A 115,343-nucleotide genomic window follows, 5' to 3' on the forward strand; every position below is an offset into this window, starting at 1 on the left:
GGGCATGACAAGTTCGATTTCGAATGGATCTCGCTGTACAAGTTCCAGTGCCGGCGGATGAACAAGTTCATCCATGGCCGCGTCATCTTTGCCGGCGATGCCGCGCATCAGGTCTCGCCGTTCGGCGCCCGCGGCGCCAATTCCGGGCTCGAGGACGCCGAGAATCTGGCGTGGAAGCTCGATCGCGTGCTGCGGGGCACCTCGCCCGAGACGCTGCTGGAGAGCTATCATACCGAACGTAGTGCGGCAGCCGACGAGAACATCCGCGAGTCCACCCGCTCGACCGATTTCATGGCGCCCAACTCGCACCAGGAGGCGCGGTTGCGCAAGGCGGTGCTGTCGCTCGCCAAGGAAACCGAGTTCGGCAAGCGCATGGTGAATGCGGGGCGTCTCTCGACGCCCTCGACCTACGAAACCCCACTTTCGACCGCCGATCGCGACGCGTGGCGCGGTGGCCCGCGGCCCGGCGCGTCGATGGCGGATGCGCCCGTTGCAGGCCCAGGCGGAGAGTCGACGTTCCTGACAGATGCCTTCATCTCGGCCGGAACGCGGTTCACATTGCTGGAGTTTAGCAATGGTGCGATGCCGGAACGGCCCGAAGGATTGGGCGCGATCAGGATTGGCGGCAAGGATGGTCTGGCCGATTCTGCAGGTCTCGCCGCCGCGCGCTACGACGCCGAGCCGGGCACCGCCTATCTGCTTCGCCCCGACGGCTATGTCGCGGCACGGTTCCGGCATCCGACACGCGAGGGGCTCGATGCCGCGCTGGCGCGTGCCGCAGGCCACAACTGAGGTTTCGAGCTGAGGTTTTCTCATGGCGCTATCGACCGCTTCGAATTTCGCCAAGCCTGACGACGCGTTTCGCGCCATCGTCGAGGCGCATCGGGGCTTGAGCGACGAACAGAGCGCCGATCTCGATGCGGCGCTGGTGCTCGTGCTCGCCAACCACATCGGCGATATCGCCGTTTTGCACGAGGCCATCGCGCTCGCCAAGCGGCGAATGCTCGATGCGAGCCAGCAGCAGCAGCAACAGCAGCAATAATTTACGTCTCGAACGAAGTCAGGAATCGAATTGATGGCCAAAGGTTTCGCGTCCACGACCGATCTGGCGGAGAAGAAGATCACCTTCTCCGAAATCGGCACCGATCTCTACGCGTTCACCGCCGAGGGCGATCCGAACTCCGCTATCATCGTCGGTGACGACGGCTGCCTGGTGTTCGATGCGCAGTCGACACCGGCGATGGCCAACAAGGTGATCGAGCGCGTTCGCACGGTCACCGACAAGCCGATCAAATATGTCGTGCTGTCGCATTATCACGCCGTGCGCGTGCTCGGCGCTTCCGCCTACAAGGCGCAGGGCATCGTGGCGTCGACGGAAACCCGTCGGCTGATCGAGGAGCGCGGCCAGCAGGACTGGGATTCCGAATATGGTCGCTTCCCGCGTCTGTTTCAGGATGCGCAGAGCATTCCCGGCCTGACCTGGCCGACGCTGACCTTCGAGGGCGAGATGTCGATCTATCTCGGCAAGCGTGAAGTGCGCTTGATGCAGCTTGGCGCCGGGCATACGTCGGGCGACATCGTCGCCTGGGTGCCGGACGCCGAAGTGATGTTCTCTGGCGACCTGATCGAATATCACTCGGCCTGCTATTGCGGCGACGCGCATTTGCGCGAATGGCCCGCCACGCTGAATGAAATCCGCGCCTTCAATCCCAAGGCGATCGCGCCGGGCCGCGGCGATGCGCTCAAGGGTCTATCGACCGGGCGCGAGGCGATCGCGATGACGCGCGATTTCGTCACCTCGCTCTATGGCGCGGCGGAAAGCTCGGTTGCCAAGGGCCGCTCGCTGAAGGAGACCATGGCCGCGACGCGCGAGGTGATGGATCCCAAGTTTTCCAGCTTTGCGATCTACGAGCACTGCCTGCCGTTCAACGTCTCGCGCGCGTTCGACGAAGCATCCGGTATAGATGATCCCGTAATCTGGACCGACAAGCGCGACCAGGAAATGTGGGCCGCCCTGCAAGGAGGAGGATGACCATGAATATCAACACCTCGCCTGATCAGATCGTTCGCAGCTCCGCGCAATTGACGCCGGGCTATATGTCCGGCTTCGGCAACAGCTTTGAGACCGAGGCGTTGCCCGGCGCGCTGCCGATGGGACGCAACTCGCCGCAGCGCTGCGCCTACGGGCTCTATGCCGAGCAACTCTCCGGTTCGCCTTTCACCGCGCCGCGCGGCAGCAACGAGCGCTCATGGCTCTATCGCATCCGCCCGTCGGTGAAGCATTCAGGGCGCTTTGCCAAAGCCGATGCCGGGTTGTGGCGCACCGCGCCGTGCCATGAGCAGGAGATCATGGTCGAGCAGTTGCGTTGGGATCCGGCGCCGATCCCGAAGGAAGACATGACCTTCCTGCAGGGTGTGCAGACCATGACGACAGCGGGCGATGCCAACACCCAGGCCGGCATGGCCGCGCATGTCTATCTCATCACCAAGTCGATGGTCGATCAGCATTTCTACAATGCCGATGGCGAGATGATGTTCGTGGCCCAGCAGGGCAATCTGCGGCTCGTCACCGAGTTCGGCCGCATCGATATCGAGCCGGGCGAGATCGCCGTGATTCCGCGCGGCGTGAAATTCCGCGTCGAGATTCCGGCAGGGCCCGCGCGCGGCTATCTCTGCGAAAACTACGGCGGCGCCTTTACGTTGCCGGAGCGCGGGCCGATCGGCGCCAATTGCCTCGCCAATTCGCGCGACTTTCTTACCCCTGTAGCCAGCTATGAGGACAAGGACACGCCGACCGAACTCTACGTGAAATGGGGCGGTTCGCTGTTCAAGACCACGCTGCCACATTCGCCGATCGACGTGGTGGCGTGGCACGGCAATTACGCGCCCTATAAGTACGATCTGCGCACCTTCTCGCCGGTCGGCGCCATCGGCTTCGACCACCCCGATCCCTCGATCTTCACGGTGCTGACCTCGCCATCGGAAACCGCCGGCACCGCGAATATCGATTTTGTCATCTTCCCGGAGCGCTGGATGGTGGGCGAAAACACCTTCCGTCCACCCTGGTATCACATGAACATCATGTCGGAGTTCATGGGCCTGATCTACGGCGTCTACGACGCCAAGCCGCAAGGCTTTACCCCCGGCGGCATCAGCCTGCACAACATGATGCTGCCGCACGGCCCCGACCGCGAGGCCTTCGATCACGCCAGCAATGGCGAGTTGAAGCCGGTGAAGCTCGCCGGCACCATGGCCTTCATGTTCGAAACGCGCTTCCCGCAGCGTGTCACCGCGCACGCGGCGAAATCGGCGACGCTGCAGGATGACTACGCCGATTGCTGGAAGGGACTTGAGAAGCGGTTCGATCCGAACAAGCCGTAGAGTCACACTTGCCGTCATTCCGGGGCGCGCGAAGCGCGAGCCTGGAATCCATTTCTCCGTCGGCTTACGTGGCCCAATGGATTCCGGGCCTGCGCCTTCCGGCGCATCCGGAATGACGATGGGCAGAGCGCGTCCAAAACTCGGCAGGAAACCATGCCCCATCCTAACGACCCCAAACTCCGCTCCTTCATCGACGTCGCGCCCGATTCCCATTTCCCGATCCAGAATCTCCCCTACGGCGTGTTCTCCGCCAAGGACGGTCTCGCCCCGCGCGTTGGCGTTGCGATCGGCGACTACGTGCTCGATCTCTGGCAGCTTGCGCAGGATTGCCGCTTCGATGTCGTCGAACCCGCGGTGTTTGCCGCGCCGCAGCTCAACCCGTTCATGGCGCTGGGGCCAAAAGTGTGGTCGAGCACGCGCGCGAGGATCAGCGAGCTGCTGCGGCACGACCATCCCGAACTGCGCGACAATGAAAGCTCGCGCAAGCGCGCGCTGGTGCCGATGGCGGATGTCAAGCTGCATCTGCCATTCGCGGTCTCCGGCTACACCGATTTCTACTCGTCCAAGGAGCACGCCACCAATGTCGGCGTGATGTTCCGCGGCAAGGACAGCGCCTTGCAGCCGAACTGGCTGCACATGCCGATCGGCTACAACGGCCGTGCCTCGACCGTTGTCGTCAGCGGCACACCGGTGCGCCGGCCGCGCGGGCAGTTGAAGCCGCCGACGGCTGACGTGCCGAGCTTTGGTCCGTGCAAGCGGCTCGATTTCGAACTTGAAATGGGCGTGGTGGTCGGCCAGCCGTCGGTGATGGGCGAAATGCTGACCGAGAAGCAGGCCGAGGAAATGATCTTCGGGTTTGTCATTCTCAACGACTGGAGCGCGCGCGACATCCAGCAGTGGGAGTATGTGCCGCTCGGGCCTTTCCAGGCCAAGGTGTTCGCGACCTCGATCAGCCCGTGGGTGGTGACGCGCGAGGCACTGGAGCCGTTTCGGTTGCACGGCCCCGCGCAGGATCCAAAACCGCTGCCCTATCTGCAGCAGACGCAGCCGAACAATTACGACATGGCGCTTGAGGTCGGCTTGCGCGCGGCGCAGATGAACGCGCCCAGAAACATCAGCCGCACCAATTTCAAGTACATGTACTGGTCGTCGGTGCAGCAGCTCGTGCATCACGCTTCAAGTGGCTGCGCCATGAATGTCGGCGATCTCTTGGGGAGCGGCACCATCTCCGGTCCGGAGAAGGACCAGCGCGGCAGCCTGCTCGAGATCAGCTGGAACGGCACCGAGCCGGTCGAGCTGGCGGCCGGCGTCAAGCGCTCGTTCCTGGAGGACGGCGATTCGCTCGTCATGCGCGGCTGGTGCCAGGGCGACGGCTATCGCGTCGGTTTTGGCGAGGTCGAGGGGACGGTTTTGGCGGCGGAGTAACGCTCTCTCCCCGTCATTGCGAGGATCCGTAGGGTGTGCAAAGGAGCGAAGCGACGTGCCCACCATCCATCAGCCGCGGAGCCGGGGGACGGTGGGCACACTTCGCTTTGCCCACACGGCATCTATCGCTCCTCGCAATGACGCGGATGGCTCACCGCTCCTGCGGCGGAATATCCCGCAAGCGCGCCGAATGTGCCGCAACATCCTCGACACTGTATTTCAGATGCACCCGCTTATCCGACGGCAACTGCTTGGTGACGCACACGCCCGGCCGCCGCTCGGTCGCGGGGCGGATCGGCCGCGGCGCAAAGCCGCCGCCGCAGTTCGGGCAGACATTGTGCAGCTTGTTGTCCACGCAATCCGCGCAGAACGTGCATTCGTAGGAACAGATCCGCGCATCTGTCGCGTTCGGCGGAAGGTCCTTGTCGCAATATTCGCAGTTCGGCCGGAGTTGCAGCGCCATCGTCGTCTCGTGATGTGATTCCCAGGGATCATCGCAAATCGGGCCGAAAACGCGAATGACAAATTTCCCTCGAATCGGGCCATCTAGGCTTTCAGCGGCAACCTCGCGCTCTCCTTGAGCCGGTCCAGCACGATCGATGAGCGCACATGCGCGACGCTCTGGTGCGGCATCAGCACGTTGTTGACGAGGTCGGAGAGGTCCTTGAGGTCGCGCAGCACCACCTTCAGCACGTAATCGGCGTCGCCGGTGAGCGAATAGGCCTCCTGGATGTCGTCGACGCGATTGACCAGCGCGCGGAATTTCTTGGAATTGTCGGGCGAATGCGTCGCCAGCGTGATGTGGATGAAGGCGATCAGGTTGAAGCCAAGCGCCTCGCCGGCGAGATCGGCGTGATAGCCGGCGATCACCTTCTCTTCCTCCAGCCGCATCCGCCGCCGCGAGCATTGCGAGGCCGACAGGCCGACGAGGTCGGCGAGCTGCTGATTGGTCAGCCGGCCATCGTCCTGCAGCGCGGCCAGCATTTTGAGGTCAAAGGCGTCTACGGATATCATGCGTAAATTGCCACTTTCATGCATGGATCGTGCGCCATACTAGCCGAATGCGAGTCCGTTTGCATGCACTTTGCACCTGTTTCGATCGATATTGATCCAGATCAATTTCAGGAGATTTCGCCATGGGTCCGTTTCCGCACGACGCACCGGCCGCCACCATCAGCGCCGACAACCCGATGGGTACCGACGGTTTCGAGTTCGTCGAGTATGCCCATCCGAAGCCTGAGGAATTGCATGCACTGTTCAGGATGATGGGCTATGCAGCGGTCGCCCGCCACAAGACCAAAAGGATCACGGTCTATCGCCAGGGCGACATCAACTATCTCGTCAACGAGGAGCCGGGTACCCATGGCCATGGCTTCGTCGCCGCGCACGGGCCTTGCGCGCCGTCGATGGCGTTTCGCGTGGTCGATGCGAAGCTTGCCTATGAGCGCGCACTGTCGCTCGGGGCGGAGCCCGCCGATATCTCTACCGCGCAGAAGACGCTCGACGTTCCCGCCATCAAGGGCATCGGCGGCAGCCTGCTCTATTTCGTCGACCGCTACGGCGCCAAGGGATCGGCCTATGACCTCGAATTCGAATGGCTGGGCGCGAAGGACCCGCGCCCCGCGGGTGCCGGGCTCTATTACATCGACCACCTCACCCACAACGTCCATCGCGGCCGCATGGATGTCTGGACCGGCTTCTACGAAAAGCTGTTCAACTTCCGCCAGATCCGCTTCTTCGACATCGAGGGCCGCGCCTCCGGCCTGTTCTCCCGCGCCCTGACCAGCCCGGACGGCAAGATCCGGATTCCGATCAACGAGGATGCCGGCGATTCCGGACAGATCGAGGAATATCTCCACATCTATCGCGGCGAGGGCATTCAGCACATCGCCTGCGGTGCGCGCGACATTTACGCTGCCGTCGAGACGCTGCGCGAGGCGGGATTGCCGTTTATGCCGTCACCGCCCGCTACCTATTTCGAGAAGATCGACGCGCGGCTGCCGCAGCATGGCGAGGATGTCGCCCGCCTCCAGCGCGACGGCATTCTGATTGACGGCGAGGGCGTCGTCGATGGCGGCCACACCAAGGTGCTGCTGCAGATTTTTTCGGCGAACGCGATCGGGCCGATCTTCTTCGAATTCATCCAGCGCAAGGGCGACGATGGGTTCGGCGAGGGCAATTTCAAGGCGTTGTTCGAATCGATCGAGGAAGATCAGATTCGCCGGGGCGTGCTGAAGGTGGGGAATGCAGCGTAGGTTCTTGTCATTCCGGGGCGATGCGAAGCATCGAACCCGGAATCTCGACGTAACGATCTCTGGATTCCGGGTTCGCGCTACGCGCGCCCCGGAATGACGGTCATCGCTTCCACGCGCTCGTCAGTTCCCCGATATCCGCCTTCTCCGCATCCCGGATCGCGGACGGCGTTCGCGAGAATCGCGGCGCTGGCGCTGGCTGCGTCACGCCGTGGCGCTCGACAAAAATATTTCGCGCGGCCATGTGCGGATGCTTCGGCGCTTCGGCCATGGTCAGGATCGGCGCGAAGCAGATGTCGGTGCCTTCCATGATCTTGCACCAGTCCTCGCGGCTCTTGCTTTTGAACACTTTCGTCAGCTTTTCCTTCAGCGCCGGCCAGGCCTTGCGGTCCATCTGTGCGTCGAAGTCGGCGTCGGTGAGGCCGGCATGCTGGCGGAGCAGCGCGTAGAATTGCGGTTCGATCGAGCCGATCGAAATGAAATTGCCGCACGAGCATTCGTAGATGCCGTAGAAATGCGCGCCGCCGTCGAGGAAATTCTGCTCGCGCCCTTCGACCCAGCGGCCGATCGCGGTCATATCGAAGAACATCGACATCAGCGAGGCCGCGCCGTCGCACATCGCGGCGTCCACCACCTGTCCCTTGCCGGATTTCGAGGCCTCCAGCAGGGCGGCGAGCACGCCGACCACCAGATAGAGCGCGCCGCCGCCGAAATCGCCGACGAGGTTGAGCGGCGGCACCGGCTTCTCCTTGGTGCCGATCGCGGCAAGCGCGCCGGTGACCGAGATGTAGTTGATGTCATGGCCGGCGGCCTGCGCCAGCGGGCCTTCCTGGCCCCAGCCGGTCATGCGGCCGAACACCAGCCGCGGGTTGCGCGCCATCACGACATCGGGCCCGAGGCCAAGCCGCTCCATCACGCCGGGGCGAAAGCCTTCGATCAGCGCATCGGCGTTAGCGAGCAGGTCGAGCACCTGCGCGATCGCGGCCTTGTCCTTCAGATCAAGCTCGACGACTTTCCGGCCGCGCCCCGCCACCGATTTCAGGTTCTTCTTGGCGCCAACGCGATCGAGCGTGACAACTTCGGCGCCCATATCGGCCAGCATCATGCAGGCGAACGGGCCCGGGCCGATGCCGGCGAATTCGACGATCCGAAAGCCGGCGAGCGGACCGGAGGCGCGGGTGGCGGATTGGGTGGCTGGTTTGTCGAGCACTTGTTTTCTCTCCCAAGGGAACGTCTTAATTAGTTGATTAGCTAAATTGTCCTGCCGAAGCGAGAGTGTGGCAAGCTTCTTTTGCCGAGAATCGGACCAAAATGCGAAAGCGGCGCGCATCGCTGCGCGCCGCTTGTCCGCAAGGTTGTGTTGAGGCGCTGTCAGCCCGCGGCGGTCACCGCGCGCTGCGCCATCACCTTGATCAGGTTGGCGCGATAGTCCGACGTGCCGTGAATATCGCTCATCAGGCCGTCGGCGGATATCTTGACGCCGTCGATCGCGCCAGCCGACCAGCTCGCTTTCAGCGCCGCCTCGATCGACGGCACCCGCATCACGCCGTTTTGCGATGCGCCGGTCGCGGCGACCCTGACATCACCTGCCGGGGTCTTGGCGACGAACACGCCGGTCAGGGCGAAGCGCGACGCCGGATGGTTGAACTTGGAATATCCCGCTTTGGCCTGAACCGGGAACGACACGGCGGTGATGATTTCGCCGTCGTCGAGCGCCGTGGTGAACAGGCCCTTGAAGAAATCATCCGCCGCTATCGAACGCTTGTTGGTCTTCACAGTGGCACCGAGCGCCAGCACCGCCGCCGGATAGTCGGCCGCGGGATCGTTGTTGGCGAGCGAGCCGCCGATGGTGCCGCGATGCCGCACGGCCGGATCGCCGATCAGCGAGGCGAGGTAAGCCAGCGCCGGGATCGCCTTTTTCACGGTTTCGCTCGCGGCGACGTCGTAATGGGTCGTCGCCGCCTTGATCATGATTCCGTCACCGGTCGCCTCGATGCCGACCAGTTCCTTGATCTTGCCGAGATCGATGACATCGGATGGCGAGGCCAGCCGCTGTTTCATTACCGGAATCAGCGTGTGGCCGCCGGCCAGATATTTCGCGTCCGAACCCTTGGCGAACAGGCTTGCTGCTTCGTCGACCGAGGAGGGACGATGGTAAGTGGTCTGGTACATGATGCTTCTCCAAATCTTTTGTGTGCGCGACGCCCGGTCGCAAAACCGGTGCCCACTTTTGCGGGCTACGCGCTAGCCGTGGATCGCATGCCAGACGCGATCAGGCGTCGCGGGCATTTCGAGTTTGTTGTTGCCGATCGCATCCGTGATGGCGTTGATCACGGCAGCGGAAGCGCCGATCGCGCCGGCTTCGCCGCAGCCCTTGACGCCGAGCGGATTGCCCGGACACAGCGTGGTGGTGTGTGACAGCTTGAACGACGGCAGGTCGTCGGCGCGCGGCATGGTGTAATCCATGAACGATGCCGTCACGAGCTGGCCGGAAGCGTCGTATACCGCGCCCTCCAGCAGCGCCTGGCCGATGCCCTGGGCAAGGCCGCCATGGACCTGGCCTTCGACGATCATCGGGTTGATCAGCCGCCCGAAATCGTCTGCCGCCACGAAGTTGACGAAGGTGCTCTTGCCGGTGGCGGCATCGACTTCCATTTCGCAGATATAGGCGCCGGCCGGGAAGGTGAAGTTGGTCGGGTCGTAGAACGCGCCCTCCTTCAGGCCCGGCTCCATGCCGTCAGGCAGGTTGTGCGCGGTGTAGGCGGCGAGCGCGACCATCGGCAGGGCGATCGACTTGTCGGTGCCGGTGACCTTGAACTCGCCGTTCTCGATGACGATGTCGTTTTCGGACGCCTCGAGCTGATGGGCCGCGATCTTCTTGGCCTTGGCTTCGACTTTCTCCATCGCCTTCAGGATCGCGGTGAGGCCGACGGCCGCCGAGCGCGAACCATAGGTGCCCATGCCGAATTGCACCTTGTCGGTGTCGCCATGGACGATCTGCACCTGGCTGATCGGAATGCCCAGGCGTTCGGCGATGAGCTGGCAGAAGGTCGTCTCATGACCCTGGCCGTGGCTGTGCGATCCCGTCAGGACTTCGATGGTGCCGACCGGATTGACGCGCACTTCCGCCGATTCCCACAGGCCCACGCCGGCGCCGAGACTGCCGACGGCTTTCGAGGGCGCGATGCCGCAGGCCTCGATGTAGCAGGAGACGCCGATGCCGCGCAGCTTGCCTTCGGATTTGGCTTTCGCCTTGCGCACCGGGAAGCCCGCGTAATCGATCGCCTTCATCGCGGAGTCAAGCGAGGCGCCGAAATCGCCGATGTCATAGGCCATGATCACGGGCGTCTGGTGCGGGAACTGCGTGATGAAGTTCTTGCGGCGCAACTCTGCCGGATCGACCTTCAACTGCCGCGCCGCCGTCTCCATCAGCCGCTCCACCACGAAGCTCGCCTCGGGGCGGCCCGCGCCGCGATAGGCATCGACCGGCACGGTGTTGGTGTAGACGCTGATCACTTCGGCGAAGATGTTCGGGATGTTGTACTGGCCCGACAGCAGCGTCGCATAGAGATAGGTCGGCACCGAGGAGGAGAACAGCGACATGTAGCCGCCGAGGTTGGCGTAGGTCTTGACGCGCAGGCCGGTGACCTTGTTGTCCTTGTCGAACGCCATTTCCGCCTTGGTGAGGTGATCGCGGCCATGGGCGTCGGTGAGGAAAGCCTCAGAACGATCGCCGGTCCACTTCACCGGGCGACCCACCTTCTTGGAAGCCCACAGCGCCACCATCTCCTCAGGGTAAATGAAGATTTTCGAGCCGAAACCGCCGCCGACGTCGGGAGCCACGACGCGCAGCTTGTGCTCCTGCGCGATGTTGTAGAAGGCCGACAGCACGAGGCGGGCGACATGCGGATTCTGCGAGGTCGTGTAGAGCGTGAAATGCTCTTCCGGCTCGTTGTATTCGGCGATTGCCGCGCGCGGCTCCATCGCGTTCGGAACGAGGCGGTTGTTGGTGATGTCGAGGGAGACGACATTGGCCGCCGCCTTGAAGGCGGCGTCCGTTGCGCCCTCATCGCCAATGACCCAGTCATAGATCACGTTGCCCGGGGCTTCCGGGTGCAACTGCGGCGCACCCGGCTTGATCGCGGCGCGAATGTCCGGAACGGCGGGCAATTCCTCGTAATTGACGACCACGGCCTCGGCCGCGTCCCTGGCCTGGTTCTTGGTTTCGGCGACCACCACCGCGACCGCCTGGCCGACGAAGCGCACGATTTCCGGCGCCATCGCCGGCCAAGCGCCCATCTTCATGCCGGTGCCGTCCTTGGAAGTGATGGCCCAGCCGCAGATCAGATTGCCGATCTTGTCATCGACGATCTGCTGGCCGGTCAGCACGCCGACCACGCCCGGCATCTTCATCGCCGCCGACGTGTCGATGCTCTTGATCTTGGCATGCGCATGCGGGCTGCGGATGAAGTGTGCGTGGGTCATGCCCACCAGCTTGATATCGTCGACGTAGCGGCCCTTGCCGGTAATGAAACGGCGGTCTTCCTTGCGCACAACGCTTGCGCCAATGCCTTCAACGCCCATGTCCTGTCCTCCCAACCGGAGTTATTGTTTCCGCCATTTCGTTTAGAAACGCGGTCGAAATCGGATTTGGTGGCCGGCGGCGTCTATTCCGCCGCCTGCGCGACCTTCATGCGCCCGGCCGCATCGAGCACCGCCTTGACGATGTTGTGGTAACCGGTGCAGCGGCAGATGTTGCCTTCCAGCTCGTGCCGGACCGTCGCCTCGTCGAGTTGGCCGCTGTGGCGGTGCACAATATCGATCGCCGACATGATCATGCCCGGGGTGCAGTAACCGCACTGCAGGCCGTGATTATCGCGGAACGCCGCCTGCATGGGGTGCAGTTCGTCGCCTTTGGCGATGCCTTCGATGGTGGTGACGTTCGAGCCCGCCGCCTGGCCGGCCAGCACGGTGCAGGACTTTACCGCCCGGCCGTCGATATGGACGACGCAGGAGCCGCATTGGCTGGTGTCGCAGCCGACATGGGTGCCGGTCAGGTTCAGATTTTCGCGCAGGAGATGGACCAGAAGCGTCCGGTCCTCGACTTCGGCCGACACGGCTTTGCCGTTCACCGTCAATTTGACTGTAGACACGCGTGGTACCTCCCCGATGTTTTATAATTATTCCAATTAGAAACACGGGAGAGGGAACTTGCAACTAGGATTTTGGGTGAGCCCGTCATTGTGATGACATTCGCGGGCGCAAATGCGCGGCAGAAAGTCTCAATGCGAATTTCCTACCCTCCCCTGGAGGGGTCGAGCCGAGCGAAGCTCGCTCTGGGGTCGTCACGCATCGCCAGATGCGTGAGACAGGGTGGGGTGATCTCTCAACTCGGGCACTGTTAGACGTGGAGAGACCGTCACCCCACCCCGCCGCTTCGCGTCGACCCTCCCCCTCCAGGGGAGGGTATAAGAGAGACGATCATCCCGGGCACCCTTGCCAATTTTGCCCGGATTTACGCCCCCTTATCCATTCTGCCTTAACTTTGCGCACCGGATTGGGGGGCTGGACCCCCGATGCCTGCTTTTCGGAACGAAAACGGGGTGTGACGTGCGACTTTTGAAACGTGGCGGCTCGTCCTTCAAGCTTCCAAGCCTGCGGTTCCGCGCCAAGATCATGCTCGGCTTTGCCGTCGTGTTGGCGATCTCGGCCGCCAGCATGGGGTTTGCCTATCTCGGATTCGAACGTGTTTCCGCCGGCGTGGACTCCTACCGGCGCAGCGTGCAGGAGGCCGACCTGTCGCGCAACATCGATCGCGAACTGATCTCCTACCGGTCGCTGGCGCGCTATTTCGTGGTCACCGGAAGGGAAGAGGACGGCAAGGCGGCGCTGGCGGCCGAAGCTAACCTGAAGGACGCGATCATCGCCTCGATGAAGAGCACCACCAGCCCGGGGCGGCTCGAACAGGTCGCAAAACTGGAGCGCGAATTCCGCGCCTTTACCAAGATTTTCGCCGATATCCTCAAGGTCAAGGACGAGAGCGCGCGGATCGCGCAAAATCAGCTGATGCGCAGCGGCCAGTCGCTCTATTACAAGCTCGACGATCTCCCCAGCAACGCCGATGAATCGGAGCTTCAGGCGGTTACCTTCAGCGCGAAAAAAGTGGCCGATGAGTTTCAGGCCGTGGTCGGACTGGCCAATACGTTCGTCATCAACTCGGACAAGACGGTCGCATCCAGCGCACTTGCGCGCCTGAAATTTCTCGGCAACTCGCTAAAGGCGATCCCGGCGAACAATGACAAGCTTCGTCAGGGGGTCGAGGAGATCTCGGTTCTCCTGGAAGAATACCAGAAGTCGCTCGCCAAGCTGGTCGATAATTCCAAGGAGATCGACGAACTCACCCTGGAAATGACGGAGTCGGCCGCCGCCATCAACAAGGGCTCGGCGGCGATGAAGTCCGACCTGCTGGCCGATCAGAAGCGGCTCGATGCCGAGTCGGACGCCGCCATCGGCGAAACCGAGCGGCTCATTCTGATGCTGGCGGCCGGCGGCTTCCTGCTCGGCTGTGTCTGGGCCTTCTTCCTTGGCAAGGGAATTTCCCGGCCGATGACGGCGATGTGCAACGCGATGCGCGAACTCGCCGCCGGCAATTTCGAAGTCGTGCTGCCCGGCCTCGGCCGCAAGGACGAGCTCGGCGAGATGGCGAGCGCGGTCGAGGAGTTCAAGGTGCAGGCCATCGCCCGCGCCGAGCGCGACGCCGCCACCCAGGAAGCGCAGAACAAGGCGGCGAGCGCCGCGCGCCGCGCCGAACTCATTCGCTTCGCCGACGAATTCGAGGCCGCGGTCGGCGCGATTGTCGCCAACGTGTCCTCGTCAGCCGTGCAGCTCGAAACGGCGGCGGGCACACTCACACGGACCGCGGAGACCACGCAAAGCCTGTCCAGCCAGGTCGCCGGCGCCTCGGAAGAAGCCTCCACCAACATGCAGTCGGTGGCGTCCGCGACCGAGGAATTGTCGGCCTCCGTCGACGAGATCGGGCGGCGCGTCAAGGAAAGTAGCCAGATCGCGGAAGCAGCCGTCCGCCAGGCCGAACAGACCGACGGGCGGATCGGCAAGCTGTCGCGCGCCGCGCAGGAGATCGGCGACGTCGTCAAGCTGATCACGGCGATTGCCGAGCAGACCAATTTGCTGGCGCTGAACGCCACCATCGAGGCGGCGCGCGCAGGCGATGCCGGCCGCGGCTTTGCCGTGGTGGCGTCTGAAGTCAAATCGCTCGCCAGCCAGACCGCGAAAGCGACCGACGAGATTTCCAATCACATCTCGGGCATGCAGGGCGCGACGCAGGAATCGGTCGCCGCGATCAAGGAGATCGGCGGCACCATCGGCAAGATCTCCGACATTGCCTCGACGATCGCGAGCGCCGTCGAGCAGCAAAGCTCCGCGACGCAGGAAATCGCGCGCAGCGTCCAGAACGTCGCGCAAGGCACGCAGGAGGCCGCCGCCAACGTCATGCAGGTCAACCGAGGCGCGACCGAAACCGGCTCGGCCTCCGAGGAAGTGCTGAATTCGGCGCGCACGCTGTCCACCGAAAGCACGCGGCTGCGCGAAGAGCTCGACCGCTTCATGGCGAATATCAGGGCGGCGTGAGGGTATCCATCGCTGTCGCCCCTGCGAACGTTCGCAGGGACGACCGTGGGGAAAGGCGAGAGCCTGTTAACCTGTCGCTCCTGCGTTCGCAGGGACGACATCGAAACTACTCTCTCCCGAACTGATGCTTCAGCTCGACCTTTGCGCGCTCCAGCCGCGCACGCTGGGTCTTCGGCAAGGTCTTGCCGGCGCGGTTGATATAGAAGGTCAGCATCGACAGCGCCGAGCGATAGGCGCCGGCCTTGCGGCGCGTACTGCGTTCAGCGGATCGTTTGAGCGAGGCGGCGATCTTCTTCGCGCTGGTCAGCTTGAAGACACCGCTCTTCAGATCGAGCGCATCGCTTTCCCGGGTGACGCATTGCGACCATCGCTTCGGCGACGATTTCTCCGCGGCGGTCTTGCGTCTACCTTTTCGAGCCGAGGTCTTGTGCGGGCGTGCAATCCTGCGGCGTTCCGCCATCGTGGGCTCCATTTTCTCCTCCGCAGAGAACGACCGCCGAATTGTTCGGTTCCGCAATTCCGTAATCCTCCGCCGCCTCTGCGGAAGCAGGGGACCACAGCCACCCGCTGAGTATTGTTTGCGGGGCAACTGCCAGCGTGCTCTTCCCCGCGGTGGCGGCAAGTGGTGTGGGGACCGAACGCATCCGGCAGAGATCGCGCCAGGGTGTTCCAGATCGCAGGACCCGGAAGATGCTGTTGAGGACACGACGGTCGTTCACCCGAGGAGCCCTACGCGGCATATTGGGCAGCATCGGCTTGATCGCGGCCCCATTCACGGTCGGCGAGTTCATAGCGCATGATTCGGGACTTCTCTGTTGGGAGTTTGACTCACGGGCGTCCGGTCAAGCATAGCTCTCGCCCGGCACCCGGCACCCGCTGCTTTCGGGGCAAAGCGGACATCGAATGGCAGGCAAAATCCGCAGACTCGGTTGAAAGCGCCCGAACCGGACATTCTGGCGTCGCAGTGATCGGCAGGCTCTACCCGTGTTGAGGGCATGCGCGGCGCCTGCCCACCGTCCCAGAACACGGTGCTCCCGCGGTCCATTTCACAATCTACGCACGATATTGCTATTCTGATGCGTCGTTAAATCTTTTCACGATGGGGGCAGTCTTGCGCGAAAAGGAACTCCGCATAGCGCTCGTTTGCTTCGGCGGCGCCTCGCTTGCCATCTATATGCATGGGATCACCAAGGAGATTCTGAAGCTCGCCAGGGCGTCCAGCGCCCTTCATACCATCACCGTCCGGGCAAAACGCTCGACCTCAGCATTCTTCGATGTCCGCGACCGCTCCGATCCCGAATTTGACACCGAAGCGATCTATTTCGATCTCCTGCGCGATATCGGTCGAACGGTCGATCTGCGCGTCATCGTTGACATCGTAGCGGGAGCCTCTGCAGGCGGAATCAACGGCATCATGCTGGCACGGGCGTTGAGTCATGATCTGCCCATGGGTCGGCTGCGCGATCTCTGGCTTGAGAATGCCGATGTCGCCGAACTATTGGCATCGGAAGCGAAGGCGCACATATCGAGCAAGTGGATTCTTCGGCCGCTGTTCTGGGCAGCGGGCCTGACAGGCACGGGACTGATCAGCGATCCGGAGGTGCGTACCAAACTGTCATTGTTCATGCGGTCGCGCTGGTTTGAACCACCATTCGATGGCCTGAAGATGACCGCTCTGATGTACGATGCGGTGGCTGCCATGGGAGCGCCACGGGAGGAGGTGTCTTCTCTGCTTCCTTCAGGCCAAGGTCTCGATTTGTTCGTGACCCTGACTGATTTCAATGGTTACCAGCGAACCATGCAGATTGACAATCCGCCGATCATTCATGAGCGCGAACACCGTCACCAGCTTCATTTCAAATACCGGAGACGTCCCGGCGGAGCCATTGAGAGCGATTTTGAAATGGCAGATGCGCCTGCGCTGGCTTTCGCCGCGCGTGCCACGTCATCAATTCCGGGAGCGTTTCCACCAGCGCGCATACTGGAGGTCGATCAGCTCCTCAGGGATCGCTCCATTGCTTGGCCGCGCCGCGCGGAGTTCATTGCGCGGAATTTCGACAACTACGCCCAAATGAACGTCGACGCAGCTTCGGTTCCGTTTATCGATGGCAGCGTTTTGAGCAGTCATCCCTTTCGCGAGGCCGTTGGCGCCATTCGAGGCCGCGCCGCGTATCGTGAAGTAGATCGACGGGTGGTCTATGTTGATCCCAACCCCACACCCGCGGGCTTAGCCACGCATCATGGTCTGCCGGGATTCTTTCCGACGCTGAAAGGTGCGCTGTCCGAGATTCCATTGTCCCAACCCGTGACCGACGAGCTCAGTTGGATAGCCCATTTCAACGAACAGGTGCGCCGGCTCAGAGCGATCGTCGACAGCGCGCGGCCGAATATCCGTCGGCTTGTCGCAGAGGTCATGACCACCGACTGCGAAGAGCCGAGCAGCGGGGATCAAATTCGCAGCTGGCGCGAGCAGGCAAATATCAAGGCCGCCCGCGACGCCGGTTTCGCATACGATGCCTATGTGCGTCTGAAACTTGCCTCTGTGCGCGACTTTGTCAGTCGACTGATCATGGAGATCCGCGGCGTTCGTCCCGAATCTCCGTTCGCGCGGTCAATTGCGGAGATCATAGACGCCTGGGCAGTCCAGGCCGGAGTGACCTACGAGCCCGCAGATGGCCGATCCTTGCAGGCGGAAACTGTTGCAGGCCCGGACACCCCCAAGTGGATAACATTTTTGCTTGCGTTTGACGTCGGTTATCGAAGGCGCAGGCTTCGTTTCCTGATCGAAGGTCAAAATCGCCTTTTGCAGATGCTTGGTTCAGGAGAGTTCGAGGGTCTGGATGCGGCCAGCGTCGAGCGGTTGAAACGCAGGTTCTACGAATGCGCAGACGCGCTGGAGCAAAGCGAGACTGCTACCTCCGTCAACCCAACGACCTGCAATCTGGTCGAGGACATCTTTCGGGCAGGGCCGTCTCCGACTGAAGTAAGACAGATAGGCAAGTATGCGCAGTCTTTTGCCGCGCGACACAAGGACAAGATCGATATGCTCATCGAACGCCTCGGGTCGGATATAGATCTCAAAGCCAGCACGTCGGACATTGACGTTCTTCTTGCCGAAACCGAGCGATGGCCTCCCCTTGCGAGGCAAGAGGTGCTTGTGAATCATCTCGGGTTTCCGTTCTGGGACGTTGTGACGTTTCCAGTGATGCCGTGGCGGGAGGCAGGGGAATTCAATGAGGTCCGAGTTGACCGGATCAGTGCGCAAGATGCCGTCGGTATCAACAGGCTGGGGACGTTTCAGCTAAAGGGCACTGCATTCGGTCAATCTGCCGCGTTTTTGTCGCGCGCTTACCGCGAGAACGACTACCTGCTGGGTCGCTTGCACGCCATTGATCGTCTGATCGATATCGTTTCTGAGGCGGCCGGCTCTGAATCCCAGTCTCCAGCCGCCGTAGCGGCAATAAAAAAACGAGGATTTCTCCGGATTTTGGATGTGGAGGAGCGCCATCTACCCGCGTGCGAGAAATTGATCGCGGAGCTACGGGCCGCGCTTGCCGCAGATGAGCAGCTTGAAATATTCAAAGCTGCGAGATGATTGATGCCCGGATATGGAGAACGTGCGCCGGTCGGAAACCTATCCGGCCAGCAACTGGGCCAAGATCAGTGAAGGTCCGCTGCTGAGGGGAGGGATCAATGGGCCTACCTCAGATACGACCCAAGGTCCGCTCAGGACCACTTTTCGGACCAGAGCGAACAGGCTCGTGATGTCCGCTCGCGGGGTGTGAAGCGGACCTCATAGGAAAGCGGGACGAGTCTGAAAATAACCCCGACGCGGACGTCATCTGCGAGTCTGTGCCTGCTTGATCCATGTCAAGATGTTCGAATGAAGTTCGACCGATCTTGGCATCAACGCGGAGGCAGACGTTATGGACAATCCCGCGCAGCCGCAGGAATCGCTCATCAATAGCAGTGAACGATCCCGGCAGATTGACTCTGCAGCTTGGGCCGTCTTCTTCATCTGGGTCGGCGTGACCATGCTGGCCCATGTACCATGGGGCTGGTTCCTCGTCGGCGTCGGCGCTCTTATCTTGGGCGCACAGATATGCCGGTGGCAAATGGCCCTGAAGGTCGACGGCTTCGGCGTCGCGTGCGGCGTGATCTTCCTTGCAGGCGCGGCTTGGGAACTGCTGGCGCTACAGTGGCCGCTTGCCCCGGTACTACTGATCTTGCTGGGCGGTTATCTGCTTTGGAAGGCAGTTTCGCGTTAGCGCCGGTGCTGATTTTCTCTGGCCGTGAGAATAACTCCGCCCGTCCCACGGCGGATGAGGGGCGCTCGCGATCGTCACGAACGCGCGGTGAGATGCGATGGACGCGAGAGCTGCGACTGACGTGTGTGGCTTGAGCGTACGGCGAAGTCGTGTGGTTCTGACGCCGCGGTGCTGGCGTCAAGTTGCGCAAGGTTCATTTTCCTGCGTAGCGACGGTGGCAAAAGAGCCGTTCACCGGGGAGAGCACGAAGTAAGCCGTAAAGCCATTGCGCAGGGAAGGCCGGAGTGTTTCCGCCGAACCTGTATGCTCGTGTGATGCCTTTTGCCATGTGCATTGGCACGCGAGACCGCGGGTGCGGCGCGCACCCGGTCTTCCCTGCGCCCTCTGACAAAGAGGGCGGGAAGTTATCCAGCAAACCTCGGGCGAATGAAGCCGCGAGATCGCGAAGGTATGTCGATCGTAGGATGGGTAGGGCGAAGCGAAACCCATCATCTTCTGCATCTTCTGCGCCGGCATTGATGGGCATCGCTTCGCTCCACCCGTCCTGCGAAATCTGTCCAGCATCGTACGCATGCATGCGGTATGACAGCAGCTATGCAATTTCGCCACCCTAAGGCCCGCGGAACCCCAGTCCCGGCAGGGTGTTATCTTGGTGGCGGGCATCATGTTTGCCGCAATTTGACGTGAAAACCCTGGGGCTGGGGCGTTCCGGGGTGTTTTTTTATTTGGTCCAATCCGATGGGTGCGACAGCAATACGGCACGGTGTGGCAGTGGGTGAGAGTGCATCCGTTTCCGCAGCGGCCAGGCAGGACAATGACGGGGTCATCGAGACCAGCATCCCTGCGCGGCTCGATTGCCTGCGCTGGGGCGGCTTTCATACCCGTGTCGTGGCTGCGCTTGGCATCACCTGGATTCTGGACGGACTTGAGGTCACGCTTGCGGGCGCTCTGTCGGGCGCGCTGAAGGAAAGCCCGACGTTGCAATTTTCGAATTTCGATGTTGGGCTGTCCAACAGCGCCTATCTCGCGGGCGCCGTGCTGGGTGCGCTTGGTTTCGGCTGGCTGACGGACCGGATCGGGCGCAAGAAACTGTTCTTCATCACGCTCGCGCTTTATCTCACCGCGACCGCAGCCACCGCGCTGTCATGGAGCGTGGCGAGCTACGCGCTGTTTCGCTTCCTGACCGGGGCGGGGATCGGCGGCGAATATACCGCGATCAATTCGACGATCCAGGAACTGGTGCCGGCGCGCTATCGCGGCTGGACTGATCTCGTGATCAACGGCAGCTTCTGGATCGGGGCTGCGATCGGCGCGGTCGCCGCCATCGTGCTGCTCGATCCCAAGGTACTGGCGCCGGATCTCGGCTGGCGGCTGGCCTATTTCATCGGCGCCGGTCTCGGCCTGATCGTGTTCGTGATGCGGATGTGGATTCCGGAAAGCCCGCGCTGGCTGATGATCCATGGCCGTCCCGAGGAGGCGCATGCGATCGTCGACGACATCGAGAGGTCGTCGACGCGACATCCGGATCATCTGGCCGATGAGGTATTCCCGAAGATCAGGCTGAGGATGCGCAGCCATACGCCGCTGGGAGAAGTGGCGCATACATTGTTCACGACCTATCGGCAGCGTTCGGTGGTCGGATTGGTGCTGATGGGCGCGCAGGCGTTCTTCTACAACGCCATCTTCTTCACCTTCGCGCTGATACTGACCGATTTCTTCGGCATCCCGGCCAACCACATCGGTTGGTATATCCTGCCCTTTGCGGCGGGCAATTTCCTGGGACCCCTGCTGCTCGGCCGCCTGTTCGACACGCTGGGGCGGCGCATGATGATCACGGTGACCTATGGCGTCTCGGGCATTTTGCTCGCGCTGTCGGGCTATCTGTTCTCAATCGGCGTTCTGACCGCGCAGACCCAGACCATCGCCTGGATGGTGATCTTCTTCTTTGCCTCGCCGGCGGCGAGCGCGGCCTATCTCACCGTCAGCGAGACGTTTCCGCTCGAGGTGCGCGCGCTCGCGATTGCGCTGTTCTATGCGATCGGCACGGGCATTGGCGGCGTGGCAGGACCGGCGCTGTTCGGCGCGCTGGTCGATACCGGATCGCGTAACAGTGTCTTCGCCGGCTACCTGTTCGGGTCGGCATTGATGATCGTGGCCGCCGCCGTCGCGTGGCGGTATGCCATCGCGGCCGAGCGCAAGTCGCTCGAATCTGTCGCACGGCCGCTCGCATTTGTGGAGTAGGATGAGATGAATGAGGATCTGCTGGAAATGCCATTGGAAGAAGATATCGTCCGTGAAGACGACGCTGCGCCGGAAACCGTTCCGGTGCCGCGCTCGCTGGTGCCGCATCTGAGCGAGACCGCCATCCTGCTCGACATCGACGGCACGCTGCTCGATCTGATGCCGACGCCGCGCGAAGTCTGGGTGCCGCCGGGCCTGGTGAAGACCTTGAATCGCCTGCTGGTGCGAACCAACGGCGCGCTGGCGCTGGTCAGCGGCCGCTCGCTCAACGACATCGACCTGATTTTCGCGCCGGATCAATTCCCGGCCGTTGGCGGCCATGGCGCCGAGATGCGGATCGAGCCGGATAGCGAGTCAGTGGACGCCCATGCGCCGCCACTGGACAAGGAATTGAAGCGCCGGCTGGCCGCGATCGCAAAGCTCAGCCCGGGAATATTGCTGGAAGACAAGGGCTATTCGCTGGCGCTGCATTATCGCCTCGCGCCGCACGCCGAGAAGGCGATCTATGCCGCGGTGTCGCTGATCAGGGCCGATCTTCCCAATGCGCCGATCGAGGTGCTGCCGGGCAAATGCGTCTGCGAGATCAAGCATTCCGGATTCACCAAGGCGAGCGGCGTGCACGAGTTGATGAAACGCGAGCCGTTCAGGGGCCGCCGTCCGTTGTTCATCGGCGACGACGTCACCGACGAGACCGTGTTTGCGATCATGCCTGATCTCGATGGCCTTGCCTTCTCCGTCGGACGCCGCACCAAGGGCGTCGCCGGACATTTCGATGCACCGAGCGATGTCAGGGAATTCCTTACGCACCTGCTTGATGACGAAAGGGACGCACCGCTGCCATAATGTTTTTCGTCTCGACGGCTTTCGAACACAGATTCTCGCGCTTGATGCCGAGGTTCACGACAAAATTTATTTTTCGTGAGTTCCGGTGAGTTCCTCCGCGCCGCAGCCCGAATTTGGTTTCAATTCGTTGAAAGGGTGATCAGGAACCATATTGATGAACGGTTGTTAACGCGAGCCTATCAACGGGAGGGGACCTGTGAACCTCGTCGTCGTTTCTAACCGCGTTTCCCGCGGAAAACCCAGTGAACCCATGACGGGGGGACTCGCCGCGGCGTTATTGCCGATCGTCGAGAAGTCGGGCGCGATCTGGGTCGGTTCCAGCGGAAAGGTCCGCGACGGGAACTTGAAGGAACCATTTGCCGAAATCGAAGCACTGGGTACCGGTGCGCTTGCGATGCTCGATCTGCCGGCCGCGCATTACGGCGGCTATTACGAGGGCTTTGCGAATTCCGCATTGTGGCCGGCGCTGCATTCGCGCGCCGATCTGATCCGCGCCACGCAGGAGGACTATCTCAGCTATCGCGAAGTCAACGCCTTCATGGCGCGCGCGCTGCTGCGATTCCGAAAAACGGATTCCGCGTTCTGGGTCCAGGATTACCATTTCCTCGCGCTCGGCGCCGAACTGCGCGATCTCGGCGTCACCGAGCCGATCGGCTTCTTCCTGCACACGCCGTGGCCGTCGCGCTCGGTGATATCAGGCGTGCCGCATCATCGCGAGCTGATCGAGGCGATGCTGGCCTATGATCTGATCGGCTTCCAGACCGATGAAGATTGCGAGAATTTCCTGTCTTACGCGCAGTCCGACCTCGGCCTCGTCGTGCATGACGGCGTCGTCATTTCGCGCCACGGCCGGACGCGCGCCGCGGTATTTCCGATCGGCATCGATCCTCAGCAATTCGCCCAGCTGGCGGCGAAGGCATCGACCCATCCGGATGTGTCGCGGCTGCGGCGCAGCCTGAACGGCGAGAAGCTCGCGATCGGCGTCGACCGGCTGGATTATTCCAAGGGACTGATCAACCGCATCAAGGCGTTCGACCGGATGTGGACGCTGCATCCACAGCTTAAGCGCACCGCGTCGCTGCTGCAGATCGCGACGCCCTCGCGCGGAGCGATCGAAGCCTACGGCAATCTGCAGAGCGAGGTCGCCAGGCTCGTCAGCGACGTCAACGGCCTTCACGGTGAGGTCGACTGGACGCCGATCCGCTATCTCAACAAGGGCTACGGCCAGGCCGTGCTCGCGGGTCTCTATCGCACCGCGCAGGTCGGCGTGGTGACGCCGTTGCAGGACGGGATGAATCTCGTCGCCAAGGAATATGTCGCCGCGCAAAACCCGGTCGACCCCGGCGTGCTGGTGCTGTCGAAATTCGCCGGCGCCGCCAACGAGCTGGACACCGCCCTGCTGGTCAATCCGCACGATATCGACGCCATGGCGCGCACCATCGCGGTCGCGCTGTCGATGCCGCTGACCGAACGGCGGATGCGCTGGGAGGCGATGATGGCCAAGCTGCGCAGCCACACGATCCAGCAATGGTTCGCCGACTTCACCGAAGCGCTGCACGAATGCCAGCTCGACAGGGAAGCGCTGGCGCCTGTGATCGCCGAGCCCGTACTATGGCCGCTTCGCTCCGTCCCCAATGGCGGCGCGCGGTATCACTAGCCTGGAAGCGGAACTTTCGACCTCATCCTGAGGAGCCGCGCATGCGGCGTCTTGAAGGATGAAGGCCCGGCTGTGGCCTCATGGTTCTCGCGGCCATGCGCAGCACCGTCCGGAGTCGCGCTGCGGCTCCTCCCCATGTGGTTTGAGATAATGGAGCCGCCGACCTTAAGCGATCGCGCCTAATAGCAATACGACACGCCATCCAGCACCGGGCAGCGCGCCTTGTTCGGCGCGCTCGGATTTTCCATCGGTACCATGCCCTTGCCTGAGCCCGAGCCGGCGAACACGCCGGGGCCGATCACGACGGACGACTTGTTGCCGATGATGACGCTCGGATGCGGCGAGACCAGGTTCGATCGCGAGCCGTCCGCCCAGATGATGGATTCACCGGCGAAAATCCCGCGCCGGCCGTCGTCGCAGCTCACGTCCACCCCTTGCCGGGTGCAGGACTGCGCCATCGCGGGGTTGGCTGCGCCTAACGCCAGCGCCGATGCCAGGATGGCGAATTGAAGCGCCCGCGTGATCATCATGCCGTCCTCCACCGATAGGGTTGCCACTTATCGTCGTCGATCGTGGCCGGATTCCGGTTCAAGGCCCGACAGAGCGCCAGTCATCCGGCGTCGAGGTGACAAAAATTACCAAATAAATTCAACGAATTGGGGAAATTTTGGCGGCCGCGCCCGGCGTCCCTTGCAAAATCAGTCCTGCCCCTTCAAGAGAGGGCCTCCGGAGAGATGGCCGAGTGGCTTAAGGCGCACGCTTGGAAAGCGTGTGTGCGGGAAACCGTACCGTGGGTTCGAATCCCACTCTCTCCGCCACCTTATTCCTCATCCGCGTCTGGCGTCTTCCTCAGCATGAAATGTCCGAACGCCGAAGCGATCGGTTTGGCCGGGTTGTCCTGCCATGCCTGCGCTTCGAAGGCGACGACGCGGCGGCCCTGCTTCACGATCGAAACCCTGGCGTAGCTGTCCAGCGCGCGGCCGGAGCGCAGGTAATTGATGGTCAGACCGATCGGCTTGGGCGGTGCCAGTGCGCCGAGCTCGCGCGTCACACCCACAATCGCGGTTGTTTCCAGAAAGGCGCCGGTCATGCCGCCGTGGATGGCGGGCAGCATCGGATTGCCGATGATCTTTGGCGAGAACGGCATGACAAGCGTGTCGTCCTCGCCGATGCGGATACCAAGACAACGCGCGAAGGGGCTGTTGGCAAATGGGCTTGTCGGATCCTCCGGGGCTTCGAGCGCCGGAGGCGGGCCATCGTGTACCCGCTCGTCGGTCAGCATGTTGGTCCGGTTCGCGCCAACCATGAAGCAGGCGGTCGCCGTGGCGACCGGATCATCCTCGGATTCCTGGTAGGCGGCGGAGCGTACGAAGGCGATCGAGCGGGTGACGCGATAGCAGAGCGAATGCGCCTTGATGTCGAGGCCCGGCGTGGCGGGTTTCTGATAGTCGATGCGCAGGTCGAGGGTGGCAATCGATCGCGTCCCATCGAGGGCGAGCTGGACGGCCATGCCGCAGCTTTCGTCGAGCATGGCGGTGACAACGCCGCCGTGAAGAACGCCTGTCTCGGTGTCACCGACGAAGACGGGACGGTAGGGCAGGCTCGACCAGGCCTCGCCAGGCGCGGCGCGGTCGAGCCGAAGTCCGCTGATGTATCCATAGACAGAACGGCGCGCTTCGATGGCCTTGGCAAGCTGGTCAAACGGCAGGGGCGCATTCAATGATTTGGTCATGCAGACGTTCTAGACCAACGTCGTGGGGTGGGCAAAGGCGGCCGCGCGGACGGGGACGGCCCATGGCGGGCTCGTTTCGCGGCTGTCGGCGAGTTGCCCTCTATCGCTGCTCTACCGCGCCTGTTGAACGGCCATGTCGTACGCGTCGATCGTCGCCTTGGCGCGAACAGCTACTTCCGCCGCCGTCATGCCGGGTTTGTAGAGGCTGCTGCCGAGGCCGAACGCAACAATGCCGGCCCGCGTGTAGTCCGCGAAGTTTTGGTCGGAGACGCCACCCACGGCGGCGATCATCAGGTCTGCGGGAAGCACGGCGCGAATGGCGGTGATCCCCGCGGCTCCAAGCACGCTCGCCGGAAAGAATTTGAGGCTGGAGGCTCCCGCCTTGGCTGCGAGCAGCGCCTCCGTCGAGGTAAAGACGCCGGGCATCGTGACCATGCCGCGCGCCCGGGCGCCGGCGATGATTTCGGGATCGACGTTGGGGGTTACCAGGAGCCGGCCGCCAACATCATGGAGCCGCTCGACGGCTTCCAGCGTCAGGACGGTGCCGGCACCGACCAGGATCCCGGCGGGGGCCTTCTTGACGGCGATCTCGATGGAGCGAAACGGATCCGGCGAGTTGAGCGGGATCTCGATCGCCGTCATGCCGTTGTCGATCAGCACGCCGACGATATCTTCCGTTTCCTCGGGCCTCACGCCGCGCAGGATCGCAACCAGCGGACGCTTCATCGGGGGAAATGGGACAACGCTCATCCGTCTATCCTTTATACGTTCCAGATCGATTCAGCGGCCATCGAAAGGCCGCGACGGACCGCATCCTCGGCGCCGATTGATCGGACGGGAACGGAAACCGTTTCAAACGCCAACTGGTAAAGCATCTGGAGCCGCCCTGACGCTATCAATGTGATGCCGGTGCTGGGTAGTTCTCCGGCGAGCCCCGCCGCCAGTTCGAGACCAATCAGGGTGCCGGATATTTTTTCGCGGGCCGAGGCTGGCTTGCCGCCATAGAGGAGCTGACCCGATCGCACCTGGAACAGCAGATTGGCGGCGAACGCAGGCGTCTCGAACGCAGCAATGACCGCCGATTTGAACGCGTCGATGTCGTCCGCCTCATCGGCGCCGGTCACCGCGTACGACAAGATCGTCTCGCGCGACACCACATCGAACAGCTCTCCCGTCATGAACGTGGCGAAGCGCTCGACGGTCCCGCCACTCGTCCTGACCCACTTCGAATGGGTCCCCGGCAGGCAGACGACCGCATCGTCCGCCGCGTCCACGCCCAGCGCACCGAGCAACTGAGTTTCCTCGCCCCGCATGACATCCGGCGCCTTGGGGTCGCGTTGCGCGATTCCCGGGAGGATCCGAATGTCACTGTCCTGCCCCGGCACCGGGACGGCCTGCTTCAGGATCGATGCGAGCCGCGCCGGCGTGTCGACATATCCGGCTTCAACCCACCCCTGTCGGGCGCCGGCCATGCCGCAGACGACAACGGGCAGCCCAGGCGCGGCGCCGACGGCTTCCAGATGCGATTGCAGCACAGGCGCAAAGCCGAGCTTGCCTGCCGCCATCATGCCCTCGTGGCTGCGCCGTTCCCCCAGGACGTTGCCGGCCCGATCGACGAGCCAAAGCCGAAAACTGCTCGTGCCCCAATCGACCGCGACATATGCAGCCTGGCTCATTTCAACTCCGTCCCCGATGCTATCCGCGCCCCAAGGACATGGTATCACGCCGGTCTGCCGGCGAGCTACGCTCGCTTTGTAATTGATTTGCGCGAGCGCAATCAGCATGATCCGAAGTCATACGTCCGCAACAATGCGGCATAACAACAAAAACAAAGACCTTGGAGGACGCCATCGTGATGAATCTCCCTTCCAGAAGCGCCCTCATGGGCCTCGGTCTCCTGATCGCCGCGCTTTCGCCGCAGGCCCATGCGCAATCGACCCCGAAGACCGTGACGCTGGTGGTGCCCTTTGCGGCCGGCGGTGGTACGGATACCGTCGCTCGCCTCATCGGCGAGCGTATGGCGCGCACGCTCGGCCAGACCGTCATCATCGAGAACGTGGTCGGAGGCGGCAGCACGCTGGCCAATGATCGTGTTGCCCGATCGGCGCCTGACGGTTCGACAATCCTGATCAATCACGTCGCGCTGCTCGCGGCGCCCAGCCTGTTCACCAACCTGCGGTATGATACCAAAACGGCGTTCGAGCCGGTCGGCCTCGTCAACAATGCGCCGATGGTCCTGATTGGCCGCAAGTCGATCCCCGGCGAGGGACCGAAGGACCATGTGGCCTGGATCAAGGCGCAGGGCGACAAGGCGAACTTCGCGCATGGTGGTCTCGGGACAAACAGTCATTTGTGCGCGGTGATGATGGGCAATGTGCTCGGCTTCAAACCGACGGTCGTGGCTTATCGCGGATCAGCCCCCGCAATCGGCGATCTGCTGGCGGGGCAGATCGATCTGCTGTGGGATCAGGTGACCAACGCACTGCCGCAGATTCAGGCCGGAACACTGCACGGCATCGCCATTACGTCGCCACAACGTCTCGAGCAGTTGAAGGACGTGCCGACCACCGCCGAGCTCGGCATGCCCGAAGTCAGCTACTCGATGTGGCATGGGCTCTACGTGGCGAAGGGCACGCCCAGGGAAACCATCAATGCGCTGAATTCGGCGCTCCGCGTGGCGCTGTCCGAGCCAGAGCTCCTGGAGAAGATGAAGCAGCTCGGAACCCTGCCATTCCCCGACAACGAGTTGACGCCTGAGGCGCATGTGCGCCTGTTCGCCGCCGACCTGCCACGCGTGGCAAAGCTGATTGAAAGCTCGGGGATCAAGGCGAGCGAAGCGAAGTAAGACGCTTCGCGACGCGGGAATGGCCGGGCTGAAATCGGCGCAGCTCCATCACACCATCAGATCGTGGTGCGCGCGAGTAGTGACATCATTGTCCGGCTGGTTCCAAACGGGAGTGTCGGACCATTGTGCAGACATCTCGATCGTCTGGGCTGCCACTGAAATTGCTGCCGGTCCACTGGTTCCTGCCGCGTGTTCGGGGGAACTGATCGACGCCGGGATGTCCTCTGCAAGGTCGATGACATCCGAAGTTTTTTCGTCGGACATCTTGTCCTTGAAGTGGAACGTGTCGTCGGCGCCGTTGATGGTGATTGTCACCACCTGTGCGGTGCCGTCGATGGTGGTCACCTTAAAGCAGTCGGTCAGCGTGTCGCAGTCGTTGAGGGCCTGCACCTCGCAATTGGCGTTATCGAGCTTGTAGGTCCAGACGCCATCCGCCGTCATCGTGAAGGTGCCATAGCCGGCATCGCTCGCCTTCGGCGCGCATACTGCCGTGAACGTATTGGGCGTGTTGTCGACGTCGGTATCGGTGAGCGTGCCGGTCGCGATCGGCGTACCGTATGTACAAGCGCCAGCTTCGGTAACCGAGCCGGTCGCGGGGCCGCAAATGACGGCGGCATCATTGGCGCCGTTGATGGTGATCGTCACGACCTGCGGAGTGCCGTCGATGGTGGTCACGGTAAAGCAGTCGGTCAGCTTGTCGCAGACATTGAGTGCCTGCACTGTGCAGTTGGTGTTATCGAGCGTGTAGGTCCAGACGCCATCCGTCGTCATGGTGAAGGTGCCATAGCCGCCCGTGCTAGCCTTTGGCGTATCGATCGCCGTAAAGGTGTTGGGAGTGTTGTCGACGTCAGTGTCGGTGAGCGTGCCGGTCGCGGTTGGTTTACAAGATATGGAATTGGCCGCGCCGCCGGCCTCGATGACCGAGCCCTCCTTGGTTCCGCAAATGATGGCGGCGTCGTTGGTGCCATTGATGGTAACTGTCACCAGCTGCGCGGTGCCGTCCAGGGACGTCACCTTGAAAGTGTCGGTCAGCGTGTCGCCGACATTGAGCGCCTGCACGGCGCAATTGCCGTCGTCGAGCGTGTAGGTCCACACGCCGTCCGCCGTCATCGTGAAGGTGCCATAGCCGGCATCGCCGGCCGTCGGGCAATTGACCGCCGTAAAGCCGGGCGCATTGTCGACGTCGGAAGCGGTGAGCGTGCCGGTCGCAGTCGGCAGGTCGCACTTGGTGCCACCGTCCTCGGTCACGGAGCCGGCCGTGGCGCCGGAAATGACTGCCGCATCGTTGGTGCCGTTGATGGTGACTGTCACCGTCTGTGGGGTGCCGTCGATGGTGGTCACCGTGAAGGAGTCGGTCAGCTTGTCGCCGACATTGAGTGCCTGCACCGCGCTGTTGGCATCGTTGACCGTGTAGGTCCATACGCCGGCCGCCGTCATCGTGAAGGTGCCAAAGCCGCGCGCGCTCGCGGTCGGCGTGCTGACCTCCGCAAAAGTATTGGGCGCGTCATCGACGTCGGTGCTGGTGAGCGTCCCGGTGGCGCTCAGCGCGCCCAGCGCGGCGTTGGCGACGCCGCCGGCCTCGATCGCCGTGCCACTGGTGGCCCCGGAGATGATGGCCGCGTCGTTGGTGCCGTTGATGGCGATCGTAAAGGGTTGACTGGCCGAGAGCGTCCCGTCGGATACGGTGATGGTGAAATCCGTGGTGGTCGGCTCAATAAGCGCATTGATCGCGTCATTATCCGGAGCGAACGTATAGGCGCCGGTCGTGCTATCGACGTAAAGCGTGCCGTAGGGACCAGCCCTTGACACATCGTAGGTTACGCCATCGATGACGGTGCTGCCGGCCGTTCCCCCGCTGATGCTGAAGGTCAGCGTCGCGCCGCTGTTGGGGCTGCTGGCAAGGAAAGTGCCGCTTGTCGCAGTGAAGAGGTCGAAGACCGTGGTGTCGATCTCAGTCGGCCCGACTACCGCATTCAACGTCGGCGGCGTTGGCGGTGGAGGCGGCAATTTTCCGAAAATGGTCTCCGGGACCGAGGCGAAGATCGACCCGGGTTGCGCAGGCAAGTCCTGCGCTGGGGAAGAATCATCAATCTGGATGAAATTGATCGGTTGCACAGGTAGCGGCTCGAGGGGAGGAGGCGTGCTCGACCCGGTTGACCCCAGTCCTTTTTCAAAGGTGGCGAGCGCCTCCTGCTGGGCCGCCTGCAACTCCGCCATTCGCGCAGCGGAGTTTGTGCTCAGACTCACGCTGACCGAGGACCCTTGCGAACGCAGGACGATGGTCTGTCCAGGATCATCAACGAGCAAGTGTCGAGGAATCGCCTCCTTGGTGACCAACTCGAATGCGCCATGTTCGAGGTCCTTGTATGTGATGTTGCCGTCGTCCAGGATCGTGACATCAGGATCGGCGGCCTGGGCCTGCTTCCCAAGCAAGAAGGTGAGTGCCGTAAGCCACAGCATGCCGAACCTGCCGGCATGAGCCCGGCTTCGAGAGCCGCCGGTCCCGTCTTGAGCGGCAGCGCAGGTCGCGCGTCCAAGTGAGCCGAACCCGGCCGCAGTCTGAACGTTGCCGATGCGGGGAGGCGGGGCCACAGCGGCCTTACGTTCGTCCCCGGTCCCGGCGTGGGACCCGACGAGCATGGCCCTACCCCGTCTTGCCACTTACCTCGTGCGATTTTTCGTGGTCTGGCTTTTTCCTGCCCATGAGGCAAATATTTAGCGTTGCTAGCCAAGGGGCCAGCCGCAGAAATGTCCTGATTCAACTTAGCCCAATCCATGGCCGATAGGCTTTAGGCCCAAAAGGAGTAATCCCTTTGAACGAAAGAACGCTTGTCAGCCAACGGGTCCGGACCTCAGATCGACGGCCGCCGCACCGCCGATTTGCCGCGCGTGGCCAAGCTCATTGAAAGTTCGGGAATCAAGGCGAGTGAAGCGAAGTAGGCTACTCGCGCGACGCCGAAGTGGCAGTGCTGGAAAATCAGCGCAGCTCCGTCACACAATCAGGTCGAGCGCCGCATGGGCATGGCCGTTCCCCATGTGGCCCCCGCCGTGATTGAAATCGTCAGACGGGTGATGCTTTGGTGGCGACAGTTCAATCAATTGGGCTATCTCCGAAATCGTTGGCGGACCGTTGGGGTCTACCGCGTTTCCGGGGTGGCCGGTCGACGCTGCGATGGGGTCCACCTCTATATCCTCGACGACATCCGACGCCGCAGGGGCGGAAATCTTGTCCTTGAAGTGGAATGTGTCTCCAAGTCCATGCGTATGGGCAGCCGCTGAGCCAGACGCCTCATGGGCCGTTGACGGCTCGGAACCAGGGGCTCCATGCTTGGACGCGGTGTCGTGTTTGTTCAATTCGCCTGAAATCGAATGGTGGTTACCGCTGTGCTCCTGCACTTCCAGGGCTTCGAAGTCCTGCCCGACGTTTGAGTTGACATGGCTCGCATGGCCATGCGCGTGCTCAGTGATCGCGACGTCCTTCACCGTTGGAGGCTCGTGATCGTGCCCTTGCCCGTGATCTTCATTGCTCTGCGTGTTGGAGTGGGTTGCGGAATGGATTTCGGTTTGCGATCGCGCAGTCCGGACATCGTCATCCAGGGTTTGGCTATGGTCGACCTGGGGCGGCGCCGCCATCTCGTTGTTTGGCGCGACAAAATTCGTGACATGCAGGGTAGCGTCGAGCCCCGGCTTCTGATCCAACGCGAGGTTATCTGTCGTTGGCGTCGTGAGGTTAACCTGCTGTACTTCGACTGGCGGTCCACTTGTTGGAGTAGCAATCGCCGCGTCATCATTGGTGGATTCGGTCGAGTATGTCCGGGCTTCGTCGTCGCTGGAAAAGACAAAGCTATCACGCTCGCCGATTGTTCGAACCGTCCAGCTCGCGTCGGTAAGGAGCGCGCCGTCACTGACGGTCCAGTCGGATGAGGCTTCGGCGGCGGTCGCCGTGACGATGGCCTCGTCATCGCTTGCCGCCGTTGCGACTAGCGCAAGATCGACGGGCTCGCCGGCTACCGCAGCTGACGCCGTCGCAGCCGCGTAGACGAAGTCAGATGCGTCAACGCTAACGATCCCCTGCAGATGGATTTCCAGCAGGCCGGAAGCGCCAATACTCAGGGTTTGATCTGTCGGATTGACATACACGATGGTTTCATTCGCCGCGCTGTCATAGATCCAGGCAATGGTGTGCGCCGGCACGGAAGTGCTTGTGGAAGTCAGTGCCAAGAAGGCAAGTGCGCCGAGGGCCGCCAGATCGATCCTGTCAGATCCGGATCTAAAATCGGAGATGACGTCAAACTGGGCCGCGTTTGAATCTGCTACGGACAAATAAACGAAGCGGTCATCTCCATTGCTGCCAGTGAGCTTGTTTGCTCCAAACCCGCCGATGATGGTATCGTTTCCATTATTGGCGTTGATGGTATCGCTTCCCGAGCCTCCGTAGATCGTGTCATCGCCGTCATTGCCTTTGATCGTGTCATTGCCGGAGCCGCCGTAGATGTTGTCCCCTTGGCCGGTACCGTTGAGGGTGTCATCACCGGCACCCCCATAGATTATTTGTCCGTCGTTGCCGCCTCCAGCGATGCTGTCGCCTCGGGGAGTGCCGTAGACGAACGGTGGATCAGATATGACAACCGTCCCCGTGGCCAAATAGTCGAAATCATTGGGGCCTGCGTCGCTGGCGCCGTGGATGGTGATCGTCACCTGCTGTGCGGTGCCGTCGACGGCGGTCACCGTGAAGGTGTCGGTCAGCGTGTCCCCGACGTCGAGCGCCTGTACCACGCTGTTGGTATCGTCGAGCCTGTAGGTCCACACGCCAGTGGCCGTCATCGTGAAGGTGCCGTAGCCGCCCGCGCTCGCGGCCGGTGAGCTCACCGCGGTGAAAGTGTTGGACGTATTGTCGACGTCGCTATCGGTAAGCGCGCCGGTCGCGGTCGGTGTACCGGGGGTGGCGCCAGCCTCGATCACGGAGCCGGTCGTGGTGCCGGAAATGACGGCTGCGTCGTTGGCGCCGGTGATGGTGATCGTCACGAGCTGTGCGGTGCCGTCGATGGTGGCCACCGTGAAGGTGTCGGTCAGCGTGTCGCCGACATTGAGCGCCTGCACCGTGTTGTTGGCGTTGTTGAGCGTATAGATCCACACCCCGGCCGCCGTGATCGTGAAGGTGCCGTAGCCACCTGCGCTCGCCGTCGGTGAATTCACGGCCGTGAAAGTGTTGGGCGAATTGTCGGCGTCGGCGTCGGTGAGCGTGCCGGTCGCGGTCGGCGCGCCGGGCGCGGCATTGGCGACGCCACCAGCCTCGATCACGGAGCCGGTCGTGGTGCCGGAAATGACGGCTGCGTCGTTGGCGCCGGTGATGGTGATCGTCACGACCTGTGCGGTGCCGTCGATGGTGTTCACCGTGAAGGTGTCGGTCAGCGTGTCGCTACCGGTGCCGCCAACCAGCACATCGTTACCTGGGGGACTGCTCAACGTGAGGCCACTCGCAACGTTCGTGCTGCCCACAAGGTCAACTTGCAGGCTGGTCGTTGCCGTATCGCCGTCACCGTCGACTGCCGTCACGTCGAACAGCAGATCGGTGCTGGGGATCGTCGTTCCCGCGCTGTATGTGATGTCGTTGACGGTAAACGTGGTGTTGCCGGTTACTGCGTCATCGTACGACACCCTTATTTGATTGAATTCCGATCCAACGTAGAGCGTATAGGTCGAAGTTGCGGGGTCAAAGGTGTACGTGTTTACAAGCGCGGGATTCGACGTCTTTTCTACCAGTATGTGGGCGTCGCCGGATGGCTTTGGAATGTTTATGTTGAAGTCATGGATGTCGGTGGCGCCATCATAGACCTTGAAGACGACGTCTGCAGTGCCGTTTCCTTGCCACTGCGTCAGATGGAAACTGACGTCCGTTTGCTCCGGTGTGAAGGTCAGAAGCAAGGTCTCCTGTTGATCCATTTGCAGTCCGGTGTCACCGACCGCGATGCCATTGTTCGACGCTTTGACGTCAGCAGGGATACCATTGAAATCGCCGGTGATGACGAGTAGACCGTCCGGCGCGGTGAGGGACGGCTGGCCACTGCTGGATGCTCCGAAATCGGAACCGCTCACCGTCGTCTGCTGCAAGAAGCCGACGGTTTGGATGTCAAAGGTGTAAGTTCCGTCTGGATTGATCAGCAGCGTAAAGAATGGATCGCTTAGCGTCCCGCTGGTATCGGTGAAGAACGCATTCAGCTTCACGCCGCCGCTCACCGCCTGGGTCGTGTAATAGAACGTGTAATCGTCACCATTCCCGGTCACGTGTACCGACGTGATGCCGCCGCCCAGATCCGTTGTCGCCAGATTGTAACCATTCACAGCGCCGTCGTGGATAGCCACGCGCATCGCGCTGTCACCATCCGCGCCGAAACTGACGTTGTACGTGCCGCTAACGACTTGATTGTCCTTGGCGACGATAGTTGCGTGGTCGAAACCTCCAATCGTCGGGCCGTCGTCGGTGATAGTCAGCCGGCTGCCGAGATCAAGGCTTGCCGTCTGGAAGTCGCCGTCCTTGTCGGTGATCGTCGCCGTCAGGTTCACAATCCCGGCGGTCAGCGACACGCCTTCTCCGCCGTCCGGGTTGGTGCCGAAAGGCTGCCTCACCGCGCGGTACTCGGTGAAGGTCATGAGCCCCGTCGTCGGATCAAGCGTGATGGTGAACGCCAGCGGACCGCCGGTGGTGCCGACATGGCCTTCAATGGTGTTGCCGTTCAGGACCAGCACGTCGGCCTGGCCGGTGTGCGAGTCGATCAGGCCCGACGCCATACCGTCGCCGCCGGTGATCGACAGCGCATAGCTGATCGTCGCACCGTCCACTCCCTGAACCGAGGTGAACGCCGTTGAGAAGTTGCCTGACGTTGTGGTCAGCGTCGCGTCCGGCGCCGAGCCGGCGATGTTGTCGTCCGGCGCCGTCGCCGTCAGATGCGTCTCGCTCAGCGTCAGCGACGGAGCCGTCCCCATCGCCGCAATCAACGGGCCGTGGATCGTGATCGTTACCACCTGCGGGGTGCCGTCGATGGTGGTCACCGTGAAGGTGTCGGTCAGCGTGTCGCCGACATTGAGCGTCTGCACATCGAAGTTGTTGTTGTCGAGCGTGTATGTCCACACGCCGGCCGCGGTCATCGTGAAGGTGCCGTAGCCGCTCTTGCTTTTCGTCGGCGAACTCACCGCCGTGAAGGTATTGGGTGGATCGTCGACGTCGGTGTCAATGAGTGTGCCCGTCGCGGTCTGCGTGCCAGGCGTGGCATCGACGACGCCACGGACCTCGATCACTGAGCCGGTCGTGGTGCCGGAAATGATGGCCGCGTCGTCGACGCCGTTGAGGATGACCGTGAAGGTCTGACTGGCTGACTGAGAGCCGTCCGACACCGTGATAATGAAGTTGTCGGTGGTCGGCGTCTTCAGTGCATTGATCGCGTCATTGTTCGGAACGAACGTATAGGCGCCGGTCGTGCTATTGACGTAAAGCGTACCGTAGGGACCAGCCTTCGATACACCGTACGTCACCCCATCAATTACGGTGCTGCCGGCGGTTCCTCCGCTGACGCCGAAGGTTAGTGTGGCGTTGCTGTTGGGACTGCTGGCAACGAAAGTTCCGCTCGTCGCGGTGAAGGCATCAAACACCACTGTGTCGATTTCGATTGGCCCGGTGACCGCATTCAGCGTCGGCGGCTCAGGCGGCAACTTTCCGAAAATGATCTCGGGAGCTACGACGTTGATCCACTCCGGCGGTGGGAGAAAATTTGGCGTTGTGGGGGCGTCGGTCTGAATAAAATTGATTCGTTGCGCCGGCAGTTGATTGACGAAGGGAGGTGCGCTCGACCCGGCCGGCCCCAGTCCTTTCGCGAGGTTGGCAAGCACGTCCTGTTGGGCCTCCCGCAGCTCCTCCATCCGGGCACGGGTATTCGCGCTCGGGCTTACGCTGACTGAGGATCCGATCCTGCTTAGGACGATTGTCTCCCCAGGGTCCTCGACGATGATGTGCCGCGGGACGGCCTCCTTGGTCACGAGTTCGAACGCACCGTGCTCGAGGTCTTTGTATGTGATGTTGTCGTCATCCAGGAACGTGACGTTCGGGTCGGCGGCCCGGACCTCCTTCATAAGCGAGAACGTCAGTGCTGTGAGCCACAGCATGCCGAAGCCACCGGCATGAGCCCGGCTTCGAGGATCCTCGCCTGGGACTTGAGGGGTAGTGCTGGTCGCACGTCTGAGGGTGCCGGGACTGGCCGCGGTCTGAACGTTGCCGATGACGTGGGGAAGCGGGGCCGCAGCGGCCTTAAATTCGTCCCCAGTCTCGGCGTGGGACCCGACGAGCATGGCTCGAACCCCCGCCCCTCGTGCGAAAATTTTCGTGGCTTGGCTTTTGCCCAGCCAATGCGATCAAAATATCCCAGAGATCAAAATATTACGGCGGTCCAGCCGCAGGCTTGCAAATTACCCCAATGCATGGGCGTTGGCTTTAGGCTCAAAAGGAGTAATCCTTTCGAGCGGATGATAGATGATGCCTTTGCCCCGATATAGGGTCTAATGTTCGGGTCCAATGTTGCCTTGGCCTTCGGTTCAAAGCGCCGGTGAGCGGTCGCTCGGACGAGATCTTCTCGGGAAAGGGGGGATCATGCGCACGCATGTGGTTGCCGTATGGGTGACAGGTTTCCTTCTGGCGGCAGTCGGGTCCTTCACCGGGCCGGCGCACGCGCAGCAAGATTCCGCCAGGCCCGCCGTTCGGGATCTCGCATCAAAACCAATTGGAAAAGTTGTTGTCGCCACGGGTTCGGTCACACTCGAACGTGCGAGTGCGGCGGTCATTCAGGTGAGCACCGCAGGTCAATCTGGTCAGGCGAAGGTTGGTGATTTCGTCTATCAGGGCGATGCCGTTGCAACCGGCGCCGATGGCCGGGTCGGTATCAACTTCACCGATGGCAGTTCCTTCAATCTGTCGCACAACGCGCGCATGGTTTTGGACGAGTTCGTGTACGATCCAAATAGTACGTCCAACGCGAGCTTGTTCAATCTGACCAAGGGCACCTTTACCTTCGTCGCGGGCAAAGTCGCGAAGACCGGCGATATGAAGGTCGACACTCCGGTCGCGACCATGGGCGTTCGAGGCACCACGCCACGCGTCGAAATTTCGGATGACGGGACGGTGAGATTTTCCACGCTCATTGAAGAGGGTAAGAGCAAGGTCGCGAGAAAGCCGGCAGCGCCAGCGGCGCAGCAGCCCGACCAAAAGCCTTTTCCCAAGTCAAATCTGAACATCTGTCGGGGGTGCTAGGCCCGTTCCCGGCGCAAGCCGTTCGCGGTGCGAGAAATTATCGGTCAACCAGATCCGGGCGTGCCGCGTTCAAGCCAACGGCCGCCCATTCGCTATTTCCAACATCGGAATGCCGGATATGGAATCGAGTGCAAGCGGGCGCATCATCCACGGCGTGGCGCCTGTTTGTGCCTTGCTGCTGCTCGGGTCACTGGCTGCCGCGCAGAGCCCGAAGAAGAGCGACTATCTCGGCAACATCGAACTGTGCAACGGCTCGGATCGTACGTCGCTTGCAGCCCGGATCGATGGGTGCACGGCGCTCATCGATTCCGGTCAAGGTACGACGACGGCGCTTGCCATTGCCCATAACAATCGTGGCAATGCGCATACGGCAAAGGGAGACTTTGACCGCGCCATCCTTGATTTCGATCGATCGATCAAGCTGGATCCAACTTCTGCCAAGCCCTTCAACAACCGCGGTGCGGCTTACTTGCGGAAAGGCGAATACGACCTCGCCCTCAAATCTCTCGATCAGGCGATCAAGCTGAACCCGAACTACGGCAGGGCCTTCGTCAACCGTGCCGGAGTCTACCTGAAAAAGAACGAGTACGATCGCGCGGTGCGGGACTACGACGAGGCAATTCGCCTTGAGCCCAATCTGGAAGCCGCGTGGAGCGGACGCTGCTGGACCCGGGCCATCCTCGGCTCGTTGCAAGCGGCGCTTGAGGACTGCAACAAGGTGCTTCAGTCCTGGCCGAACGATGCCGCAACGTATGACTCGCGTGGACTGATCCACCTGAAGATGGGCCAACTCGGCGTGGCCATCGACGACTATAGTTCTGCACTGCGATTTGATCCGAAGCTGGCGAGCGCGCTCTATGGGCGCGGGCTTGCCAGGCTGAAGAACGGCGACAAAGCTGGCAGCGAGGCCGATTTCTCCGCGGCAAAGACGATCCAGGCCGGAATCGATGACGACTTCACACGCTACGGCGTGCGCGGCAGCGACTAGTCAGCCGGCGCTTCGGATTACGGCAACATCCGGATTGGACTGAGGCCAGGGTGCTTTCTTTGGCCATCCGTTGGACGACTTCCGGCGGCATGTCCTTGGGTGCGAATAGGCCGGACCAGGTCGATACCTCATAGCCAGGCAAGCCTGCTTCCGCGGCAGAAGTTAGCTCGGGGAACGCCGCCACTCGTTTTGGCGCTGTGATCGCGAGCGACCGCAACACGATCCCAAAATTGTTCAGGCATCGCGGACACATCGTCGCAAGGTCATCGGCCGGCGCTGGCCATGGCCGGAATAATACGTTAGTTGCATTTGGCCATGGAAGCGCGGGGCTCTATAGCGCCGTGGCGCACCGGTGGCTAAGGTGAAAATTGGGCGCGGCGGGCGATCTTGGCTATTGTTCGATCGACCAAACGCGGCGGCGCACCCGCTGCCAAAAAGAGACCTGTGGAGGAGGAACAAGATGAGGAAAGTCTCGACAATATTGCTCGCTGCGACGGCGGCCTTCCTGCTATTGGGGCCGGCTCAGGCGCAAGTGACGCTGAAAGCCTCGCACCAATTTCCGGGCGGCAAAGGCGATCCGCGTGACGAGATGGTGCAGATCATCGCCAAGGAAGCCAAGGCGGCCAATGTCGGCCTCGATATCCAGGTCTATCCGGGTGCCTCGCTATTCAAGCCGAACGACCAGTGGAACGCCATGGTCAACGGCCAACTCGACATCTCGTCATTCCCGCTCGATTACGCCAGCGGCAAGGTGCGTGCCTTCGGCGCCACTCTGATGCCTGGTCTCGTGCGCAGCCATGACCGCGCAGCGCGCATGGCGAACTCACCATTCATGAAGGAAATCAAGGCCAAGATCGAGAAGGCCGGCGTCATCGTGCTCGCCGACGCCTGGCTCGCCGGCGCTGTGGCCTCCAAGAAGGGTTGCATCCGCAAGCCGGAAGACATCAAGGGCGTGAAGATCCGCTCGGCCGGCCCAACGTTCGCAGCCATGTGGCAGGCGGCAGGCGCTTCGATCGTCTCAATCCCGTCGAACGAAGTCTACAACGCGCTGCAGACAGGTGTCGCGGAAGCCACCGATACCTCGTCCGGCAGCTTTGTGTCGTTCCGCATCTACGAGCAGGTCAAGTGCATCACCGCTCCGGGTGAAAATGCGCTGTGGTTCATGTACGAGCCGGTGCTGATGTCGAAGAGGGCGTTCGACAAGCTCAACAAGCAGCAGCAGGACGTCCTGCTCAAGGCCGGCAAGAAGTCGGAGGAATATTTCGCGAAGGAGAGCAAGGGTCTCGACGACAAGATGGTCAAGACCTTCCAGGATAACAAGATCGAAGTCGTCACCCTGTCGGCGGCTGAGTACCAGGCCTGGCTCGATGTGGCGCAGAAAAGCTCCTACGCGGAGTTCGCCAAGGAAGTGCCCGACGGCAAGAAACTGATCGACGAGGCACTGGCAGTGAAGTAACGCTCCTTTGGAAAAGATCGGCCGGCCCGTTCGCCGGCCGATCCCTTTGCGCTCACAGGAGCGAGGGACGAATGAACACTCTCAATCGAATTATCAAGCGGGTCTCGCAGGCCTGCGGTATTTTCGCAGCGGCCTTGACGGCGGTCGCGGTGATCATTGTCTGCCAGATGGTGTTCATCCGCTATGTTCTCAACGAGAACACGATCTGGCAGACCGATTTCGTCACCTATAGCCTGATTGCGGCCACCTTCATCGGCGCCCCCTACGTGCTGTTGACCAAGGGCCACGTCAACGTGGACGTGTTGCCGATGTATGTGAACGAACGGGCGCGCTTCTGGCTTGCTATTTGCGCGATCACGGTGTCGCTGGGCTTTTGCCTGTTAATGACCGTGCTCACCTTTCAATTTTGGTATGAGGCCTATGAGGGCCGCTGGGTGTCCGACACCATGTGGCGGGCGCGGCTGTGGATTCCTTACGGCGCCATGCCGGTGGGATTGGGGATTCTCACGCTGCAGTATGTCGCCGATCTGCTCAATCTGCTCACCGGCCGCGAGCCGCCGTTCGGTATTGAGGTCAGGGAGCGCTCCGTCGACGTCAGCTTGCCGGAGAGCGGTGCCGAGGTGAACATCCCGGGGGCCGGCATATGAGTCCGTCTGTTCAAGGTGTCCTCGTGCTCGTCACGACGGTGCTGGTGCTACTGACCGGTGCGCCGGTCGCCTTCGGGCTCGGCGCCGTTGGCGTCTCGTTCCTGGTGCTGTTCCAGGGCGTCGATTCGCTGCGGGTTGCGGCGGAGACACTTTACTCGGGCTTGAATGATTTCACGCTCGTCTCGATTCCGATGTTCATCATGATGGGCGCGGCGATCGGCTCGTCGCCGGCCGGCAAGGATCTCTACATCGCGCTCGATCGCTGGCTTTACCGGGTGCCTGGCGGGCTGGTGATTTCCAATATCGGCGCTTGCGCGCTGTTCGCGGCGCTGACCGGCTCCTCGCCGGCAACCTGCGCCGCCATCGGCAAGATGGGCATCCCGGAGATGCGCAAGCGTGGCTATCCGGACGAAGTGGCAACCGGGTCAATCTGCGCAGGCGGCACGCTCGGCATCCTGATCCCGCCGTCGATTACCTTCATCCTCTATGGCATCGCGACCGAGACCTCCATCGGTCGTCTGTTCCTGGCCGGGGTGCTTCCGGGCTTGTTGCTGACGGGCCTCTTCATGCTGTGGACGCTGGCCTACATTTGGTACACAGGCTTTCGTGCCTACGAGGCGGGATTCCGTTTCACCTGGCGCGAGAAATTTGAATCGATTCCGAAAGTTGCGCCCTTCCTGGTGATCGTGATCGGGGTGATGTACGTGCTGTATGGCGGCATCGCGACGCCGTCGGAAGCGGCAGGCGTCGGCGCCGCGCTGTGCGTCGTCCTGGCGATCGTCATCTACCGGATGTGGAGCCCGACGGCCTGGTGGCAGATCCTGCGCTCGACCACGCGCGAGTCGGTGATGATCCTGATGATCATCGCAACCGCGGTGCTGTTCGGCTACATGCTGACCTCGCTCTACATCACGCAGACACTGGCGCAGGCCATTGCCGACGCGCAGCTCAATCGCTGGGTGCTGATGGGACTCATCAACGTCTTCCTGCTGGTATGCGGCTGCTTCATTCCGCCCGCCGGAATCATCCTGATGACCGCACCAATCTTGCTGCCGATTATCACGGCCGCCGGCTTCGACCCGGTTTGGTTCGGCGTCATCGTGACCATCAATATGGAAATCGGCCTTATAACCCCGCCGGTAGGGTTGAACCTGTTCGTGGTCAACGCCATAGCGCCGGACGTCCCCACCAAGACGGTGCTGTGGGGCTCCGTGCCCTATGTCATGATGATGATTGTCGCTATCATCATCCTGTCAATCTTTCCAAGTATCGCCACATGGTTGCCTGATCACCTGATGGGCGCTGCTGTTGGGTCGAAGTGAACGCTTCGTCCTTCGGTGGACTTGCCGCAGACCATCGCCGCGCGGCTAGATGCGCTCTGGCGGTGGACGGAGCAGCAGCACGATCAGCAGCACGGGAAACAGCGGGGCGATCCTGGCCACCGGAAACAGCAAAGGCGGGCTCAGCATCGGCATCAGCCAGATCAAGAACGCGAGCGTCCAGCACCACAGCGGCAGCGGCGCGCCGCGCGCCATCAACCAGAAAGCCGCCGCGATCACCAGCAGCGTCACATCATAGGGTCCGGAATGCGGTGCGGCGAGGACCGTGGCGGCCAGAAAGACGGCCGTCTTTTCCCTGGTCCCCAGCCGCGATCGGAACGCGATGACGACGGATGCCGCTGCGCCGAGCAGGGCGAGCAGTTGAATCCACGACGCCAGCCGTTGCGGCGCGCCGAGCAGAACCGCGCAGGTGTAGACACTGTGCCCCCACATGCGGCCGTACTCGATCCACTTCTCGCTCGGGCTGACGAGATTTTCAAGGATGAGGGGAAACCAGCGCAGCCACAGGTCCCATCCGAAAATCAATCCGCTCGCGATCATCATGGCCATCGCGGACAGGCCTGACGCCAAGAGCGCGCGCCACTGTCCGGCCGCGATCAAGGCGAACGGGACCAGGATGCAGAACTGGGGTTTGAACGTCAGCAGTCCCAGCACCAATCCGCCGAGATAAGGACGCCGTTCGAGAAGGTCAAACCCGCCGACGATCAGGGCTGTGACCAGAAAGACCGCCTGACCGTCGATCGCATTGATGGCTGATGCCGGGCAAGCCAGCGCGGCCACGACCAGGGCGCCCGATGGCAGGGCGGCTCCAGCACTCGATCGCAGCGTCAGCGCCAGCAGGGCGCCGGTCACAACCTGAAACGCCACGTAGGAGCCGAAGAAACCCAATGGCGCGAACGGCAGCAGGATCAGCAGAAAGCTCGGCGGGTAGGCCCATGGCCGGAATTCCAGCGGCTTGGAGAGCCAGCCTGCAAACGTCGTGTTGAGGAAGTCGGTGAAGCGATCGCCGTCGAAGATCAACGGCGCGTTGCCATCGAGGACCGAGCGGATCGCACCGTAGAAGACCATCCAGTCGGTGCCTAGGGTATTGTAGTCGAGCCCGATCTTGCCCGGATAGGGAATGGTCGTGAGCAGATTCAGCCAGACGTAAAATGCCATCACGAGGCCGGGGATCAGCACGACCACGGGTGGACGCAGCACGTCCCTCTGCTGGAAATTGCCTCCGCCGTGTGCCAAGTCCATGCGTTGTCCTGCCAAGCGAAGAGCTGTCTTGCTGCGGGCGGATGCGAATCGGTGTCGATCTTACGACGATCGAGAGGATGTGCCGAATGATCCGGCAAAGAACTTAACGAAAGCGCTTCGGCAGTTGGGCCGCCTGCGGGCATGAAACCGGTGCCGCGCCGTTTTTTGCACTCCCACGGCAGGAAATTTCGGCCTTCTCGCACCGCCCAAATGGACTCCGGTTGCAAAGACAAATATGCTCGCCCTGAGGTCTGTGGGGAAAACACCTATGAAATGCCGTGCTGCTGCGGTCGCAGTTTTGTTGTGTGCGATTTTTGCCAGTCCGAATGCGGAAGCGCGCGGGCCCTACGGTTCGATCAGCGTCGGCAACTGGAAGGGCGGGGCCTACACCAACGACCAGACCGGATCTTTCTCGCATTGTGCAGCAGGCGCCCGATACGCCAGTGGCGTGTATTTTGTCGTGATGATCGACAATGGCGGCGGGTGGAGCCTCGGCTTCATGCATGAACAATGGCGGCTGACGACCGGGGAGGCCTTTCCGCTGACCCTGACATTCGACGGCCAGCAGCCGTTCAACGTTCACGGCGTTCCGATCGCCGACAAGCTGGTTCGCGTTCCGATGCCGAGCAATTCCTCGCTCATAGCCCAGTTCCGGCGGGCAAAGGCCATGACGGTCTATACGCAAGGCCAGCTCTTTCAGTTCAACCTCGACCAGACCGGCCAGCTATTGCCGGTATTGGCGCATTGCGTCGCCAAGGTCAGGCAATCGGGCGTGGCCAGCGCCGGCGATTTCTCGGTGCTGCCCGCCGCCAAGCCGGTCGCCGCGGCGGCGGCGCCGGATTCTGCACCGGCGAAGCCCGACAGACTGTTCGACCAGACCGGCACCGGCTTTCTGGTGAGCACGAACGGACACCTCGTGACCAATGCGCATGTCGTGCAGGGCTGCGTCGGCGACATTCAGGGCAATTTGAGCGGCGAGGCGCCCGCCAAACTGCGCCTGGTGTCGAGCGACGAGACCAACGATCTTGCGCTGCTGCAGGTGACCGGCTCGTTCAAGGACGTTGCCAGGATCAGGGACAAGGCGATACAGTCCGGCGACAGCGTGGTGGCGATCGGCTATCCCTTTCATGGACTGCTGACATCCGATTTCACGGTCACGACCGGGATCGTGAGCTCGCTCAGCGGCGTGCTGAATGATACGCGCTTCCTGCAGATCAGCGCGGCCATCCAACCCGGCAACAGCGGCGGACCGCTGTTGGCCTCGAGCGGTGACGTGGTCGGCGTGGTCGCAGCGAAGCTGAATGCATTGAAATTCGTGAGGGCAACGGGCAACATCCCCGAGAACATCAATTTCGCCATCAAGACCGGGGCGCTGCGGGATTTTCTCGATAACAGCGTGGTGCCGTATCAGATCTCCGACGACAAGGCCGAACTGAAGACGGCGGACATTGCGCGCAATGCGAGGGCGTTTACGTTCTTGATCTCCTGCAAGGCCAAGGCGAAGGACAAAGAGACCGCGAAGAATTAGGGGCGGAGGCCGCGCCGTCATTGTTTCACTCTAGGTGTGGTCTTTCAGGAGGTTGTCCATCTGGTCTGAACCGAGGAAGCTGAGGTTGCGAAGCTTCAGTGTTCCCAGGAGAGACCAGATGAACGTCCACAAGAATGCGCCTTTGACGCCCCAAGGTCGAGAGGCGATGGCCCGAAGCGTGCTGGAGCGCGACGCAACGAAACTTGATTGGAAAGATATCCTCAAGACCAACGCCTGGGACGACGACGGGGAGTATCTCCTCTACTGCACGCGCCTCGGTGGCCCGCGCCCGCCGAGGGGCAAGCGCCATCCTTAGAGTCTGACCCAAAATGAGGCCAATAAAATAGGGCTCTCATGGGAACTCGTCATGCCCGGCCTTGTGCCGGGCATCCACGTCTTTCCTGCATAAGCAAGAAAGGCGTGCATGGCCGGGACAAGCCCGGCCATGACGAAAAAAGCGACTCATGATCGCTGCACCGCCGCGCTTCGGGCCGCTCTAACGCCTACCGCGAGTTGCCGCGGCCATGCGCGGTCTGGGCATTCCAGCTGCTCCAGCTCACGCTGGCGAGGCTTCGCTGGTCCGTCGCGAGCGGCCGCCGGGTCTGACGCTCATAGGCGGCGATGATGTGCTGCGACTGCCGGATTTTCTGCTCGAGTTCGGCAATCGCCTTCTGCGTCTTGCCGGTCCTGCTCGATTGGGCAAGCTCGCCCACCGTGAACCTCGCGGTTTCGATGCTCTTCAACGTCTCGCGAAGCTTCTTGAGCTGGGCGCGGTGCCAAGCAATGGCGCTGTCACTGTCTACCGGCATGCAAACCCTCCTGATTCGTGGCCGAATCTAGCACGCATCGGGCAAGTTGGGCCAAGGGAGGGCGCCGGCGGGGCCATCGGGGCCACCGGTTTTGCAGGGCGCGGTTCGGACGTTCCCGATTTCGACCCCTTTTTTGCCATCGAAGCGACCGCGACCGAGCCTTCTAACAACAAACTTGCATGGCGATCTGTGCTCAGCGCGGTCCCTCTTATCGTCCTGGCGGCAGAATGCCGGCCCGGCGCAACGGAGCGTGCGATGAGCGAAGTTGATTTCGAACGAATTGTCGATGCCGTGCGGAAGGAAATCGCGCTTGCACCGGCGATGCATTCGTTGACGGGGTTGCAGGCTTCAGCCTGGCGAGTGAAGGCCGCCGGCGACAAGCTCATGTCCCGACGCCACGCGCCCATGACCAGGATTCGCCGCGTGGGCGAGGGACGGAAGCGTTACAGGTGAAACGAGACAGGTGAGTTAATGGAACGATCAGTGTTCGAAATCGTGAAGGCGCCGCTGGGCTGGTCGGTATTTGCCGACAACGTCAAGATCGGCGGCGTCTACGATTCGCGAGGCGCCGCCCTCGAAGCCGCCGCACTGGCCGCATCCTATACGATCAGCGACGGGGGCGGCGTTCAGATCAACGTGCCCGGCGCGGAGGACGAAAAGCCGCGATGGGCCGTCGCGTTTGAAATCGCGACCGCCATCCTGCCAACGAAGAGCGGGCGCGAGCGAAGCGGCCCACGGTAAAGCTCGTGTGAAGGCAATCGCTCGACTTTGACGGATAGCCTCCACTCCGTGGGAGGAATTTCAAACTAGCATGAGCTTGTCCGCGCAGTCGCGAGCCATGCGTGGATCGACACTGGCCGCCGTCGGTTTTCCGCCGGCGGCCTTTCATTTCACATCCGGTTTTTCATTTCATATCGTCGAACGGCGACACCGCGGGGCTGCCGACGCGCATCCGCTTGATGCGGCGCACCGCCATCGGCGCACCGTCGGACTGGTACTGCAGTTCGTATTTCTTGCCGTTCCTGTCGACCGCGCTGCAGGTGATGCTGGAAAGTTCGAGCGTCACGAAGTTGCCGACCTGTTTGCAGAGGCCGGCGGTCGATTCGACGGACGGCACCGGCAGCCCGTCGGCCTTCGGCCTGTCCTTGGATTTCAGCAGCATCCGGTCGATCGGCAATTCGTACAGATTGGCGTCCGGCCTTCGCCCGTTGTCGCCGGAGAACGTGATGATGTGGCTGCCATCGTCGGGATCGTCGAGCGCCACGGTAAAATTCGCCCGGCCTTCCTCGGTCTGGAAGAAAGCAACGGCCCGGCAGGCAAAATCCCGTCCCGCGACCTTGAGCGTGCTGCACCTGCCGGACATCATCGCAAAGATGACGGTGTCGGGCTCTTGCCGCTGAAGCTCGTCCGAGGCGCGGGCCGGCGTTGCAATGAAAATGATGGCAAGGGCGAAAGCCTGCCGGCAAAATTTCATGGTCATGCCCGGTTGATAGGACATGGCGCGCTGTGTGACCAGAGTCTCGCAGGGTTCCGGAAGAGCACCAAGGTAAGATAGCCCTGTTTGCAGCGCCAAACGGCAATCAGAAATCGAGCGGCGCGTTGTCGACCACCTCCTTCATGACGAAGAAAGTGCGGGTCTGGCGGACGCCCGGCAGCGCGATCAATTGTTCGCCATGGATGCGGTTGAAATCCTCCATGTCGCCGACGCGGATCTTGAGGAAATAGTCAAAATCGCCGGCCACCAGGTGGCAATCCAGCACGAATTTCAGCTGCGCGATGGCCCGCTCAAAGGCGGCAAAGCTTTCCGGCGTGGAGCGGTCGAGCACGACGCCGACCATGACCAGCGCCCCCTTGCCGACCTTGCGCGGCGCCACCATCGCCCTGATCTGGGAGATGAATCCCTCGTCGAACAGCCGCTGGGTGCGCCGGTGACAGGTTGCGGCGCTGACGCCGGCCGTTTCAGCCAGCTCGGCATTGGTCAGCCGGCCGCTATTCTGCAGCAAACGCAATATCTTAAGGTCGGTACGGTCGAGCCTGCCGGCCATGAAAGAATCTCTCGAAATTCTATCTAATAGTGGACGAAATACTAGTTTAAGTCCGTAAACATGCAATGTTTATGAAGGGGTTCTGGTAATTTAGAGAGCACTTTTCAAGCCATCAATGATACGGCCGTTCTCGGAGATCAGGATCATCAACGAGGACGACGATGCTGGAGAAATTCGAACGCTATCCGCTCACCTTCGGGCCCACCCATATCGAGAAGCTGGAGCGGCTGTCGCAGCATCTCGGCGGCCAGGTCGAGCTCTACGCCAAGCGGGAGGACTGCAATTCGGGGCTTGCCTTCGGTGGCAACAAGCTGCGCAAGCTCGAATACATCATCCCCGATGCGATCGCTTCCAATGCAGACACACTGGTCTCAATCGGCGGCGTGCAATCCAACCACACCCGTATGGTCGCAGCCGTTGCGGCCAAGATCGGCATGAAGTGCCGCCTGGTGCAGGAAAGCTGGGTACCGCATGAAGACGCGGTCTACGACCGCGTCGGCAATATCCTGCTCAGCCGCGTCATGGGCGCCGACGTCCAGTTGGTCGATGAAGGTTTCGATATCGGCATTCGCCAAAGCTGGGAAGATGCGATTGCCGATGTGAAAGCCAAGGGCGGCAAGCCCTATGCGATCCCGGCCGGCGCCTCCGTGCACAAATATGGTGGGCTCGGCTATGTCGGCTTTGCCGAAGAGGTCAGGGCGCAGGAGAAGGAGCTCGGCTTCGCCTTCGATTACGTCGTGGTTTGCACGGTCACCGGCTCGACCCATGCCGGCATGTTGGTTGGATTTGCCAAGGACGGCCGCGCGCGCAAGGTGATCGGCATCGACGCTTCCTTCACCCCGGCCCAAACCAAGGCCCAGGTGCTCGACATCGCCCGCAACACCGCTGATCTCGTTGAATTGGGCGGGGAGATCGTCGAGGACGATGTCGTTCTGATCGAAGACTATGCCTACCCGGCTTACGGCGTTCCCTCAGAGGAGACCAAGGAGGCGATCCGGCTCTGCGCGCGCCTCGAAGGCATGATCACCGATCCCGTCTACGAGGGAAAATCGATGCAGGGCATGATCGATCTCGTGAACAAGGGCTATTTCCCGAAGGGATCGAAGGTGCTCTACGCCCACCTCGGCGGTGCGCCCGCCATCAACGGATACGCCTACACGTTCCGCAACGGATGACGGCTACCATAGCGTTTTCGAGCGAAGTGGATACCGGTTCGCGTGAAGAAAACGCGACAAAACAAGAATCTAGAGCTTCGATTCTGATTCAATCAGAACCGAAGCTCTAGACGTCCGCCGCCCGCACCAGCGCGAGCAGTTCGTCGCCGTAATGCTCGAGCTTCTTGTCGCCGATCCCCGGGATGTTGCGGAGCTCGTTGAGCGTCGAGGGACGTGCGGCGGCGATGCCGTCGATCGTGGAATCATGCAACACGACATAGGCCGGAACGCTTCGCTGGCGCGCGATATCGGCGCGCCAGGCCCGCAGCGCCGCCTGCAGGGGCGCATCGGCAGGCTTGGTCTCAGCGCGCGGCGCCAGATCGCCGCGCCTTGATTTGGCGCGGCTGGCGCGAATGCGCGTGCCGGGCGCCGCCTCGCGCAGCATCACCTCGGTCTCGCCTTTCAGGACGCCGCGTGCGCTCTCGGTCAATTTCAGCGCGCCAAAGGCTTCGCTGTCGGCCCGCAGATGACCCATGGCGACCAATTGGCGGATCACGGCGCGCCATTGCTTCTCGTTCAGGTCATTGCCAATGCGGAATACGGACAGCTTGTCGTGGCCGAATTGCGTGACGCGCTCGGTCATGCGGCCGACCAGCACATCGATCAGGTGCATGGCACCAAAACGCTGCCCGGTGCGGTAGGCGCAGGACAGCAGTTTTTGCGCGGCGACCTTGCCGTCGCGAAGCTGCGGCGGCGACAGGCAGTTGTCGCAATTGCCGCAATTGCCGCCGGTGACTTCCTCGCCGAAATAACCGAGCAGGCGGCTGCGCCGGCAGCCCGCGGTTTCCGCCAGCGCGACCAGCGCATCGAGCTTGCCGATCGAGACGCGCTTGAAGGCGTCGGAGCCGGTGGATTCGTCGATCATGCGGCGCTGCTGCACGATGTCGGAGAGGCCATAGGCCATCCAGGCGCTGGAGGGTTTGCCGTCGCGCCCGGCGCGTCCGGTCTCCTGGTAATAGGCCTCGATGCTTTTCGGCAGGTCGAGATGCGCCACGAAGCGTACGTCCGGCTTGTCGATCCCCATGCCGAACGCGATGGTGGCGACGATGACGACGCCGTCCTCGTTGATGAAACGATCCTGGTTGCGGGCGCGCAAGCTTGCATCAAGCCCGGCGTGATAGGGCAGGGCCGGGATGCCGGCGCTGGTCAACGCTTGAGCTGTATCCTCGACCTTGGCGCGCGACAGGCAGTAGACGATGCCGGCGTCTCCGGCGTGGCGTTCGCTGATGAAGGCCTTGAGCTGGGCCGGGGCGTTCTGCTTCTCGACGATTTCGTAGCGGATGTTCGGGCGGTCGAAACTCGCGACGAAGCTCGGCGCACCGGCAAGCCCGAGCCGGGTGACGATCTCCTTGCGTGTCATCTCGTCGGCGGTCGCCGTCAGCGCGATGCGCGGCACGTTGGGAAAGCGTTCGGCGAGGACAGACAGGCCGATATATTCGGGGCGGAAATCGTGCCCCCATTGCGACACGCAATGCGCCTCGTCGATCGCAAACAGCGCGATATTGGCTTGTCCAAGCAAGGACAGGCAGCGCGGCGTCAGAAGCCGCTCGGGCGCGACGTAGAGCAGGTCGAGGTCGCCGACGAGCAGCCGCCGTTCGACTTCCGAGGCTTCGTCGAACGACAGCGTCGAGTTCAACACCGCCGCGTTGACGCCGGCCTCCAGCAGCCCCGCGACCTGGTCGCGCATCAGCGCGATCAGCGGCGACACCACGATGCCGCAGCCTTCACGCAACAAGGACGGCAGTTGATAGCACAGCGACTTGCCGCCGCCGGTCGGCATCAGCACCAGGCAGTTGCCGCCCTCCGTCACGTGCCGGACGATTTCCTCCTGCGCGCCGCGAAAGGCCGGCAGGCCGAACACGGAATTCAACACGGACAGCGCATCGGGGACAGCATCGCGGTGAAGGGCGGCGGGAGTGGACATTACTGATAGCTCGCCACGATATCCGACACCGCGCGTTCGAGCTGCTTGGCGGTCGCGCATTGGCGGACGACGGTGCAGAAGGTGGAATAGCGCGGCATTTCGGAATCGCCCCAGCCCCAGGCCATGCGGCCCTCCGGATTGAGCCAGACCACCCGCTTCGACCGCTCGGCGATGCGGCGGAGAATATCTGCGCGCGGATCGAGGTTGTTGCTGCGGGCGTCGCCGAGCACGATCACGGTGGTCTGCGGCGTGATCGCGCTCATCCAGCCGTGCTCGAAATCGGAAAAGGAATTGCCGTAATCGGACGAGCCGAAGCCTGCCTTGGACATGATCTCGGCCATCGCCTCTTCCGGCGATTTGGATTCCAGGATGTCGCTGACTTCGATCAGATGCCCGGAGAACGCAAACGAGCGGACGTCGTCCACGACCTCGTGCAGGCTGTGGATCAGCAGCAGGAAGAAATCCGACACCCGCGCCACCGAACCCGAGACGTCGCAGAGTGCCACGATCTTCGGCCTGTCGCGGTGCCGGCGTTTCCAGGCGGTGAGGAACGGCACGCCGCCCCAGGCGGCATTGCGGCGGATGGTGCGGCGAACGTCGAGATGGCCGCGGCGCTGTCGCTTGCGCGGCTTGGAGTAGCGCTCGCGCAGGCGGCGCGCGATCTGGCGGATCAGGTGCCGCATCTGCTCGACCTGCCGCGGCTCGATCCGCGACAGCGGCGCATTGCGCAAGATTTCGTTGCGCAGGTTTTCCGATTCCTCGCGCCCGTACAGCATCAGCGCCTGCGAGACGGTCTCGCGCACTGTGCCGCGCAGCCCGTCCAGCGCTTTGGTCAGCCGTTCCGCCAGCGCCGGGTTGGTCGCGGCGAGATTGTCGAGATCGTCACGCAGGCGCTGGATGCCCATCTGATCGAGGATACGGCCGGAAAAGATGCCGCGCTGCGTGAAATAGCGGATGTCGGACAGCGAGGCCGCGCTCGCGGCGTTGGCGATGGCGGCCGAAATCTGGTTGCGGTCCTGCGCCAGCAGCATCTGGGCGAGCTGGCCGAGCCCCTCGGCCTGCTCGTCGCCGCCGCTGGCGTCGCCGGGTGAATCAGAGGCTGAATTGGATCCGGACGGATCCTGCTCGTCGGCCTTGCCGTCCTCGGGCAGCGGCTGCGGCTCGGGCTGATCGAAGAACAGATCGAAACAATCGCCGAGCGCCTTCTTCTCATCCTGCGTCTTGGCAAGCGTCAGCAGAAAAGTGTCGCGCAGGATGGTGCGGTCGGCAAAGCCGACCTTGGAGACGGCCCGCATTGCGTCGATGCTTTCGGCCGGCGAGAGCCTCACGCCTGCGCCCCGCGCCGCACGAAAGAAGCGATGCAGGTTCTCTCTCATCCCTTGTCTATCCGAAGACGTTCTGACGCGAGGCCTTGGCGATGAAGGTGGAGACCTGAGGCATGGTGGCCTCGATGTCCGCCTCGTATTTCAGGAGAACGTTCAGCGTGTCCTTGACCACCTCGTGACCAAGCTCGGGCGCCTGCAGCAGCACCAGCACGCGCGCCCAGTCGATGGTTTCGCTGACCGACGGCAGCTTCTTCAGGTCCAGCGTGCGGACCTCGTGGATGAAGCTGACCATCTGCTTGCGCAGCGTTTGCGAAATGCCGGGCACCCGGCTCTCGACGATCCGCTCTTCCAGTCTCTGTTCGGGAAAGCCGATATGAAGATGCAGGCAGCGCCGCTTCAGCGCGTCGCCGAGATCGCGTTCGCTGTTCGAGGTCAGGATCACGGTCGGTGGCGCGACGGCGACGATGGTGCCGAGTTCCGGAATCGTCACCTGGAAATCGCTGAGAATTTCCAGCAGCAGCGATTCGAACTCGGCATCCGATTTGTCGATTTCGTCGATCAGCAATACGCAGCCGGCAGGCTGCTCCAGCGCCTGCAGCAGCGGCCGGGGCTCGACGAATTCCTTGGAAAAGAACACGTCGCCGAAATCGTGAAGCTGATTGAGCGCCGCTTCCAGCGTCGGAGCGCCGCCGAGGACTTCGCCGAGCTTGTCCTTGAGGATCTGCGTGTACAGAAGCTGCTTGGCGTACTTCCACTCGTAGAGCGCCTTGGCCTCGTCGAGCCCCTCATAGCATTGCAGACGGATCATCTTCATGCCGCGCCATGCGGCGATCGCCTTTGCGAGCTCGGTCTTGCCGACGCCGGCGGGGCCTTCGACCAGGATGGGTTTTTCGATCTGCTGCGCCAGATAGACTGCGGTCGCGATCTGGCGGCTTGCAATATAGCCTTGCGCCGCAAGACCGCTTTCCACTGCCTCGATCGAGGCCGACGGCCGGTTTTCAGCCACGGGTTTCAACTCCGAATTCGATAGATTTCCGAAATGTTCTGCCTGCGTTCCCGGCAAAGAACAAGCGCCGTTTGGTCATAACGAGCGCGCAAATTCCGGTATTTTCCGCCTAGCGCAATGCCAGCCCGGTTGCGGCTTGCAGTTCCGTGATCGCCTGCGCCGCGTTGACCACCTTGATCGTGGTCATCCCCATGTCGCGCGCCGGCTTCAGGTTGACGCCGAGGTCGTCGAGATAGACGCAGTTCTTGGGATTCACTTCCAGGGTTTCAACCATCATCCGGTAGATGCGCGGGTCGGGCTTCCGGAGGCCGATTTTCGCCGACTCGATGACATGGTCGAACAGCGCCATCACTTCGGCGACATAGAGCTTGCGGCCGCTATGGCTGCCGATGGCGTTGGCGGGAAGGTTGTTGGTGATGCAGCCGGTCTTGAATTGCGCCTTCACGCGCTTGAGCGCCTCGACCATCTCGGGCCGCAGATCGCCCGACAGCAGCGGCAGCACGTCCTTGCCGCGAACTGCCGCGCCCAGCGCCAGCGATTCAGCCGCGAACAACTCGTCGAAGGCTTCGATGTCGACCTCGGCCCGCTCGAACCTGGCCCAGGCGTTTTCCAGGTGATTGGCGGCGTTGGTGCGCCGGATGATGTCGGCGGGCAGCCCGCGCTCGGTCTCGAACCGCGCAAAAGCCTCGAACGGCGAGGTGGTCAGCACGCCGCCGAAATCCCAGATCACTGCCTCGATCATCATGCCCTGCCTGAAACAAATGTGTTGGCGAGCGGCTAACACGAATTGCCTGCTGGAACCAGAGCGATCGGGCGCTTGGCGACATGCGCAGCGCGGGTTATTGCTGCGCCGATGAACATCCTGCCTCGCTTGAGTGCCAGCCTTATTGCCGGCCTTGCCCTGCTGCTATCCGTTCCCGCGCACGCCATCGTCGGCGGCGGTGCGCCGTCGACGGAAGGCGTGGCCCGCTCGGTCGTTACCATCGTCGGCTCGCGCGGCAATTTTTGCACCGGCGCGTTGATCGCGCCGAAGTTGGTGCTGACGGCGGCGCACTGCGTGCCATCAGGCGCGGAGTACAAGATCGTTGAATATGGCGCCGACCGGCAGCCGTCGCTGCTGGACGTCAAGAGCGTCACCATTCATCCCGGCTTCAACATGCAGGCGATGTCGGGACATCGTGCGACGGCGGATGTCGCGTTGCTGCAGTTGGCCGCGCCGCCCAAGGGAAAGACGCCGGCCGCGCTCGGATCGCCTGATATCCCGATCAACGTCGGCAGCCGTTTTTCCGTCGCGGGCATCGGCGTAACCGTGCGCGGCGACGGCAAGAGCGGCGGCACCATCCGCGTCGCCGGTCTGGTCGCGACCGGCAAACCCGGCACGCTGCAGATCCGGCTTGTCGATCCGGTCGGGCAGGGCACGCGTGAGGGACTCGGCGCCTGCACGGGAGATTCCGGCGCGCCTGTTTTCGAGGACAAGCAAGGTGGGCCGGTGATCGTCGGCGTGGTGAGTTGGTCGACCGGGCCGAACGGCTCGGCGGGTTGCGGCGGCATGACCGGTGTTACGCCGCTGACGCTGTACCGAGACTGGATCGTGCAGACCGCGCAGAAGTGGGGAATGGGGCTGTAATTACTTCCGTCGTCCCTGCGAACGCAGGGACCCATACGCCGCGGCCCATCGGTAAGACGATGGTGTTAATAGTCTTCGTAACAACTGGCATCGGTGGCTATGGGTCCCTGCGTTCGCAGGGACGACAATGGCCACCGAACCAACCCCTAATGCTTCGCTGCCTTGTTCGCGGCGGCGTTGTTGAGCACGATCAGGCCGTCGGCGGCGACGCCGAGCTTGCTGTTGATCAAAAATGGATTCACATCGATCGACGCGATGCGGCTGCCGGCGTCGGCCATCAGATTGGAGAGGCCGACCAGCGCTTTCACGGCGGAAGGCTCGTGCAGGGCCGGCTTGCCGCGATAGCCCTTCATCTTCACGCCGGCCTTGGTCTTGGCGATCAGCTGCTTCGCCTCGGCCTCGTCCAGCGGGGCGCCGGCGAGGGCTACGTCCTTCATCAGTTCGATATCGACGCCGCCGGTGCCGAACAGCACCACCGGCCCCATCTCGGCGTCGAGCGAGGCGCCGACCACGAGTTCGAGATCGGCCTTGACCTGCTGCGCGATCAGAATGCCTTCGAGCTTCGGCTTGCTCTTGATCTTCTTGACCCGCGCGGTGATGTCGTTGAAGGCTTTCTTCACCTCGGCCGCACTGTTGAGGTTCAGCACCACGCCGCCGATGTCGGATTTGTGGAGGATGTCGGCGCTGACCACCTTGGCCACGACGGGGAAGCCGATCTTCTTGGCGATCTTCACCGCTTCCGCAGCGGTCTGCGCTATCTCTTCCTTTGAAACGGGAATGCCGTACGCCTTGAGCAGCTTCTTCGAGGCGACCTCGTCCAGCGCCGCGGCGCCGTTGGCGGCCTTGAGCGCTTTCTCCAGTACCGCCCGCGCGGATGCCTTCGAACTCGAGACGATGTCCGGCACTTCCTTGCGCAGGGAAGAATATTCAATCAGCGACTTGATCGCGCCGACCGCACGGTCGAGGCCCTGCATGACCGCGATGTTCGGCAGCGACTTGCGCAAGGCCTTGGTGAATTCGGTGAATCCGATCGACATGGCGCTGATGTAGACCACGGGCTTGCTGGCGGCGCCGGCCATCTCGTTGACGATCCGTAAGTTACGTTCGCGCAATTCATGCGGCGCCTTCGGCAGTTCGGCGTCAATGATGACGATGTCGGTGTCGGGATCGTCGATCATGATCTTGATCGAGTTCATGTAGACCGAGGGGTCCACGACCGCGGCAAAACCGGCATCGAGCGGATTGCCGACGATGCTGCCGGGACCGAGCATCTTTGCCAGTTGCGCGGTCGCATTCGGGCTGAGCGGCGCAAAATTCAGGCCGGCCGAATAGAACGCGTCGATCAGGAGCCCGCGCTTGCCGCCGGACAGGGAAACCGCAGCGAGGCGATTGCCCTTCGGCGGCTCGGCATGCACGAAACATTCGGTGGTCTCGATCAATTCGTCGAGCCCGCGGACGCGGATCACGCCCTCGCGCGTCGAGATCGCGTCAAATGTTTCGATCGAGCCGGCGAGCGCGCCGGTGTGCGCCATCGCGGCGGCGCGGCCGCCCTCGGAGGCGCCGAGTTTCAGCGCGATGACAGGCTTACCGGCGGCGCGCGCGGCCTTGCAGGCCTCCCGAAACACTTTTGTGTTCCTGACGCCTTCGAGATAGACCACGATGGCGCGGATTGAGGGATCGGCGGCGAAATAGGCCATCAGGTCCGGCGTCTCGAGGCCGGTCTCGTTGCCGGTCGTGACCATGTAGCCGACACCGACGCCGCGATCTTCCAGCGTCTGGCGGATCGCCATCACGATCGCGCCGGATTGCCCGGCAATCGCCACCGGGCCTGCTTCCATGGTGACGATACGGTCGTCGATATTGGTGAACAGCTTTTCGCCCGCGCTCAAATTGCCGAGGCAGTTCGGGCCGGTGACGGCAAGGCCGGTTTCGCGCACCGCCTCCTTCAATTCGAGTGCCAGCCGCTGGCTTTCCTCGTCCTGCAACTCGCTGAAGCCCGAGGTGACGATGGTGGCGGAGCGCGCGCCGGCCGCTGCGGCATCGCGGATCACCTGCACGGCGAAGCGCGCCGGCACCAGCACCAGCACGTGATCGGGCTTTTCCGGGAGGCTCGCAAAATCCTTGTAGCAGGGCACGCCCCAGATCGTCTCGCGCTTGGCGTTGACCGGGAACAGCCCGCCTTCGTAACCGTACTTGATCAGATTGTTCCAGATGCGCTCGGCATAGTTGCCGGGCTTGTCGGTGGCACCGACCAGCACGATATTGCGCGGGTGCAGCATCGCATGGATGCTTTTTACGATGTCGCTGGCGTCAGGCGAGGGCGACCATTTTTCGGCTTGATGCGATGCGGTGCTTGCCTGAGCGTCCATGGATATCCCTTAACTCTGTTGTTTCTTTTGGCCGTGGCGATCGAGGACGAACGCCGCGCCATGGTTTTCTTATGATTGAGGCCTTTCTATTGAGACTTGGCGGGGGAGGCAACACGCGTTGCGCGCGCAGCGCCATTCGCGCGACGCACGATATCCCGGCTCGCGGAGAATTCAGCGTGAACCCGCCGCTTCCCCGAGCATCGTGGCATGCACAAGATAGCGCTCGGGCCCCTGCGTCAGCGCGTCGAACGGCCAGCAGGTCGACAGCACCAGTTGATGTCCATCCGCGAGCGGTTCGATGCCGGAACCATCGAAGCGCACGACCGAGGTGGCGTCCACCCGGTAGTGGAATTGTTTGCCGTCGCTTCGCATCACGTTGATCTCGTCACCAATGACGACGTTCTTCAGGAAGGCGAAATGGGTATCGCGGTGCGCCGAATAGACGGCGACGCCACGCTCACCAGCATCGGGCGTCCGTTCGACGTGCCCCGGGCCGAAGGCTAGCGCCTGGCCGCTGCTGCCCGCGAGCACGATGGTGCTGGCATGGATCCGCTTCACCTCGATGCGCGCGATCGGCCATGTATCCGCCCATGACCACGGCTTTGTCTCGCGCCCGGTGGCGACGGTTTTTTCGAAGGCCCGTTCCAGCAGGACCTGTGCAACCAGCGCTTTGGCATGGATGTAGGCGCCCTGGCCGAACAGGATGAGGCCGATGACGGCGAGCAGAAGCGGGAGGATGAAGCGGAGCATTATGTTGGCTCTCCCGTCATTGAGAAAGCGGCGCGCGCGGCCCTTGGGGGGACGGGTGGAAGCCGCGCGCGCTCTGGAAAGAGGAGGTGGGGGAGCCTCCTCTTTTCAGCCGATGTCAACGCGGTGACATCTGACGTCGATTAAACACGAACAGGATCAGGCTGAGCGTGAGCAGGATCACGCCCGCAATCATCTTCAGTTCGGCGTCGGTCGCCGTCTTCGGCAGCGTGACCGTGTTGGGCGCCTGGGTGACGACAGGCTGTACCCGTTTCAGCGCCGCGACCTGAACCCGCGCCTGCTCGGTATCCGCGCGCCGTTCCGTCGGCGTTGCAGGAATCCGTGGGCGCTCGCCGAACACCTTTTCAAAGTCCCAACCGGCCGGCAGGTTGATCGGCAGTTCCGAGACCTTGAGTGGTTCGCCTTCCGGGCGGCTCGGAGTCCTGTCCACCGCAACCAGGCTGGTCAGCCGCGTGACGAGCTGATGCTCGAGCGCCAGCGCCAGAATGGTCTTGTCGGCGTCTTCGGGGCTTGCCTGCCGCGTGGTGCGCGCAACCTCCGCATCCGCGATCTTGCGCCGCGCCCAGAGTTTGGACAGGCCCTTGCCTTCGGCCGCATTCGCCAGCGGAAGGGTGACGATCCAGGGGCGGTCGCCGATGCGGCCCTTGATCTCGACCGAGCCCGCGAGCTTGTCGAGCTTTGCCGCGAGAACCAGCGGCTCGTCGCGATAGACATCGGGGATTGCGACGGGCGTGATATCGGCCGTGGCGTCGGAGAATTTTGCGGTGAGATTGGTCACCGCGGGATTCTCCAGCTTGGCGAACAGGCCGCGCATGCGTTCTTCGACCTGTTCCACCGATCCGATATGGGTGAAGGTGCCGCGGCCGAGTTCGGCGGCGCGCGTCATCAGGTAGGTGTTCGGCGCCGAGCCGATGCCGACCATGAAGATGCGCGAGCGGCCGCGCAGCGCGTTGATGGTTTCGAACAATTGCTGCTCGTTGCCGATCGCGCCGTCGGTCAGGAAGACGACCTGGCGGACATAGTTAGTATCGCCGGCGTTGTCGGATAGCGCGGCGCGCATCGCCGGCACCATTTCGGTGCCGCCATTGGCCTGCAGCGCGTCGACAAAGGAGGTGGCCCGGCCGATATGCTCCCTGTCGGCCGGCACGGCCGCCGGGAACAGGACATCCATGGTGTGATCAAAGCGGATCACGTTGAAACGGTCGTTCGGCTGCAGGCGGCCGAGGGCATAGATCAAGCTCGCCTTGGCCTGGATGATCGAGACGCCACCCATTGAGCCGGAATTGTCGATCACGAAAATGACTTCGCGCGGCAATGGCTTTTGCTGAGCCTGTTCGACTGACGGCGGCGTGAAGAAGGCGAGCAGGTAATCGCTGTCGCCGACGTGCTCGCGGAATAATCCTACCGAGGGCGCTTTCTCCGCGGCCGGCTTCCAGGTCAGTTCGAAATCGCGGTCGGCCGGCACCGGCCCTTCGGCAAGGCGAATGATGCTCGTGCTGGCATCGGGCTTCTCGGTCTTGATTGCATGATGGTGGCTTTTGACTTCGCCGAGCGGGAAGCCGGCCTGCAGCCGCACGGTGATGCGGGTTGGATTGAGCGGCGCGTTGGTCGCGGGGTCGAGCACTTCGGGCGAGATGCGGTCGTGATCCGGCACGGGATCGGATTTGGCCGAACCCCAGCCGCCGCCGTCGGGTCGGAAGTCGACGCTCTGCACGACCGGCACGGGATTGTAGCGCGGAGCGACCACCATCGGCACCCGCAGCGAGAACTCGTTGCCGGATTGTTGCACCGGCTCCTGATATTCGATCTGCACCAGCACGGTTTCGCCGGGGCCGATATTGGCGACCGAGTTGGTGAAGATGTTCGGCCGCTCCTGTTCGGTCAGCGCCGCCTTCTGTCCTTTCTGCTTCGCCTGTTCGTAGATGATCTTGGCCTGCTGCCGCTCCTTGATGTCGCCGACCACGACGCGGTCGCCGATCACCATCTTCAGCGTATCGACCGCGCCGCCCGCTGGCAGCGGATAGACGTAGACGGCCTCGACCCAGTCTTGCGTCGGGTTGCGGAAAATCTGGGTGACGCGGGCGCGGACCGTCGGACCCGATACGGTAAGATCGACATCGATGCCGAGCCGTGTCGCGTCGGCATAGCCTTCTTCGTTCTTCAGGAGCAACGAGCCGGAACGCGCGTCGCCGGGTTTGAGAAAGGCAGCCGACAGACGTTCGGCCGACCACACCGGCTCAAAGCTCAAAAATAATGCCGCAAACCCGACCAGGATTACGGCAACGCCCTGCATCACAAAGAACAGCACCAGCCTGACCAGGCCGGGCTGTTCGCTGCGTTTGTCAGCCTCGATTTCGTCGCATGTCGTCATGTCGCTCACTCCAAAACGGCGATTTCGCCGTGGTGTGAGGGTGCGGAAAGCCGTGATTTGACGCGAGCGGAATGATCGGCCTTGTTCGGTCGCCCGCCACCGGGCTCCGCCACCCCCGCGGCGGCTTTGTGCGGGTTTGTGATGGATTGTGCGTCTGCTAGACTGGCCCTGCGAAACTAGGGGTAACGATGCCAGCGCCGGACAAGCAGCTTTCCGCCGAGCAGAGCCGGCAGATCGCGGACACTATTCGTGAGGAAATCGCCCGTCGCCGCATTTCACGGCAATCGCTGGCGGAGCTTGCAAAACTCAGCCTTTCGACGCTGGAGAAGGTGCTCGGCGGCCGCCGCCCGTTTACCCTCGCTACCACCGTCCGCCTCGAGCAGGCGCTCGGCGTCTCCCTGCGCAAGACGCCGGAGGGGCCGGCTCCCGCGGCTGCTGTCAACGGCGAGGTTGCGCCAGATGGATTAGGAGCCTATTCGCGCCGTGCGGTGGCGTGGATCGAAGGAACCTATGTCACGGTGCGTCCCTCGTTCGGCGACAAGGAAGCGATATTCGCCTACCGCACCGAGATCTCCTGGGATACAGCCGCATCATCGCTCGTGTTCCACGAGAGCGAGAGACAGGATGCGGCATACACCCAATACGGTGAAGTGGCGGTGCCCAATCAATCGGGCCATATCTATCTCGTCACCAACAGGCACGGTCAGCATCGCCTGATCACGGTGGCACGTCTGGCCATATCAGGCGAGATGCACGGCATCATCACGACCCTGCTGGCAGGCCGCGGCTCGCGGTTGACGCCGATCGCAGCCCCGATCGCCTATCTGCCGATCAAGATGGTCGCCAACCCGACTTTTGGCAGGGTTTCGTCAGATGACCCCAATTACGTGGCGTACCGCCAGCATTTGCGGCGAACGACGGAAGAGCCGTTCGCGATGTTCTTGCCGGGATAGCGCTCTCCAGAGCGTTTTCCAGCGAAGTGGAGGCCGGTTCGCGTCAAGAAAACGCGTCAAATCAAGAATCTGGAGCCTCGTTCCGATACAATCGGAACGGACAAGGCTCCAGCCTTGCATTCCCGGCGAAATAGACTATATGAGGAATATTCGAATTATCGCTCTGCCTTGTTGACCGCGCCGAAACCGGCCCCACTCCCCAAGACATCGTTGAAATCGGATGAAGCCTGCGCGGAGGTCGTGCGGGCAAAAGCGCTTTCGCGCATCTTGGAGATAGTTACATGGCTACCGGAACAGTTAAGTGGTTCAACGCGACCAAGGGTTTTGGCTTTATCCAGCCCGATGATGGCGGCACCGACGTTTTCGTTCACATCAGCGCCGTCGAACGTGCGGGTCTGAGCTCGCTCAATGAAGGCCAAAAGCTTTCATATGAAGCGAAGGTCGACAGCATGCGCGGCAAGACCAGCGCGGAAAACCTCCGCGTCGGTTAAGGCGATCGATGGAGGATCACCACGGATGTACTGGGATCCTCTGATCGGCTTCTGAACAATCAAGCCCGCTGGCGATGAGCCAGCGGGCTTTTTCTTTCTGTTGGCCCCGCAGACAGGCCGTTACGAGGCGAGCTTGTCGGTGGCTTTCGGCGCGCTGAAAGTCTTTCGTAGCGTCGGCTTGTGAATCTTGCCCGTCGCGTTGCGCGGCAGGGCATCGACGAATTCGATCAGCCGCGGACATTTGAACCGCGCCAGATTGGCCGCGCAATGGGCGTGAACTTCCGCAGGCGTCAGCGTGTGGCCGGGCTTCACGGCGATGATCGCCATGCCGACCTCGCCCCATTGCTCGTTGGGAACGCCGATGATGGCGGCTTCGGCTATTGCCGTGAGCTGATGCAGCACGCTCTCGACTTCGGCCGGATAGACGTTCTCGCCGCCGGAAATGTACATGTCCTTCCAGCGGTCCACGATGTAGTAGAAGCCCTCCTCGTCGATGCGCGTGGCATCGCCGGTGTGCAGCCAGCCATCGGTGAATGACGACTGGTTGGCCTCCGGCCTGTTCCAGTAGCCGGGGGTGACGTTGGGCCCTTTGACCCAGAGTTCGCCGAGCTCGCCGACATCGGCGTCGGTTCCGTCCGGACGAACGATCCGCACTTCCGTATGCAGCACCGGTTTGCCGGAAGAGCCTGCCTTGCGCGCGGCGTCCTCGCGGTCGAGCGCCAGCACCGCCGGAGACGTCTCGGTCATACCGTAGCCCTGCTGCAGGGCGACGCCGCGCTCTTCCCACACTTTCAGGAGCGGTACCGGCATCGGCGCGCCGCCGACGCCGCCGATCACCAGGCGGCTGAAATCGGACGTCGCGAACGAAGGATGCTGCGCCATGAACTGGTAGATCGCGGGCACGCCGAAGAATTGGGTAATGCCGTAGGATGGGTCGCTGATCAGTTGCAGCGCCAGGCCGGGATCGAACGCCCGCATGATCAGGACAGTGCCGCCGGCATGCAGCACCGGGTTGGTGTAGCAATTGAGCCCGCCGGTATGAAACAGCGGCAGCACGGTGAGCAGCACCGTCGACGGCGAGACATAGGCGGGGCCGCCGAGATTGACGCAATTCCAGAACGTCATGCCATGGGTGATGATCGCGCCCTTGGGCTGGCCTGTCGTGCCCGAGGTGTACATGATGGTCGAGATGTCGTCATGCGTGACTTCCTCAAAGCGGTCGAGCGGCTTTGAGCTTGCAATTGCCGCCTCATAGGAGCCGCCTGCGCCGAGCAGCAGCGCCGACGAGACATTGCAGAGCTTTGCGACCGTCAGCCCGACTTCGGCGAGATCGGTATCGTGGATCATCACTTTCGGCGAGGAATCGCCGACGATGAACTGCAATTCAGGAACCGTAAGCCGCGTATTCAGCGGCAGGAACACCGCCCCTAACCGGCCGCAGGCGAACTGCACCTCCAGCGTATCGGTCGTGTTCAGCGCCAGCACGGCGACGCGGTCGCCGCGCGTGACACCGAGCGCATCGCGCAGGTGGGTGGCAAGGCGTGAGATGCGCGCGTCGAACTGCGCGTAGGAAAGCCGGCGGTCGCTGGCGAGGTCGTGGGCTGCGATCTTGTCCGGCGTGCGCCGGCCGAAATGCGCGATCCAGTCGTAATGGCGAACCGACGACATGCTTCCTCCAGGGGTAGAGCGGTCTTGCGCCGCGATATCGGCCGATTTTATCTCATTTTTATCGAGTGAAGCCGGCATATCGGCATATTGTCTTGCGTTGTGTAGCTGGCCCGTGGCCAGATCGGCCGCAGCCGCTCAACGCAAGTTTGCGCAGGCCAAATCGGGGCATCGTGACTCCTAGGGGAGGAAACCATGCTGGAGCGCACAAAGGTGCAAAGCCCGTTCTACACCAGCGAACACGAAGCCTTCCGCGACGTGATGCGCCGCTTCGTGGCGCGCGAGATCGAGCCTTACGCCCACGAATGGGACGAGGCCGGCGAGTTTCCGCGCGAGCTTTATCGGAAAGCGTCCGAGATCGGGCTGCTCGGGCTCGGCTTCCCGGAAGAATATGGCGGCGTCGCCGCCGACCAGTTCATGAAGATCGTGGCGTCGCAGGAGCTGGCGCGCGCCGGCGCGGGCGGGATCAGTGCGAGCCTGATGAGCCATACCATCGGTTCGCCGCCGATCGCGCGGGCCGCACGCCCTGAGGTCAAGGCGCGGGTGCTGCCGCAGGTGCTGGCGGGTGAGAAGATTTCCGCGCTCGCGATTACCGAGCCGAGCGGCGGCTCGGATGTGGCCAACCTCCGCACCAAGGCGCGGCGTGATGGCGACCATTACGTCGTCAGCGGCGAAAAGACTTTTATCACCTCGGGCATGCGGGCGGATTATCTGACGGTCGCGGTGCGCACCGGCGGCGAGGGGCCGGGTGGCGTGAGCATGCTGCTGATCGAGGGCGACACGCCGGGCCTGTCGCGCACGAAACTGAAAAAGATGGGCTGGTGGGCGTCGGACACCGCCACGCTGCATTTCGACGAGTGCCGTGTGCCGACCGAAAACCTGATCGGTGAGGAGGGCCAAGGCTTCAAGATCATCATGCACAATTTCAACAGCGAGCGCATGGGCATGGCGGCGAGCTGCACGGCCTATGCCCGCGTCTGCGTCGAGGAGGCCATCGCCTACGCCAGGGAGCGCAAGACGTTTGGCAAGCCGATCGCGCAGCACCAGGTGATCCGCCACAAGCTGGTCGACATGGCGCAGAAGGTCGCGGCGTCGCAGGCGATGCTGGAAATGCTGGCTTGGCGGCTCGGTCAGGGCGAGAGCCCGGTCGCCGAAATCTGCATGATGAAGAACCAGGCGACCCAGACCATGGCGTTCTGCGCCTCCGAGGCCGTGCAGATCTTTGGCGGCGCCGGCTTCATGCGCGGCGTCAAGGTCGAGCGCATCTACCGCGAGGTCAAGGTCAACGCCATCGGCGGCGGTACCGAGGAGATCATGAAGGATCTCGCGTCGAGGCAGATGGGGTTGTGAGTTCGGATCTGTCAATTTGCGTCATTCCGGGGCGGCGCGAAGCGACGAGCCCGGAATCCATCGAGCTGCAAGTGTTGTGGCGCAATGGATTCCGGGCTCAGCCCGTTGGGCTGCCCCGGAATGAAGAAGGATGAATGAAACGATGCTCTTCACCGCCGACCACGACGAACCCCGTCGGGCCTTGCAAAAGTTCATCGCCGCCGAGATCAATCCTTTCGTCGACGAATGGGAGAACAACGGCATCTTCCCCGCGCATGAGCTGTTCAAGAAGCTCGGCGATCTCGGCTTTCTCGGCCTCAACAAGCCGGTCGAATTCGGCGGCCAAGGGCTCGATTACTCCTACGCGCTGATGATGGCCGAAGAGCTCGGCGCCATCACCTGCGGCGGCGTGCCGATGGCGATCGGGGTGCAGACCGACATGGCAACGCCGGCGCTGGCGCGGTTCGGCTCGGACGAGGTGCGCCGCGAGTTTCTGGCGCCCGCGATTGCCGGCGACGCGGTGGCCTGCATCGGCGTCTCCGAGCCGGGCGCCGGCTCCGATGTCGCCTCGATCAAGACAAGTGCGCGCTCCGATGGCGACGACTACGTCATCAACGGCGGCAAGATGTGGATCACCAATGGCGTGCAGGCCGACTGGATCTGCCTGCTCGCCAATACCAGCGACGACCAGGTCCATCGCAACAAGTCGCTGATCTGCGTGCCGATGAAGAGCAAGGGCGTGCAGGTCGCGCGCAAGCTCGACAAGATGGGGATGCGCTCTTCCGACACCGCGCAGATCTTCTTCGACAATGTGCGGGTGCCCAAGCGCAACCGGATCGGCGAGGAGGGCAAGGGTTTTACCTACCAGATGGTGCAGTTCCAGGAAGAGCGGCTGTGGGGCGCGGCCGCCTGCCTCAAGGCGCATGAGTTCATCATATCAGAGACCATCGAATATACCCGCAACCGAAAAGCGTTCGGAAAGTCGATCCTCGACAACCAGACCGTCCATTTCAAGCTGGCGGAGATGCAGACCGAGGTCGAACTCTTGCGCGCGCTGATCTACCGCGCCGCCGAGGCGCTGGTCGCGGGCGAGGACGTGACGCGGCTCGCCACCATGGCCAAGCTGAAGGCAGGGCGTCTGGGCCGCGAGCTCACCGATGCCTGCCTGCAGTTCTGGGGCGGTATGGGCTTTATGAACGAGACGCCGGTGAGTCGGGCCTATCGCGACAGCCGCCTGACCTCGATCGGCGGCGGCGCTGATGAGGTGATGCTGACGGTGTTGTGCAAGATGATGGGCACACTGCCGAAAAACCAATAAGAAGCGATCGGAAGCTACGAAGGGAACGCCAGATGATCACGCTCTATCACTGCGACGGCGCGCGCTCGTTTCGTCCGCTCTGGATGCTGGAAGAGATGGGGCTGCCGTATGAGCTGAAAATGCTGCCGTTCCCGCCGCGGGTGTTCGCCAAGGAATATCTCGCGATCAATCCGCTCGGCACCATTCCGTTCATGGTCGACGGCGAGACCAGGATGACGGAGTCGTCCGGAATCTGTCATTACCTCGGGACCAAATACGGACCGACGCCGCTGGTGGTAGGGCAGGACGATCCGGCTTATGGCGCGTTCCTGAACTGGATGTATTTCAGCGACGCCACGCTGACCTTTCCGCAAACGCTGGTGCTGAGATACAGCCAGCTCGAGCCGGAGGAACGCCGCAACCCGCAGGTGGCCGGCGATTATGCCAAATGGTTCCTCGGCCGGCTGCGCGCTGTCGAGGCAGCCACTGCGAACGCGGAATTCCTCTGTGCCGGCCGTTTTACCGCCGCCGATATCGTCAACGGCTATGCATTGCGGCTGGCCGGCAATATCGGTCTCGCGAAGGATTTTGGCCCCAATGTTGCCGCCTATTGGGCCCGGTTGCAGGAACGTGACGGGTACAAGCGCGCCGTTGCGGCGGAACGCAAGGCCGGCGTCGAGCAGAATGTGGCGCCACGGATCCGGGCCTGAAGAGGGGCCGATCCGGGCCTTCGAATTAACCTTTTCCAGTCGGTGACAGACACCGAATTTCCGCTATGGTTGACCCCATCGCAGCGGCCAGAGAGCCGCGCGAGGAGGACGAACCATGGACGATGTCGGCCGCAAATCGGGCCACCTGATGCTGATCACTCCGGAGCGCGTGTTCTACGCCGGCCTGCTCGGCCGGCCCCGGCAACGCTGCTCGGGCGGGTTCAACATCTATGTCGCGCTTGAGGGCGGTCTCTGGCTCACCACCGCCGATGGTCGTGAAACCCATGGCGAAATGGTCGCCCTGTTGCCGAACATCAGGCACACCATCGCCAGCGATTATCGTTCGGTGCTCAGCGTCGTAATCGAGCCGGAGAGCGTTCGCCCCGGTGCGCTGGAAGATCTCGCCGGGCGCCTCGCCGGCCCTGAAGGCGAAGCTTTCACCAGCCGCATCCGCGCTGCCTATCGCGAACTGCGCGAACATCACGCAGGCGACGAGTTCTCCAGCGCCGAATTCGATCTCCTGTGTCTTGGCGAGGCCCTGCCGCAGCGCATGCTCGATCCGCGCGTGGCGCGCGCGATTCTGCAGATCGGAAAATTCTCCGGCGAGCCGGTGACGGCGGCGAGTTGCGCCGCGGAGGCCGGCCTGTCGCCTTCGCGCTTCCTGCACCTGTTCAAGGAAGAGACCGGAATTTCCTTCCGCTCGTTCCGCGCCTGGAAACGGGCGCGGCATCTGCTGCATTTCGCCAACCAGGACATCAACCTCGCGCATCTCGCGCAGGATATCGGCTATCCCGACTCCACGCATTTCAGCCACTCGATCCGCCGCTTCTATGGCTTGAAGCCGCGCGCGATCTTTTCAGGTTCGCGCGATCTGGCGATCTACAGCCACCGCCATGCCGCCGCCGGCAATAGCGGGTGGACGCAAGAAGCCGGCTGATGCGGGACGCATGATCGCGCTGGATATTTTCGCTACTCCTCGCGTCTCGCAATCGAAGGCTGATCCATGGGCGACAAGGCCGTCATTACCTGCGCGCTGAACGGCGTGCTGACCGATCCGAAGCAGCACAATGTGCCTGTCACGCCGGAGCAGATGGCGCGCGAGGCCAAGGCCGCGTTCAACGCCGGCGCCAGCATCATGCATGTCCATCTGCGCCAGCAGGAGCCGAACAAGGGCCATCTGCCGTCCTGGGACGTCAGCGTCAGCAAGGAAGTTCAGCAGGCGATCCGCGAGGCTTGTCCCGGCGTCATCATCAACCACACCACCGGCACCTCGGGTCCGAAATATCAGGGCGCGCTCGATTGCGTGCGCGAGACGAGGCCTGAGATCGCGGCCTGCAACGCAGGTTCGCTGAATTATCTGAAGGTGAAGTCCGACAACACCTGGGCCTGGCCGCCAATGATGTTCGATAACGCCGTCGAGAAGGTGCAGGACTATCTCGACGTCATGAAGGAAGCGGGTACGATTCCCGAGTTCGAATGCTTTGACGTCGGCATCGTGCGCTGCGTCGGCATGTACCGGCAGACCGGCATGTATTCCGGCCCGCTCGAATATAACTTCGTGATGGGCGTCGCCTCCGGCATGCCGGCGGATCCGGACCTGCTGCCGATCCTGTTGAAGCTGAAACTGCCGGAAGCGCATTGGCAGGTGACCGCGATCGGCCGCGCCGAAATCTGGCCGCTGCACCAGCGCTGTGCCGATCTCGGCGGGCATCTGCGCACCGGGCTTGAGGATACGTTCTATCTCGGCGACGGCACCAAGGTGACCTCGAACGGGCAATTGATCGAAGCGATCGCCGCCTGCGCGCGGCGCGCCGGTCGCGAGATCGCGAGCCCGGTGGAAGCGCGGCAGATATTTGGGACGAAGCATTGACGATCGTGTCTACCGTCATTGCGAGCGGAGCGAAGCAATCCATCTCGCGGCAAGGAAAGTATGGATTGCTTCGTCGCTTCGCTCCTCGCAATGATGCGCAGGAGAGTCCATGGCTGTAATCGAATCCACCATCTCCCCCTCCAGCGCCGCCTATAAAGCCAACCGCGACGGCATGCTGACGCTGATCACACGCATGCGCGCCCTCGAAGATCGCACACGGACCGCATCGGCAGCCGCCAGGGACCGCTTCCACAAGCGCGGGCAGTTGCTGCCGCGCGAGCGCGTGGCGCTGGTGCTTGACCCCGGTTCTCCCTTCATCGAACTGTCGACACTCGCCGGCTACATGTTCGACGTGCCAGATGCGGACAAAAGCGTGCCCGGCGGCGGCGTGATCGCGGGCATCGGTTTCGTCTCCGGCATCCGCTGCATGGTCAGTGCCAATGATTCCGGCATCGACGCCGGCGCGCTGCAGCCGTTCGGCCTCGACAAGACGTTGCGGGTGCAGGAACTGGCGCTGGAGAACAAGCTGCCCTATGTGCAGCTGGTCGAAAGCGCCGGTGCCAACCTGTTGCGCTACCGCGTCGAGGACTTTATCCGCGGCGGTAACATCTTTCGCAATCTGGCGCGGCTGTCGGCGGCGGGGTTGCCCGTCGTCACCGTGACGCACGGATCGTCGACCGCGGGCGGCGCTTATCAAACGGGATTATCCGATTACATCGTGATGGTGCGGGGCCGCACCCGCGCCTTCCTCGCCGGTCCGCCGCTGTTGAAGGCCGCGACGGGCGAGATCGCAACGGAGGAAGAGCTCGGCGGCGCCGAGATGCACACCTCTATTTCCGGTCTCGGCGATTATCTGGCCGAGGATGACCGCGATGCGCTGCGTATCGCGCGCGACATCATGGCCAATCTGGAATGGGACCGGCCGCAGCCGGCGCAAGGAGCATTCAAACCGCCGCGCTACGATGCGGAGGAATTGCTCGGCATCATGCCGATGGACCACAAGCGTCCCGTCGACATGCGCCAGGCGATTGCCCGCTTCATCGACGATTCCGATTTCACCGAGTTCGGCGCCAATTACGGCCCGGCGACCGTGTGCGGCCATGCCCGCATCGAAGGGCAGGCGATCGGGATCATCACCAACAACGGCCCGCTTGATGTGCCCGGCGCCAACAAGGCGACGCACTTTATTCAAGCCTGCTGCCAGTCGCGCACACCGATTCTGTATATGAACAACACCACGGGCTACATGGTCGGCAAGGCCTATGAGGAAGCCGGCATGATCAAGCACGGCTCCAAGATGATCCAGGCGGTGACCTCGGCGACCGTGCCGCAGATCACGATCTATTGCGGGGCCTCGTTCGGCGCCGGCAATTACGGCATGTGCGGCCGCGGCTTCCACCCGCGCTTCTGCTTCTCGTGGCCCAACGCCAAGACCGCCGTGATGGGCGGCGAGCAGGCGGCCGAAACCATGGCGATCGTGACCGAGGCTGCAGCCATCAGGCGCGGCAAGCCGATCGAGAAGGAGAAGCTGGACGCCATGAAGGCGCAGATCACGGGCGTGTTCGACGGCCAGATGGACGTGTTCTCGACCAGCGCGCGGGTGCTCGACGACGGCGTGATCGATCCGCGCGATACCCGCGGCGTGCTCTCTGAGGTGCTGGCGATCTGCCGCGAGGCCGAGGCCCGCACGCCCCAGCGCATGCAATTCTCGGTCGCGCGGCCATGAGCGGGATAGCGATGAAGCGGACGCCGTTCTTCAAGATTCTCGTCGCCAACCGCGGCGAGATCGCGCTGCGGATCATGCGCACCGCGCGCCAGCTTGGCTATGGCGTGGTCGCCGTCTATTCGGATGCCGACCGCGACGCCCTGCATGTGCGTGAGGCGGATCAGGCGGTCCGGATCGGCGAGGCGCTGCCGGCGCAATCCTATCTGAAGATCGACGCAATCATTACCGCCGCCAAGGCCAGTGGCGCCGGCGCGGTGCACCCGGGCTATGGCTTCCTCGCCGAGAACGAAGATTTCGCACAGGCCTGCCGCGAGGCCGGGTTGGTTTTCATCGGCCCTTCGCCGGAGGCGATCCGGGCAATGGGCAACAAGGCGGGCGCCAAGGACATCATGCAAAAGGCCGGTGTGCCCTGTGTACCCGGCTATCAAGGCGCGGACCAGAGCGATGCCGGGATGCTGGCGGAAGCCAACAAGATCGGCTTCCCCGTCATGATCAAGGCGGTCGCCGGCGGCGGCGGGCGCGGCATGCGGCTGGTCGCGGACGCCGAGGCATTTCCGGATGCGCTGCGCAGCGCAAGGTCGGAGGCGCAGGGCGCTTTCGGCGACCCCGCCATGATCCTGGAGCGCGCCATCGTCGATCCACGCCATATCGAAATCCAGGTGTTCGGCGACCGCTACGGCAACGCCATCCATCTCGGCGAGCGCGATTGTTCGGTGCAGCGCCGGCACCAGAAGGTTATCGAGGAAGCGCCGTCGCCGAAGGTGACGCCGGAACTGCGGGCTCGGATGGGCGCGGTCGCGGTCGCTGCGGTCAAGTCGCTTAGTTATGAGGGCGCAGGCACGCTCGAATTCCTGCTCGACCAGAGCGGCGAGTTCTATTTCATGGAAATGAACACGCGGCTGCAGGTCGAGCATCCCGTCACCGAGGCGATCACCGGGCTTGATCTGGTCGAGCTGCAGTTGCGTATCGCCGCGGGCGAGCCGCTGGGGCTCAAGCAGGAGGATGTCAAATTCACCGGTCACGCCATCGAGGTGCGGCTGTGTTCCGAGGATGCGGGCCATGATTTCGTGCCGCAGTCCGGCAAAATGGCGCTGTGGCAGATGCCGGATGGCGTCCGCGTCGAGCACGCGCTACAATCCGGCTCCGTAATCCCGCCGTTCTATGATTCAATGATCGCCAAGATCATCAGCCACGGCGCCGATCGCAACGAGGCGCGGGGCCGGCTGATCTGCGGGCTGGAGCAGACGGCCGCGTTCGGCGTCACCACCAATCAGGGATTTCTGATCTCCTGCCTGCGCCATCCTGGCTTCGCCAAGGGTGAAGCGACCACAGCTTTCATCGGCAATCATCGCGAAGAGTTGCTGGCGCCGTGTGCGGACGATGCGGGCGCGGCACTGGCGGCGTTGCTGCTATACGTCACCAATCCGCATGCGCCGCCCTGGCGCAGCGGGCGCAGTCTGGCGGCGACGTTTCCTCTGACGATGCGGATCGATCTTGGCCGGGGCGTGCTGGAGGTGGATATCGTACGTGAACGCGATGGAAGCTATGTCGCGAGCCTCGGCGGCGAACAGCGTTTCGATATTGACGAACTCGACCGCGATACAATCCGCTTCCGCACCGACGGCATGATGGAGTCTGCGCGTTTCCTGCGCGATGGCGACCGCCTGTATATCCTGCATCGCGGTACCACGATTGCCGTTCGCGACCTGACGCTTGCAGCACCGGAATCCGCGTCTGCCGCCGGCGGCGACGGCAAGGTGCGCGCGGCGATGAATGGCCGCGTGGTGGCCGTGCTGGTCAAGCCCGGTGAGCGGGTGGCGTCCGGTCAGCCCGTGATGACGCTGGAGGCGATGAAGATGGAGCACGTGCACACGGCGGGTGTCGCGGGCACGGTTTCGTCCATCGACGTGGCCGAGGGTGAGCAGGTGACGACCGGCAGGATCGTGGTGGAGATTGCGGGGACTGCGTAGCTCCGTAGGGTGGGCAAAGGAGCGCAGCGACGTGCCCACCATTCTCGCTGTGCGCGAGAGCACGCTGCGCTTTGCCCACCCTACAAGATTTGCTCCGGTCGCCCGGTGCCCTCATTCAGCCAGCACGCCACCTCGTGCCGCTCGCCGGCCCCCGCCAGCGCCGGCCGCTCCACCTTGCAGCGGTCCATGGCGTAGCGGCAGCGGGTGTGGAAGGCGCAACCTGATGGCGGGTTGATCGGGCTTGGGACGTCGCCGTCGACCATGGGCGCAAGGCGCTTTGCCTTGGGATCGGCGATCGGGACCGAGGCCAGCAATGCCTGCGTATAGGGATGGCGCGGGTTGGCAAACAATTCGGTCTTGTCCGCGATCTCGACGATGCGCCCGAGATACATCACCGCGACGCGGTGGCTGATATGGGCGACGACGGCAAGGTCATGGGCGATGAACAAATACGAAAAGCCGTTCTTGCGTTGCAGGTCGATCAACAGGTTGATCACCTGCGCCTGGATCGAGACGTCGAGCGCCGAGACCGGCTCGTCGCACACGATCAGGCTCGGCCCAAGTGACAACGCCCGCGCGATGCAGATGCGTTGCCGTTGCCCGCCGGAGAACTGGTGCGGATAATTCTTCATCTGGTCGGCTCTGAGACCGACCTGCGCAAACAGTTCGGCGACGCGCTCCTGTTGCGCGCGACCGGTTGCGAGGCCGTGGACGCTGAGCGGCTCGCCGACGATATCGCCCGCGGTCATGCGCGGATTGAGCGAAGCAAATGGGTCCTGGAACACGATCTGCATCGAGCGCCGATGCGGTCGCATCTCGGCCTTGCTCAAACCGGTGATATCGATGCCGTTGAGCTTGATCGCGCCAGAGGACGGCTCCACCAGCCGGAGCACGCTGCGCGCGACCGTCGATTTGCCGCAGCCGGATTCGCCGACCAGCCCCAGCGTCTCGCCCTTGCCGACCGAAAAACTGACGCCGTCCACCGCATGCACGGTGCCGACGCGCCGCCGCAGAACGCCGCCGCGCACCGCGTAATGCTTGACGAGGTCGGTGACTTCGAGCAGGGGATGTTGATCTGTCATGGCGCGCCCACCAATTCCGCTGCCCGCCAGCACGCCGCGAAGTGGTCACCGCCGACTTCCTGCAGTGGCGGGTATTCTGCGCGGCAGCGATCAACGGCGAGGCTGCAGCGCGGCGCAAAGGCGCAGCCCGGCGGCAGGTTCGTCAGCGACGGCACCATGCCGGGAATCTCGGTCAGCCGCGCATCGGTCTTCGCGCCGAACGAAATCACCGCCGGCATCGAGGCCATCAGCCCGCGTGTGTAGGGATGCTTCGGATTCGCGAACAGGTCCTCTACCGTCGCTTCCTCGACCTTCTTGCCGGCATACATCACGATGACGCGCTGCGCCGTTTGCGCCACCACGCCGAGATCGTGCGTAATCAGGATCAGGCCGGTGCCGAGCGTCTTTTGCAGATCGACGATCAGCGCCAGGATCTGCGCCTGGATCGTCACGTCGAGCGCGGTAGTCGGCTCGTCCGCGATCAACAGCGCGGGCCGGCACGCTAAGGCCATCGCGATCATCGCGCGCTGCCGCATCCCGCCGGAAAGCTGATGCGGATATTCATGCGCGCGGCGTTCCGGCTCGGGGATGCGGACCAGGCGCAGCATTTCGACCGCCTTGGCCCACGTCTCCTTGGACGTCATTTCCCGGTGCAGGCGGAGCACTTCGGTGATCTGGTCGCCGATCCGCATCACGGGATTGAGCGAGGTCATCGGTTCCTGAAAAATCATCGAGATCCGGTTGCCGCGGATCTTGCGCATCTCGGCCTCGTCAAGGCCGAGTAGATCGGTCCCTTCCAGCGTCACCGAGCCGCCGACCACCCGGCCCGGCGGGTCGGGCACCAGCCGCATCACCGACAGCGCGGTCACGCTCTTGCCGCAACCGGATTCGCCGACGATCGCCAGCGTCTCGCCGCGGCGGACGCTGAACGAGACGTCGTCGACCGCGCGGAACAGTCCCGAATTGGTGAAGAACACCGTCTGAAGGTTCTTCACATCGAGAACCGTGTCGTCCTTCTGCGCCTCGGTCATCAGCCGCGCTGCCTCGGGTCGAGGATGTCGCGCAAGGCATCGCCGAACAGATTGGTTCCGAACACCGCAAGGCTGATGGCGACGCCGGGGAAGATCACCAGCCACGGCGCGGTGCGGACATATTCCGCCGCCGATTCCGACAGCATGCGCCCCCAGGACGGATAAGGCTCGGGAATGCCGAGGCCGAGAAACGACAGCGAGGCCTCGGTGAGAATGGTCGAGCCGAGCTGCGCGGTCGCCAGCACGATCAGGGGCGCCAGCGTGTTGGGCAGCACGTGACGGAGCGCGATGCGGGTCTCGCTCATGCCGATCGATTTGGCGGCTTCGACGAACGGCAGTTCGCGCAGCGCCAGCGTGTTGGCGCGGATCACGCGGGCGACCGTCGGAATCAGCGGGATCGCAATGGCGATGATCACGTTGGGCAGTGACGGTCCGAGCGCCGCCGTCATCACCAGCGCCAGCACCAGCAAGGGCAGGGCCTGCAGAATGTCGGTGATGCGCTGGAACAGCAGATCGACCCAGCCTGACAGATAGCCCGATGCGAGGCCGACCATGACGCCGATCGACGATCCCAGCACGGTGGCGCCGATGCCGACGGCCAGTGAGATCCGTGCGCCGTGGACGATCCGGCTCCAGACGTCGCGGCCGAATGAATCGGTTCCCATCCAGTGCCGGATGCTGGGTGCGGCCAGTCGTTGCGCGGAATCGACGCTGAGCGGATCGTAGCGGCAAATCAGGTCGGCCGAGATCGCCATCCAGACGAACATCACCATGATGACAAGGCCGATCGTGCCGAGCAGATAGCGTTGCGCCAGAAACAGCAGACGGCGCCAGCCATGCGTCGAATGGGCGCCGGCCCGTCTTAACTCGCTATCGAAGTTGATCGTGGCCAAGCTGCTAGTCCCCGTACCGGATGCGCGGGTCGATCGCGGCGTAAAGCATGTCGACGGTGAAGTTTGCGACCACCACGACCACGGCGATCAGCATCACGAGATTTTGGACGATCGGATAATCGCGCCAGCGCAGCGCCTCCACCAGGAAGCGGGCGATGCCGGGAATATTGAACACGGTTTCAGTGACGATCAGCCCGCCGATCAGGAAGGCCGCCTCGATGCCGATCACCGTAATGACCGGGAGAATGGCGTTCTTCAGCGCGTGGCGATAATTGACCGACGCCTCGGATGCGCCCTTGGCGCGCGCGGTGCGGATGTAGTCCTGCCGCAGGATTTCCAGCATCGAGGAACGCGTGATGCGCATGGTCAGCGCGGCGCTGCGAAAGCCGACCGCCATCGCCGGAACGGCGTAGATCGCAAAAGCCTCGGTCCAGGTCTTCGGATTCGGATTGTAGATCGGCATGCTGCCGAACAGCGAAACCGACGCCATCAGGATCAATAGCCCAAGCCAGAAGGAAGGCAGCGACAGGCCGCTCAGGCTGACGATACGCAAGGCATAGTCGAGCCGCGAGCCCTGATGGACCGCGCTCAGCACCCCTAAGGGAATGCCGATGGAAGCGGAGAACAGCAGCGCCAGCGCCGCCAGCCGCGCGGTGATCGGAATGCGCGGCAGGATCTCCTGCAGCGCCGGCTTCTCCGAGACGTAGGAATAGCCGAGGTCGCCATGCAGCAGCCCGCCGATCCAGTTCAGATATTGCTGGTAGATCGGCAGGTTAAGGCCAAGTTCCTTTTCCAGATTGGCCTTGTCGGTGGGGTCGACGAAGCCGGCGGCGTCGAACAGGATGTCGACGATGTTGCCGGGGACGACGCGCAGCAGCACGAAGATGATGATCGAGATCCCGATCAGGGTCACGAGCATCAAGGCGAGGCGTCGCACGATATAAGCAAACACCTAGGCGATTCTCCCTGGCAGGCCGGCTTGAGTTCGATTCTGATCAAATCAGAACCGAACTCCAGTTTTTCTTGGTTTGACGCGTTTTCTTCACGCGAACCGGATCCCACTTCGCTCGAAAACGCTATGGCTGGACTTTACTTGTCCATCCAGACGTCTTCGTAACGATAGCCGTTGTACGAACTGTTCACCATGATGGTGATACCCTTGACATAAGGATGCCAGCAAGAACCCGCGCGGCTGTGGAGGATGGTCGGCCGCGCCACGTCTTCCTGAAGCTTCTTGTCGATCTCCCAGACCAGCTTCTTGCGCTTGGCAACATCCTTTTCCATCGACTGCTGATCGAACAGCTTCTCGATCTCCTTGTTGCAGTAATTGGTATAATTCCGCTCCGATCCGCAGGAATAGTTCTCGTAGAACGACTGATCGGGATCGTCGACGGCGTTGCCGGTGAGGTTGAGGCCGAGCGAATAATCCTTGCGGGCGACTTTCGGGAACCATTGCGCGGTGTCAACGACGTCGAGTTCGCCATCGATATAGATGCTCTTGATCTGGTCAATCAGGATGACGGCGGGATCGCGGTAAAGCGGAATGTTGCGGGTCGAGATCTTGACGGCGAGGCGCTTGTCCGGGCCGTAACCCGCCTTCTGCATCAGCTTGCGCGCCTCCTCCCGGTTGGCGTTGACGTCGGGGCCGTAGCCCGGAATCGATTCCAGCATTTCCTTCGGCATCGCCCACAGGCCCCCCGGCGCCGGAAGCATGACGCCGCCCATGTCCGCCTGGCCTTCGTACAGGATCGAGATGAACGCCTTGCGATCGAGCGCGAGCGAGAGCGCGCGGCGAATGTCGATATTGTCGAACGGCGGAGAGGTCGAGTTGACAATGATGTTGGTCGAAACGTTGATCGGCTCGACCACGCAGACCGCGCTGGGTGCCTGCGACTTGACCTCCTTCAGCAGCGGGATCGACACCTCGGTCGGAAACGTCATGTCGAATTTCCCGGAGACAAATCCGAGAATCGCCGTCGAGCGGTTGGTAATAATGGTGAATTCGATGCCGTCGAGATGCGGCAGGCCCTTCTTGAAGTAGTCGGGATTCTTGGTGAGCTTGATCGACTCGTTGGCCTTGAACTCGACGAATTTGAACGGGCCGGTGCCGATCGGGTGCGTGCGCATCTCGCCCGGCGAGACGTGGCAGGGATAGACCGGCGTGTAGCCGGACGCGAGCAGCGAAATCAGCGCCGGCTGCGGCCGTTTCAGGTTGAACGACGCTTCGAAATCGCCGTTGACGGTCACCTCGCTGACCTGATCATACCAGGACTTTCGCGGGTTCTGGCGGAACTTCTGCTGCGACTTGCCCATCAGCATGTCGAAGGTGCATTTGACGTCGGCCGACGTGAACGGCTTGCCGTCGTGCCATTTGACGCCTTGCCGCAGCTTGAAGGTCAGTTTCTTGTTGTCGCTGCTCCAGGCCCAGCTCTCTGCAAGATCGGGGACGATCGAATCCACGCTGTTTTGCGCCACGTCCTGCTTGAACATGACGAGGTTGTTGAAAACCGGCATGAAGGGAATGTTGATCGAATAGGTCGCGCCCTCGTGGATCGATGCGCTGCCCGGGCTGTCGCGGTGATAGACCCTGAGGATGCCGCCCTGTTTCGCCTCGCCCGCCGTTGCCACGTCAAAAGCCGGCAGCAATAACAATGCCGCGACGGCAAGCGCTTGCACGCTCCGCATGATCCCCTCCACTTTTTTCGGTCTCAAATGGCCGATTGGTATCGACGATACCACGGCATAGCGTTGGGGCAACCGGCCAAGGCAATGCGGGGATTGGCAATTCGGACTAATCGAAAATCCGCCTGCCGGAACTTGCGATGATTTGCCGCCTATCGCCGGAATCCAGCCGCTTCGTTGCAGCGCGGTCGTTGCATCGCAACCCCCCAAGTTGCTTCGGCTGAAGATGGCCCCATGTCGCTAGACGATCCGCGAGGTCTTGTTGCCCCAATAGCGATCGCGCAACAGGCGTTTGTAGAGTTTTCCGGTCGGAAGCCGCGGCAGCTCGGCCTCGAAATCGATCGAGCGCGGCACTTTCTGGCGCGATAGCGACTGGCTGCAGAAGGCGATCAGCTCGTCGGCCAGTTCCGGTCCGGGCGAAACGCCGGGCATCGGCTGCACCACCGCCTTCACTTCCTCGCCGAGATCCGGATTGGGCACGCCGAACACCGCCGCATCCGCGATCTTGGGATGGGTGATCAAGAGGTTCTCGCATTCCTGCGGGTAAATGTTGACGCCCCCGGAGATGATCATGAAGGTCGCGCGGTCGGTCAGATAGAGATAGCCGTCATCGTCGACATAGCCGACGTCGCCGACGGTGCTCATGGTGCCGTCGGCCGAGCGGGCCTCCTGGGTCTTGGCAGGATCGTTGAAATATTCGAACGGGCTCGCGGTCTTGAACCACACCGTGCCCGCCGTGCCCTTCGGGCAGGGCTTCATGTTCTCGTCCATGATGTGGAGGTCGCCGAGCAGCACCTTGCCGACGGTGCCGCGATGCGCCAGCCATTGCTCCGAATTGCAGGCGGTGAAGCCGAGGCCTTCGGTGGCGCCGTAATATTCGTGGATGATCGGTCCCCACCACTTGATCATGTCGTCCTTGACCAGCGCCGGGCAGGGCGCGGCGGCATGGATCGCGATCTCAAGTGAGGAGAGGTCGTAGCGCTTGCGCACATCCTCCGGCAATTTCAGCATCCGCGAGAACATCGTCGGCACCAGCTGGGTATGCGTGATGCCCCATTTTTCGACGAGCTGCAGATATTGCTCGGGATCGAAATGCTCCATGATCACGACGGTGCCGCCGATGCCGATGGTGAGGTTGACGGCCGCCTGCGGCGCCGAGTGGTAGAGCGGCGCCGGCGACAGATAGATCATGCCCTCGCGATACTGCCAGAGCTTTTCCAGGAAATCGAACAGCGGCAGTCGCTGGGTCGGCGGCTGCTCCGGCAGCGGGCGCAGGATTCCCTTGGGGCGGCCGGTGGTTCCGGACGAATAGAGCATCGCCGTGCCGATGAATTCATCGGCAATCGGCGTATTCGGCATATCCGTGGTTGCAGCCTGCAGTCCGACGATGCGATCGCTTTCGCCTTCGCCATCGGCGACAATGCAAAGTTCGACCTTGGGGCATTCCTTCAGCGCCTCGCGCGCGACGTCAAGCTTGGCTTTTGACGTGATGAGGATGCGCGACTGGCTGTTGGTGAGGATGTAGGCGAGTTCACCCGCCGTCAGGTAGGAATTCACGCAGGTATAGTACAATCCACTCCGTTCGCCCGCGGCACAGGCTTCGAAGTAGCGGCCGTTGTTCTCCATGAAGATCGAATAGTGGTCGAGCCGCTTGAGGCCATGGTTGCGAAACAGATGCGCCAGCCGGTTGGAACGCGCTTCGAGCTCGCGATAGGTCACCGTCTCGCCGGTGGATGCCATGATGAAGGCGGGTTGAAGCGGACGAAGATGAGCATGCTTCCCGGTGTACATGTTGGCTTTGATCTCCTTACGCGGCCATATCCAGAATCTCGCGCACCTGCGCCGGTCCCTCGATCTTGCGCGGGTTGCGCGGCACCCACGGCGTTGCCATTGCTGCCAGCGCGATGCGGTCGAAATGCTCCGGTCCCACTTTGACGTCGCGCAGGCTGCGCGGCATGCCGAGGCCTCGAATGAATTCGTCGAGCACGTCGCCGGCGTCCTCGTTCGGATGTCCCATGGCGGCTGCGATCTGCGCCTGCCGCTCGGCGTTGGCTGATTTGTTCCAGCGCATCACCGACGGCAGCATCACGCAGGAGGTGTAGCCGTGCGGCACGCCGAACTCGGCGCCGAGCACGTAGCCGATGCCGTGGCTGGCGCCCATCGGCACGCCGGAAGCCAGCGGCCCGGTCGAAAGCCAGGTCCCGATCTGGCAATCCATCCGCGCGTCGAGGTTTTCGGCATCGGCCTTCACCCGCGGCAGTGCCTGCGCCAGCATCGACAGACCCTTCAGCGCCTGGGCGTCGCCGTAAGGGTGCGCCTCGCGCGAGCAGATGCCCTCGACACAATGATCGACGGCGCGGATGCCGGTCGAGAGCCACAGCCATTCCGGCGTGTGCAGGCTGAGCCAGGGATCGAGGATCACCGCGCGCGGCATCAGCAGCGGATGGCGCAACGCTTCCTTGACCTTGGTCTTCTCGTTGGTGACTCCGGCCGTGGCGGAGAACTCGCCGCCGGCAATCATCGTCGGCACGCTGATCTGGCGCACCTTCGGAGCGGCGAGCTGTGGCGAAGCGCCGCGACCGGCCCTGATCCTGTCGATGTTATCGGGATAGCGGATATCGTTGGCGAGGCAAAGCTGCACCGCCTTGGCGCCATCGGTGATCGAACCGCCGCCGACGGTAACAATGATGTCGGCGTCGGCGGTGCGGGCCTGGTTTGCCGCGGCAATGACCGCCGCGCGCGGCGTATGCGGCGGCATCGCGTCGAACGTGCCGGCGCAGCGCGCCCCGAGCACGCGGCGGATGTTCTCGATCTCTTCGGTTTCGCGGTTCAGCGTGCCGCTGACCATCAGAAAGGCGCGCTTCGCGCCCAGCCGGTTCAATTGTTCGACAATCGCCTCGGACGCCGGCCGCCCGAACACAACCTCTTCCATCGCGCCGAATACGACACGCCCTTGATGCACGGCTGTCCTCCCCGGACATGTTGGCCCTTGTTGCGAGCCTTGGCGCCAAGGTTAGCGGAGGAAATTCCCGGCGTCATGTCCGAAGGTGATGCTGTCGCCCGTAGGATGGGCGGAGCGCAGCGATACCCATCGCCATGCGCACCGGTGTTGATGGGTATCGCTGCGCTCCACCCCATCCTACGACTGCGCCGCGGCGCTTTCATGCAGTCACGTTTTCGTCATCGGCCGGCGATTAGCTGACCGTTCGTTGCAACGCGTTCCGCGGTCGTCGCAGTGCGGAAGATGGGTGGCCTGCGTGGTGGTGCAGGGCGTTGCCTATGCGAATGCATAACGATTGTGCTTGATCCCTGCGACTTCTTGACGAGACTGGAAACCGATCACATCTGTGGCCTCCGCCATGGTTCCACGGCGGCTTTCATCCATCAGGGATGTCGAGAGGGAGATGGGGTTTGACTGCAACTGAGCAATTGAAACGTCGGGCTTTGCCGGCAGAGGTCGACGTTCGCTCACCTCATGGCCTCAAATGGTTGGCCTCGCTGCTGGCGCTGGCGCTGTCGGCTTGCGGCGACAAGCCGCCGCAACAGCCGGCAGCGGCGGCGCCGCCCGTTACGGTCGCGCAGCCGGTGAAGCGTACCGTTACCGACTGGGACGAGTTCACCGGACGGTTCGAGGCAGTGCAGGAGGTACAGGTTCGCGCCCGCGTCGGCGGTTTCGTGACATCAGTCGAATTCCGCGACGGCGCCATCGTGCGCGCCGGCGATCTGCTTTACGTGATTGACGCCCGTCCGTTCGAGGCGGTCGCCGAGCAGGCCGATGGCCAGTTGTCGGACGCACGCGCGAAAGCTGAACTCGCCAAGCGCGAACTCGACCGCGCCCTGACGCTGAACCAGACCCAGGCGGTATCCGATTCCATCGTCGACCAGCGCCGCCAGACCTTGCAGGCGGCGCACGCCGCGGAAATGCAGGCCGAAGGCGCGCTCAAGGCCGCCAAGCTCAATATCGAGTTCACGCATGTGATGGCGCCGATCACGGGCCGGGTGAGCCGCCATCTGGTCACGCCCGGCAACCTCGTGCAGGGCAGCGAGGGCGGCGCGACGCTGCTTACCTCGATCGTCTCGCTCGATCCGATCTACATCTATTTCGACGTGGACGAGGCGACGTACCTGCGAAATAGCCGGCTGTGGTCCGAAGGCAAGCGGCCAAGCTCGCGCGATACGCCGAACCCGGTCGAGGTGACGCTGACCGGCGAAACCAGGCCCTCGCATGAGGGCAAGATGGATTTCCTCGACAACCGCCTGGATGTCTCGACCGGGACGCTGCGCAGCCGCGCGGTGATCCCGAACAAGGATCTCTCGATCCTGCCGGGGCAGTTCGGCCGCGTCCGCATCATCGGCAGTGCACCCTATGAAGCCCTGCTGCTGCCGGATACGGCTGTCGCAACCGACCAGTCGCGCAAGATCGTTTTCGTCGTCAAGGACGACAATACGGTCGAGGCGAAGCCGGTAACGCTTGGGCCGCTCGACGAGGGCCTGCGTGTGATCCGCGAGGGGCTGAAGCCTGAAGACCGGGTGATCGTTGACGGCCTGCAGCGAGCGCGCGTGGGTGCGAAAGTCACCCCGCAGACGGCCGAGGTCAAGCCGGCCGGTGGCAAGACATGAATCTCGGCCGGCTCTCCATCAACCAGCCCATCCTGGCGATGGTGCTGTCGATCGTGCTGCTGATTGTCGGCGCGATCGCCTACACCACGCTGCCGGTCTCGGAATATCCGCAGGTGGTGCCGCCGACGGTGGTGGTCACCACGCAATATCCGGGCGCGTCGGCGCAAACCGTCTCCGATACCGTCGCCGCTCCGATCGAGCAGGAAATCAACGGCGTCGAGGACATGCTGTATCTCTACAGCCAGGCGACCTCGAACGGGCAGTTGACGATCACGGTGACGTTCAAGCTTGGCACCGATCTCGACAAGGCCCAGGTACTGGTCCAGAACCGCGTCGCGATCGCGCAGCCGCGGCTGCCCGAAGAGGTGCAGCGCAACGGCGTCGTCACCCGCAAGAACAGCCCCGACATCCTGATGGTCGCGTTCATGCTGTCGCCGGACGATACATTCGACCAGCTCTACATTTCCAACTATGCGCTGCTGCAGGTCCGCGACCAGTTGCTCCGGCTCGACGGCGTCGGCGACATCCAGATTTTCGGCGCGCGCGACTACTCGATGCGGCTGTGGCTCGATCCCGACAAGATCGCCACGCTGGGCCTGACCGCGAGCGAGGTGTTGGCGGCGATCCGCTCGCAAAACGTGCAGATCGCGGGCGGCCAGATCGCGGAACCGCCGATTGCCGACCGCGCCTTCTCGCCGAATCTCACTTTCACCGGCCGGCTCAAGGACCCGAAACAGTTCGAGGAGATCGTGGTCAAGGCCGGCGCCGATGGGCGCACGGTAAAACTGCGCGACGTCGCGCGGATCGAACTCGGCGCGCTGGCCTATACCACCAACAGCTTCCTGCTGCGCAAATCCGCCGTCGCCATGCTGGTGACCCAGCGGCCGGGCTCGAACGCGCTGGCGACCGCCAAGAACATTTCGAACACCATGGAGCGGCTGAAGGCGAGCTTCCCGAAAGGGCTTGACTACAATATCGGCTACAACCCGACCGAATTCATCGCGCAGTCCGTCAGCGAGCTGATCAAGACGATCTACGAGGCGATGGCGCTGGTCGTGATCGTGGTGCTGGTGTTTTTGCAGGGCTGGCGGCCCGCCATCATCCCGATCATCGCGATTCCGGTATCGCTGGTCGGCACTTTTGCGGTGATGGCGGCGCTGGGATTCTCGATCAACAATCTCACGTTGTTCGGTCTGGTGCTCGCGGTTGGCATCGTGGTCGACGACGCGATCGTGGTGGTCGAGAATGTCGAGCGCCATCTCGAGCACGGCATGAGCCGCCGCGATGCGGCGCTCCGCACCATGGAAGAGGTTGGCAGTGCGCTGGTGTCGATTGCGCTGGTGCTGTGCGCGGTGTTCGTGCCGACGGCGTTTCTGGGCGGCATTTCCGGGCAGTTCTTCCAGCAGTTTGCCGTCACCATTGCGGTCGCGACCGCAATCTCCTGCTTCTGTTCGCTGACACTTTCACCGGCGCTGGCCTCGCTGATCCTGCAGCCGCATGAGGACAAGCGGCCGCCGGCGAGCTGGAATGTCATCGCGCGCGGCTGGGACGCGTTTACCGGCGTCTTCAATCGCGGCTTCGATCGGCTGGCACACGGCTATGCCAGCGCCGCCGATTTCGTGATCCGGCATTCGGTTCTGATGCTGGTGCTCTATGCGGCGCTGATCGGCAGCGCCGGGTGGCTGTTGATGACCACGCCGCAAGGTTTCATTCCGGCGCAGGATAGAGGCTACGTCATCGTCTCGGTGCAATTGCCGGGCGCGGCGTCGCTGGCGCGCACCACCGAGATCGTGCGTGAGATCGAGCGAATTGCGCTGGATACCCCAGGCATCATTCGCGTGGCGGCGTTTGCCGGCTTCTCGGGCGCGACGAGGACGCAGGCAAGCAATGCCGCGGCGCTGTTCCCGGTGTTCGAGGATCCGGAGGAACGTCACAAGAAGGGGCTTTCCGCAGGCGCGATCGCCAACAATCTGCGCATGCGGCTGGCAAGCATCAAGGGCGCCTTCATCATCGTCATCCCGCCGCCCGCGGTGCCCGGCATCGGCACCGGCGGCGGCTTCACCATGCGGATCCAGGATCGTCAGGGCCGCGGCTCGGAAATGCTGGCGGCGGCGACCGACGAACTGGTCGGCGCGGCGCGCAAGGCGCCGGGTCTGACCCAGGTGTTCTCGCCGTTTGCCGCCAACACGCCGCAACTGTTCGTCGACATCGATCGCGTCAAGGCGCAGAAGCTCGGCGTGCCGATTGCGAACATTACCGACACGATCCAGACCTATTTCGGCTCGTCCTATGTCAACGACTTCAACCTGTTCGGCCGCACCTACCATGTCACGGCGCAGGCCGATCTGCCGTTCCGGAAGGAGACCTCCGATCTGGCGCGCCTGCGCACCCGCAATGCCGCCGGCGACATGGTGATGCTCGGCAGTGTGGTGAGTTTCCGCGACATCGCAGGGCCCGACCGCGTCGCGCGCTACAATCTCTACCCCGCATCCGAGTTGCAGGGCGACACGCTGCCGGGCACCAGTTCGGCGACCGCCATCAACACCATGAAGAAGCTGGCCGAGGATACGCTGCCGAGCGGTTTTTCGTTCGAATGGACGGATCTGTCGTATCAGCAGGTTACCGGCGGCAACACCGGCCTCTACGTGTTTCCGATCTGCGTGCTGTTCGTGTTTCTGGTGCTGGCCGCGCAATATGGCTCATGGAGCCTGCCATTCGCGGTCATCCTGATCGTGCCGATGTGCCTGCTCGCCGCCACCATCGGCGTGCGGATCATGGGGCAGGACGTCAACATCCTGACCCAGATCGGCTTCGTGGTGCTGGTGGGGCTTGCGGCCAAGAACGCCATTCTGATCGTTGAATTCGCGCGCGATATCGAACTCGAAGGAAAGCCGCGGCTGGAGGCCGTGATCGAAGCCTGCCGGCTGCGCTTGCGCCCAATCCTGATGACGTCGTTTGCCTTCATCCTCGGCGTGCTGCCGCTGGTGATTTCCTCGGGCTCGGGGTCGGAGATGCGGCAGGCGGTGGGCGTAGCCGTGTTCTTCGGCATGCTCGGGGTGACGCTGTTCGGCCTGATCTTCACGCCGATCTTCTATGTGATTGTGCGGAATCTGGCGGACGGGAAGCAAGGCAAGAAATCAGCGACGGCGTGAGTGCGCAGGCTTCATTCATCCGGTCATTCTGGGATGCGCCGTAAGGCGCAGGCCCGGAATCCATCGGGCCGCATAACCTGTAGAGAAGATGGATTCTTTGATGTGCAATTGCACATCAAAGTTCGCGCTTCGCGCGCCCTCAGGTGCGCAATTGCGCACCGGGAAATGACGGATGAGGCGGCGGCGTACGCCTCGCCTTCAAGAGTTCCCATACTTTTGACTGATCCGAAATGGATGGGCAGGTACGGGGTTATTGAATAGTGTTGCCAGGTTCCTCTGACAAAAAATTCCGGGAGAAAAAAATGAAGTCGGGATTGTTGGCCGCCGTTGCGGTGGGTGGTCTTTTGCTCGCCGCGCCGGCATCGGCGCAGGGCGTCAAGATCGGTATTCTGAACGATCAGTCCGGCGTCTATGCCGATTACGGCGGCAAATGGTCGTTCGAGGCCGCCAAGATGGCGGTCGAGGATTTCGGCGGCGAGGTGCTGGGCCACAAGATCGAAGTCGTCTCTGCAGACCACCAGAACAAGCCGGATCTCGGCACCGCCATCGCGCGGCGCTGGTATGAGGTCGAAGGCGTCGACATGATCACGGAGCTGACGACCTCTTCGGTCGCGCTCGCGATCCACGAGCTTTCGAAGGAAAAGAAGAAGATCGACATCGTCGTGGGCGCGGCGACCTCGCGTCTCACCGGCGATTCCTGCCAGCCCTACGGGTTTCACTGGGCCTACGATACCCATGCGCTGGCCTACGGTACCGGCGGCGCGCTGGTGGAATCCGGCGGCGACAGCTGGTTCTTCATGACCGCGGACTACGCGTTCGGCCATGCGCTGGAAAAGGACACCGGCGATTTCGTCAGGGCCAAGGGCGGCAAGGTGCTCGGCGCGGTCCGCATTCCCCTGAACACGGCGGACTTCTCGTCGTTCCTGCTGCAGGCGCAGAGTTCGAAGGCCAAGATCATCGGTCTCGCCAATGCCGGTCTCGACACCACGAACTCGATCAAGCAGGCGGCGGAATTCGGCATCGTCAAGAGCGGTCAGAAGCTTGCCGGCCTGCTGCTGACGCTTGCCGAAGTCCACGGCCTCGGGCTTGAGGCCGCGCAGGGCCTGGTGCTGACGGAGGGCTATTACTGGGATCGCGACCCCAGGAGCCGCAACCTCGCCGAACGCTTCTTCAAGCGCACCGGCCGCATGCCGAACATGATCCAGGCCGGGACCTATTCGGCGACCTTGCAATATCTGAAGGCGGTCAAGGCGGCCGGCACCAAGGACACCGACGCGGTGGCGAAGAAGCTGAAGGAGCTTCCGGTGGACGACGACTTCGCGCAAGGCGGCAAGGTGCTCGAGAACGGCCGCATGGTGCACGACCTCTATCTGTTCGAGGTCAAGAAGCCGTCTGAATCGAAGAAGCCGTGGGATTACTACAAGCAGCTTGCCGTGGTGCCCGGCGACAAGGCGTTTCCGGCGGCGAAGGATTCCGGCTGCCCGCTGGTAAAGTAGGTCTCTACGTCGTCCCTGCGAACGCAGGGGACGACGGGCGTAGATGCCGTAGGGTGGGCAAAGCGAAGCGTGCCCACCGTCTCGCAGTTCGTTCGCTGATGGATGGTGTCGCTTCGCTCCTCTGCCCACCCTACGAGTCCGGTCGTCCCTGTTTCTGCAATGCGTCGCAGGGACGACGAACCGGGGCCCATCCTACTTTGCATGGGGTTGTTTTCGATATTTTGTGTCTGGGCCGCTCTAATAGCCCGTCATCTCCAGATAGCCCACCCCGGTGTGGCTGCCGGCAAAGCGGATCGGGCCTTCCCAATAGGGAAAGCTCGTGCCCATCCAGCTTCTCGGATTGAGCGGCCTGCATTCGATCGCAAGCGCCGTTTTCGCAATCGCGATGCGCCATGCCGTCGGAATCTTTCGTCCCTCGATCTCGGTGACGATCAGCGGGGTCATGACGATGTCTTCGGAGCCGAGCATCTCGGCCGTGCCGTCGGGCGCGATCCATTTGCCGGAGCGGTAATGCTGGCCGTCGGTCTGGCGCATCCGGTACAGCATTAGTTTGTCGCCGGAATTGAAATGCAGCGAAAGCCAGTCCCATCCGCTTTGATCGGAGGCCAGCGGCTGGCTGCTCCACTCGCGATCGAGCCAGGCCTGTCCGGTCACTTCGACTGGCTTGTCGTCGATGGTAAGGATGCCCGTCGCCGTATAATGCGGCTGGCTGTAATAATAGGAGGCCTGTTCGCGCAGTGATTTGCGGCTGTAGCCGCCATCGCCCTGCAGCACCAGCGGCCGATCCGCATCGAGGCGCAGCGCGTAGCTGAAATCGGCGCCCGATGCTTTCAACTCACACGGTGCGATATTGTCGTCGTTCACCGGATCGAGCCCACGCATCGCCCAGGCATCGATCCAGGCGTGAAACGGCTTTGCGTCGACGCCGGCCTGGCCGACCCCGCCGCGCGCGAACGCCTGGCTGAAGCGATGGGTATCGGCGCGGGTGACAGCGGCATGGCCCATCCAGATTTGCTGGTTGGCCCAGCCCGCCGGCGGGCCGCCCGCCGCGATCGCCTGGCGAAACAGCGTCCATTGGGCGCCGTAGGCCGCTCCACGCGCATCGGCGAGATTGGCCGTCACATACCACCACTCGATGCGAAATTCCGGATGTGGCCCGTGGTCGGCGGGAAATGCGAATGTCCTGCCGGGCACGACCGGCGCAAATCCATCCGCGCTTTCACCCAGCCCGGCGAAGCCCTGCGCGAGCGCCTTGCCGCCCAGTCCTGCGAGGAGCGTGCCGCCGATGAAGCCGCGGCGGGTGATCGGGGCGCTACCTTTCATTGGCGAAAATCCTGATCAGGCTCGCCGGCTGCATGCGCGCCAGGCGGATGACGGGAAGCGCCGCAGCGGCGAGGGCGGCCGCCATCGCGACGCCTGTGAGCCACAGCAATTGCAGCGGAAAGACGTGAAACGGCAGCCGCCAGCCGAACGCCTTGACGTTGACGACCGCGAGCAGACACCACGCGACCAGCAGGCCGAGCGGAAGCGCGAAGATGGTAGTGATCAGCGCCACCGACATCGTCTTCAGAAGCTCGATCGCCGCGAGCCGCCGCCGCGTGATGCCGATCGCCCATAGCGGCGCCAGTTGCGGCAGCCGGGAATTGGCAAGCGTCAAGAGACTCGTCAACAGCGCGACGCCGGCGACGCCGAGCGTGAAGGCGTTCAGCGCGGCGGTCACCGCAAAGGTGCGGTTGAAGATCCGCGTCGATTCCGCCTTCATCGTCGCCTGGTCGGCGACATTGCGGTCGTCGAGGGCGAATTTTTCCTGCAGCGCCGAGATCAGCGCCGGAATTTTCGGGGGCGCGACCCGCAATCCCATGCGCGTCAGCGGGATTTCCGGAAAGCGCCGCGTCAGCGCGGCGAAGTTCACCGCGATCTGGCCCTTGGGGTTGCCGTAATCGGCGTAGATGCCGACCACGTCGAGCGTCCAGTTTCCGCCTGACGCGGGCACCTCGATGCGGTCGCCGACGGAAAGGTGCAGGCGCCGCGCCAGTTGTTCGCTGACGAGGGCCGCGTTGCCGGGGCGCAGCTTGATCCAGGGATTGTCGGCCGACTGCAGCAGCGGCCAATTGTCGCGATAGGTGGCGTGATCGGGCAGTCCCAGCACCTCGACCGGCGCGTCCGCCAATTGCGTATCGGCGCGGCCGCCGGGCAGGATCGCCTCGACCTCGGGACGCTCGCGCAGCCACGCCTTGATCTCGACCGCCTGTGCGTCGTTGGCGGCGTTGACATAGACATCCGCCGCCAGCCGCCCGTCGAGCCAGACCAGAAAGGTGCGGCTGAAACTCTCGACCATGGTGGAGACGCCGACATTGACTGACAGTGCGAGCAGCAGCGCCATCAGGGCGAGCGACAGCCCGGATAGTTGCTGACGGCTGTCGGCCCAGAACCAGATGCTGACCGGGGCCCGCGCATAGCGCTGGCCAAGCGACAGCATGAGTTCCAGAAACATCGGCAGGATCAGCGCCGCGCCGAGCATCAGCGCCGCGAGCACGGCAAAACCCGAAATCAGGGAATCGCCGAACCAGAGCAGGCATGCCGCGGCGGCGAACGCTGCGAGCGCCAGCGTGCTCTGGTAGGTCAGCCAACGCCGCTGCGCCTGTTGCCAGGCGAAAGGCTGGGCGGTGGCGAGCAGCGGCAGCCGCAACGCCTTGGTCAGACTGGCGGCTGCCGCAGCGAGCGCGCCTGTTATGCTGATGGCGATACCCGCGATCCACCATTGCGGCTTGAGCGTCAGGTGTCCCGGAATCTGCGCGCCATAGAGCCCGCGCAGGGAGGCTGCGACGTCGGGCAGTAACGCGCCGGCGATGAAGTAACCGCATACGAGGCCAATCAGCCCCGCGATCAGCGCCAGCGACACCAGCTCAAGCACCAGCACGGCGTTGAGCATCCGCGCCGACACGCCGCAGGCGCGCAAGGTGCGCAGCACCGGCAGCCGCTGTTCGAAGGCAAGCCCGATCGCCGAATTGACGATAAAGAGTCCGACAAAGAATGACAGAAAGCCGAACGCGGTCAGGTTCAGGTGAAAACTGTCGGTGAGGCGTTCGAGGTCGGTCTCTGGATCGGGTTCGATCAGGCGAAACGTGTCGCCGGCGATGCTTTCAAGCGGCGCGCGCCTTCCCGCCGCCTTGCCGATCAAAAGACGCGAGAGCTGATCCGGCATCTTCAGCAGATTTTGCGCGATGCCGATGTCGACGACCAATACGCCGGGCACCAGGTTCGGTTGCACGCGAAGCGGCGGCAGCCATGTGCCGCCATTGGCCTGGGGGCGGGCGCCCTCCGCGAGTTTGAGATCGGAAAGCGTTTCGGGCGCCACCAGCATCGCACCCGGCGGCGTCATGAAGGATTGCAGATCGGCCTTGCCGATCGCAGGCGCGTTGCCGACTTCCGCGGGCAGCGTCACCGGTTCGATGCCCAATAGCCGGAACGACCGTCCCTCGATCTGGATCCGGCCTTCGAGCGCCGGCGAGACCGGCCAGCCGGCGCGGCGCAAATCGACGAAGAGCTTTTGCGGAAAGCTTGCGCCGCTACGGGCGGCCAGCATGGCGGTGCGCGTCCCGCCAAAGGTGGCGGCGGCGCGATCGTAGGAGGTGCGCGCCTGCTGATTGAGTGCCTGAACGCCGCTCCATAGCGCGGTCGCCGAGATCAATCCGATCAGCAGGGTCGCAAGCTGCATCGGGTGCCGCCGCCAATGGCTCAGCAATACGGCCAGCGTCCACAGCGCGCGCTTCACGCGATCACCCCGGCATGAAGGTTCACCCGCCTGTCGAGCGTAGCGGCGAGCCTTTCGCTGTGCGTCACCATCAGAAAACCGCAGCCGCTGCGCGTCACCAGATCGCGCGCCAGCGCCAGCACCTCGTCCGCGGTGTCCTCGTCGAGATTGCCGGTCGGCTCGTCGGCCAGCAGCAGCAGCGGCTTTACGGCCAGTGCCCGGCCGATCGCGACGCGCTGTTGCTGGCCGCCGGACAATTGCTCGGGATAGCGTTTGAGGAAATTGCCGAGCCCGAGCCGCTCCACCAGTTCGCGGTGCCAGGCCGCGTCGTGACGGCCGGCAATCCGTGACTGGAAAACCAGGTTGTCTTCCACCGTGAGACTCGGAATCAAATTGAATTGCTGAAACACCAGGCCGAGCCGGTCGCGGCGCAACTCCGCGCGCCCGGCATCGTTGAGGTCGCAGACCTGTGCATCGGCCAGCCTGATCTCGCCGCCATCGGCGGCATCGAGGCCTGCGATCAGGTGCAGGAGCGTGCTCTTGCCGCTGCCGGATTCGCCCGTCAGCGCGACGCTCTCGCCCGCGGCGACCGACAGGTTCACCCCGCGCAATACCGCGACCTGTTCGCCGGCTGTGCGGTAGCTCTTGGTCAGGCCGGTCACGTAAAGCACCCGACCGGTCACACTGGGATTGCCGTTGGTCATGCGCGACGATGGACCGATCTGACCATGAAAATCCCCTGACGTGATGGCATGCAGCATATCAGGGCGCGTGGCCCGGATCACGGCCTCAATCGCGCCGCGACGTGATCGTGATCCGGTTGCGGCGCGCGCCTGCCGTAGCAGCCGGCAGTTGCGGAGCGGGGCGTCAGCGGAAAAATCCCGGTTGCCTTGCCCGCGAGCCCCCTTGTACCATTGGAACCGGCCGATCTTACAGAGCCTGCAAAGATAAACGGGGAAACCAGCCATGACCGCGCAACCGACGCCGAAGGGCGCCTGGAAAATCACCTTCCTGTTGTTCCTGTTCATGCTGGTGAACTTTGCCGACAAGATCGTGGTCGGCCTCGCCGGCGCGCCGATCATGGACGAACTGAAACTCTCGCCGGACCAGTTCGGCCTGCTCGGCTCCTCGTTCTTCCTCCTGTTTTCGATCTCGGCCATTGTCGTCGGATTCATCGTCAACCGCGTTGCCACCCGGTGGGTGCTGCTCGCGATGGCGGTGATCTGGTCGGTGGCGCAGTTTCCGATGGTTGGCACCGTCAGTTTCACTACGCTGCTGATCTGCCGCATCATCCTCGGCGCCGGCGAGGGGCCGGCATTTTCGGTGGCGGCCCACGCGGTCTACAAGTGGTTTCCCGACGAGAAGCGAACGCTGCCGACTGCCATTCTCTCGCAGGGCTCGGCCTTCGGCGTGATCCTGGCGGTGCCGGCGCTGAACTGGATCATCGTCAATCACAGCTGGCACTACGCTTTCGGCGCGCTCGGCGTGGTCGGCCTGATGTGGGTCGTGGCGTGGCTGGTGATGGGCAAGGAGGGACCGTTGGTGCAGTCGGTCGCGATGGCCGCAGCCGATCCGCGCGTTCCCTATTTCCAGCTCCTGACCTCGCGGACGTTCATCGGCTGCTGCGCCGCGACCTTCGGCGCCTATTGGGCGCTGTCGCTCGGGCTGACCTGGTTCACGCCCTTCATCGTCAAGGGGCTCGGCTTTTCGCAAAAGGATGCGGGCTGGATTTCGGTGCTGCCCTGGGTATTCGGTGCGACCATCGTGCTGCTGACCGGATGGATTTCGCAGGTGATGCTGGCGCGCGGATTCACGACGCGCGGCGCGCGGGGCGTACTCGGCTCGGTGCCGCTGATCGTCGGTGGATTGATCCTTGCCGTGCTGCCGCATGTCAACGGCGCCGGGCTGCAGATCGCGTTCCTCGTGGTCGGCTCGGGCCTCTGCGGTTCGATCTATGTGGTCTGCCCGCCGATGCTTGGTGAGTTCACGCCGGTCCAGCAGCGCGGCGCCGTGCTCGCGATCTACGGCGCGATCTATACGCTGGCGGGGATGATTGCTCCCTCGGTGATGGGGGTCGTGATCCAGAACGCGGCGGTACCGCTTGACGGCTACATGACCGGCTTCACCATCAACGCCGTGATCATGGCGGCGTCGGGCCTGCTCGGACTGCTGCTGCTCTGGCCGAACACTGAGCGCAAAAGGTTGATGGCCCAGGTGGCGGCGCGGCCGAAATTTGCGTGAGGCGAATTCGCAATAACTCCGTCGTCGTCCCTGCGAACGCAGGGACCCATACTGCGTGATCTATCGATGAAGCGTGGTGACTGACGTTGTGCGCTGGCCAAATGCGGCGGTGAGCAACCGAGCCGAAGCCGTCTCCCCTCGTGCCCCTTACATGGGCCGCGGCGTATGGGTCCCCGCGTTCGCGGGGACGACAACGAGTTCGTTGAACCAGCGCCGCACCTAATTCGCCGCCGCGTCCGGCTGCGGCTTGGAGCCCTGCGCGCCGCGTACCAGTTTGCCTGGGCGGGCGCCGGTGGCGTTGCCGCCGCGCTGCGTCACCACGCCGGAGACGATAGTGGCGTCGTAGCCATCGACCTGTTGCATCAGACGGCGGCCGCCGACCGGCAGGTCGTAATGCACCTTTGGCGGATGCAGGTGCAGCTTGTCGTAGTCGATCACGTTGACGTCGGCCTTGAAGCTAGGCGCGATCACGCCGCGGTCGTAAAGGCCGACCGAGAGCGCGGTCTTGCGCGACTGCGCGGCCACCACGAACGGGATCGACAGTTTTTCGCCGCGGCTGCGGTCGCGGGTCCAGTGGGTCAGGAGATAGGTCGGGAAGCTGGCGTCGCAGATGATACCGCAATGCGCGCCGCCGTCGGAGAGGCCCGGCACTGAATTCGGATCGCGCAGCATCTCGCGCGTCGCATCGAGATTGCCGTCGGCGTAGTTGAGGAACGGCACATAGAGCATGCCGCGGCCGTCATCCGTCAGCATCGCGTCATAGGCAAGTTCTTCCGGTTGCCGGCCCTGGCGCTTCGCCTGCGCACCCAAGGTATTTTCCGGTGGCTGTTCGTAGTCAGGGGGATTGCCGAGCAGGTATATCTTGTCGTAGTTCGGCCGGAAGAACAGCGGATCGTCGGTGGCGGTGGCGTGCTCGCTCAGAATTGCTTTCCGCACGTCCGGCTGACGCAGGCGCGCGAGCCGCTCGGTGAGCGGCAGATGCGCGATCGCCTGGTAGCTCGGATGGGTCTGGAACGGGTTGCGCGACAATTCGAGCCCGAGCATCAGCCCGACCGGGCGGGCGGCGATCTGCGCGGTGATCGACAGGCCGCGCGCGGAAGCGTCTCTGATCGTGTCGAGCGTTTGGTGCCAGCGCTGCGGCGCCCTGTCGTTCTGCGTGATCGAGAACGAGACCGGGATTTTCGTGTTCTCCGCCACCCGCAGCATCATCGGCAGGTCTTCGTCGATGCCGGAGAGATCGAGCACGAACTGAAAGACGCTGCGGCCTTGCGCGTGCATGGCGGCGGCGATCGCCGTCAGTTCGTCCTCACCGGCTTTGAGCGTGGGCGTGAAGTCACCGGTCGAGGTGCGGTGGTTGAGCGTGCGCGAGGTCGAAAAGCCGAGCGCGCCTGATCGCACCGCATCAGCAGCCAATGCCGCCATCGCCTTGTTGTCCTCGGGCGTGGATGGATCCCGTCGTGCGCCGCGTTCGCCCATCACGTAAACGCGCAGCGCGGCGTGTGGCAGTTGCGCGCCGATATCCATGTCGAAATTTCGCTTTGACAGCCACTCCATGTAATCCGGAAAGCTTTCCCAGGCCCAGGGAATGCCGGCGCTCAGCACCGGCTCCGGGATGTCCTCGACGCCCTCCATCAACTGGATCAGCCGGACATGGTCGGCCGGACGGCAGGGCGCAAAGCCGACGCCGCAATTGCCCATGATCGCCGTCGTGACGCCGTTCTGCGACGAGGGCGTGATGTCCTGGCTCCAAGTGACCTGGCCGTCATAATGGGTGTGGACGTCGACAAAGCCCGGCGTGACCAGTTTGCCCTTGGCGTCGATTTCTTCCTCGCCCTTCGCGGTGACCTTGCCGACCTCGGTGATGCGGCCGCCGGAGATCGCCACATCGGCTTCGAACAATTCGCCACCCTTGCCATCGGCAATAGTGCCGCCGCGGATCACGAGGTCGGGGGTCGAGGTCATGGCTTCCATCCCGGTTCTGTTTTGTTGGCGCATGATCCGATGCTGTCAGATGCTGTCAACCGCCGCCGGTGAGGCTCAGGAATGCATCGCGAGGCGTCTACGCCCTGGCGGGTTCCGCCGGCTTGCGGTCGGTGACCAGCGCCAGCAGGACCGTCAGCACCATGAAGACGACGGAAGCGCCGAACACCCAGTGCGGCAGGCTCTGGTCCATGATCCAGCCGAACAATAACGGGCTGAGGATGCCGCTGAAATTGAAGCCGGTGGAGACGATGCCGAAGGCGCGGCCCGCCGCGCCTGCCGGTGCGGCGTTGCGGACCAGCATGTCGCGCGAGGGCGCGATGACGCCACCGAGGAATCCGGCCAGCCCCATCGCGGCGGTCAGCACGGCCGACGGCAGGTTGATCGTCGCAATGACCGTGATGATGACGGCGTTGATCGCAAAGCAGGCGGCGGCGACATTGCCGTGGCGCTTCGTGCGGTCGGCGAGATAGCCGCCGGCCAGCACGCCAACGGCGCTGGCGCCGAGAAAGGCGGTCAGCGCGATATTGGCGGCCGAGAATGTCACGCCATAACCGCTCATCAGCGCCACCACGCCGAAATTGCTGATGCCGGCATTGGACAGGCCGAGCAGCATGAAGAAGATCGTCAGCACGATGATGGCCGGCGTGACGATGCTCTGCTGCGGCGCCGACGCGCCGCCATCGGTCTTGCGATCGGCCGAGCTTGCGTCGGGAATGCGGACCGCGATCAATAGCAGCGCCGCAACGGGGCCGACCGCGCCGGCCACCATCAGCGCGCCGAGACCGCCGACAGTCGCCACCAGCGCGGCCATGATCGCGGGCGCCACCGCGCCGCCAAGGAAGCCCGCAAAGGTGTGGACAGAAAAGGCGCGGCCCATCCGCGCTTCATCCATATGCGTCGACAGGATCGCATAGTCGCACGGGTGATAGACGCTGTTGGCAAGGCCGAGCAGCGCGGCGCAGACAATCAGCGAGACGTAGCTCAGATGCAATCCGAGCATGATCAGCGCCACGCCGCCGACGGTGAGCCCGATCAGCAGGACTTTTCGCGCGCCGATATGGTCGGCGAGGTAGCCGATCGGCGCCTGCGTCAGGCCGGAGACAACGCCGAATACGGTCAGCGCGAAACCGAGCTCGATATAGCCGACGCCGAGTTGTTCTTTAAGGAAAGGAAACAGCATCGGCAGCACGAAGAGATGGAAATGGCTGACCCAATGGGCGACCGAAATCGCAGCCAGCGTACGCAGCGAAGTGTCCGCCTTGGCTTGTTGCGGTGCGGCCAGAATGTCGACCATGTCAGCTCAAAACCCCGTAAAGATAACGGCCCGGCTGGGGCGTCGGTGAAAATAGGGGCCAGCCGTTATTTGTCCATGAATAGCGATGCATAGCTGCCCCTGCGGAGGGCAGGGCCGCGCGAAATCCGTCATTAAATCGGGAGACAAAGGCGGCCTGGCGCGGCAATGATCCGGCATGCCTGATCCCGCAAAACCGCTCCGGGTGCTTGTCTCCGAAGGTTCCTCCACCTCGGCCCGGGAGGCGATTACGATTCTGGGTCTTTCGGGCCATCACGTCGAGGTTTGCGATCCCTCGCCCTGGTGCCTTTCGCGGTTCTCGCGTTTTGTGCGGAAGTTTCACCGCTGCCCGGGATTGCGGGACGATCCTGTCGGCTATCTGGCCTTCGTGGAGCAGCGGCTGGCCGACGGGAAATTCGATGTGCTGCTGCCGACGCACGAGCAGGGGTTTTTGTTTGCCCGGGCGAAGCGGCGCATCGAAGGCCGCGCCGGTCTCGCGCTGCCGAGTTTTGCAAGCTATCGCACCGCGCACAGCAAGGCGGGATTCAGCCGGCTGCTCGATCGCCTGGGGCTGCCGCAGCCGCCGACGCAGATCGTGACGTCAGCACAGCAATTGCGCGAAGCCGTCCGATTTCCCGCCGTCGTCAAGACTTCGGTCGGCACCGCGAGCCGCGGCATCTGGTTCATACGCAATGCCGACGATCTCGAAAGCGCGTTGCATGATCTTGGCGTTGACGTATTCGCCCATGAGGTGCTGGTGCAAGACCTTATCGCGGGCACGACCGAGAAGGCGCAGTCGGTGTTTTGCCGCGGCCAGATGATCGGCTTTCATGCCTATCGGCAGGTCATGCCCGGCGTGGGCGGCGGCGAGGCGATCAAGCAGAGCGTGAGACGGCCCGTGGTTCGCGCTCATCTCGAAAAGGTCGGACAGGCGCTCGATTGGCACGGTGCGCTGTCGATCGACTACATCATGCCCGATGATGGTGACGCGCCGTTGCTGATTGATTGCAATCCGCGTCTGGTCGAGCCAATGAACGCGTATCGGGCCGGGGTCGATCTGGTGGGGCTCCTGCTTCTGATCTCGCTGGGCGCGACGCCGGCCGCGTTGCCCGAGGGACGCGAGGGCGTACTCACGCGTCTGGCGATGCAGGCGCTGCTCGGATGCGGGGCGCGCGGCGGCACGCGACGCGATATTGCCAGGGAATGCGTGCGCCTGTTTGCGAACAGCGGGCCTTATGCCGGCAGCACCGAAGAACTCACGCCGGTGGAAGCGGACTGGATCAGCGCCGTGCCGCTTGCGGCGACGGCGGCATTGCTGCTGGCTTGGCCGAAGTCAGCGATCAAACTCGCGCGCGGCGGTTTTGGCGCGCATCTGCTGGATTTGAAGAGCATTCGGACGATTGAGGGTTTGCAATCGTAGGGTGGGCAAAGGCGCACTTGCGCCGTGCCCACCATCTCTATCGGAATGGTCGGTGTGAATGGTGGGCACGCTTGCGCTTTGCCCACCCTACGACGTAGCAGCTACAAAGTACCAGCGTTACAACGGCTCATCGTCATTGCCGGTGCGGTCGCGCTTCGGCGTGGCGATGTCGCCGTCCTCGTAGTCGTCATCCTCGACTGGCGCACGTTCCGGTTTCTTCGGTTTGTCGTCCGCCGGTTTTGGAGGCTCGTTCTTCCTGCCGGTTCCGCCCATCTGGTGCCTTTTTTGCCGGGTCAATCGGCGTTTGCGCTGCATGCCGATTCGGAGTATCGGCATGATCTCAATCTGATCGCGTCTGGCCGGCATGTTAGCGCTGACCACAAGAACTTTCCTGCCCTTTTTGCGGCGTTCAGTCCAAAAGGGCCTTCACATGGAGCCAGCATGAAGAAGCCCCGCCCTGCGGCGGACGAACCGCAGCCGCGCAAAACCATCCGCGCCGACAAGGCGCCGACCACCGGCTACTCGCTGGTGGTGGACGGTCATTTCAAATCGCATCATGACACGGTCGAGGCCGCCGAGGAGGCGGGCATGGCCCTGAAGAACAAGTTTCAGATGCTTCAGGTGCAGGTCTACGACGCCGAGAACAAGACGCGGTCGATGATCGATTGGCCGGGGCCGGGACGGGCGTAACGCTGCCGCTATCAACTCTACTTTTCGTCGCGGCCGGGCAAAAGCGCAAAGCGCGTCTTCGCGCTTTAGCCCGGGCATGATGAGACACCCGTAAGAGTCCCACCTCAGGTTCGCCGTCCGCCGTTCTGCTGGCTCGCCAGCCAGTCGGACAGGGCCACCGGCTTCTCGTTTGACCGCTTGGTGCCGGCGGGCGCCTTCTTTGCGGCCTTCGCGGCGGGGGCGCGCTGCGGCTCGGCTGCCTCGCGCGCGAGCCGCAACGCCTTCAGCTTCGCCATATTGTCGAGCACGGCCTTGGCGGTGGCGTCGCGTTCGGCCTTGCCGGATCTCGCGTCCTGGGCCGCCCTTGCCACCTTGTCGGCGCGTGCCTGGGCGCGATCACGATCCTCTTTCGTCATTTCAGGTCAGCCTTTTTTCGCGGCCTTGGTCTTGGCCTTGCTTTTGACCGCCGGTTCCGGCGGGTTTTCACGGTCGGCCGCTTCCTTCGCCAGACGCAGTGCGCGCAACTTCTCGGTCCGCTTCCGGATCGCGACGTCGGCAGCCGCGATCTCGGCCATCGCCTTGATGCCTTCGACTTCCTGGGTGCGCTTGCGGTTCAGCCTGATCTCTTTGAGTTCCGCGGCGCTCTTCGGCTCATCGTTCATGTCATACCTCTGAAATCACGACAGATATCGTCGAGCGGTTTTGGGGCGGTTTACCACGGATCGGGGCGCTGAGGATGTTATTTTCGGTCGAAAAAGCCGCACTTTCTTGTCAAATCAGCCTTCATGATGAAGGGCCGCTTCGTCGTCGGCCTCGTCAGGGGCCGCCTGATCGAAGCTCGCAAGCCAGGCGGTCAGCGCGGCTGACGCATGGCCCTGCGACTTCATCTGCCGCAACGCAATGCGGACGCTGATCCGGCCGTGGCGGTCACCGGCCACCGCCGCGGGCGGCTCGCCGGCAAGCACCGCATCGACCACCCGCCGCTTGGTCGCAAGGGCTGTGGGATCGCCGCACGCGGCCATCATCCGCTGAAAGGCATGATGGTGCGTGGCGTCGAACGGCCGGGGCTCACCCAGGCCGTCCCGCGCCGGATGCGGCGGATAGAGATGCGCGCAGGGAACGAGACCTTCAGGGACCGGTTCGGTGGCGGGATGGGTGCGGCCGCTTTTCAATAGCCTCGGCAGCACATGGGTGTGGGGACCTTCCGGGCTCTTGCCCGACGGCGGCGGGATCGGCTGATAGACCTCGATGCGGCCGAGCCGGCTAATGAAGACGCGGTGCGGATTGGCAGCGAGAATCATTGCCATGGCGGGATTGCCAGGTTCGAACACGGCGCGGCCGGCGTGCTCACGCAAACGCGCGGCGAGGCTGCGATCGCCGATCCGAACGCAGAAATCCGCCTGCAACGCGCCGAGGCCGAGGTCGAACAGAACGGAATCCCGATCTGCCTCCCGCGGCGCCTGATGATCGGGGCCGATCTCGGTCAGCGCGATGCGCTGGTTCATGGCGCAATCGTGCGTCGGCAGGCAAAGCGCGACCCTTTGATTCCACCCGGTCTTGGTGATGCCCTCCGACGCAAAGGCGCGGATGGCAGCATGAGGTTTGAGGGCAATGCCGCCACGCGGCGTCACGGCCGAAACGGCGTCAGTCGACTGGACAAGACGCACCGGTTCGCCCGGGTCGCGCGAAAATTCGGCGATAGCGCCGAAGGTGCCGAGGCTCCATTGCGTATCGGGATTGGATATTTCCCGCTGCAGGAGATCGATGGCCGCGGCGCTCATCGCCACCTGCGGAACGGAAGCGGTTCAGGCATGAAAAGGCATTCTCCCGGGCAATGCCAAAGGAGAATACCGTCTCGTCAGGTCAGGACAAGCCGGTCCGGCACAAGGCCGGACCGGCTGTTGCGGTCAGAACGTCGCGCCGGCCTTCACCATGTAGGTTCTGCCGGGCAGCGGATAGGCCGAGAAACGGCCGGGCGTGAACGAACTGGCGATGGCGTAGTCGTAGTACTGCGCATCGAGCAGGTTGTTTACGCTCAGCGACCAGAAGAAGTGTTCATAAGCGCCGCTCAGCTTCAGATCGACGGTGGCGTCCGCCGGAATACGCCGCTGGGTGTTGGCCTGGTCATTGTCCATGGTGCGTTCGCTCCAGGCCCGTACCGTGGCATCCAGCACCAGATAGTTCTGCCAGATATTCCAGGTCACGCCGCCGGTCGCGGTGTAGCGCGACACCAGGGGAACGTCGTTGCCGGCGAACTGCCCCTCGCGAAACACGGCGCGCGTATAGGCCACGCCACCCCTCAGCAGCACGCTGTCGCTGACGCGCAGCGAGGCGCTGGTTTCCGAACCGTAGCGGCGGGTCGGATCGAGATTGACGTTGTAGAACAGCGCCGGGATGAAGTGGATCTCGTTCTCGAGATCCATGTTGTAGATGCTCGATTGCATCTGGAATGCGCCAGCCTTGACGCGGAAGCCGCCTTCGATGTCATGTGATGTCTGGGTCTTCAACTGGAAGGTGCCTGGAAGGAAGAAAGGTCCGGTGGAGACGCGTTCGTCGACATCAGGCGTGCGGAACGCGCGTGCGGCGCGGCCGAACACCGAGAATACACTGTTGAAGCGATGCTCGAGGCCGATATGCAGCGCGTATTGCGTCTCGCTGGAAGCGAGCGGCAATGCCTCAATACCGAAGAGGCCGCCTGGCGCTGTCGGGTCGTAACGGTCGCGGGCCGCCAGATTGGTATTCTGGACGCGGGCGCCATACGAGAAGTCGGTCGTTGGCAACAACCCGACCGTCTGTTGCCAGTAGCCGGCCACGGTCTGTTGCGAAAGGTCATAGACATGGATTGGTGCCGCGCCTTTGAACAGCGGCCGGTCGGAGTGGTAGGTCGCATCGTAATAGTCGATGCCGGTCAGAATTTGGGATGGGACCCCGAGGATTGAGTTCTTGATGCTCAGGCGCGGGGTGATGGACCAGGTCTGTAGGTGAGCGTCCACGTAGTTGAAGGGAATCGTCGGTGAGTTGCCGAAGAAGCCAGCCTGCTGCTTCTTGTCCCTCACGCCGCCATCGACGATCAGATCGACGCCGTTCATAATTGTCTTGGTGAAGCCGGCGGTCGCGCTGGCGCCCTGCTGGTTGCCGTAATCGAACGGCGTATTTGTGCCCCTGCGATCGGTGACGAGTTGATTTAGTCCGATCGAGGGATCGACGGTGCGTCCGCCGGGGAAACCGAGCTTCTGGTCGTCGCCGGTCACCGTCAGGAAGGCCTTGAGGTCGGGTGTGGTGTAATTGAGATTGCCGACCCCGTTGCGCTGATCGAGCGCGTTATTGGCGCGATAGCCGTCAGACTTGATGGCGTTGCCGTAGAATGAGGTCGACCATGGCCCCGAATTCAGCGCAGTCGAAACCGAGGCCATACGCTGGTTGAAGGAGCCGACACCGGCCTCGGCGCGCATGGCAACAGGCGGGCCGCTGACGCCGTTCTTCAGGACGATGTTGACGACGCCGCCGACCGCATTGTCGCCGTAGAGCACCGCGCCGCTGTTGCCACGGGCGATTTCGACGCGCTCGATCGAATTGAGCGGAATGGTCGAGAGATCGACCTGGGCCATGTCGACATCGTTGAGCCGGCGCCCGTTGACGAGGATGAGGGTATTGGCGGTGGCGAACGCGCCAAACCCGCGGAGATCGACCGACGTCTTCGCGCCGTTGACGCCGCCATACAACGACTGCAACTGCACGCCCGGCACCTGCGCAATGATCTCGGGCAGCGTCTGCGACGGCGAATGCGCAATCTCCTCCGCGGTAATCACGGTCGCCGACGCGCCGACGATGCCGGAGAACTGTCGGCCGCCGCTTCCGCCCGCGCCTTGCGAGGCGCTTTGCGATGCGACGTTCGAGCCGGGCCCGGCTGCGGGCCGCGTGCCGGTCGACGGCGCAGCCGCCGGCACGACGCGGTGCGACGTCGATCCTTCATCGTAGGTCGGCTTGGCGCGGGTCCGGTTCGGATCGGTGGGCGAGGTGACCTCGATCGGCGGCAATGGCTCGGACGGCGCCTGCTGGGCCTGCGCGCCGGAAATGCCGAGCGATACGACGGGCACCAGGAAACTGGAGGCAAGCCAGAAACGGCGCTGCCGCGTGGCGGTGATGGAAGACATGGTTCAGACCTCGGTATGACGTCAGTGGCACGTCACAGCGAACCAAGTCTCACCATGGGCTAGCGCAGCTTAGGTGAAGCTAATGTCTGTACTCCCCGACCGACATCTTCGCGTGTGACCACGGCTGACGGCAGGTCTCCTGGCTCGCGGGTCGTCACCCTTCGTCGCCTTCCCAGGACCGAGATTCCCAGTGGCCTATGACGAAGGACTCGCCGCTTACAGTTGCGGGGGCAGCCGCGGAATTGGGGATTTTCCCCGCACCGCATTCCCTTTTGATCCCCAAAGCGTGAACCGTCGGGAACTATGGTAGAAGTTTGTCAAAGTCCGAGTCAATCCGCCTCGGGCGCGCTCGCGATCCTCACTGGACGAGTGCGCTATTTTTGCCGCATGAGCACTCTTGCCTGAGCTCCTGTACCGGGGCGGGTAAAACTGCTTTAGGACGATCGATGAGTGTTGAGGCCGCAACCCTGACCAACGAGGATACCGCGCGCCGGCGGATCGGCGCGACCGCGGCGCTTGCCGCGCTCGTTGGGCTGCTGGTGCTGATCTCGCTCGGCATCGGTCCGGTGCGGCTGTCGCCGCTTGCGGTGGCGGAAGCGCTGTTCGGCGGCGGCAGCGAGGTGTCGCAGGTGATCGTGCGGGAAATCCGCCTGCCGCGAACGCTGCTGGCGCTGGCAATCGGCGCCATTCTCGGACTATCAGGCGCATCGCTGCAGGGCCTGTTGCGCAATCCGCTGGCCTCGCCCTCGCTGTTCGGCGCGCCGCAATCGGCCGCCTTCGGCGCGGTGCTGGTGATTGCGCTGGGGCTGGCCGACGTGCGCTCCTACGCACTGCCGGTCGCGGCGATCGTCGCGGCGTTCGCGTCCGTTTTCGTGCTGCTCTCGATCGCCGGCCGCAATGCCGGGCTGCTGATCCTCATCCTGTCGGGGCTGGCGATATCGAGCTTTGCAGGGGCTGCCACCGCGCTGGTGATGAACCTCTCCAGCAATCCCTTCGTGGTGCTGGAGATCGCGTTCTGGCTACTGGGCTCGCTGGAGGACCGCAGCTTCCAGCACGTTATGCTCGCGCTGCCGTTCATCATCGCCGGCGGGATCATGCTGTTCAGCCAGCGCCATGCCTTTCGCGCGCTGAGTCTGGGCGAGGAAACCGCGCAAAGCCTCGGCGTCGATGTGGGGCGTTTGCGGCTGTTCGTGATTTCGGGCGTGGCGCTCGGCGTTGGCGGCGCGGTCGCCGTCACCGGCACCATCGGTTTCATCGGGCTCGTTGCGCCGCATCTGATGCGGCCGTTGATCGGGCATGATCCGGGGCGGCTATTGGTGCCGAGCGCGCTCGCAGGTTCGGCGCTTTTGCTGGCAGCTGACATCGCGGTGCGCATCATCCCCTCGACATCGGACATCAAGGTCGGCGTGCTGACCTCGATCATCGGCGTGCCGTTCTTCCTCTATCTGATCATGCGCGAACGCCGCGCCCTCGGCGGAGGCGTCGCATGAGCGAGACAGCGCTGCTGACCGCAAGGGGACTCGGCGTGCGGCTTGCCGGCCGCGTCGTGCTGAAAGACGTCTCGCTGGCGCTGGAAGCGGGTCATCTGGTGGCGCTGGTCGGGCCGAATGGCGCCGGCAAGACCACGCTGTTGCGGGCGCTGGCGGGATTGATCCCGTCCGAGGGCGAGATCGAGATCGGCGGCCAAACGTTGTCGTCGCTGCCGCTGCGCAAAAGGGCAAAACGCTTCGGCTATCTGCCGCAGGGGCATGTGGTGCACTGGCCGCTGCCGGCGCGCGATATCGTGGCGCTCGGCCGCTATCCGCATGGCGCCACCGATCCGGCGCGCCTGTCGCCCAGGGATGCGGAGGCGGTGCTGCGCGCGATGCAGGCGGTCGACGTCATGGAGTTCAGCGACCGCCGCGTCACCGAATTGTCCGGCGGCGAGCGCAGTCGCGTCGCGCTGGCCCGCGCGCTGGCGGTGGAGGCGCCGGTTATCCTGGCCGACGAGCCGACCGCCTCGCTCGATCCGCGGCACCAGATCGACGTCATGAAGAATTTGCGCGCGACCGCCGACAAGGGCGTGCTCGTCATTGTCGTGACGCACGATCTCGGACTCGCGGCGCGGTTTGCCGACCATGTGCTGGTGCTGCGCGAAGGCCGCCTGGTGTCGCAGGGCGCGCCGGCAGAGGCGCTGTCCGAGCAGGTGATGGCTGACGTGTTCAGGATTTCGGCCTATCGCGCGGAATTCCAGCGCGAGACCGTCATCGTGCCGTGGGCGGACATTTGATGCGACGGCGGCTGGCATTTCTGGTCGCGACGATGGCGCTTGCGTTGCCCGGCAGCCTCGCGTCATCAGCCAATCTGCCGCGTCTGGTGTCGATGAATGTCTGCACCGACCAGTTGCTGCTGACGCTGGCCGACCCCGAACAGATTCTGGGATTGAGCCGGTTTTCGCGGGACGGCTGGCAATCGCAGGCGGGCGACATCAGCCGCTATCCGGTTTTATCAGGAGGCGCCGAGGACGTGCTGCTGATCCGGCCCGACATCGTCGTCGCCAGCGCGTTCGACAAGCGCTCGACGCGGGAGTTGTTGAAGGCCAAGGGACTTCGTCTTGCTGAACTCGCGGTACCGCGAACCCTCGATGAAGCGCGGCAGCAGATCCGCGAGGCCGGTGACATCACCGGACACCCCGACCGCGCGGCTTTGGAAATAGCGCGGCTCGATGCGGCGCTGGCGCGCGCCCGCCGCGCAGTCTCCGAGCGGCATTATCGCGTGCTGCCGTTGTCGCGGCGCGGCTGGGTGGCGGGCAGCGACAGCTTTGTCGGTTCGCTGCTCCGCGAAACCGGGCTGCGCAGCGCGGCCGGCGATCTCGGCTTCGCCTTCGGCGGCTTTGCCTCGCTGGAGGCGATCGTGAACTTGCGGCCGGACTTCATCGTGGTTTCGCAGGCCGGCCACATGGCGAGGGATGATGGTCAGGCGTTCCTGCTGCATCCGGCGCTGGAGCGCTTCTATCCACCGGAAAAGCGCATCGTGATTCCGGAGCGCATGACCGAGTGCGGTGGCGTGATGCTGGCGGATGCGCTCGACGCGCTGGCGGCGGAGGTGAAGCGGGTGGGGCGGTAGGGTTCGGATACAAGTATCTCGTCGTCCCTGCGAACGCAGGGACCCATAACCACAGGACGTTATAATTTAAGCAAGGCGTTGGCCACTGCCTTGAATCGCAGGGCCGCGGCGTATGGGTCCCTGCGTTCGCAGGGACGACGCGCCCCATAAGGACTACCCGTGGACCACCGGGCCGCCGACCTTCTTCCACGCGTCGATACCGCCTTCGATATGCGCGGTGTTGGCCAACCCCGCATTCTTCGCCGCGGCCACTGCCATCGCCGAGCGTTCGCCGAAGGCGCAGAAGAACACCACGCGGCGGCCGGTGGCGGCGGCGACTTCGCGCAGCATGCCGCCGGGCTTGAGGCTCTCGGCGATGCCGGGGTAGGGCGCATGCAGCGCGCCCGAGATCGTGCCGTGCTTGGCGCGCTCGCTGGCCTCGCGCAGATCGACCAGCAGGATATCGGGCCGGCCGAGACTGTTGATGGCGTCGCGGGCAGAGAGCGCGAGCCCCTGCCTGGCAAGCTCCTCCTGATGCAGGCCGACATGCATGTTGGCGGGCACCGCCACGTCCATCATCTTCGGGTTCGGCAGCTTCAGATTGGCCATCAGCTCGATATATTCGTCGACCGAACGCACCTGCAGCCGCGGATTGTAGCGCCGCTCCTCGCCAATGGTGGAAACGGTATCGCCCTTGTAGTCGTGGGCGGGGAATACCATGGTTTCGTCAGGCAGTTTCAGGAGCCGGTTGAAGATCGATTCATATTGTGCCCGCGAAGAGCCGTTCTGAAAATCAGTGCGGCCGGTGCCACGGATCAACAGTGTGTCGCCCGTGAAGACGCGATCGCCCATCAAATAGCTGTAGGAATCGTCGGTGTGGCCGGGCGTGTACATGACGTCGAGGCTTAAGCCCTCGATCATCACCTTGTCGCCGTCGGAAACCCGCATCGACACCACGTCGGCCTTGCTCTGCTCGCCCATGATGGTGATGCACTGGGTGCGGTCGCGCAGTTCGCCCAGCCCCGTGACGTGGTCGGCATGCAGATGGGTGTCGATCGCCTTCACCAGCCGCAAATCCAGTTCGCGCAGGAGCTGGCAATACCGTTCCGCCTTCTCCAGCACGGGATCGAGGATCAGGGCCTCGCCACCGGCGCGGCTCGCCAGCAGGTAGCTGTAGGTGCCCGAAACGCTGTCGAAAAGCTGACGAAAGATCATGGCTGACACGTCCGCGTTAATTCAGATCGCCCGGTTGAATGAAGGTCTATCCCCGTCATTGCCTGCGACAAACGCGAAGCGTTTGCGCAAGGGAGCGTTAGCGACGAAGCAATCCATCTATCCCCACGCGGAAAGGTGGATTGCTTCGCTCCGCTCGCAATGACGGTGGAAACGGTCACGGTCTCACCAGCGTATACCCATTCTCCGTCAGAAACAGAATCTGCGCCACGCCGACCTGCACCGGCGTTGCCGCTGATATGAACTCCGGCCGCTTGCCGCTCTCGCGTTCGAGCGTGTCAACGGTATTGAGACAGAGGTCGAAACGCGCGCCCTGCGCCACCAGGCTCTCGACCATCTTGCGGTTGGGATTTTCCGGGCGCAGCAGATCGACGCCTGGACCGAACGCCACGACCTCGATCGCGACCTTGTCGGGATCGTAATGCTTCATCAGGTTGCTGGCGACGCTGAGCACGAGGCCCTGTTTGCGCGGATCGTTGTCGGAGAGCTGCAGCACGATCTTGTGCTCGGCAAACGGCTTGTCCTGCAGCGGCGCCTGCTGGGCGCGGGCATCGGGCGCGGCGGCTGCGATCAGAAGCGCCGCGGCCATGGTGCGAATGATGGTCGAAAAACCGCTCATCCCTGTCCCGCAATGCCCGGATTGTCCTCAACGCCTTTCAGTGTGACGCCCGGCAGCGACCGGTTGGGCGGCTTGCCGGACTTCAGATGCCTGGCGACCACATCCCAGATCGGCGCGCCGGTCTGCTCGTTGACGGAGGCCCAGCCTGCCACCTTGTAGCGCTTGCCGGCTTGCAGCGCGTGGCCGTTATCGAGCTTGAGTTCGGAAATCCGCTTGCCCACGGTCTCGTTCGGACTGCAGGTGTAGGCGAGGCCGCCGACGCGGACCATGTCGCCGCCCTGCTGGTAATAGGGATCGGTGTTGAAGAGATTGTCGCAGATGTCTTCCAGCACGTCCTTGATCTGGCCGCCGGTCATGGTCTGGACGTAGGTTTCCGGATAGGTGACAGCGGTCTGCGCCAGCACGTCCTCCATCGTCAGCGGCTGGCCTGCCAGCGCGGTGGTGCCCCAGCGGAAGCCCGGCGACAGCGCGATCTCGGCGTTCAGTTCGCCGCGCAGCGCATCGCAGATCAGTTGATCCATCGTGCCGCTAAAATTGCCGCGGCGATAGAGCAGGCGGTCAGCGGAAGCGATCTTCTCGTTCAGCGCGGCCGCGTGCGGCTCGCGGATCTTGTCGATCAGCGCCTGCATCGCCGTATCGGGCTTCAGCAACTCCGAGAACACCGGCAGCAGCCGGTAGCGCACATTCGCAACTTTGCCCTTGCCGATGTCGAGATCGAGCACCGCCAGAAACTTGCCGTTCGAACCGGCATTGGTGACGAGCGTGACGCCGCCCGGATTGGTCACGGCAATCGGCTGCGGCACGGCGTCGTGGGTGTGGCCGCCGAGAATGACGTCGATGCCGGTGACGCGGCTGGCGAGCTTGAGGTCGACATCCATGCCGTTATGCGAGAGCAGGATGACGGCATCGACCTTGTCGGTGTTGCGATGGACATCGACGAGCTTCTGCAGTTCCTCGTCGCGGATGCCGAATTTCCAGTCCGGCGTGAAACGCTTCGGGTGCGCGATCGGCACATAGGGAAACGCCTGCCCGATCACGGCGATCCGATGCCCGCCGATCTCCTTGATGATGGACGGCTTGAACACGCGCCCTGATGCCGGATCGAACGCCTTGGCGTCGTTGAACGCGGCTTCCTCGGTGAGAAAGACGTTCTGCGCCAGGAATTCGCCCTTGAAGCGTTCGAGGTTGACGCGCAGCGCCTTCTCGCCATAGGTGAATTCCCAATGGCCGGTCATCGCTTCGATGCCGAGCAGATTGGCGGCGTCGACCATGTCGGCGCCCTGCAGCGTATTGGCGAGGCCGGTGCCCTGCCAGAGATCGCCGCCATCGAGCAGCAGCGCGCGTCCGGCGCCGGCCTCGCTGCGCATCCGGTCGACCAGCGTCTTCAGATGCGCGAAACCGCCGAGCTTGCCGAATCGGCCGGCAGCTTTCTCGAACTCGATGCAGGTGAAGGCATAGGCGTCGGCACTGTCGGGGCGGATGCCGAAGCGCTCGAGGAAAGCGCGCCCGACCAGATGCGGCGGGTTGCCCCGCATCGGTCCGACGCCGAGATTGACGCTCGGCTCGCGAAAAAACACCGGCCTGAGCTGCGCATGGGTATCGGTGATGTGCAGGATGCGGGCATTGCCAAAGCGCTCGAGATCGTAGACGCCGGCATTATTATCGGCGGCCTGCGCGCGGAGCCGTGGCAGGCTGCCGGACAGGGTGGCGGCGCCCGCTAGCGTCAGGAAATCTCGGCGGCGGATGGTCATGCGGGTCTCCGCGCGTCGTAAGGCTCTTAATTGTTTAGCATGATCTTGGCGGAAAACCGGTTTCCACCTTCCGGATCATGCTCTAGCGAATTTCCATATCCTTCCAGCGGGTCTTCTCGCTGGTGGCCTGGAAGATCGAAGCCTTGGCCAGGGCCTCGGCCTCCTTGGCCGCTGCGGTGGCCTTGTCGAAATCGCCGGCATCGGCCGCCTTCTTCGCCGCGGCAAGCGTGTTCGCCGTGGTGGTCCATTGATTGCGAAGCTTGCCGGCTTCCTTGTTGGCGGCTTCAGCCGCGGCGTACGCCGCCTTGAAGTCGTCCTCGGAGCCTGCGGCGAGCGCGGACACAGCGCCCGCGGCAAGCAGCGCCAGAACCAATGCGGATTTGTGCATCCCGTTCCTCATGGCCGCGCTCCCGGACCCGAAATCGGCAGCCCGTTGCTGACATAGGACAGGTAGTATTCGACGTTGCGATACTCATCGTCCTGCGGGTTCAGCGGCACGCCGCGGATCTGGCTGTTGCAGGTGGTGAAGCGCCGGCTGGTCGTGCCCATGCCGCTCCACTCCGAGCGGTAGATCGGCATCGCATTGACGATGCCGAGCGCGGGCGCCAGGATTTCGGCGCGGATGCGCTCACCCGGGCTCTGCACATGGCAGGCGGCGCAGGAGAAATTGAGCTGGCCGCGCCGCGTGTAGAAATATTCCTTGCCGTTCTCGTAGGCCGCAAGCGCGCGGGGATCGTCCGGGATCTTGATATCCATCGGCTTGCCGCGCGAGGTGAAGGCCATATAGGCGGTCAGCGCCGCCATTTCGTCCTTCACGTAGGAATACGGCGCTTCGCCATTGGCTTCGCGGCAGCGGTTCAAAGCCAGCTCGAGCGTGATGACCTTGCCTTCCTTCTCGTCGAAGTAAGGGTAGTTCTGGCGAACGCCGATGCCGCCATTCGGGAAGCAGTCGGCATAGGTCTTGCCGTTCTTGAACGGCTTGGAGAACATCTCCTTGCCCATTTCGAGCGAGAACTCGTAAGGCGGGAATTGCTCCTTCTCCTGCCACTGCCGGTGCAGATCCTCATTCATCGAATAGGGGCCGTTGACGAAATCTTCCAGCTTCACCTTCGGAAATTTGTCGGTGAAGAATTTCTTGAACGCCTTGGCGTCGGCGACGGGATCGACCTTGTCGGCGGCGCCCGAGGGCAGCGTGCTCGCAAGCGTCAGCATCCCGAATGCAAGGGCTGCGGAAGCCAGATAGATCGCGTATCGCAGCTTCATTGGATCTTCGCCGTGGTGGTGTCGGTCGCGCCCTTGTTGTCGATCCAGCTGATCTTCAACTCGTCACCCTTCTTGGCGCCCTTGAACGCAAACTTGACGTAGGGGTCCTTGGAAACGCCGCCGCCCCAGTCGGCTGCGAAGACATTCTTGCCGTCATGTTCGAACGTCAGTTGCTGTATGAAATGCGGCGGAATGATCTCGCCCTTGGCATTCTTGACGAAGCCGGAATCCATCGGATGCTGGATCAGCGCCTGCACCTCCGTGATCTCGCCGTTCGATGAAGCGCGCACGCGAATAGTGGATGCCATCTGAATATTCTCCCGGTGCCGTTAGCCGCCGCAGCCGCCGACGGTAACTTTGACTTCCTTGGTGGCGCTGTAGAGTTTGCCGCCGGCTTCCACCAGCACCGTTACATTGCTGGTCTTGGCCATCTTGATTCGGTTGGCGACGCTCGGCATCGTGTCTGTCGGGATACTGTATTTTGCGATCAGCACATTCGGATTTTCGCTGACGAGGAACGCGATCGAAGTCACGTCGGCAAGGGTCGTAGAGACCGAGATCGGCACCACGGCGCCGTTCTCGGCGATTTCAGGCGCGTCCAATTTCACCTTGTCCGAGGGCTCTGCGGTCTTGCCGTAGAGAGACTTGATGACGTCGGCATCGCTCTTCTGTTTGAACGCCTCCTCAGGATATTTGTCGTTGGCCGCGGCGAGCGCCGGTGTCAGGCCAAAGGGAAGGTTGCCGAGGCCGACAAGCGCGACTGCGCCTGCACCTTGCAGGATCAGCCGCCGCGTGGCCGAAAATCCGACGTCAGTCATGTCCATCGTCTCCTAAAGCGTGCGCGCTTGCGTCACAGCGTTTGCAGGAAATCCACCACCGCGTTGATTTCCTTTTCGGTCAGGATCCGGTTGCGTCCGAACGGAGGCATTACGGTTAGTGGATTGCGCTGGGTTTCGTCGTTGAGAATGGCGACGAGATCCTCGCGTTTGGGATATTTGCTCTTGATGTCCCTCAACTCGGGCCCGATCGAGCCGGGCAGGGTGCCGCCCTTGATGACATGGCAGGTCAGGCAATTGCCCTTGCCGCGGTCGAAAGCGAGGTTGCGGCCTTCGTCCACCGCGGACTGCGCCTGCGCGGGGGCAGTGGAAGCGAAAGCGCCGATCACCAGCGCCAGCGTGAACGCCGGCAGCATCAACGTCCGGAGCCTTGCGGATTTCATCAGGGAATGATCGGTCACAGGCGTTTCCGTAGTTTCTATTTCGGTTGCATCGTGTCGAGCGGTCCGGTGGTGCGTGGCGTCAGGTTCCGCCCCTCCGCCGTCGACGATATGCTGACATCGGCGGCGTTGACGCAATCGTTCATGCAGGGCTTGGCCATCGTATCGGGGCGCGGGTCGGTCCAGATGAAATTGTCGCGATTGCGCATTTTGACTTTCGGCAAGCTGTTGCGATCAGCAACGAATTCCTGGGGAACGAGGTCGTTCAGGTTCAGAATATAGGCGGTCAAAGCATAAACGTCATCCGCTGACAATGTGTGCGGCGCGGGCATCGGCATGGCGCGGTTAATATAGTCCCATAGGGTCGGGGCAAACGGCCAGTAGCTGCCCACCGTCGGCTCCGGACGCTCGTCCCGGAGCGATCCGACGCCGCCCACCAGCTTGGGGAAGCGGCCTTCGCCCTCGCCGAAGGTTCCATGACAGGCGGCGCATTGCTCGGCATAGACGTCGGCGCCCCGGTCGACCGTGCCTTTGCCCGGCGGCAGGCCTGCTCCGTCCTCGCCGCGCACGTCGATGTCCCATCCGGCGATCTGCGCCGGCGTCGCCACGCGGCCGTAACCGAACGAGCCGGGCTCTGCTGCGCCTGCGAGGCTTCCGCCGGCAAGCACGATGGCCACGATCGGCAGGTAGATCTTACGCGAGCTGTACATTGAAGACGCTTCCGTCGGGCTTGACCTGCCAGGTCTGGATCGAATTGTTGTGATAGACCGAGTTCGAGCCGCGTTGCTTCCGCAGCTCCACAATGGTTGGTTGCACGTAACCGGTCTCGTCGATGACGCGGGATGCGACCAGCGCCGGGCGACCGTCCCAGCGCCAGGGCAGTGAGAACCTGGTGAGCGCCTTCGACAGCACCGGCTCGTGCAGCCGCGCAGTCTGCCAGTTGATACCGCCGTCCATGGAGACGTCGACGCGCTTGACCTTGCCGTTGCCGGTCCAGGCCAGCCCCCTGATTTCATAGAGGCCGGGCCCATCGAGCGGCTTTTCCGGGCAGGGAAAGGTAATGACGGATTTGGCGTCGATCAGCCAGGTGAAGCCGCGCGAGGTACCGTCCGGCATCAGGTCGGTGTATTTCGAGGTTTCCTCGCGCGAATGCCATGGCTTGTCGCCGAGCTTGATCCGGCGCAGCCACTTGATATTGACGTTGCCTTCCCAGCCCGGCACCACCAGCCGCAGCGGATAGCCCTGTTCGGGGCGCAGCGCCTCGCCGTTCTGCGCGTAGACCACGAGGCAGTCGTCGAGACATTTGTCGAGCGGCAGGCTGCGGTTCATATGCGCGCCATCGGCGCCTTCGACCATCGCCCACTTCGCTTCCTTTTTGACGCCTACCTCCTCCAGCAGCGTCGACAGCCGGACCCCGGTCCATTCGGCGCAACTGACCATGCCGTGGCTGAATTGCAGCGAGTTCATCTGCGCGGCGCGCCAGTTCATGCCGCCATTGGCCGGGCACTCGATGAAATGGATGCGCGATATGGATGGGAAGCGCAGGATGTCCTTCATGGTGAGCAGCAGCGGGCGCTCGACCAGTCCGTGGATCATGAGTTTGTGCTGCGCCGGATCGACATCGGGTCGCCCCGCATGATGGCGCTCGAAGAACAGTCCGTTCGGCGTGATGATGCCGTGCAGGTCCTGCAACGGTGAAAAGCTCACCGAGGATTCCATACTGGCGGTGAGCCAGGGGACGTTGCGCCGGATGACGGAGGCTTCGGTATCCGCAGGCCGGCCGTAAGGCCGGTCGACTACGCCCGCGCCGATCGATTGCGACCAGGGGGCGTCCGCGGGAGGAGACCCCTGCGCGGGGTCGGCCAAGGCCGGTTTGCCGCCAATGGCAAGGCTGCCGGTCAGCGCCGCGCCGAGGGTGAGAAAGCTGCGTCGCCCCAAGGGCGCGTCCGGGCCGGCAAGATCGGAGAGAATAGCTTTGCTGCGTAACGGGTTATGCCGCACGTTTTCTTCCCCTGGCGGCCGCATCGCCGCATCATTTTTTGCTTTTTTGAACCGGTATCGATATTTGCTAATTTAGTCAATGCTAAAGAAAGGCCGGAACGCTAGTATGTCATGTGTGCTTCACAGGCACGGAAAACCATCCCGGATTTGACACTATGAGAGCAGCCGCAGCGATAGCCAAAGAAACACAATTTGCCGCCGGCGCCGACGCCGACGATGCGGCAGCGCTGAAGAAGTTGGCGAAGCAGGCCGGCGATGCCGCGCAACTTCTGAAAATGCTCGCCAACGAAAAGCGTTTGCTGATTCTCTGCTTTCTGGCCGCGCGCGGCGAGATGACGGTCGGGGAACTCGTCGGCATCGTCAAGCTGAGCCAGTCCGCTTTGTCACAGCACCTGGCGAAACTTCGCGCCGATGGCCTGGTCGAATTCCGGCGGACGTCGCAGACGCTGCACTACCGGGTTGCCGATCCGCGCGCCTTGCGCCTGCTGCAAGTGCTGAAAGAAATCTATTGCGGCGAACTGAAGTGACGCCTCCGGCGTTTCAGATCCACAACGATTTCAGGCGAGGCGGCAATGGCCGAATATGTGGTGGAATTCGGCAAGGATGGACGGCCGGTCGAACCCGACGGCCGGCTCGATGCGGCGGCATTCCACCGCAACCATGAGCCGATCTGGGCGGTGCTGCAGGCATTCCTCGCCGGCAAGTCCGGTGACGTGGTAGAGGCCGGCAGCGGCACCGGCCAGCATGTCGTGCATTTCGCAAGACACGCCCCCGGCATCATTTGGTGGCCGAGCGATCTCAACGAGCGGCACCTGAAGAGCATCGAGGCATGGCGCGCGCATGCCGCTCTGCCGAATATCCGTCCGCCGCTGCGGATCGATCTCACCGATCCCGCGTGGTGTCCGGCGATGCAGGACGGCAGCGGCCCGGCCGAATTGCTCGCGGTGTTTTGCGCCAATGTGATCCACATCGCGCCGTGGCGCGTCACTGAGGGCCTGTTCGCCGGCGCAGGCCGCTATCTGCGCAGCGACGGGCGCCTGTTTCTCTATGGCCCGTTCAAGCGCGACGGCAAGCACACCGCGATGAGCAACGCCGTGTTCGACACCAGCCTGCGCGAGCAGGACGCCGAATGGGGCGTGCGCGACATCGCCGATCTCGAGAAGCTCGCCGCTGGCGCGGGCCTCACATTGATCGAAACCGTGCCAATGCCCGCCAACAACATGATTCTGGTGTTCGGGCGATCGGACAAGGATTCGGACAAAGGCTCTCCCAAGGGTGACGCGGGCGCATAGCGAGCGCCCGTTTGCGCCGGTTGATCGCGTCCCCTCACGTCTTCATAGTGCCCCCGCAATGAATCGATGTGGCTCCCTGCCCGGGGCCTGCCGGGCGGGAAGGCCGATGCTGGATACGACTGCTACCCAAGAGATCGCCAACGACGCGCGTGCGCGCGCCAACGTGCTGCGGCTCGCCGCG

The 115,343-nt window shown here is 63.0% G+C and carries 98 protein-coding genes, 1 tRNA gene, 1 pseudogene and 1 riboswitch (2 of these 101 cut by a window edge); of the genes and pseudogenes, 46 read left to right on the plus strand and 54 right to left on the minus strand.

Going from position 1 to position 115,343, the window contains the following annotated elements; all coding sequences use genetic code 11:
* The 5 genes from JQ624_RS16940 to fahA form a co-directional block, all read left to right on the plus strand.
* Positions 1-792, plus strand: partial view of an FAD-dependent oxidoreductase gene (locus JQ624_RS16940; protein ID WP_212420043.1) — the 3' end only. 822 nt of this gene lie to the left of the window's left edge; only the last 792 of its 1,614 coding nucleotides appear in the window; the start codon falls outside the window, past its left edge; the stop codon is at positions 790-792.
* A 22-nt stretch (positions 793-814) separates the two neighbouring features.
* The gene (locus JQ624_RS16945; protein ID WP_212420044.1) at positions 815-1,042 is read left to right on the plus strand and encodes a DUF2783 domain-containing protein; all 228 of its coding nucleotides are present in this window, start codon (positions 815-817) and stop codon (positions 1,040-1,042) included.
* A gap of 33 nt (positions 1,043-1,075) precedes the next feature.
* Positions 1,076-2,032, plus strand: a complete 957-nt coding sequence (locus JQ624_RS16950; protein ID WP_212420045.1) for an MBL fold metallo-hydrolase — start codon at positions 1,076-1,078, stop codon at positions 2,030-2,032.
* A gap of 2 nt (positions 2,033-2,034) precedes the next feature.
* Entirely contained in the window at positions 2,035-3,381 is a 1,347-nt protein-coding gene (gene hmgA / locus JQ624_RS16955) for a homogentisate 1,2-dioxygenase (RefSeq protein WP_212420046.1), read from the plus strand.
* 153 nt (positions 3,382-3,534) lie between these two features.
* Entirely contained in the window at positions 3,535-4,806 is a 1,272-nt protein-coding gene (gene fahA / locus JQ624_RS16960) for a fumarylacetoacetase (RefSeq protein ID WP_212420047.1), read from the plus strand.
* Between the two features lie 151 nt (positions 4,807-4,957).
* Here fahA and JQ624_RS16965 read toward each other — a convergent pair whose 3' ends face one another.
* Together JQ624_RS16965 and JQ624_RS16970 are read right to left on the minus strand one after the other, a co-directional pair.
* The gene (locus JQ624_RS16965; RefSeq protein ID WP_212420048.1) at positions 4,958-5,269 is read right to left on the minus strand and encodes a DUF1272 domain-containing protein; all 312 of its coding nucleotides are present in this window, start codon (positions 5,267-5,269) and stop codon (positions 4,958-4,960) included.
* A gap of 83 nt (positions 5,270-5,352) precedes the next feature.
* Positions 5,353-5,820, minus strand: a complete 468-nt coding sequence (locus tag JQ624_RS16970) for an Lrp/AsnC family transcriptional regulator (RefSeq protein WP_212420049.1) — start codon at positions 5,818-5,820, stop codon at positions 5,353-5,355.
* Positions 5,821-5,942: 122 nt separating this feature from the next.
* Between JQ624_RS16970 and hppD the strand changes: the two genes are divergently transcribed.
* Positions 5,943-7,061, plus strand: coding sequence for a 4-hydroxyphenylpyruvate dioxygenase (gene hppD / locus JQ624_RS16975; protein WP_212420050.1), 1,119 nt, complete (start codon positions 5,943-5,945; stop codon positions 7,059-7,061).
* A gap of 100 nt (positions 7,062-7,161) precedes the next feature.
* On the opposite strand, the gene JQ624_RS16980 is transcribed toward hppD, so the two are convergent.
* The 4 genes from JQ624_RS16980 to JQ624_RS16995 form a co-directional block, all read right to left on the minus strand.
* Positions 7,162-8,268, minus strand: a complete 1,107-nt coding sequence (locus JQ624_RS16980; RefSeq protein WP_212420051.1) for a CaiB/BaiF CoA-transferase family protein — start codon at positions 8,266-8,268, stop codon at positions 7,162-7,164.
* Between the two features lie 161 nt (positions 8,269-8,429).
* Positions 8,430-9,230, minus strand: a complete 801-nt coding sequence (locus tag JQ624_RS16985; RefSeq protein WP_212420052.1) for a xanthine dehydrogenase family protein subunit M — start codon at positions 9,228-9,230, stop codon at positions 8,430-8,432.
* Between the two features lie 72 nt (positions 9,231-9,302).
* Positions 9,303-11,642 (minus strand): xanthine dehydrogenase family protein molybdopterin-binding subunit, encoded by a 2,340-nt coding sequence (locus JQ624_RS16990; RefSeq protein WP_212420053.1) that lies wholly within the window; start codon positions 11,640-11,642, stop codon positions 9,303-9,305.
* 83 nt (positions 11,643-11,725) lie between these two features.
* A complete protein-coding gene (locus JQ624_RS16995) occupies positions 11,726-12,211 on the minus strand; it encodes a (2Fe-2S)-binding protein (RefSeq protein WP_212420054.1) in 486 nt (161 codons plus the stop codon).
* Between the two features lie 523 nt (positions 12,212-12,734).
* On the opposite strand from JQ624_RS16995, the gene JQ624_RS17000 reads away from it, so the two are divergent.
* On the plus strand, positions 12,735-14,705 hold the full coding sequence (locus JQ624_RS17000; protein ID WP_212420185.1) for a methyl-accepting chemotaxis protein: 1,971 nt from the start codon (positions 12,735-12,737) through the stop codon (positions 14,703-14,705).
* A gap of 106 nt (positions 14,706-14,811) precedes the next feature.
* Here the strand turns inward: JQ624_RS17000 and JQ624_RS17005 are convergent, their stop codons facing one another.
* Together JQ624_RS17005 and JQ624_RS17010 are read right to left on the minus strand one after the other, a co-directional pair.
* Positions 14,812-15,177: a DUF3175 domain-containing protein gene (locus JQ624_RS17005; RefSeq protein ID WP_249129868.1), complete on the minus strand. Its 366-nt coding sequence runs from the start codon at positions 15,175-15,177 to the stop codon at positions 14,812-14,814.
* A gap of 137 nt (positions 15,178-15,314) precedes the next feature.
* A pseudogene (locus tag JQ624_RS17010) lies at positions 15,315-15,503 on the minus strand (transposase); the annotation flags it as partial.
* 313 nt (positions 15,504-15,816) lie between these two features.
* On the opposite strand from JQ624_RS17010, the gene JQ624_RS17015 reads away from it, so the two are divergent.
* From JQ624_RS17015 to JQ624_RS17035, 5 genes are all read left to right on the plus strand, one after another.
* Positions 15,817-18,300, plus strand: a complete 2,484-nt coding sequence (locus tag JQ624_RS17015; protein ID WP_212420056.1) for a patatin-like protein — start codon at positions 15,817-15,819, stop codon at positions 18,298-18,300.
* A gap of 331 nt (positions 18,301-18,631) precedes the next feature.
* Positions 18,632-18,973, plus strand: a complete 342-nt coding sequence (locus JQ624_RS17020) for a hypothetical protein (protein WP_212420057.1) — start codon at positions 18,632-18,634, stop codon at positions 18,971-18,973.
* A gap of 738 nt (positions 18,974-19,711) precedes the next feature.
* Complete coding sequence (locus JQ624_RS17025; RefSeq protein ID WP_212420058.1) at positions 19,712-21,214, plus strand: MFS transporter; 1,503 nt, start codon at positions 19,712-19,714, stop codon at positions 21,212-21,214.
* Between the two features lie 6 nt (positions 21,215-21,220).
* A complete protein-coding gene (otsB, locus tag JQ624_RS17030; protein WP_212420059.1) occupies positions 21,221-22,057 on the plus strand; it encodes a trehalose-phosphatase in 837 nt (278 codons plus the stop codon).
* Positions 22,058-22,253: 196 nt separating this feature from the next.
* Complete coding sequence (locus JQ624_RS17035) at positions 22,254-23,714, plus strand: trehalose-6-phosphate synthase (protein ID WP_212420060.1); 1,461 nt, start codon at positions 22,254-22,256, stop codon at positions 23,712-23,714.
* A gap of 179 nt (positions 23,715-23,893) precedes the next feature.
* On the opposite strand, the gene JQ624_RS17040 is transcribed toward JQ624_RS17035, so the two are convergent.
* A complete protein-coding gene (locus tag JQ624_RS17040; protein ID WP_409334339.1) occupies positions 23,894-24,244 on the minus strand; it encodes a hypothetical protein in 351 nt (116 codons plus the stop codon).
* Positions 24,245-24,442: 198 nt separating this feature from the next.
* Between JQ624_RS17040 and JQ624_RS17045 the strand changes: the two genes are divergently transcribed.
* Positions 24,443-24,532: transfer RNA gene (locus JQ624_RS17045), tRNA-Ser, on the plus strand.
* A gap of 2 nt (positions 24,533-24,534) precedes the next feature.
* On the opposite strand, the gene JQ624_RS17050 is transcribed toward JQ624_RS17045, so the two are convergent.
* The 3 genes from JQ624_RS17050 to JQ624_RS17060 form a co-directional block, all read right to left on the minus strand.
* Positions 24,535-25,446 (minus strand): PaaI family thioesterase, encoded by a 912-nt coding sequence (locus JQ624_RS17050; RefSeq protein ID WP_212420061.1) that lies wholly within the window; start codon positions 25,444-25,446, stop codon positions 24,535-24,537.
* Positions 25,447-25,557: 111 nt separating this feature from the next.
* The gene (locus JQ624_RS17055; RefSeq protein WP_212420062.1) at positions 25,558-26,196 is read right to left on the minus strand and encodes a 2-dehydro-3-deoxy-6-phosphogalactonate aldolase; all 639 of its coding nucleotides are present in this window, start codon (positions 26,194-26,196) and stop codon (positions 25,558-25,560) included.
* Positions 26,197-26,207: 11 nt separating this feature from the next.
* A complete protein-coding gene (locus JQ624_RS17060; RefSeq protein WP_212420187.1) occupies positions 26,208-27,122 on the minus strand; it encodes a 2-dehydro-3-deoxygalactonokinase in 915 nt (304 codons plus the stop codon).
* Between the two features lie 206 nt (positions 27,123-27,328).
* On the opposite strand from JQ624_RS17060, the gene JQ624_RS17065 reads away from it, so the two are divergent.
* On the plus strand, positions 27,329-28,291 hold the full coding sequence (locus JQ624_RS17065) for a tripartite tricarboxylate transporter substrate-binding protein (RefSeq protein WP_212420063.1): 963 nt from the start codon (positions 27,329-27,331) through the stop codon (positions 28,289-28,291).
* 48 nt (positions 28,292-28,339) lie between these two features.
* Here the strand turns inward: JQ624_RS17065 and JQ624_RS17070 are convergent, their stop codons facing one another.
* Positions 28,340-30,628, minus strand: a complete 2,289-nt coding sequence (locus JQ624_RS17070; RefSeq protein WP_249129870.1) for a VCBS domain-containing protein — start codon at positions 30,626-30,628, stop codon at positions 28,340-28,342.
* A 654-nt stretch (positions 30,629-31,282) separates the two neighbouring features.
* Positions 31,283-36,448, minus strand: coding sequence for a VCBS domain-containing protein (locus tag JQ624_RS17075; RefSeq protein WP_249129871.1), 5,166 nt, complete (start codon positions 36,446-36,448; stop codon positions 31,283-31,285).
* Between the two features lie 481 nt (positions 36,449-36,929).
* Between JQ624_RS17075 and JQ624_RS17085 the strand changes: the two genes are divergently transcribed.
* Both JQ624_RS17085 and JQ624_RS17090 read left to right on the plus strand, forming a co-directional pair.
* Positions 36,930-37,586 carry a FecR domain-containing protein gene (locus tag JQ624_RS17085; protein WP_212420065.1) on the plus strand — a complete coding sequence of 219 codons (657 nt, stop codon included), beginning with the start codon at positions 36,930-36,932 and terminating at the stop codon, positions 37,584-37,586.
* A gap of 109 nt (positions 37,587-37,695) precedes the next feature.
* Positions 37,696-38,574 (plus strand): tetratricopeptide repeat protein, encoded by an 879-nt coding sequence (locus JQ624_RS17090; protein WP_312014437.1) that lies wholly within the window; start codon positions 37,696-37,698, stop codon positions 38,572-38,574.
* Here JQ624_RS17090 and JQ624_RS17095 read toward each other — a convergent pair.
* On the minus strand, positions 38,543-38,827 hold the full coding sequence (locus JQ624_RS17095) for a tripartite tricarboxylate transporter substrate-binding protein (protein ID WP_212420066.1): 285 nt from the start codon (positions 38,825-38,827) through the stop codon (positions 38,543-38,545). The genes JQ624_RS17090 and JQ624_RS17095 overlap by 32 nt on opposite strands.
* Positions 38,828-39,034: 207 nt before the next feature.
* Between JQ624_RS17095 and dctP the strand changes: the two genes are divergently transcribed.
* From dctP to JQ624_RS17110, 3 genes are all read left to right on the plus strand, one after another.
* Complete coding sequence (gene dctP / locus JQ624_RS17100) at positions 39,035-40,030, plus strand: TRAP transporter substrate-binding protein DctP (protein ID WP_212420067.1); 996 nt, start codon at positions 39,035-39,037, stop codon at positions 40,028-40,030.
* Positions 40,031-40,101: 71 nt separating this feature from the next.
* Positions 40,102-40,677, plus strand: a complete 576-nt coding sequence (locus tag JQ624_RS17105) for a TRAP transporter small permease (protein ID WP_212420068.1) — start codon at positions 40,102-40,104, stop codon at positions 40,675-40,677.
* Positions 40,674-41,999, plus strand: a complete 1,326-nt coding sequence (locus tag JQ624_RS17110) for a TRAP transporter large permease (protein ID WP_212420069.1) — start codon at positions 40,674-40,676, stop codon at positions 41,997-41,999. Before JQ624_RS17105 ends, JQ624_RS17110 begins: the two co-directional genes overlap by 4 nt.
* A 45-nt stretch (positions 42,000-42,044) precedes the next feature.
* On the opposite strand, the gene JQ624_RS17115 is transcribed toward JQ624_RS17110, so the two are convergent.
* The gene (locus JQ624_RS17115) at positions 42,045-43,259 is read right to left on the minus strand and encodes a glycosyltransferase family 87 protein (protein ID WP_212420070.1); all 1,215 of its coding nucleotides are present in this window, start codon (positions 43,257-43,259) and stop codon (positions 42,045-42,047) included.
* 268 nt (positions 43,260-43,527) lie between these two features.
* Between JQ624_RS17115 and JQ624_RS17120 the strand changes: the two genes are divergently transcribed.
* Both JQ624_RS17120 and JQ624_RS17125 read left to right on the plus strand, forming a co-directional pair.
* On the plus strand, positions 43,528-44,787 hold the full coding sequence (locus JQ624_RS17120; protein WP_212420071.1) for a S1C family serine protease: 1,260 nt from the start codon (positions 43,528-43,530) through the stop codon (positions 44,785-44,787).
* A gap of 118 nt (positions 44,788-44,905) precedes the next feature.
* Positions 44,906-45,103, plus strand: a complete 198-nt coding sequence (locus JQ624_RS17125) for a hypothetical protein (protein ID WP_212420072.1) — start codon at positions 44,906-44,908, stop codon at positions 45,101-45,103.
* Between the two features lie 187 nt (positions 45,104-45,290).
* Here JQ624_RS17125 and JQ624_RS17130 read toward each other — a convergent pair whose 3' ends face one another.
* Positions 45,291-45,596: a hypothetical protein gene (locus tag JQ624_RS17130; RefSeq protein ID WP_212420073.1), complete on the minus strand. Its 306-nt coding sequence runs from the start codon at positions 45,594-45,596 to the stop codon at positions 45,291-45,293.
* A gap of 255 nt (positions 45,597-45,851) precedes the next feature.
* On the opposite strand from JQ624_RS17130, the gene JQ624_RS17135 reads away from it, so the two are divergent.
* Positions 45,852-46,049: a hypothetical protein gene (locus tag JQ624_RS17135; RefSeq protein ID WP_212420074.1), complete on the plus strand. Its 198-nt coding sequence runs from the start codon at positions 45,852-45,854 to the stop codon at positions 46,047-46,049.
* A gap of 18 nt (positions 46,050-46,067) precedes the next feature.
* Positions 46,068-46,337, plus strand: coding sequence for a hypothetical protein (locus JQ624_RS17140; RefSeq protein ID WP_212420075.1), 270 nt, complete (start codon positions 46,068-46,070; stop codon positions 46,335-46,337).
* A 163-nt stretch (positions 46,338-46,500) separates the two neighbouring features.
* On the opposite strand, the gene JQ624_RS17145 is transcribed toward JQ624_RS17140, so the two are convergent.
* Positions 46,501-47,094 carry a hypothetical protein gene (locus tag JQ624_RS17145; RefSeq protein ID WP_249129872.1) on the minus strand — a complete coding sequence of 198 codons (594 nt, stop codon included), beginning with the start codon at positions 47,092-47,094 and terminating at the stop codon, positions 46,501-46,503.
* 82 nt (positions 47,095-47,176) lie between these two features.
* The gene (locus JQ624_RS17150) at positions 47,177-47,641 is read right to left on the minus strand and encodes an Lrp/AsnC family transcriptional regulator (RefSeq protein ID WP_212420076.1); all 465 of its coding nucleotides are present in this window, start codon (positions 47,639-47,641) and stop codon (positions 47,177-47,179) included.
* Positions 47,642-47,802: 161 nt separating this feature from the next.
* Between JQ624_RS17150 and JQ624_RS17155 the strand changes: the two genes are divergently transcribed.
* Positions 47,803-48,816, plus strand: a complete 1,014-nt coding sequence (locus JQ624_RS17155; protein WP_212420077.1) for a 1-aminocyclopropane-1-carboxylate deaminase — start codon at positions 47,803-47,805, stop codon at positions 48,814-48,816.
* A gap of 106 nt (positions 48,817-48,922) precedes the next feature.
* Here JQ624_RS17155 and recQ read toward each other — a convergent pair whose 3' ends face one another.
* The 4 genes from recQ to JQ624_RS17175 all read right to left on the minus strand — a co-directional run bounded on the left by recQ (position 48,923) and on the right by JQ624_RS17175 (position 53,855).
* Positions 48,923-50,779: a DNA helicase RecQ gene (gene recQ / locus JQ624_RS17160; protein ID WP_212420078.1), complete on the minus strand. Its 1,857-nt coding sequence runs from the start codon at positions 50,777-50,779 to the stop codon at positions 48,923-48,925.
* On the minus strand, positions 50,779-52,155 hold the full coding sequence (locus JQ624_RS17165) for a VWA domain-containing protein (protein WP_212420079.1): 1,377 nt from the start codon (positions 52,153-52,155) through the stop codon (positions 50,779-50,781). Before JQ624_RS17165 ends, recQ begins: the two co-directional genes overlap by 1 nt.
* A 7-nt stretch (positions 52,156-52,162) precedes the next feature.
* Positions 52,163-53,110: a MoxR family ATPase gene (locus JQ624_RS17170; protein WP_212420080.1), complete on the minus strand. Its 948-nt coding sequence runs from the start codon at positions 53,108-53,110 to the stop codon at positions 52,163-52,165.
* A gap of 109 nt (positions 53,111-53,219) precedes the next feature.
* Positions 53,220-53,855 (minus strand): HAD-IA family hydrolase, encoded by a 636-nt coding sequence (locus JQ624_RS17175; protein WP_212420081.1) that lies wholly within the window; start codon positions 53,853-53,855, stop codon positions 53,220-53,222.
* Between the two features lie 108 nt (positions 53,856-53,963).
* Here JQ624_RS17175 and JQ624_RS17180 point away from each other — a divergent pair, with 108 nt between their 5' ends.
* Positions 53,964-54,737 (plus strand): trypsin-like serine protease, encoded by a 774-nt coding sequence (locus JQ624_RS17180; RefSeq protein ID WP_212420082.1) that lies wholly within the window; start codon positions 53,964-53,966, stop codon positions 54,735-54,737.
* 146 nt (positions 54,738-54,883) lie between these two features.
* On the opposite strand, the gene JQ624_RS17185 is transcribed toward JQ624_RS17180, so the two are convergent.
* The 3 genes from JQ624_RS17185 to JQ624_RS17195 form a co-directional block, all read right to left on the minus strand.
* A complete protein-coding gene (locus tag JQ624_RS17185) occupies positions 54,884-57,106 on the minus strand; it encodes an acetate--CoA ligase family protein (protein ID WP_212420083.1) in 2,223 nt (740 codons plus the stop codon).
* 171 nt (positions 57,107-57,277) lie between these two features.
* Positions 57,278-57,856 carry a class GN sortase gene (locus JQ624_RS17190; protein ID WP_212420084.1) on the minus strand — a complete coding sequence of 193 codons (579 nt, stop codon included), beginning with the start codon at positions 57,854-57,856 and terminating at the stop codon, positions 57,278-57,280.
* Positions 57,857-57,971: 115 nt separating this feature from the next.
* Entirely contained in the window at positions 57,972-60,245 is a 2,274-nt protein-coding gene (locus tag JQ624_RS17195) for a marine proteobacterial sortase target protein (protein ID WP_212420085.1), read from the minus strand.
* 188 nt (positions 60,246-60,433) lie between these two features.
* On the opposite strand from JQ624_RS17195, the gene JQ624_RS17200 reads away from it, so the two are divergent.
* A complete protein-coding gene (locus JQ624_RS17200; RefSeq protein WP_212420086.1) occupies positions 60,434-61,198 on the plus strand; it encodes a helix-turn-helix transcriptional regulator in 765 nt (254 codons plus the stop codon).
* Between the two features lie 281 nt (positions 61,199-61,479).
* Positions 61,480-61,689, plus strand: coding sequence for a cold-shock protein (locus tag JQ624_RS17205; RefSeq protein WP_138832803.1), 210 nt, complete (start codon positions 61,480-61,482; stop codon positions 61,687-61,689).
* 120 nt (positions 61,690-61,809) lie between these two features.
* On the opposite strand, the gene JQ624_RS17210 is transcribed toward JQ624_RS17205, so the two are convergent.
* Positions 61,810-63,357: a long-chain fatty acid--CoA ligase gene (locus tag JQ624_RS17210; protein ID WP_212420087.1), complete on the minus strand. Its 1,548-nt coding sequence runs from the start codon at positions 63,355-63,357 to the stop codon at positions 61,810-61,812.
* A gap of 192 nt (positions 63,358-63,549) precedes the next feature.
* Here JQ624_RS17210 and JQ624_RS17215 point away from each other — a divergent pair, with 192 nt between their 5' ends.
* The 7 genes from JQ624_RS17215 (at position 63,550) to JQ624_RS17245 (ending at position 72,256) form a co-directional block, all read left to right on the plus strand.
* Positions 63,550-64,704 (plus strand): acyl-CoA dehydrogenase family protein, encoded by a 1,155-nt coding sequence (locus JQ624_RS17215; protein ID WP_249129873.1) that lies wholly within the window; start codon positions 63,550-63,552, stop codon positions 64,702-64,704.
* Between the two features lie 142 nt (positions 64,705-64,846).
* Positions 64,847-66,001, plus strand: coding sequence for an acyl-CoA dehydrogenase family protein (locus JQ624_RS17220; protein ID WP_212420192.1), 1,155 nt, complete (start codon positions 64,847-64,849; stop codon positions 65,999-66,001).
* 32 nt (positions 66,002-66,033) lie between these two features.
* The gene (locus tag JQ624_RS17225) at positions 66,034-66,690 is read left to right on the plus strand and encodes a glutathione S-transferase family protein (protein WP_212420088.1); all 657 of its coding nucleotides are present in this window, start codon (positions 66,034-66,036) and stop codon (positions 66,688-66,690) included.
* Between the two features lie 115 nt (positions 66,691-66,805).
* Complete coding sequence (locus JQ624_RS17230) at positions 66,806-67,627, plus strand: helix-turn-helix domain-containing protein (RefSeq protein WP_212420089.1); 822 nt, start codon at positions 66,806-66,808, stop codon at positions 67,625-67,627.
* 66 nt (positions 67,628-67,693) lie between these two features.
* On the plus strand, positions 67,694-68,560 hold the full coding sequence (locus JQ624_RS17235; protein WP_212420090.1) for a 3-keto-5-aminohexanoate cleavage protein: 867 nt from the start codon (positions 67,694-67,696) through the stop codon (positions 68,558-68,560).
* A 109-nt stretch (positions 68,561-68,669) separates the two neighbouring features.
* Complete coding sequence (locus JQ624_RS17240; protein ID WP_212420091.1) at positions 68,670-70,286, plus strand: acyl-CoA carboxylase subunit beta; 1,617 nt, start codon at positions 68,670-68,672, stop codon at positions 70,284-70,286.
* Entirely contained in the window at positions 70,283-72,256 is a 1,974-nt protein-coding gene (locus JQ624_RS17245) for an acetyl-CoA carboxylase biotin carboxylase subunit (RefSeq protein WP_212420092.1), read from the plus strand. Before JQ624_RS17240 ends, JQ624_RS17245 begins: the two co-directional genes overlap by 4 nt.
* A gap of 80 nt (positions 72,257-72,336) precedes the next feature.
* Here JQ624_RS17245 and JQ624_RS17250 read toward each other — a convergent pair whose 3' ends face one another.
* The 7 genes from JQ624_RS17250 to JQ624_RS17280 form a co-directional block, all read right to left on the minus strand.
* Complete coding sequence (locus JQ624_RS17250) at positions 72,337-73,338, minus strand: ABC transporter ATP-binding protein (RefSeq protein WP_212420093.1); 1,002 nt, start codon at positions 73,336-73,338, stop codon at positions 72,337-72,339.
* Positions 73,335-74,348, minus strand: coding sequence for an ABC transporter ATP-binding protein (locus tag JQ624_RS17255; protein ID WP_212420094.1), 1,014 nt, complete (start codon positions 74,346-74,348; stop codon positions 73,335-73,337). Before JQ624_RS17255 ends, JQ624_RS17250 begins: the two co-directional genes overlap by 4 nt.
* Positions 74,348-75,241, minus strand: coding sequence for an ABC transporter permease (locus tag JQ624_RS17260; RefSeq protein ID WP_212420095.1), 894 nt, complete (start codon positions 75,239-75,241; stop codon positions 74,348-74,350). The genes JQ624_RS17255 and JQ624_RS17260 overlap by 1 nt, the downstream gene beginning before the upstream one ends.
* Positions 75,242-75,245: 4 nt before the next feature.
* Positions 75,246-76,193, minus strand: coding sequence for an ABC transporter permease (locus tag JQ624_RS17265; protein ID WP_212420096.1), 948 nt, complete (start codon positions 76,191-76,193; stop codon positions 75,246-75,248).
* 137 nt (positions 76,194-76,330) lie between these two features.
* A complete protein-coding gene (locus JQ624_RS17270; protein WP_212420097.1) occupies positions 76,331-77,926 on the minus strand; it encodes an ABC transporter substrate-binding protein in 1,596 nt (531 codons plus the stop codon).
* Positions 77,927-78,163: 237 nt separating this feature from the next.
* The gene (locus JQ624_RS17275) at positions 78,164-79,714 is read right to left on the minus strand and encodes an AMP-binding protein (RefSeq protein ID WP_212420098.1); all 1,551 of its coding nucleotides are present in this window, start codon (positions 79,712-79,714) and stop codon (positions 78,164-78,166) included.
* Between the two features lie 16 nt (positions 79,715-79,730).
* Positions 79,731-80,885 (minus strand): iron-containing alcohol dehydrogenase, encoded by a 1,155-nt coding sequence (locus JQ624_RS17280; RefSeq protein WP_212420099.1) that lies wholly within the window; start codon positions 80,883-80,885, stop codon positions 79,731-79,733.
* A 482-nt stretch (positions 80,886-81,367) separates the two neighbouring features.
* Here JQ624_RS17280 and JQ624_RS17285 point away from each other — a divergent pair, with 482 nt between their 5' ends.
* From JQ624_RS17285 to JQ624_RS17295, 3 genes are all read left to right on the plus strand, one after another.
* Complete coding sequence (locus tag JQ624_RS17285) at positions 81,368-82,543, plus strand: efflux RND transporter periplasmic adaptor subunit (protein WP_409334343.1); 1,176 nt, start codon at positions 81,368-81,370, stop codon at positions 82,541-82,543.
* Positions 82,540-85,695: an efflux RND transporter permease subunit gene (locus tag JQ624_RS17290; protein WP_212420101.1), complete on the plus strand. Its 3,156-nt coding sequence runs from the start codon at positions 82,540-82,542 to the stop codon at positions 85,693-85,695. The genes JQ624_RS17285 and JQ624_RS17290 overlap by 4 nt, the downstream gene beginning before the upstream one ends.
* A gap of 302 nt (positions 85,696-85,997) precedes the next feature.
* Entirely contained in the window at positions 85,998-87,191 is a 1,194-nt protein-coding gene (locus JQ624_RS17295) for an ABC transporter substrate-binding protein (RefSeq protein ID WP_212420102.1), read from the plus strand.
* A 237-nt stretch (positions 87,192-87,428) separates the two neighbouring features.
* Here the strand turns inward: JQ624_RS17295 and JQ624_RS17300 are convergent, their stop codons facing one another.
* Genes JQ624_RS17300 through JQ624_RS17310 form a run of 3 tightly spaced genes read right to left on the minus strand, consistent with a single transcriptional unit; the run spans position 87,429 to position 91,649 of the window.
* Positions 87,429-88,514: a lipocalin-like domain-containing protein gene (locus JQ624_RS17300; protein ID WP_212420103.1), complete on the minus strand. Its 1,086-nt coding sequence runs from the start codon at positions 88,512-88,514 to the stop codon at positions 87,429-87,431.
* Positions 88,504-90,966, minus strand: coding sequence for an ABC transporter permease (locus JQ624_RS17305; RefSeq protein WP_212420104.1), 2,463 nt, complete (start codon positions 90,964-90,966; stop codon positions 88,504-88,506). Before JQ624_RS17305 ends, JQ624_RS17300 begins: the two co-directional genes overlap by 11 nt.
* Positions 90,963-91,649 carry an ABC transporter ATP-binding protein gene (locus JQ624_RS17310; protein WP_212420193.1) on the minus strand — a complete coding sequence of 229 codons (687 nt, stop codon included), beginning with the start codon at positions 91,647-91,649 and terminating at the stop codon, positions 90,963-90,965. The genes JQ624_RS17305 and JQ624_RS17310 overlap by 4 nt, the downstream gene beginning before the upstream one ends.
* A 262-nt stretch (positions 91,650-91,911) precedes the next feature.
* Here JQ624_RS17310 and JQ624_RS17315 point away from each other — a divergent pair, with 262 nt between their 5' ends.
* Positions 91,912-93,186 carry an MFS transporter gene (locus JQ624_RS17315; RefSeq protein ID WP_212420105.1) on the plus strand — a complete coding sequence of 425 codons (1,275 nt, stop codon included), beginning with the start codon at positions 91,912-91,914 and terminating at the stop codon, positions 93,184-93,186.
* Between the two features lie 219 nt (positions 93,187-93,405).
* Here JQ624_RS17315 and JQ624_RS17320 read toward each other — a convergent pair whose 3' ends face one another.
* Positions 93,406-95,148, minus strand: a complete 1,743-nt coding sequence (locus tag JQ624_RS17320) for an amidohydrolase family protein (RefSeq protein WP_212420106.1) — start codon at positions 95,146-95,148, stop codon at positions 93,406-93,408.
* A 97-nt stretch (positions 95,149-95,245) separates the two neighbouring features.
* Positions 95,246-96,463 carry an MFS transporter gene (locus JQ624_RS17325; protein ID WP_212420107.1) on the minus strand — a complete coding sequence of 406 codons (1,218 nt, stop codon included), beginning with the start codon at positions 96,461-96,463 and terminating at the stop codon, positions 95,246-95,248.
* A gap of 175 nt (positions 96,464-96,638) precedes the next feature.
* Between JQ624_RS17325 and JQ624_RS17330 the strand changes: the two genes are divergently transcribed.
* Positions 96,639-97,880, plus strand: coding sequence for an ATP-grasp domain-containing protein (locus tag JQ624_RS17330; RefSeq protein WP_212420108.1), 1,242 nt, complete (start codon positions 96,639-96,641; stop codon positions 97,878-97,880).
* A 117-nt stretch (positions 97,881-97,997) separates the two neighbouring features.
* Here the strand turns inward: JQ624_RS17330 and JQ624_RS17335 are convergent, their stop codons facing one another.
* Positions 97,998-98,216 (minus strand): hypothetical protein, encoded by a 219-nt coding sequence (locus JQ624_RS17335; protein ID WP_212420206.1) that lies wholly within the window; start codon positions 98,214-98,216, stop codon positions 97,998-98,000.
* Between the two features lie 105 nt (positions 98,217-98,321).
* Between JQ624_RS17335 and JQ624_RS17340 the strand changes: the two genes are divergently transcribed.
* A complete protein-coding gene (locus tag JQ624_RS17340) occupies positions 98,322-98,570 on the plus strand; it encodes a hypothetical protein (RefSeq protein ID WP_212420109.1) in 249 nt (82 codons plus the stop codon).
* 104 nt (positions 98,571-98,674) lie between these two features.
* On the opposite strand, the gene JQ624_RS17345 is transcribed toward JQ624_RS17340, so the two are convergent.
* The 4 genes from JQ624_RS17345 to JQ624_RS17360 form a co-directional block, all read right to left on the minus strand.
* Positions 98,675-98,965, minus strand: a complete 291-nt coding sequence (locus JQ624_RS17345) for a hypothetical protein (RefSeq protein WP_212420110.1) — start codon at positions 98,963-98,965, stop codon at positions 98,675-98,677.
* 6 nt (positions 98,966-98,971) lie between these two features.
* Complete coding sequence (locus tag JQ624_RS17350; RefSeq protein WP_212420111.1) at positions 98,972-99,211, minus strand: transcriptional regulator; 240 nt, start codon at positions 99,209-99,211, stop codon at positions 98,972-98,974.
* A gap of 114 nt (positions 99,212-99,325) precedes the next feature.
* Complete coding sequence (locus tag JQ624_RS17355) at positions 99,326-100,330, minus strand: DUF6925 family protein (protein WP_212420112.1); 1,005 nt, start codon at positions 100,328-100,330, stop codon at positions 99,326-99,328.
* Between the two features lie 126 nt (positions 100,331-100,456).
* Entirely contained in the window at positions 100,457-102,703 is a 2,247-nt protein-coding gene (locus tag JQ624_RS17360) for a TonB-dependent receptor (RefSeq protein ID WP_212420113.1), read from the minus strand.
* A gap of 111 nt (positions 102,704-102,814) precedes the next feature.
* Positions 102,815-103,014, minus strand: a riboswitch (cobalamin riboswitch).
* A 135-nt stretch (positions 103,015-103,149) separates the two neighbouring features.
* Here JQ624_RS17360 and JQ624_RS17365 point away from each other — a divergent pair.
* The 3 genes from JQ624_RS17365 to JQ624_RS17375 are packed head-to-tail and all read left to right on the plus strand — an operon-like array spanning position 103,150 to position 105,808.
* Positions 103,150-104,193: an iron ABC transporter permease gene (locus JQ624_RS17365; RefSeq protein ID WP_212420114.1), complete on the plus strand. Its 1,044-nt coding sequence runs from the start codon at positions 103,150-103,152 to the stop codon at positions 104,191-104,193.
* On the plus strand, positions 104,190-104,972 hold the full coding sequence (locus tag JQ624_RS17370; RefSeq protein WP_212420115.1) for an ABC transporter ATP-binding protein: 783 nt from the start codon (positions 104,190-104,192) through the stop codon (positions 104,970-104,972). The genes JQ624_RS17365 and JQ624_RS17370 overlap by 4 nt, the downstream gene beginning before the upstream one ends.
* The gene (locus tag JQ624_RS17375; RefSeq protein WP_212420116.1) at positions 104,972-105,808 is read left to right on the plus strand and encodes an ABC transporter substrate-binding protein; all 837 of its coding nucleotides are present in this window, start codon (positions 104,972-104,974) and stop codon (positions 105,806-105,808) included. The genes JQ624_RS17370 and JQ624_RS17375 overlap by 1 nt, the downstream gene beginning before the upstream one ends.
* A gap of 153 nt (positions 105,809-105,961) precedes the next feature.
* On the opposite strand, the gene JQ624_RS17380 is transcribed toward JQ624_RS17375, so the two are convergent.
* From JQ624_RS17380 to soxC, 10 genes are all read right to left on the minus strand, one after another.
* Positions 105,962-107,002: an MBL fold metallo-hydrolase gene (locus JQ624_RS17380; protein ID WP_212420117.1), complete on the minus strand. Its 1,041-nt coding sequence runs from the start codon at positions 107,000-107,002 to the stop codon at positions 105,962-105,964.
* A gap of 175 nt (positions 107,003-107,177) precedes the next feature.
* Positions 107,178-107,639, minus strand: coding sequence for a hypothetical protein (locus JQ624_RS17385; RefSeq protein WP_409334340.1), 462 nt, complete (start codon positions 107,637-107,639; stop codon positions 107,178-107,180).
* On the minus strand, positions 107,636-109,390 hold the full coding sequence (soxB, locus tag JQ624_RS17390) for a thiosulfohydrolase SoxB (protein ID WP_212420118.1): 1,755 nt from the start codon (positions 109,388-109,390) through the stop codon (positions 107,636-107,638). Before soxB ends, JQ624_RS17385 begins: the two co-directional genes overlap by 4 nt.
* 82 nt (positions 109,391-109,472) lie before the next feature.
* Positions 109,473-109,778, minus strand: coding sequence for a hypothetical protein (locus tag JQ624_RS17395; protein ID WP_212420195.1), 306 nt, complete (start codon positions 109,776-109,778; stop codon positions 109,473-109,475).
* A gap of 8 nt (positions 109,779-109,786) precedes the next feature.
* Complete coding sequence (gene soxA, locus JQ624_RS17400) at positions 109,787-110,653, minus strand: sulfur oxidation c-type cytochrome SoxA (RefSeq protein ID WP_212420119.1); 867 nt, start codon at positions 110,651-110,653, stop codon at positions 109,787-109,789.
* Positions 110,650-110,961: a thiosulfate oxidation carrier complex protein SoxZ gene (gene soxZ, locus JQ624_RS17405; RefSeq protein ID WP_212420120.1), complete on the minus strand. Its 312-nt coding sequence runs from the start codon at positions 110,959-110,961 to the stop codon at positions 110,650-110,652. The genes soxA and soxZ overlap by 4 nt, the downstream gene beginning before the upstream one ends.
* 21 nt (positions 110,962-110,982) lie before the next feature.
* Entirely contained in the window at positions 110,983-111,471 is a 489-nt protein-coding gene (gene soxY / locus JQ624_RS17410; RefSeq protein WP_212420121.1) for a thiosulfate oxidation carrier protein SoxY, read from the minus strand.
* A 32-nt stretch (positions 111,472-111,503) separates the two neighbouring features.
* Positions 111,504-111,845 (minus strand): sulfur oxidation c-type cytochrome SoxX, encoded by a 342-nt coding sequence (soxX, locus tag JQ624_RS17415; protein ID WP_212420196.1) that lies wholly within the window; start codon positions 111,843-111,845, stop codon positions 111,504-111,506.
* Positions 111,846-111,907: 62 nt separating this feature from the next.
* Complete coding sequence (locus JQ624_RS17420; RefSeq protein WP_212420122.1) at positions 111,908-112,579, minus strand: c-type cytochrome; 672 nt, start codon at positions 112,577-112,579, stop codon at positions 111,908-111,910.
* Complete coding sequence (gene soxC / locus JQ624_RS17425; protein WP_409334344.1) at positions 112,563-113,807, minus strand: sulfite dehydrogenase; 1,245 nt, start codon at positions 113,805-113,807, stop codon at positions 112,563-112,565. Before soxC ends, JQ624_RS17420 begins: the two co-directional genes overlap by 17 nt.
* A 218-nt stretch (positions 113,808-114,025) precedes the next feature.
* On the opposite strand from soxC, the gene JQ624_RS17430 reads away from it, so the two are divergent.
* From JQ624_RS17430 to JQ624_RS17440, 3 genes are all read left to right on the plus strand, one after another.
* On the plus strand, positions 114,026-114,397 hold the full coding sequence (locus tag JQ624_RS17430) for a helix-turn-helix transcriptional regulator (protein ID WP_212420124.1): 372 nt from the start codon (positions 114,026-114,028) through the stop codon (positions 114,395-114,397).
* Between the two features lie 45 nt (positions 114,398-114,442).
* The gene (locus tag JQ624_RS17435) at positions 114,443-115,162 is read left to right on the plus strand and encodes a DUF938 domain-containing protein (RefSeq protein WP_212420125.1); all 720 of its coding nucleotides are present in this window, start codon (positions 114,443-114,445) and stop codon (positions 115,160-115,162) included.
* Between the two features lie 106 nt (positions 115,163-115,268).
* Positions 115,269-115,343, plus strand: the start of a protein-coding gene (locus tag JQ624_RS17440) for an MFS transporter (protein WP_212420126.1). Its footprint extends 1,170 nt past the window's final position; the window shows 75 of its 1,245 coding nt (coding positions 1-75); it begins with the start codon at positions 115,269-115,271; its stop codon lies beyond the right edge, outside the window.

The organism is Bradyrhizobium sp. AUGA SZCCT0283 (assembly GCF_018130385.1).
Lineage (GTDB): Bacteria > Pseudomonadota > Alphaproteobacteria > Rhizobiales > Xanthobacteraceae > Bradyrhizobium.

Coding starts and splice junctions, on each gene's coding strand:
- JQ624_RS16945 (WP_212420044.1), top strand. CDS start 815: ATGGCGCTATCGACCGCTTCGAATTTCGCCAAGCCTGACGACGCGTTT.
- JQ624_RS16950 (WP_212420045.1), top strand. CDS start 1,076: ATGGCCAAAGGTTTCGCGTCCACGACCGATCTGGCGGAGAAGAAGATC.
- hmgA (WP_212420046.1), top strand. CDS start 2,035: ATGAATATCAACACCTCGCCTGATCAGATCGTTCGCAGCTCCGCGCAA.
- fahA (WP_212420047.1), top strand. CDS start 3,535: ATGCCCCATCCTAACGACCCCAAACTCCGCTCCTTCATCGACGTCGCG.
- JQ624_RS16965 (WP_212420048.1), bottom strand. CDS start 5,269: ATGGCGCTGCAACTCCGGCCGAACTGCGAATATTGCGACAAGGACCTT.
- JQ624_RS16970 (WP_212420049.1), bottom strand. CDS start 5,820: ATGATATCCGTAGACGCCTTTGACCTCAAAATGCTGGCCGCGCTGCAG.
- hppD (WP_212420050.1), top strand. CDS start 5,943: ATGGGTCCGTTTCCGCACGACGCACCGGCCGCCACCATCAGCGCCGAC.
- JQ624_RS16985 (WP_212420052.1), bottom strand. CDS start 9,230: ATGTACCAGACCACTTACCATCGTCCCTCCTCGGTCGACGAAGCAGCA.
- JQ624_RS16990 (WP_212420053.1), bottom strand. CDS start 11,642: ATGGGCGTTGAAGGCATTGGCGCAAGCGTTGTGCGCAAGGAAGACCGC.
- JQ624_RS17000 (WP_212420185.1), top strand. CDS start 12,735: ATGCTCGGCTTTGCCGTCGTGTTGGCGATCTCGGCCGCCAGCATGGGG.
- JQ624_RS17005 (WP_249129868.1), bottom strand. CDS start 15,177: ATGGAGCCCACGATGGCGGAACGCCGCAGGATTGCACGCCCGCACAAG.
- JQ624_RS17020 (WP_212420057.1), top strand. CDS start 18,632: ATGGACAATCCCGCGCAGCCGCAGGAATCGCTCATCAATAGCAGTGAA.
- JQ624_RS17025 (WP_212420058.1), top strand. CDS start 19,712: ATGGGTGCGACAGCAATACGGCACGGTGTGGCAGTGGGTGAGAGTGCA.
- otsB (WP_212420059.1), top strand. CDS start 21,221: ATGAATGAGGATCTGCTGGAAATGCCATTGGAAGAAGATATCGTCCGT.
- JQ624_RS17040 (WP_409334339.1), bottom strand. CDS start 24,244: ATGATGATCACGCGGGCGCTTCAATTCGCCATCCTGGCATCGGCGCTG.
- JQ624_RS17050 (WP_212420061.1), bottom strand. CDS start 25,446: ATGACCAAATCATTGAATGCGCCCCTGCCGTTTGACCAGCTTGCCAAG.
- JQ624_RS17055 (WP_212420062.1), bottom strand. CDS start 26,196: ATGAGCGTTGTCCCATTTCCCCCGATGAAGCGTCCGCTGGTTGCGATC.
- JQ624_RS17060 (WP_212420187.1), bottom strand. CDS start 27,122: ATGAGCCAGGCTGCATATGTCGCGGTCGATTGGGGCACGAGCAGTTTT.
- JQ624_RS17065 (WP_212420063.1), top strand. CDS start 27,329: ATGGGCCTCGGTCTCCTGATCGCCGCGCTTTCGCCGCAGGCCCATGCG.
- JQ624_RS17075 (WP_249129871.1), bottom strand. CDS start 36,448: ATGCTGTGGCTCACAGCACTGACGTTCTCGCTTATGAAGGAGGTCCGG.
- JQ624_RS17085 (WP_212420065.1), top strand. CDS start 36,930: ATGCGCACGCATGTGGTTGCCGTATGGGTGACAGGTTTCCTTCTGGCG.
- JQ624_RS17090 (WP_312014437.1), top strand. CDS start 37,696: ATGCCGGATATGGAATCGAGTGCAAGCGGGCGCATCATCCACGGCGTG.
- JQ624_RS17095 (WP_212420066.1), bottom strand. CDS start 38,827: ATGTGTCCGCGATGCCTGAACAATTTTGGGATCGTGTTGCGGTCGCTC.
- dctP (WP_212420067.1), top strand. CDS start 39,035: ATGAGGAAAGTCTCGACAATATTGCTCGCTGCGACGGCGGCCTTCCTG.
- JQ624_RS17105 (WP_212420068.1), top strand. CDS start 40,102: ATGAACACTCTCAATCGAATTATCAAGCGGGTCTCGCAGGCCTGCGGT.
- JQ624_RS17110 (WP_212420069.1), top strand. CDS start 40,674: ATGAGTCCGTCTGTTCAAGGTGTCCTCGTGCTCGTCACGACGGTGCTG.
- JQ624_RS17115 (WP_212420070.1), bottom strand. CDS start 43,259: ATGGACTTGGCACACGGCGGAGGCAATTTCCAGCAGAGGGACGTGCTG.
- JQ624_RS17120 (WP_212420071.1), top strand. CDS start 43,528: ATGAAATGCCGTGCTGCTGCGGTCGCAGTTTTGTTGTGTGCGATTTTT.
- JQ624_RS17125 (WP_212420072.1), top strand. CDS start 44,906: ATGAACGTCCACAAGAATGCGCCTTTGACGCCCCAAGGTCGAGAGGCG.
- JQ624_RS17130 (WP_212420073.1), bottom strand. CDS start 45,596: ATGCCGGTAGACAGTGACAGCGCCATTGCTTGGCACCGCGCCCAGCTC.
- JQ624_RS17135 (WP_212420074.1), top strand. CDS start 45,852: ATGAGCGAAGTTGATTTCGAACGAATTGTCGATGCCGTGCGGAAGGAA.
- JQ624_RS17140 (WP_212420075.1), top strand. CDS start 46,068: ATGGAACGATCAGTGTTCGAAATCGTGAAGGCGCCGCTGGGCTGGTCG.
- JQ624_RS17145 (WP_249129872.1), bottom strand. CDS start 47,094: ATGTCCTATCAACCGGGCATGACCATGAAATTTTGCCGGCAGGCTTTC.
- JQ624_RS17150 (WP_212420076.1), bottom strand. CDS start 47,641: ATGGCCGGCAGGCTCGACCGTACCGACCTTAAGATATTGCGTTTGCTG.
- JQ624_RS17155 (WP_212420077.1), top strand. CDS start 47,803: ATGCTGGAGAAATTCGAACGCTATCCGCTCACCTTCGGGCCCACCCAT.
- recQ (WP_212420078.1), bottom strand. CDS start 50,779: ATGTCCACTCCCGCCGCCCTTCACCGCGATGCTGTCCCCGATGCGCTG.
- JQ624_RS17165 (WP_212420079.1), bottom strand. CDS start 52,155: ATGAGAGAGAACCTGCATCGCTTCTTTCGTGCGGCGCGGGGCGCAGGC.
- JQ624_RS17175 (WP_212420081.1), bottom strand. CDS start 53,855: ATGATGATCGAGGCAGTGATCTGGGATTTCGGCGGCGTGCTGACCACC.
- JQ624_RS17180 (WP_212420082.1), top strand. CDS start 53,964: ATGAACATCCTGCCTCGCTTGAGTGCCAGCCTTATTGCCGGCCTTGCC.
- JQ624_RS17185 (WP_212420083.1), bottom strand. CDS start 57,106: ATGGACGCTCAGGCAAGCACCGCATCGCATCAAGCCGAAAAATGGTCG.
- JQ624_RS17190 (WP_212420084.1), bottom strand. CDS start 57,856: ATGCTCCGCTTCATCCTCCCGCTTCTGCTCGCCGTCATCGGCCTCATC.
- JQ624_RS17195 (WP_212420085.1), bottom strand. CDS start 60,245: ATGACGACATGCGACGAAATCGAGGCTGACAAACGCAGCGAACAGCCC.
- JQ624_RS17200 (WP_212420086.1), top strand. CDS start 60,434: ATGCCAGCGCCGGACAAGCAGCTTTCCGCCGAGCAGAGCCGGCAGATC.
- JQ624_RS17205 (WP_138832803.1), top strand. CDS start 61,480: ATGGCTACCGGAACAGTTAAGTGGTTCAACGCGACCAAGGGTTTTGGC.
- JQ624_RS17210 (WP_212420087.1), bottom strand. CDS start 63,357: ATGTCGTCGGTTCGCCATTACGACTGGATCGCGCATTTCGGCCGGCGC.
- JQ624_RS17215 (WP_249129873.1), top strand. CDS start 63,550: ATGCTGGAGCGCACAAAGGTGCAAAGCCCGTTCTACACCAGCGAACAC.
- JQ624_RS17220 (WP_212420192.1), top strand. CDS start 64,847: ATGCTCTTCACCGCCGACCACGACGAACCCCGTCGGGCCTTGCAAAAG.
- JQ624_RS17225 (WP_212420088.1), top strand. CDS start 66,034: ATGATCACGCTCTATCACTGCGACGGCGCGCGCTCGTTTCGTCCGCTC.
- JQ624_RS17230 (WP_212420089.1), top strand. CDS start 66,806: ATGGACGATGTCGGCCGCAAATCGGGCCACCTGATGCTGATCACTCCG.
- JQ624_RS17235 (WP_212420090.1), top strand. CDS start 67,694: ATGGGCGACAAGGCCGTCATTACCTGCGCGCTGAACGGCGTGCTGACC.
- JQ624_RS17240 (WP_212420091.1), top strand. CDS start 68,670: ATGGCTGTAATCGAATCCACCATCTCCCCCTCCAGCGCCGCCTATAAA.
- JQ624_RS17245 (WP_212420092.1), top strand. CDS start 70,283: ATGAGCGGGATAGCGATGAAGCGGACGCCGTTCTTCAAGATTCTCGTC.
- JQ624_RS17250 (WP_212420093.1), bottom strand. CDS start 73,338: ATGACAGATCAACATCCCCTGCTCGAAGTCACCGACCTCGTCAAGCAT.
- JQ624_RS17255 (WP_212420094.1), bottom strand. CDS start 74,348: ATGACCGAGGCGCAGAAGGACGACACGGTTCTCGATGTGAAGAACCTT.
- JQ624_RS17270 (WP_212420097.1), bottom strand. CDS start 77,926: ATGCGGAGCGTGCAAGCGCTTGCCGTCGCGGCATTGTTATTGCTGCCG.
- JQ624_RS17275 (WP_212420098.1), bottom strand. CDS start 79,714: ATGTACACCGGGAAGCATGCTCATCTTCGTCCGCTTCAACCCGCCTTC.
- JQ624_RS17290 (WP_212420101.1), top strand. CDS start 82,540: ATGAATCTCGGCCGGCTCTCCATCAACCAGCCCATCCTGGCGATGGTG.
- JQ624_RS17295 (WP_212420102.1), top strand. CDS start 85,998: ATGAAGTCGGGATTGTTGGCCGCCGTTGCGGTGGGTGGTCTTTTGCTC.
- JQ624_RS17300 (WP_212420103.1), bottom strand. CDS start 88,514: ATGAAAGGTAGCGCCCCGATCACCCGCCGCGGCTTCATCGGCGGCACG.
- JQ624_RS17310 (WP_212420193.1), bottom strand. CDS start 91,649: ATGACCAACGGCAATCCCAGTGTGACCGGTCGGGTGCTTTACGTGACC.
- JQ624_RS17315 (WP_212420105.1), top strand. CDS start 91,912: ATGACCGCGCAACCGACGCCGAAGGGCGCCTGGAAAATCACCTTCCTG.
- JQ624_RS17320 (WP_212420106.1), bottom strand. CDS start 95,148: ATGACCTCGACCCCCGACCTCGTGATCCGCGGCGGCACTATTGCCGAT.
- JQ624_RS17325 (WP_212420107.1), bottom strand. CDS start 96,463: ATGGTCGACATTCTGGCCGCACCGCAACAAGCCAAGGCGGACACTTCG.
- JQ624_RS17330 (WP_212420108.1), top strand. CDS start 96,639: ATGCCTGATCCCGCAAAACCGCTCCGGGTGCTTGTCTCCGAAGGTTCC.
- JQ624_RS17335 (WP_212420206.1), bottom strand. CDS start 98,216: ATGCCGATACTCCGAATCGGCATGCAGCGCAAACGCCGATTGACCCGG.
- JQ624_RS17340 (WP_212420109.1), top strand. CDS start 98,322: ATGAAGAAGCCCCGCCCTGCGGCGGACGAACCGCAGCCGCGCAAAACC.
- JQ624_RS17345 (WP_212420110.1), bottom strand. CDS start 98,965: ATGACGAAAGAGGATCGTGATCGCGCCCAGGCACGCGCCGACAAGGTG.
- JQ624_RS17350 (WP_212420111.1), bottom strand. CDS start 99,211: ATGAACGATGAGCCGAAGAGCGCCGCGGAACTCAAAGAGATCAGGCTG.
- JQ624_RS17355 (WP_212420112.1), bottom strand. CDS start 100,330: ATGAGCGCCGCGGCCATCGATCTCCTGCAGCGGGAAATATCCAATCCC.
- JQ624_RS17360 (WP_212420113.1), bottom strand. CDS start 102,703: ATGTCTTCCATCACCGCCACGCGGCAGCGCCGTTTCTGGCTTGCCTCC.
- JQ624_RS17365 (WP_212420114.1), top strand. CDS start 103,150: ATGAGTGTTGAGGCCGCAACCCTGACCAACGAGGATACCGCGCGCCGG.
- JQ624_RS17370 (WP_212420115.1), top strand. CDS start 104,190: ATGAGCGAGACAGCGCTGCTGACCGCAAGGGGACTCGGCGTGCGGCTT.
- JQ624_RS17375 (WP_212420116.1), top strand. CDS start 104,972: ATGCGACGGCGGCTGGCATTTCTGGTCGCGACGATGGCGCTTGCGTTG.
- JQ624_RS17380 (WP_212420117.1), bottom strand. CDS start 107,002: ATGATCTTTCGTCAGCTTTTCGACAGCGTTTCGGGCACCTACAGCTAC.
- JQ624_RS17385 (WP_409334340.1), bottom strand. CDS start 107,639: ATGAGCGGTTTTTCGACCATCATTCGCACCATGGCCGCGGCGCTTCTG.
- soxB (WP_212420118.1), bottom strand. CDS start 109,390: ATGACCATCCGCCGCCGAGATTTCCTGACGCTAGCGGGCGCCGCCACC.
- JQ624_RS17395 (WP_212420195.1), bottom strand. CDS start 109,778: ATGCACAAATCCGCATTGGTTCTGGCGCTGCTTGCCGCGGGCGCTGTG.
- soxA (WP_212420119.1), bottom strand. CDS start 110,653: ATGAAGCTGCGATACGCGATCTATCTGGCTTCCGCAGCCCTTGCATTC.
- soxZ (WP_212420120.1), bottom strand. CDS start 110,961: ATGGCATCCACTATTCGCGTGCGCGCTTCATCGAACGGCGAGATCACG.
- soxY (WP_212420121.1), bottom strand. CDS start 111,471: ATGACTGACGTCGGATTTTCGGCCACGCGGCGGCTGATCCTGCAAGGT.
- soxX (WP_212420196.1), bottom strand. CDS start 111,845: ATGCTGCCGGCGTTCACGCTGGCGCTGGTGATCGGCGCTTTCGCTTCC.
- JQ624_RS17420 (WP_212420122.1), bottom strand. CDS start 112,579: ATGTACAGCTCGCGTAAGATCTACCTGCCGATCGTGGCCATCGTGCTT.
- JQ624_RS17430 (WP_212420124.1), top strand. CDS start 114,026: ATGAGAGCAGCCGCAGCGATAGCCAAAGAAACACAATTTGCCGCCGGC.
- JQ624_RS17435 (WP_212420125.1), top strand. CDS start 114,443: ATGGCCGAATATGTGGTGGAATTCGGCAAGGATGGACGGCCGGTCGAA.